The organism is Flavobacterium esculini (assembly GCF_048284325.1).
GTDB lineage: Bacteria > Bacteroidota > Bacteroidia > Flavobacteriales > Flavobacteriaceae > Flavobacterium.
In genome coordinates this window covers 1-115,343 of sequence record NZ_JBLVPI010000009.1, presented here as the reverse complement: position 1 = coordinate 115,343, position 115,343 = coordinate 1, and the positions used below count along the sequence as shown (strand labels likewise).

The following is a 115,343-nucleotide window of genomic DNA, read 5'->3' as shown; positions in this document are numbered from 1 at the left end:
CACTGGTTTGGTTGTATATAGAATTTTTAAGATTGTTATCTAAATTGAACAGTAAAAACTAAGCCTATTCTAAGATATTTTAATAATGAGAAAACCTTTCTAATTTTTAGAGAGGTTTTTTCGTTTTATGCTGCTTTCTCAAAAGCTATGTAGTGGCTTAACTGTCCTTTCAAGTTGAAAATAGGAAATCCTTTTATCAAACAAGTATATCGCTCTCCATTCTTTTTATAATTCATGACTGTTTTCTCAAAAGGTTCTTGAAGCGCTATAGCATTCCGGATTTCATTCGAAGTAACCAAGCTAGTTCCCTCACCTTGAAACATCTTAGGACTTTTACCCAAAACTTCAGCAGACTCATAGCCACTCATTTTTACTATATTATGCGAAGCAAAAACAATAGTCAGTTTAATATCCGTTACAATTAACACTTCCTCATTGAGTCTTATTTTTAAATCCAAGTTATCACAATCCCATTTATTTTGAACAGCAATAGAGTTGAGTTTATCCAAATCCAGAAAAGAATTCTTTAGTTCCTGTAAAAATTCGTGATGGAAATCCCAAGAAAAAACGGGTAGTTTTTTTACGTTCAAGCAACTGTGATACTTGGCAATAGCTCCATCATATTCCTGAAAATTACTCATGATATTTTGTATTAAAAACCAAATGTAAATTTATTTATAAAAACAAAACTACAAATTTTAGACTTTAACCATTGTTGAACGTGTCTATTATTAATTAAAAATCAAATTTTAACTGCACTACAACAAATTTCTTCTCTTCTGTATTTAAATTACTTAATGAAATCCCAAGTAGCCGAACGGAATCTTTCATCCGTTCTTGATACAACAGTTCTTTTACTACTTCTACTATTAATGCTTTATCAGAAATAAAATAAGGCAAAGTTTTGCTTCGGGTTTGTTGCGTGAAATCACTGTATTTTATTTTCAAAGTGACTGTTTTTCCTGCGATATTGTGTTTCTTCAACCTTCTTTCTAATGCACCGGCAATAGTTTCAAGCTGTTCTAACATATAAATTTCAGAAGAGAGATTAACATCGAAAGTGTGTTCTGCTGCAACTGATTTTGTAATTCGATTTGATTTCACTTCACTATTATGAATCCCTCTCACAACATTATAATAGAAATTTCCTGACTTCCCGAAATGTTTCTCTAAAAATTCCAATGATTTACTTTTTAATTCTACTCCGGTAAAAATTCCAAGTTGGTACATTTTTTCGGTGGTAACTTTTCCAACGCCATGAAATTTTCGAATGGGTAATTCTTCCAGAAATGAAATAACTTCATCAGGATTAACCGTTTTTTGTCCGTTGGGTTTATTATAATCACTGGCGATTTTAGCCACAAACTTATTGACTGATATTCCAGCAGAAGCTGTTAAACCTACTTCATTAAAAATGCGCTGTCTTATTTCCTGTGCCAATAAAGTAGCGCTAGGATTCCCTTTTTTGTTATTAGTTACATCTAAATAGGCCTCATCGAGTGACAATGGTTCCACCAAATCCGTATAGTCATGAAAAATTTTGTGAATCTTAGTTGAAATCTCTTTGTATCTATCAAATCGGGGTCTTACAAAAATGAGTTCGGGGCAATTTTTCTTGGCCATTACACCACTTATAGCACTCCGAACACCAAATTTTCTAGCCTCATAACTCGCCGCCGCAACAACGCCACGGTTTTCAGAACCTCCTACAGCAATAGGCTTTCCTCTCAACAACGGGTTGTCCATCTGCTCCACCGAAGCATAAAAGGCATCCATGTCAACATGTATGATTTTTCTATTTGGAATTAATTCCTGCATATTAAACTAATTGTATACCCAATCCTATTTTTCGAATGGTTTACTATATCCCAAAATTATTTTTGTTCTTCGGTACTTAAATAATTCTCGACTACTACCGATTTGTTTTTCTTTTCGGTAGGAAAGAAAAAACTGAATGGACATGATTTGAAATGATTCCAAATGGAAATCGTGACAAAGCGCAACTCAAATAATGAAATGGCTCTCGAACGAAATGCCAGACCTAATGACAGGCTAAAACTTACCATAAAGTTAACCAAACCAATAATACCAATTCCAAAAACACCCCAAAATAACATCGAGTCACTCACAGCATAATTTGCGCCGTATAATGCCAAGGCCAGATTTCCACTACCAAAAGTAATATGTCGAATATCCAGATTCAGCCCTAAAAACAAACCAATAGATGCTGTACTTCCCATGAATATACCAAACCAAAAATTAGAAACAATTCCTGCCCATCTTTTCTCATATAGTTTTGCTAATTTAATCGTCCTGTCTTTTCCTAAACTTCTTTTCAGCAAAGGATGTTCCGTTATCCTGAAAAAAACCTGATTGTGTTTATCCCTATTAGCAATACTTCCCGAAATAATTCCGGATAAAAACAAAAATACTCCGGCAATAGCTGCATGAAGAATCGCTAAGGAATGTATCGGACTTAAATCAATCAGTAACGATTCCCATTTAGTCGCAGTAATATTATAATGCAGCGTATAATCAATCAGCCAAACACCAAGTAACGAAACCGGAAATGCCATAATCACATTTCCTACAAATGCTATAAACTGAGAGCGAAAAACGCGTGCAAAAAGGATAGCAAAAGCTCTATATTTTTCGGCATCTTTACCTTGTTTTATTACTCCTTCCTCCAACGCTTTTATCAAAGCCGAAGCAGTCATGGCGGGTTGCTTTGTAGCCAATGTAAAACCCAACAAATAAATCGCAATAAATCCAAAAGCATAGTTCATGCTATAAAGAAAAGCATGTCCAAAAAAACTCGTATCAGCTTTAGAAAGCAAGACTTTAATGACACACATTATTCCAACAATAAATCCTCCACCAAGTGCTGTCCGGAACATTTTAAAATACTCCTTTCGGCTTTCCGTAATATAATGTTCTCCTGTTTTAGCCGTATGTTGCGTTATTTCATAAGAAATCAGTTGGGTACTTTCACTAATAAATTTTCGAACATTATTTTTATAGCAATTGTATTTAATTAAGTGCAACGCCAATGCTATTCCGTTGCTCTTTTTATCGTTCTCTTTATCTACAAGTAAAAGCGGAATTAAAAATTTTAACCGTTCTAATTGTTGCCTGATTTTTAATAAATTTTGGTTTACCCGAAGTGAAATTCCATATTTTGAAGTGTTGTGAAATGCTTTATCAACAAACTCTTCACATTGCTTATGCAAAACCAATAGTTGCGCATACGATAAATCATTCGACTTGATAAAATGCTTTTCATAATTTTTAATTTTGTCTTCAATTTGAAATAATTCCTTTTCAAAAGCCGAGAAAGGACTTTCATAATCATCAAATTCCGGTACCATTTTGATAACATCCGTTTCCATGGCACGACCGCTAATTCGCTGTGTAATTAAGTGCATTCCAAATAACAATTCTGACAAAACTGAATTGGGTTCCGTACTTTCATAAATAGATTTGAATTTTAAAAGACCATACAACTCTTCTAATTGTTGTGAGGGTATTCTATTAATCCAAATCGTGTCATCGTCTCGATAAAAAACCTGATTGAGAATATATTCTAATGTATTTTTTTGTGGCTGATATGGCAAAAATTTAGCGAAAATCCTTTTTTTAACTTCAAAAACAAAATCAACATCTTGCAAAATAGCTGCATCCGAAAGAATCTTATTGAACTTTTTATCTTTTAAAATTTCTTTGATGTAAATGGAGAACTGTTTTCGAATACCATAATTGTCCTTTAAAAAAGAAAGGATTTCTTGTAAATCAATACTTTCCAGATTTTTAGTTTTCAAAGGGCGGATTAACCGAATTAACTCCACTAAAGGCTCTAAATCATCTTCCTTCTCGCGCCAAAACTGACTTTCATCAAAAAAATTAGTTAATAATCCAGCTGGAGTTAATTTGGGTTTTACTTTGAAAAATAATTTCATTATTTGGCTCAATTTTGGTAAAAATACAAATTGACCCACCAACTTTCATTAAGTTAATCATAAATAAATGATTATAGAAGTACTTTCAAAAAACTTAATGTTGCACGTAAAATTCGGTTAAAATCCAAAACCATATCCTTCTCTATCGTCTATTGTATGAAAAAAAATTAGCGTAAGCAATTATAAACCCTTCTGAAAGAGATAAAATTAACCATAGGAAAATATTTGATATCTTTGAGGCAAGAGATTAGCCCAGATAGAAATGAAAATCTTCGATTGAAAAAAACTATTTTTTCTTTTAAAAAAAGAGCGACCCAGAAGCTCCTTTTTTTAAAATAGAAAAAAAGTTTTATGATTGAGAAATTGAAACGGATAGCTGGAAATTGCTACAAATACTTAAACGACGCAACAAAAAAATGATTGAAATAGAGAGAAAATATTTGGTTAAAGACGATTCGTTCAAGGCAGCCGCTTTTACTCAAAACCGTATTACACAGGGCTATTTGAGTTCGGTTCCAGAACGCACGGTTCGGGTTCGAATAAAAGGAGAAGAGGGATTTTTGACTATAAAAGGAATTTCAAATGAATCGGGTTTGTCCCGTTTTGAGTGGGAAAAAGAAATCCCTTTTGAAGAAGCTAAAGCATTACTGCTTTTATGTGAAAAAGGTGTTATAGATAAAACGCGATTTGAAGTCAGATCAGGCAATCACATTTATGAAATTGATGTTTTTTATGGAGATAATGAAGGATTGATTATTGCTGAGATTGAACTGGGTTCTGAAACCGAAACATTTGAAAAACCAAGCTGGTTAGACGAGGAAGTGACCGATGACAAGCGTTATTACAATTCTTACTTAAGTAAAAATCCTTATAAAAACTGGTAATTAATTATTCAACACTGCTATTGTCACCTTCATTCCTCCGTCATCTTTACGTGAAGCGATATCTTTAAAAGCTCGTTTTGACAAATCTATTTCTCTTGACCTTACAAATGGACCTCTATCAGTAATTTCTACAATTACTGATTTACCATTAGCTTCATTTGTTACTTTCACTTTTGTACCAAAAGGGAGTTTTTTATGTGCTGCAGTATATTTATTATTATCAAATTTTCTTCCGCTCGTAGTTCTTTTTCCATTAAACTTATCTGCATAATAAGATGCATGTGCCTCTTTTTTATAGATTTTGAACTTCCCTAATGAAATAATTAAAGAGTCTAATTTATCATCTTGTTGTTCAACTGCTATTTTAGTCTTTTTGAGAGAGTCTCTTTGAATGGTAGATCTTTGTTTATCGGAGATTGAACTTTGACTGTTAACTAAGCCAATAATTGCCAGTAAAAAAAATAATGTTATTGATTTTTTCATTTATACCTTTTTAGTTAAATCTATTTTACAAAAACCATACCCAGATAAAAAAAGCTCTATTTCTAGAGCTTTAATTGATTTTTAAAACCACATTGACCATGGAATTCTACTTAGAATAAGCAATAATCCTAAACCATAAAAAATAGAAAATGTTTTGAATTTTGACTCGCTATCAGTTAATTTTTTATGTTTTGACCATCCTATTGTAATCAAAGTAATTGCAATAATATTTATTAGCGGATGTTCCAATGACGTTAAACGCAACGCTTTATCTGACATTTGTCCTAATGAAGCAAACCCTAATGGTGAAACAAAATATAAAATTAAACCAATCAATAATTGTGTATGAGTCCCTATAAGACCAAATAATGCTATTTTTCTATCTTTTGAAGTAAATTCTTTTTTAGAAGACATTCCAATAAAAGAATTAACAACGGCAACTACCAATAATAAAAGTGCTAAATAAGCCCAACCGGAATGAAATTTTTGAATAAATTCGTACATAAATTGTGTTTTTGTTTTAACAAATATAATAAAAAAAGGCATAAAAAAACCACTTATTGCTAAAAGCTAAAGTGGTTTAATAATTAATATTTATAAATAACAGCCCAAAATAAATTTTAGGCAGTTTATAAAAATTTAGATTATAGTCTTACAAAAATGGTTGTAATACTTTATCTATTACTTGAATTACTCCATTAGTACCTTGAATATTAATGATTTTAATTGTACCATTGCTAGTTGCTACAATATCTTTAATTTTAACTGTACCCAATAAAATTGTAAATTTATTCGGAGTATATAAAGTTGTAACAGAAACATCAGCAGTTGCAGAAGAAGAAGTATAAGAAGTAACTGAACTTGCTGTTTTATTACCACTTTCTAAATGATATTTTAAGATGTTTGTAATTTGAACATCTGTTTTACCAACTAAATAACCTCCAGTTGCTTTAGCTGCAGCAAACGCATCATTGTTTGGCGCATAAACAGTAACAGCTGCAGATCCAGTAGCAGCGTTTAAAATAGCCAATACTGACGCTTGTGGAGTAGTTGTAACGACACCTAATAAAGCAGATAAACTTGGATTTGCAGTTATTTGGTTAACAATTGTTGGCAATTTTAAAACTGCATCAATTACATGTACAATACCATTACTAGCTTCAATATCCGCAGTAGTAACTTTAGCACCGCCATTTGTTGCACCACCGTTTAATAAAACGTCAGCGGTTGGTTTACTAACAAACAAATTTAAGTTTGCTCCTGTTGTTGCAGTAGGAGTTGTTTTGATAAATGCAAATGTTTTAGAGTATCCTGCAGCTAATAAATCATTCGATCTAGTTCCAATTCCAATTACATGATTTTGCAAAACTAATTTTAAATTAGCAATTGCAGCATTATCAGCTGGAACAACCATAGCATTGATACTAGCACTTGTAATACCTGCAGCAGTAAAAGCAGCATTTGTAGGAGCAAAAACAGTGTATGATCCTGGGTTACTCAATGTAACATCTAAACCTGTTTTTTTTAATGCATCCACTAAAATACTGAAATTAGCTGGGTCAGCTTTTGCAATTTCAACTATTGATTTCAACTTTACTACTTCTTTTGTATCGTCAGTACAAGAAAACGTCATTAGAGCGACCGATAAAATTGTAAAAAAATATAGGATTTGATTTTTAATTTTCATGATTATTTAATTTATGATTATATACTAATTGTCTATTTTTAATGTCTTTGTATTATTAATATTTTATTTTCCAAAAGTGTATCTTAAAGTAAATTGAGCTTGCCAAACATCAGAAATTGATGCATTCTTTTGGAAAGTATCTTTAGCTAAAAATCTTTTTCCTTCATTATCCGTTTGTAACGCTAAAGTATAAAAAGGAGTGTAACTATTAGAACTACTTGGTGCTTGAGCTACTGCCAATATATTTGTTGCTGTCGCTCTCTGAGATATACCCCAATTACGGTTCAATAGGTTTGTGAAATTTAAAACATCCGCTCTAAATTGGAAACTATTCTTTTTACCAGCAATTTTCACAAAGAAATCTTGAGTTACAGACAAGTCTACTCTGTGTAACATTGGTAAAATATTTTTATTTTTCGCAACATAGTGCCCTCTATTAGAAGATAAATAAGGATCTTGATCAATGAATTTATCAAACGCTTCTTGTTGTTGCGCCTCTGTGTATAATACAATAGAAGAACCCCCTAAGTTTTGAGAAATTGGAGAAAAACGCATATCTGAAGCTTTGTTAGGTACAAAAAGTAAATCATTACCATTTATACGATCTCCATTTAAATCTCCACTATATGTATACGAAAATGGACTACCTTGCTCGCCAATGTAACCTAAGTTAATTGAAGTAGCTGCTCCAGCTTTATCGCCGTATTCAATTTTATACCCTACAATACCCACATATCTATGAGGAGTGTTGTTATTAGATAAACCTAATGGTAAGTCATTATTTCCATTTACCGATCTTGCGCCTGTCCAAGTTCCTGATGCAGTAGAACCTGCAGAAAGTAAATCATTAGCTTGTGAATGCGTATAAGAGAATGAACCCCAAAGTCCTTTTCTATAAGGATATTCTAACTTGAAAGTTGTAGAATAAAAATATCCTTTGTTCGTATTATTAAGAACAATTGCATTAGAAACATTATTATTAACACGCACTCCGTTGTCATTTCCTGCGAATAAAGGTCTATTATCCGGACCGCTTATTGTTCCAACTGGATTTTCAAAGTTAGCATTATAATACCCTACTTCATTGATGTTTTTGCTAAAAATACCTTCAACTGTACCTACAAAACCCAATGGCAATTTTTGATCAACTGCAACAGTAGTTTTCCACACTTGTGGGAATTTGTATTTTTTATCCGTAAAAGCTAAATCAAATGTTGATGGAAGCGTAGGCGTCGCTGGTGTAAAATATTGAGCTGGATTTGCTGTAAAACCATAACCACCAGTCCCTACCGCTGCATCGCTTACATCTACAATCCCTGTAAGTACTCCATTATTTCCTATTGCATTAGATAAAAATACAAGAGGTGGTCTTCCTGTAAAAACTCCTGAACCTCCTCTAACTTGTGTAGTGGCATCTCCAGTCACGTCCAAATTAAAACCAAATCTTGGTTCAAAAAGGTATTGTGTATTTGGCATATCACCTGTATTCAATTTTTGACCATTAGCAAAGCTCATGTTAGTTACTGCAGTATTTTCTATAGCAGTATTTTCAAAAGATACTCTTGTTGCTCTAACACCTACTGTAAGTTTAAGTTGATCACTCACTTTGAACTCGTCTTGTACATAAACATCAATTTTATCAGATTTTAAAATCTGTAATGGCTCTACACCTCCAGGCAATGCTGAATATCTGAATTGAGTTCTAACAGGTAAGTTAGAAACTGAAGGTGCTCCATTTAAAGCGATTGATTCATTGGCAGCATTATAGAATTCATCTAAAGAGTTGAATATAAATACCCCATTTGAGCCTGAGAAAAATAAATTTTCAGATTTGAAATGCTCATAATTTACACCAAACAATAGTGTATGTTTTCCTAAATATTTTGTTACATTATCAGTAAAATGTAAAGTAGAATAATTTAATTTATTTCCTTGAGTAAAAGGGTCTAAACCTACAGACATAAGTGTTAAATTTCCTGTTGAATAACCAGTAGTCGGATCCGCATTAGGCTGACCATTTTTGATATCAATTGTAGGAAATAAACCTCCACCTTGCAAACCTCTATCCTCAATTTGTTTATCATAACCTGCAATAAAATTATTACTCCAAGTTGACGATAATTTACTGTCTAATTGAACAACAATAGAACGAGTATTATCTTCTACCACATAGCCACTATTTTTAAAAGACATTGCATTAACATTTGTTCTTCTATTACCAAATCCTAATGAATTAGAATTAGATGTCAATTCATCAGAAGATGAATCATGATGAACATAACGAACAGAAAATTTATTATCATCATTTATGTTCCAGTCAATTTTAGCAAGGAATTTTTTTGAAATTTTGACAGCATCATAATTCTCCCAAGGTCCAGTACCGTAATTAAATTTATCCTTCATAAAACCAGAAAGGGTTTGCATTTGGGCATAAGTAGGTGCTGAAACCTGAGTACCCCCATTAGGAGAGTTCGTAGAAGTCCATGTTGTTGCAGGACTTGTATTATCAATAGTCTCAAAATTTCCGAAGAAAAACAATTTATCTTTGATTATTGGAGCGCCAATTCTTGCACCCCAGATTTTTTCATTAAAAGTAGCAGGCGCTATTCTTAACTCTCCCGCTTTTGTTCCAATAAAATCTTTTTTGTTACTTCTGAAAGAGTTATAAACTGACCCTTCTATTTCATTCGTTCCACTTCTGGTAACTCCATTGATTCCTGTACCCGTAAAACCAGATTGGCGAACATCAAATGGCGCTATACTTACTTGTAACTGTTCAATAGCATCCAAAGATATTGCTGTAGAACCAGTTCTTCCCCCTGCTTGTGCATCAGAACCAAGACCAAAACCATTATTAAAAACTGAACCATCAATGGTAAAATTATTTAATCTTGAATCTTGTCCTCCAAAAGAACCTCCACCACCAGCATTAGCATTGTATTTTGTAATTGAATTAATAGATCTGGCACCAATTACTGGCACAGCATTAATCTGTCTGTTTGAAAACTGTTGCGAAGCTCCGGTTCTTCCTTTTGAGAAAACACCGTTTGACTTAGTTTTAGTTATAACAACTTCTTGAAGTGAATTTACTTCGTCTTCAAGCAAAACGTTAATAGTAACACTATTTCCTAAAGGAGCATTAACCTCAGTAATTTCTGCTTGCTTATATCCTACATAAGAAACCTTAACAACGTAAGGTCCCCCTGGTCTAATTGCAGGAATAGCATAACCCCCAGAAAGATCTGAACTAGTATTATACTTTGTGCCTGATGGCTGGTGAATCACTTGTATGGATGCACCTGTAAGTTTTTTTCCCGAAGTTGATTTTACCGTACCAGAAATCCCTGAGGTAGTAACCTGGGAATATCCGATTACCGACAGAAAAAAAATAAAAAGAAATGTAACTTTTTTCATTTTTTGTTTAATTTATTAATTTTTAGCAAAATTATAACATTTAAACCGCATACTGTTATGAAAACGTTAAGAAAATACTTTAAAACCATAATTTTTACTTTAAAGTGATTATTGCAAATTCATTGTTAAAAAAGAATATAATTGCTATTTTTATATGATTATTTTTATTTATATAATAAAAATATTACAACGCAATTTATACGAAAATGAAAATTATATCAAACGTATATAATATATAGTCCGAATTTTATCTAAAAAACACATAACTATATCCACAGATACTCATTACCTTTTTTTTGCTTGTAGCTTTTACGACATTAGTAATGAAATCTTTTACATCTTCCAATGAATTATAAAATTTATTAGGGAACTCTCGTTTGTATTTTGCCCACATTTTTCAGCGGGATTAAGTTCCGGACTATATGGTGGTAGAAAAACCAAAACAATATTTTCAGGAATGATTAATCTTTTAGCCTTATAAAACCTTCCTTTATCCAGCACCATTATTTTTCCTTTTTTGAAATGACTTTTGCGGGCTACTTTTATATTTGATTTAAAATTCCTGATGCAGTAAGAAAGCAATGTGTTATAATTGAAAGTCTTCCCTGATTTTTCAATGCAATCTTTAAGTACAACATAGCCTTGAAGTCCATTTTGAGGGTTGTTGAGTTTTGTTTCCAACATATTGTGTTCAATGATATTAAAGGCCGACGGCTTAAAGCCTGTTTTTTTGATACTTCATCAGACCCTAAACTCCAGCATTAAGGTATTATGTTCTCCAATTCAGAACGCTATTAGGGTCAACCATCGTTAATTTAGCAACCTCACGTTAGAAATACCCGCTTTTTCATTTTGCTTCAAAATCAGCAGAACTCACAAACGTTGACCAATAAATAGAATAGATTCTTTGAGCAGATTTTTTATTTCTTTTTCGGTTTCCTTAATTACCACAATTTTTCCATGTGCCATAATTACTATTATAATATAGTCCAAATTTAATATATACCAATTATAAAGTACGATTTGGTTCGGAATTATGTGGCAAAGTTAATTCATGTACGTTTAGCAATTCACGACAATCATCTAATAAAATTTTAAAAGAGAATTCAGGTAAAACCACCGAGTTAGTCAGTGACCGATTGATTCATGAAGCGAAGATTTTATTAAAAGAAACCGATTAGAACGTTTCGGAAATCGTGTATTCACTGGGTTTTGAAGAGCTGGTACATTTTTCTAATTTTTTCAAAAAGCAAACGGCATTATCACCGTTGTCTTTTAGAGTTTAAATTCTTTAAATCTACGTGCCAATTTATTATTTTCACACAGTTTTTGCAGATTCAGCAGATTTCTATTCTGCCTTTAACAATTGCTTATTGAATAACAACACATTTAAGCACCTAAACCAGTCAACTTTAAATGAACTTACATTCTTTATATGTTCAAAAAATCATGATTTAAATTTCGCAAACTCTGGATTGATATTTACAATTGGCTAGCGTTACTACTTCACTAATTTTACTGTATTAATTTAAAACAACTATTTAAGACGGAATCAAAAAGAAAAAAATAGCATTAGTAACAGGAGGAAGTTCAAAATGTAACAACCGCTTTAAAAACCTTTCGATACTGAAAAATTTAATTTTTTTAATTAACAATGCGGACGTTGGTGTTCACGAAAGTTTATTAAAAACAACTACAGCTCAATTTGATGATTTAGTTAATACTCAATTCAAAGGGCCTTTTTTCTAACTCAAAAAGCGTTGCAAATAATGAGCGATTGCGGCGGAATTGCAAATATTTCATCTGGTTTGACTCGCTTTCCATTTCCGGAATTTGGTGCTTATAGGTGCGATGGAAACATTGACAAAATACCAAGCTAAAGAATTGGGAGAAAGAACGATGCAACCAAACTTTCAAAAATACTTCTTGAACATTTTCTTCTGCTAATTGTTTTGACTTGAGGAGACTTATACTAACCTCTTAATTGCTCAAAGAATTAGCAAATATATAAAAATATTATTCGCATCTATTTCTTTGAGTAAAAACGGGTTTTAATTTACTCACAAATCTTTAGAGATAAGTAGTATAACCATAATGAAGAATGGATTCATTATGCCTGAAAAATTAGACTTGCAATAAAAAAGCTTCCAGTCTTTAAAAAAGGCTGGAAGCTTTAAAATATAGAATAATAAATATTAATTCTTTAGATCTTTAATTACTTTAAAAGCAACATCCACTTCGTTTTCGCTTACTAAAATGGTGAATTCGTTTGAAGTCGAAATTACTTCGTTGATGATAATTCCTTCCCAAGCCAAACGTTGGAAAATGAAATAGTAAATTCCTGGAACAACGATATTTTCTTTAGGTAATTTTACGGTTATCGAAGCCAGATTATCCAGTTTTTGAATCAATTTTTCGTTGGCAAAATGTTTGTCAACCAAATGGTTTATTGTATTACTCACCACGATATTAGTTTCATTTACGCCTCTTGATGAGGTATAGAAAATATCTGGAAAAGCATTCAAATCGGTAATTAATTCAGCTTGTTTGTTTAAAACCGTATCTGATGCTGCAAAAGTATAATCGGTTAGTTCAGAGCGAACTGTGATTTCTCCAATATTTTTTATTACTTTATTGATTTTATGATTTAATCTAAAATCCAACTCTTCCGTAAGTCTTTTTAGAGACATAACAACTGCTCCTTGTTTTACTTCTTTACCAAATTCTGATTCCAATTCAGTCATTATATTCCGTGATAAGGAAGTCAAATTAATGATTCCAAGAGATAAAGCATTTAATAGAAAAGGCTTTGTTTTGATGTAATTTTCTACAATGGATGAAACAGTTTTCATAATGTATTAGGTGTTTTTACGTAGTTTTTACTTAGTTAGAGTGTCAAAAATCTTTGCAAAGATAGATAAAAAACAATTTGTTACAAATATAACATTACTTTTTTTTGTTAAAAATGATAAAAAGCATCTATAAGGTGTTCAATTACAAAAGATTTGCCTTCTTTATGGATGGCAATAATGTCAAAACGGACTTCTACGTCTAAATCGCTCTTACTTACGTAAGCATCTACCGCCTTTACCAGAAGCTGTATTTTTTTGGGTTTTACAAAATCTTGGGGTAAACCAAATTCTAGGGACGAACGGGTTTTTACTTCAATAACAGCTAGTGTGTTTTCTTTTTGAGCAAGAATGTCAATTTCGGCTTTTTGAAAAGTCCAATTCATTTCCAGGATAGTATAGCCGTCTTTTTGCAAGTATTCTACCGCCATTTCTTCTCCAAGTTTTCCCAGTTCGTTGTGTTCAGCCATAAAAAAGTATTCAGTGTTCAGTCGCAGTTTTTAAAACCTCTGTAATCAATCCCGACGCTTCGGGACGTTAATCAACAATCTAAAATCAAAAAAAGTATTCAGTGTTCAGTCGCAATATTCAGTTCGTAAACCTCTGCAATGAATCCCGACGCTTCGGGACGTTAATCAACAATCAAAAAAAGTGTTCAGTCGCAGTATTCAGTTCGTAAACTTCTGCAATCAATCCCGACGCTTCGGGACGTTAATCAAAAATCAAAAATCAGAATTTAATTTTTTTACTCAAAAACTACGCTGCTGGAATTTTTGTCCAAATGCAAAGTCACTTTATTCCCTAAAATCAATGCTCGGTTATCATGAATATGTCCTGCTGGGAAATTATAAATAACCGGAATAGTATACTTTTTAGTAACATCTTCTATGATTTCAAGGGCATTTTTGCCCCAAGGAATGTCATTGTCTTTCATTTTTGACATCGAACCAACTATGATTCCCTTAATGCTTTCTAAACAACCGTTGCGTTTTAAGTTCATCATCATACGATCAATGTGATATAAATACTCATCTAAGTCTTCTATAAACAAGATTTTATCAGTGCAATCTATTGCTGATTTTGAGCCAAATAAACTATACAAAATAGATAAATTACCGCCAACCAATTCACCGGAAGCATCACCCAATCGGTTCATTATATTTGGTTCAATTGTATATTTTAAAGATTCACCAAACATGGCAATTCGTAAAGTTTCAATGGCTTTAGGTGTTGCTTTTGGGATACTTATGGGCATAATGCCATGTATAGATTTGAAACCCATTGTATTCAAATGATTGTGTAAAACGGTTACATCACTAAAACCAATAATCCATTTTGGATGCTGTTTAAATTTGGCAAAATCCAATAAGTCAATCATTCTCACCGTACCATAACCACCGCGCACGCACCAGATTGCTTTGATATTTGGATTGTCTAATTGTTCTTGAAAATCAGCGGCACGCTGTTCATCCGTACCCGCCAATTGATTATCATCTAAACCAATACTTTTCCCAATAACAACTTCCAGTCCCCAACTGTGTAATAAATCTATAGCTGGTTTCAGGTTATCGTCTATGTTTTTTCTGGCTGTTGCCAATATGGCTATGGTGTCTCCTTTTTGTAAAATTGGTGGTGTAATCATTAGTGTGTTGGCTTGAGAATTGAAAGATTGGAAAACAAAAATAAGAAATAGGAATTTATATGAAATAAAATTTCTGTTGATAAAAGTAAATCGGGTAGCATGCATATTCTTTGCTTTTTCTAAAACAAATATAAGCAATTACAAAATAGTTTTAAGTTCCGTCTTCAAATGACTATTTTTACAATAAACGACACCATTAGGAATCACATTTATGATCAAAAATAAATTTATATGTATAAGAATTCCCCGCCTCATTTTATTGTTGTTTTTGTTTTTCCCAATGATAAAATCGGACGCTCAACAAAAGAATTATGTGATTCATACCGTTGCGTTCTATAATTTCGAAAATCTATACGATACAATAAATGATGCGAATACTCGAGATGATGACTGGGTTTATTCGTCAAGCTATTATAGGAAAAAAATTAGTAACATAGCAAGAGTCCTTTCAAAAATAGGAACAGGAGAGAATCCTAATTCGCCAACAATTATAGGTTTGGCAGAAGCTGAAAATAGAAATGTTTTGGAAGATTTAATCAAAGATCCTCAAATAGTCAATAAAGATTATGGAATAGTACATTTTGAATCGCCAGACAGAAGAGGTATCGATTGTTCTTTTTTATATCAAAAGAAATATTTTAAACCTACCAGCTATGCAAACATTCCATTGCTAATCTATGAAAAAGACACAAAACCAATTAAGAGAAAAATACTGGAAGATGATAAAGAGGATAGTAATGAACCAGATCAAACAACAAAAAGAATTTACACTAGAGATCAAATCCTGTTAACAGGATTTCTTGATGGAGAAGAAATAAATTTTATAGTAAATCACTGGCCTTCAAGACGAGGAGGGGAAGCTATAAGTAGCCTATTAAGAGAAAAGGCTGCTGCATTGAATGTGAAAATCATTGATTCTTTGCAAAAATTAAATCCAAATGTTAAAGTAATTACTATGGGCGACTTAAATGACGGGCCTTTTAATACCAGTTTAAAAAAGGTTCTTAAAACAAAAGCAAATAAAAACGATGTCCAACTTTTAGGAATGTATAACCCAATGGAAAGCATCGCCAAAAAAGGAATCGGAACTATTGCTTTTCGGGACGCATGGGATGTTTTTGATCAAATAATACTGACGGAATCATTAATAAGAGCCGATTATTCGACCTATAAATATTGGAAAGCAGGCATTTATAATGCTCTATTTATGGTTCAAACAACAGGACAATATAAAGGGTATGGTTTAAGAAATACACCAACTGTTCCAGGATTTAGTGACCATTTTCCAGTTTATATTTATTTAATCAAAGAAAAAAAATAGCGTTTTTTATTTCATAACTTTACATTTAAAATTTAGAAAATATGGCAATAGCAAAACCTTTCAACCTTAATAAATGGATTGATGAAAACCGTCATCTGCTGAAACCACCCGTTGGAAATAGAAATTTATACAGAGAATCCGGTGATTATATCGTGATGATTGTTGCAGGTCCAAACGCCCGAAAAGATTATCATTATAACGAAACCGAAGAATTATTTTACCAACTCGAAGGTTCTATAAAAGTAATTATTCAGGAAGATGGTGAGCGCAAAGAAATGGAACTTCATGCCGGCGATATGTATCTTCATCCTGCTAAGGTTCCGCATTCTCCCGTTCGTTCGGAGGGTTCAATAGGTTTAGTGATTGAAAGAAAAAGAGTTGGAAAAGGTTTTACGGATGGATTGATTTGGTTTTGTGACAATTGCAATCATAAATTACACGAAGTCTATTTTGAACTGCACAATATCGAAAAAGATTTTCTGCCGCATTTCGAACATTTCTATAATTCAGAAAAGTTGAGAACTTGCGAAAAATGCGGGGCTGTAATGGAAACTGATCCTCGATTTGTTGCCAAAAAATAATTTTCAGGAGCTATTCCCGCTGTACGTTATATCTTTCTAGTCCTGAACTTGTTTCAGAATCCTGAAACAAGTTCAGGACTAGAAAGGATGCCACTCCCATCGGGGCTAAAAACGGGATGCGAGGTACTTTGTCCAAACCAAGAAAAAAATCTCTTGCGATTACTGCTTTATAAGGGTTTTTAAAAGGCATATTACGCAAAAATAATTTAACTGTAAAGCAATAAATTAAAGAACCAATCTTTTAATATTTCATCTTAAAATAATATATTTGTAAAAAATATAACAATTTTTAATAAAAAAGTTACAATGATAACAATAGCAAATCGATTTGGAATAAAAGAAGCCCTAGAACAATTAGGAATTGTAGCCATAAATGAAGGAACATCAACCGGAGCAGACAATTTTGCAAACGGAAAAATAATCGAAAGCTATTCTCCGGCAGACGGTACTCTAATAGGAAAAGTGAAAACTTCTTCTACAGAAGATTATGAAAAAGCAATGCAAAAAGCCTCGGAAGCGTTTTTAGAATGGCGTATGGTTCCGGCTCCCAAAAGAGGCGATATCGTTCGTCAGATGGGAGATGAATTAAGAAAATTTAAAGAACCTCTGGGAAAACTCGTTTCTTATGAAATGGGAAAAAGCCTTCAGGAAGGATATGGTGAGGTTCAGGAAATGATTGACATTTGTGATTTTGCTGTGGGTTTATCCCGCCAGTTGTATGGATTGACAATGCATTCTGAACGACCAATGCACAGAATGTATGAGCAGTATCATCCAATAGGAACTGTTGGAATTATTTCGGCGTTTAACTTCCCGGTAGCCGTTTGGAGCTGGAACGCAATGATAGCTTGGATTTGTGGCGATGTTGCAATTTGGAAACCAAGTTCAAAAACCCCTTTATGCGGTGTTGCGTGTCAGAATATTATAAAAAGCGTTTTAGAAAGAAATAATGTTCCCGAAGGAGTGAGTTGTTTAGTAACAGGAAATGAATCCGGGGATTTAATCAATAATGATAAAAGAATTACGTTAGTATCTTTTACAGGATCAACAAGAATTGGGCGTCACGTATCTAAAACAGTTGCAGAACGTTTTGGAAATACAATCTTGGAACTGGGAGGAAACAATGCAATTATTGTTTCGGAGCATGCTGATATCAGTATGGTATTGGTTGGGGCAGTTTTTGGTGCGGTAGGAACAGCGGGACAACGTTGTACTTCCACCAGGCGTTTAATCATTCACGAAAGTGTGTATGACAAAACCATAAGCGTATTGAAAAGCGCATACGGTCAATTGCAAATTGGAAATCCATTAGACGAAAACAATCATGTTGGGCCACTTATTGACAAAGGAGCCGTTCAGGATTATTTGGATGCGATTGAAAAAGCAAAACTAGAAGGCGGAAAAATCATTGTGGAAGGTGGATTGATGGAAGGCGAAGGGTACGAAAGTGGTTGCTACGTAAAACCATGCATTATTGAAGCCGAAAATCATTTTGATATCGTTCAAACGGAAACCTTCGCTCCTATTTTATACGTAATGAAATACTGTACAATTGAAGAAGCCATTGCATTACAAAACGGAGTTCCGCAAGGGCTTTCTTCTTCTATTTTTACCAATAACATGAGAGAAATGGAATTGTTCCTTTCTCAATCCGGTTCTGATTGTGGAATTGCGAATGTAAATATTGGTACTTCAGGAGCAGAAATTGGCGGTGCTTTTGGTGGTGAAAAAGAAACGGGTGGCGGACGTGAGTCAGGATCTGATGCTTGGAAAGCCTACATGCGAAGACAAACGAATACCATCAACTACGGTGCAAAATTACCATTGGCACAAGGAATAAGATTTGATTTGTAACATAACAAAAACAATCATAAACTAAAAAAGACAACTTGAAATTTAAATTTCAAATTGTCTTTTTTTATTAAGAATTGCTACGCGAACTCAACAAAAAATCTTTTTTATTTTTTTGATTAAAACCGTTCTACATGTTAAACGAAGCACCAATATTAAAAGTAAATTGGTTGTTTAAATGATTAAAAGTTTCAGAATTACTATTGTATTTTGCTATTGGGAAACCAGCTTCAGAATAAATACCAAAACCTTCCGAAAAGAAATAGCGCATTCCAACATGTCCGCCAAAGTTTCTAAGTCCCAGATTTAATCCTGGATAAACATCTAATTTCTCATCTATTTTCAGAACGTTTCCTAGATTAGCATTAATTCTAAATTTAGCATCGAAACGATCTTTGAATTCTGGTTTTTCACCTAGAACTTCATTTACGCCCAGTAAATAAGACCCAACGAATCCATAAGATAAGTTTTCGCCAATTCCAAAATCACTAGATACTTGAATTCCAGTTCCGCCATCTTGAATATTAGCGCCTAAATTAAATTTTGCATCACCTTTTCCTGTAAAAGCTTGTGCGTTTATCAAACTAAATGACAGCAATAATGCCAATGTAATAATCTTTTTCATACTCTTGAAATTTAATAATTTCTTACAAAAATAGTTTTTTTTAAACTAGTTCCTACCTTTTTCGTTTGTATATAAAGTCATCAAAGGTTCACTTTGCCAGTATTCTTTTGAATCGACATCCATAATAGTTAAGGGACCTTTGAAAGCAGCACCAGTATCTAAATTCCAAACGCAGGCCATTTGAACAGGAACAGTTTTTCCAATTCGAGAAACAGGTGTGTGTCCAATGTAAATTTCGTCATACAATGTAAATCGTTTGGGATAAAACACATCATCTGGTTTCATAGTTTTATCCAAAGCCAGAGCAGTTTCCCACAAGGTTCTGTCCCAATAAAAAAGTCCTGGAAAATATTCAAAATTGACACCATTCATATTCGTAAAGCCCGCATGAACAAACAAACGATTTTGTTCATCAAGATGAAAATTATCCAGTGACTGAAGGAATTCAATGTGCTTTTGCTTGGTTTCTGCATCGACTGTTTCATAAGCAATAACCGTTGCTTCGCCTCCGTGCTTGTACCACATCAGATTGTCGGTACTTTTATTAAGCCATTCCAGCAATAAATCATCATGATTCCCGCGAATACAAATACAGTTCTGTTTTTTTTGTAATTCAATTAAATAATCAATTACCTGTGGGGATTGACTCCACCCATCAACATAATCTCCCAGAAAGATTAAGGTGTCTTTTATAGTTACATTGGCTCTTTCCATAATTTGGTGCAGCGCATGCAAACCACCATGTATATCGCCTATCACGAGTGTTCTCATTTCTTGTAGTCTCAATTAATTTATATACAAAAATAGCAGAAAAAACGGTTTTATTTTATAATTTTTGGTTTAAACCCGAGCATCCGAAATGGAAAACAAAAGAGACCGATTTCTTAAAAATATTTTTTGAACTCATTAGGCATTTCGTTAATTGGTTTTATCATTACCTCTTTGTAAAATACTTCTCCGGCTTCGCTTTGTAATTGTATTTTCCCTTCAACTAACGGATTGAATTTGGCACCATCCCAAAAACGAGAGTTTGCCAGCACCATTACCACATGGCCATTTACAATATGAAGACTTTTCCCTTCAAAACATACCAATTCTACTTCGGTCCAACTTCCCATCGGACTTTCATAATTGTTTTTTCGGGTGCAATAACCGGTCCTTTCTGTATGGGTTCCAAAGGGTAAAAAAGACTGATTTTCATCGGCTATGGAACTCATCACTCCTTCTGAAGCGAACGCTTTTATATCGATGGCAGCATTGGCAATATTCCAATAATCACCAAAATGTCCTTCCATAAACTGAAACTCTTGTGATACCATCCATGCTTTCCAATAATCTACGCCAGCTGGACCTTGTGAATGATACAATACACTGGCGTCCACCAATTTATCCGTTCTGGGTTCCCATTTTTTAGTTCCCCATTTAACTTTAAGTTTAGGCGGTAATTTTTATAACTGTTTTTGGTAAAAACACAACCGTAATATTCTCCGGAAACTCTTAAAACGGGAACATTATTTTCTTGGATTACAGTAAAAACTCTAGCTTCATTCTTGTTATAGCCAATGGGTTCAATAGCTTTCCCTTCACTATCTACAGGGACTTGGCCATTGTAATTGTTTTTATGTTTATAACTCAAATACATATCCCATTGACTGAGATTTGAATCTAGAAGATTGGTCCAATCCTTGTTTTTTGAAGTCTGTGCAAAAAGTTCTAAGGTTGTGGAAAAAAGGAGTATGGAGCAAAAAAATAATTTAATGATGTTTTTCATTTTACGGTTGATTTTTCATAATTTATAGGGTTTGGCAAATATTCTGATTCAATAAATTGATGCGATTTGGATAAATGTATTGAATTCAAATATATTGTTTATTAACAATATAAAGACGGGTTCAAGTTTTGCGTTTAGCACAATTCTTTTAAATAATTAGGGCTTGAATAAGCTAAATAATTAAGTTATTTATTTGAAATACAAATTATTAATGTAAATTGCAGTATAAAAATTAGGGTTTCCGTTTGACGAAAAAATCACTATTTTTGGTGATAGTTTGATAAAATATTTTAGGTTATTTTTACAAAAACTTTAAAACGTATAAGATGAATGCAGTTTTCGCTTTGTTGCTTCTATTGACCAGTTTTATATGTCAAGTGATAAATGAATTCCTAGTTTGGTTAGCGGCTTTGTGGTCTTAAACTATCTGGAGGAATCAATAGTTCATTTAACTTTCACTGTACATCATATTTCATCTTTCTCAAAATCCGTAACGCTTCTTTAAAGGACAAATACACTTGTGTAAAAGGTTTTAACAGTAGTTTGGCGTCAATCAGTTTTTGTTTGGCTTCTTCAAAACCGTTGAGGTAACAAATCATGAAAGTGGAAGGTAAGTTCTCTAAATCTTTCCGCTCTCTTTCGGATAACGAAAGTCCTTTTTGGAGTTTGTTCAACAAAGTAATATTGGCATTGTAAATATGGAATAATAGTTTCTTATTGAATTCCGGCGGCTGAAAAAGCATTTCTCTTTCAATTTTGTAATAGCCATTGTCATGAAAATGAATGGTTTGTTTTTCTAAAGGATAATAACTCGTTTTATCATTCAAGCCCAAGGGAACATATTCGATAATCGTAAAAGTATCTTCATCATAAATGATTTCGACAACATCCTGAGCCGAGTAAAACAGCTTAATTTGTTCGTTTATCAGTTCAATATCCACACGTGATAAATAGGTTTTATCACGAGATTTTTTTGCAATTCCGGCCCAGCAAATCACAAACAATTCCTTGAATACTTTATATTTTGGCGACATGTCTTTGTGCCTGAAATTCATAAAATCAATGACACCGTCCAGTGTGTATTCGATGCTGTTTCTAGAATTGTTTTCAATACCAATAACGGTTTCCGTGTTCTGGTAATTCTTTTCGATTTCGCCTTCGACCGGCATGGTGTTACTGCCTCGCCTTATAAAAACGCTGTTGGCAGGAATGGTATGAATTCCTTTTTTGAAATGAGACGTTTTGCTTTTGGGTTTGATGGTTACTAACCCTATAACTTTATCCTTTGGCAAATTAGGGAAAGGGACATTTTCGTATTGAATTTTGGGTGAATTTTCCAGATAGGCATTCACTAAATTCTGAATCCGGCTATCATCAAAGAAATCATCGCCAACAATAGTATTGTCTTGATCTTCAACGCCCACCACAATATAGGAATTGTTAGTGGGATTTGAATTGGATAAGGCACAAATGTGTTTTAAAAACTTAGCTTTTCCCTCTCGGGTATGCAAATTCAATTGCCGTTTTTTGTCATAAAAACTGCTCTCATCATTGTGAGCGAGAAGGTTTTTAATAAGAATGCGTTTATTGATCATTTGCAATTATTTACTTTTTTATTATTAAACTATTCAATTTTAGAAGATTTTCCAAAATCGAACAGTCTAATTGTCTAAAGATCTTTTTAAAATAGTCGGAGAAGCTTGCGCAGTTGGAAATACAATCAAATCGGCAATATTCACATGATACGGCCGGGAAACTACAAAATGAATAATGTCAGCAATATCTTCAGGCTGTAAAGGTTCAAAACCTTCATAAACATTAGCCGCTTTGGCTGCATCACCTTTAAAACGCACTTCACTAAATTCCGTTTCTACTGCCCCCGGATGAATGGCGCCGACACGGATTCCATACGGATTTAAGTCCATGCGCATGGCTTGGTTCAGGGCGTCAACGGCATGTTTTGAAGCACAATATACATTTCCGTTTACATACACTTCTTTTCCGGCTATAGAACCAATGTTGATAATATGACCTGATTTTTGTTCAATCATTCGCGGAATTATAGCTTTCGAAACATACAATAGCCCTTTTACATTGATGTCAATCATCGCATCCCAATCGTCTAAATCTCCATTTTGGATAGCATCCAAACCATGCGCATTTCCGGCATTATTAATTAAAACATCAATTTTGGAAAACGTTTCCGGCAAGGAGTTGATATTCTCAAAAACGGCCTTTCTATCCCTAACATCAAATGATAACGTATGGATTTCAGTAAATTCCGAAAGCTCTTTCTGGAGAGCAATTAATCGGTCTTCACGGCGTCCACAAAGAATAATTTTATAATTATTCTTTGCTAATATTCTCGCTGTTGCTTCTCCAATTCCGCTTGTTGCACCAGTTACAAAGGCTATTTTATTCATTGGTTATAATTTCAATTTGGAGATTTTGACTCTTAGATTTCACGATATATTATTTCACAAATCTGTTTTTATATATTTAATTTCAGAAAAACTGAAAACTGTTTTTAAGGTACATTTTTTCCCATACTTTCTGACCAAATAGCAAACCAATCTTCATGTTCTAATTCTAATTCAACGGCTTTCATCAATGCCTGAATTCTTGCAACATTAACCGTTCCTGCAATAGGGATGACTTGGGCAGGATGTTTTAAAATCCAGGAAAGTAAAATCGTATCAGAACCCAAATGGTATTTTGAAACTAATGTTGCCAATAATTTTTTAAGTCTATGTGTTTGCGGAATGTCTTGCCTAAAAACGCATCCTAATGGATTCCATGACATGGGACGAATGTTGTTCGTTTGCATATAATCAAAGCTTCCGTCAAGCATAGGTTCGAAGTTGGTAGCCGAAAATTGGACTTGATTGTAGCTGATTTCAGTTTTCTGACGAATCAATTCGGTCTGCGAAGAAGTGAAATTAGAAAGGCCAAAATCGATAACTTTCCCATCTGATTTTAGTTTCAAAACGGCTTCAGCAATTTCATCTACCTGCATCAAAGGACTTGGTCTATGCAATAAAAAGACATCAAGATAATCCGTGTGTAAATTTTTTAAGGAATTTTCAACGGACCAAATAATATGATTTTTCGAATAATCATAATGTTTTATGGTGTTTTTACGATTTTCCGTTACCATTTGGATACCACATTTGGATATCAGTTGTATTTTTTTTCGGCCTATTTTACTGGAAGCAAACGCTTTTCCAAACTCGGATTCGGTGGTGTAATCTCCATATATATCGGCATGATCAAAAGAGGTTATTTTGTTTTCTAAACAGATATTAATCATGTTTTCCATTTCTTTGGTATTGAGATTTTTATCCCAAATTCCCCAATTCATGACACCAGCAACGATAGGTGATAATTTTGTTTTACTCATGGTTTTTATTTTTTATTGAAATGCGCAATTCTTCGAATTCAAAGCATATTTTTCAAAGTTCTTAAAAATAGGTAAATTGTATCATAATTCGTCCTTAAAATTAAGGGTTTGGTCGAAGTTTTAACCATTTTTTAACATCTTACGTCTAAAAAAAAATTCAATTTGCACCATCAAAACGAAGACATTAAATTCAAGGTTTTAAAAATAATAAAATGGAAGAAAATACAGCGACTTTAGACATTAGAGCAATCAATGAAAAAATTGAAAGAGAGAGTGCTTTTATAGACCTTCTCACCATGGAAATGAACAAGGTTATTGTGGGTCAGAAGCACATGGTGGAGCGTTTATTAATTGGACTTTTGGGTCAGGGTCACATTTTGCTAGAAGGAGTTCCAGGATTAGCAAAGACATTAGCGATAAATACTCTTTCACAAGCTGTTCAAGGATCTTTCAGCAGAATACAATTTACTCCTGATTTATTGCCTGCTGATGTTGTTGGGACAATGATTTACAACATCAAACAAAATGAATTTTCGATAAAAAAAGGTCCTATTTTCGCTAATTTTGTCCTTGCCGATGAGATTAACCGTGCGCCAGCCAAAGTGCAATCGGCATTATTAGAAGCGATGCAGGAAAAACAAGTGACTATTGGTGATACTACTTTCAAACTGGACAGACCATTTTTAGTTTTGGCTACGCAAAATCCAATTGAGCAAGAAGGAACGTATCAATTGCCTGAAGCTCAGGTCGATCGCTTCATGTTGAAAACGGTTATTGATTATCCAAAAATGGAAGATGAGCGTTTGGTGATTCGTCAAAACCTGAAAGGAAGTTACGAAAAAGTAAATCCTGTGGTTTCAGTAGAACAAATTTTACGTGCACAAGAAGCGGTTCGTGAAGTTTATATGGATGAAAAAATAGAAAAATACATTCTTGATATTATTTTCGCCACACGTTACCCGGAGAAATATAAATTGGCTGATTTGAAACCATTAATCAGTTTTGGAGCTTCGCCACGTGGAAGTATCAATTTAGCGAATGCCGCAAAATGTTACGCTTTTATCAAACGTCGCGGATATGTAATTCCAGAAGACGTTCGTGCTGTAGTTCATGATGTATTGCGTCATAGAATTGGGGTTACCTATGAAGCTGAAGCCGAAAATATTACTTCAGTGGATATCATTAACAAAATCGTAAACGAAGTAGAAGTACCTTAAAAATAGTTTTCAGTTTTCAGTCGCAGTTTTCAAACTATATTGTCAACTGCGACTGAAAACTGCGACTGAAAACTAAAAAAATGGATACAAAAGAGCTTTTAAAAAAAGTACGAAAAATAGAAATCAAAACCCGAAGATTGAGCGATCACATCTTTTCAGGAGAATATCATACCTCTTTCAAAGGACGCGGAATGACGTTTAGCGAAGTGCGCCAATACCAATACGGAGATGATATCCGTGCAATTGATTGGAATGTAACCGCACGTTATAATGAAGCACACGTGAAGGTTTTTGAGGAAGAGCGTGAATTGACCATGATGCTAATGGTTGATATTTCGGGTTCGGAAAGTTTTGGTTCGAAAAACCAATTTAAAAAAGATATTGTTACGGAGATTGCCGCAACAATGGCTTTTTCGGCGACTCAAAACAATGATAAAATTGGTTTGATTTTGTTTTCGGATGAAATCGAATTGTACATACCCCCTAAAAAAGGAAGATCACACGTATTGCGTATTATCCGGGAATTGATAGAATTTCAGCCTAAAAGTCGTAAAACTGATATCGCCCAGGCCTTGAAGTTTTTATCTGGAACCCAAAAAAAGAAAGCCATCGTATTTGTGATTTCTGATTTCATGTCGGAAGAGTACGAACAAACATTAAAAATAGCTTCAAAGAAACACGATATAACGGGCATCAGAGTGTACGACATTCGAGAAGAAAAAATGCCAAATTTAGGTATGGTTTCCATGCTTGATGCTGAAACTGGAGCAATCGAACTGATAAATACCGGTTCAAAATCAGTGCGAATGAACTATGAAAAACAGTATCATGATAAAGTAAACTATTTTAAAGAAACATTTAGCAAATCAGGTTCAGGTGTTGTAAATACAAGAGTTGACGAAAGTTATGTCACTAAATTATTAGGCTATTTTAAATCGAGATAAATCCTCTCCCAGTCTCCCCAAAGGGGAGGAGATGATAAAGGATTAAAATTTTCACGACTCGGCTCCCTCTCCCTTGGAGAGGGCTGGGGTGAGGAAAAAATATTTAATATAAAAATGAAAATTAGACTTTACCTACTTTTTTTACTGGTTACAACGTTTGTTTTTGCGCAACAAAAACAAGTAGTCACGAGTATTGACACGATTAAAAATAAAATTGGTGCTGAATTTAAACTGTCGATAAAAACGACGGTTGACACATCGTCTAAAGTAATTTTTCCAAAACTAAAAAACTTGGGCGCTTTAGAGGTAATTCAGTCCTATCCCATAGATACTATCAAAACGGATGGGCGTTATGAATTGGTAAAAAAATACGGTTTAACCCAATTTGATTCCGGTAGATATGTTATTCCTAGTATAAAAATCTTCATCAACAGTAAGCCGTTTATGACGGATTCTCTTTTGGTAGAAGTGGCGAATGTTAAAGTAGATACTTTAAAACAAAAAATGTTCGATATCAAGGGCATTGCCCAAGCGGATAATTCGATAGGAGATTGGTGGAAATATCTTTTGATAATCGGATTGATTGTTGGAATTGGAGTTTTGATTTATTGGTACATTAAAAAACACCAAAAGAAAAAATTAGAAGCTGAAATATTCAAAACTCCAATAGAAAAAGCGACCAGTTTGCTGGATACTTTAGAGAAAAAAGAACTTTGGCAAAAAGGAGAAGTAAAAGCTTATTACAGTGAATTGACGGATATCGCCAGAAATTATATTGAGGAAGCAATCGAAATTCCAGCAATGGAAAGTACTACATCAGAGCTGATTCAAGGACTTAGGGCAGCTTCTGTCAAAAAGAAAATGACGCTTTCGCAAGAAATCATCGAAAATCTCGAACGTGTTTTAAAACAAGCCGATTTAGTGAAATTTGCGAAATCAAAACCATTGGATTTTGAAATTACCGAGGACCGAAATAAGATTCAAAAAGCAATTCTGACTTTAGATAATTCTATTCCTGTTGAGGTTCCTGCAGAAGAAGATGTTTTATTGAATGAGGCACAAAGACAAAAACAGATACAAATTCAATTACTGAAAAAGAGAAAGAAACGTATCGTTACTGCAGTTGTTTCGGTTGTTTTTTTAGTGGTAGCAACGAGTACTTTTTTCATTGTTCTCAAAGGATTTGATTATGTAAAAGATAATATTCTAGGGAATCCTACTAAAGAGTTATTGGAGGGCGAATGGGTGAAAAGTGAATACGGAAATCCGGGTGTTATAATAGAAACTCCAAAAGTGCTGAAGAGAGTTGATTTGACTAAAACGCTGCCTAAAGATGGAATGGCATTGATTAAAGAAATGCAATCTTTTGTTTATGGAAGTGTTTCGGATCATTTTTATCTGATGGTTTCTACTTTAAAGTATAAAAAAGAAACCGAAATAGATTTAAAAAAATCAATGGATGGAGCATTGCAATCACTAGAAGCACAAGGGGCACAAAACATGATTGTAAAACAAGAAGATTTTGAGACCAAAGAAGGAATAAAAGGACTTAAAGCTTACGGAACATTTCAGAAAATTGATGGCGATAAACAAAGCAGTGCAAAAATTTATTATGAAGCATTATTGTTTAGTCAAGAAGGCGGATTACAACAAATTTTACTTTTTCATGAAGAAGGAGACACGTATGCAAATAATATATCAGAACGCGTTTTGAGTTCTGTCGAATTAAAACAAGCAAGTAAATAATGGCTAAAATAACTTTTTTAAACCCAGAATTTTTTTGGTTGTTTCTTCTAATTCCAGTTGCAATTGCCTGGTTATTTTGGAAAAAGAACCAACAATCAGCTACGTTAAAAATAAGTTCCTTACAAGGATTTAAAGGTACAACTTCTTATTTAACAAAACTGAAACCAATATTGAATGTGTTTCGTGTATTGGCTTTGTCTTCTTTGATTGTGGCAATGGCAAGACCGAGAACGGTTGATGTAAGCAATAAAACAAAAACGACAAAGGGAGTTGATATTGTAATGGCAGTAGACGTTTCCGGAAGTATGCTGGCCAAAGATTTAAAGCCAGATCGAATGCAGGCACTCAAAAGATTAGCGTCTGATTTTGTTGAAGAACGACCAAATGATAGAATCGGATTGGTGGTTTATGCTTCTGAGGCTTATACAAAAACACCGGTAACAAGTGATAAAGCAGTTATTTTGGACGCTATCCAAAGTATAAAATACGATAATGTTCTAAAGGACGGAACAGGAATAGGAATGGGATTGGCTACAGCAGTTAACCGTTTGAAAGACAGTAAAGCCAAAAGCAAAGTGATTATTTTGATGACAGACGGGGTAAACAATGCTGGATTCATTGAGCCAGACACCGCTTCGGATATTGCCAAACAATATGGAATAAAAGTATATACTATAGGAATAGGAACAAACGGAATGGCACTATTTCCATACGCAGTTGCGCCAAATGGTCAATTTCTCTTTCAAATGATGAAAGTGGAGATTGATGAGCAAATGATGAAAAAAATTGCAAACAATACGGGTGGAAAATATTTTAGGGCTACCAGTAATAGCAAGTTAGCCGAAATTTATGCAACAATAAACAAGTTGGAGACCACAGAAATTGAAGAATTGAAATTCTATGATTACGATGAAAAATTCAGACCTTTTATATGGTTTGCAGGTTTTTTATTATTACTGGAAATAGGATTGCGAAATACGGTTTTTAAAAGCTTTATATAATGAGAGTCGCAAATTGAAAATTGTGACTAAAAGATAAAAAATGGAATTAGACGAAAAAAAATATTTATACCTGCTACTTATACTACCTATCGTAGTGTTGGTTTTTCTAGTTAATTTATATTGGAAAAGAAAAAAACAACGCGAATTTGGGGATTTAGAAATGGTGAAAAAACTAAGCCCGGAAAGTTCGGTTTTTAAACCAGTTTTGAAGTTGGTATTGTTATTACTGGCATTTCTTGGACTGATTCTTGGATTGGTAAATCCAAAGATTGGTACTAAAATGGAAACCGTAAAACGAGAAGGAATTGACATCGTTTTTGCATTGGATGTATCCAAAAGTATGTTGGCCGAGGATGTCGCACCCAATCGTCTCGACAAAAGCAAGCAAATCATTTCGCAAATTATCAATCAATTAGGAAGTGACAGAATAGGAATTGTGGCTTACGCCGGAAGTGCTTTTCCTGTATTACCTATCACGACAGATTATAGTGTAGCAAAAATGTATTTGCAAAGCATGAATACTGACATGGTTTCCTCTGTAGGAACGTCGTTCAACGAAGCAATCAAACTGTCTACGACTTATTTTGATGATAAAAAGACGAGTAAGTTATTGATTATGATTTCCGATGGTGAAGACCATGCCGAAGGAGCGGAAGAAGCCGCAGAGGAGGCCAATAAGTTAGGTGTAAAAATCATCACAATAGGAGTAGGAACTGAAAAAGGAGGTCCCATTCCTTTAAAAAGGAACGGTATTGTTGAAAGTTTTAAAAGAGACAATAACAATGAAGTGGTTATTACCAAATTAAATCAAGAAAGTCTAAAAGCTATTGCAAAAGCCACAAAAGGCGGGTATGTAAACGGGAATAATACCAAAGAAGTGCTGGAATACATCAAGAATGCTTTGGATAAAATCCAAAAAACAGAATTTGAAGCTACCGAAATGGCCGACTTTCAATCCCAATTTCAATGGTTTTTAGGTTTTGCTTTTGTTCTCTTATTTCTGGATATTTTCCTTTTGGAAAGAAAAACAAGTTGGGTAAACAAATTGAATTTATTTAACGAGAATAAATAAAATATAAAGCGCAAAGTATAAGGAAGATGCTCCATTATTGGAACAAAATAAAAATATACCTTGACACTTACATTTAAAAAATAAAATGAAAAACTTAATTTTACATCTTTTATTGCTCCTTTCCTTTGTTGTAAACGCACAACAGAAAGACAGGATATTGCCTAAAGCAAATGAGGAATATGCTGAAAATAAATTTGTGGATGCCGAAGCTAATTACAGAATTTCGGATTCAAAATTTCCGAATAAAACGGTTGCTCCTTACAATTTAGGAAATGCCATTTATAAGCAAAACCAAGTTGCAGAGGCAAAATTTGCTTACGCAAAAGCATTAAAAAATGCCAAATCAAGACCGGATAAACACCAAGCTTTTCATAATTTAGGAAATGTCCTCATGAAAGAAAAGGATTATACGCAAGCGGTGGAAGCCTATAAAAATGCATTGCGGAATGATCCTACAGATGAAGAAACCCGTTATAATTATGCTTTGGCAAAGAAGAAGCTAAAAGAAAATCCGCCAAAGGATGATAACAAGAAAGACGATAAGAAAAGCGATAAGAATAAAGACAAGAAAAAGGACGATAAAGACAAGAAAGACAAGAAAGACAAGAAAGACAAGAAAGACGACAAAGGAGATAAGGATAAAGACAATAAAGGTCCTAAACCAGATGATAAAGGAGAACCAAAACCAGCGCCTGGCGGAATCTCTAAAGAACGGTTAGAAAATCTTTTGGACGCAGTAAATAAGGAAGAAAAGAAAGTTCAGGATAAAGTGAATGCCCAAAGAGTAAAAGGAAAACCAATGAAAACAGAGAAAGATTGGTAATTCAATTAGATAATTTAAACATGAAAAGATTTATAGCAGTACTAGTTTTAATAGTGTGTAACTCACTTAGCGCTCAAGTACAATTTGAGGCTAGGGTGAGTAAAACCATACTAGGCTTAAACGAAAGACTTCGTATCGATTTTATAATGAATGTAGATGGGGATAATTTTAACCAGCCTACTTTTGACGGATTTAGAATTTTAGCAGGGCCAAGTCAGCAAGTGAGCCAATCATGGGTAAATGGGAAGAGTTCTTTTGAAAAAGTATATTCTTATTTTCTTTTGCCAAATCAAAAAGGATCATTAGTTATCAAGCAGGCAGCGATAGAATATAACGGGCAAATTTATAAAACATCACCCATAAGAATTAATGTTACTGCGGCAACAGAACAGCCCAGAGATCCTAACGATACAAGTATATCAGCAGATGATAATATTTATCTCGTTGCGGATATTTCTAAAACAAATCCGTATATAAACGAACCGATTACGGTGGTTTATAAATTGTATTTCAGTTATAATATTGGAATCACTAATTGGCGAGAACTCAATAAACCGAAGTACAATGATTTCTGGAGCCAGAACATCGATATCAAACAGCTTGTTGCAGAAGAAGGGATGTTTAAAGGACAGAAATACCGTTATGTGGTATTGAGAAAAACGGTTCTGTATCCCCAAAAATCTGGAAAGTTAGTAATTGAACCTTTGTCATTAGATATTGATGTGCAATTGCCTACAAACCGCCACGATATGTTTGGACGTGTAATTGTTACTGACGGCAGTAAAAGGGTTTCTGCGGGAACAAAAACGATTGCTGTCAAATCACTTCCTGAAGCAGGAAAACCGGAAGATTTCTCTGGTGCTGTTGGTAATTTTAGTTTTAAAGTAACGCCAACAAAAACCGATTTAAAAAACGGAGAAAGCCTTGATTTAGTTGTAAGTGTAACTGGTAAAGGGAACATGAAATTGTTCAGTTTACCAAAACCGGTTGTGCCAAATGCACTGGAAATGTATGACGCCGTTCATAGTGAGCAAGTAAACACACCACTTTCAGGGATGTCAGGAAAAATTTCAGATAGTTATACCATTATTCCACAGTACAAAGGGAATTATCCTATAAAACCATTACAGTTTTCTTATTTTGATTTGGGTTCAGGTACGTATAAAACCATAAGTTCTAAAGAAATAATGATTAATGTATTGGATGGTCCTACAGCATCGGATGCTACTGCAGCTTCAAATGCTGGGGAGAATAAGAATAAAATAACAAACGTAGAGCAATTCAAATTCATTAAGTTGAAGAGCAATCTTTTGAACATCAATAAGAAAGATTTCTTTGGGTCCAATTTGTTTTACGGATTGGTATTTTTCCCGTTTCTGTTATTGCCTCTGATTGTATTATTCAAAAAGAAAAAAGAAGCTCTTGACGGCGATATTACCGGAAATAGAATCCGAATGAATAATAGACTGGCAAAAAAATATTTATCGGAAGCCAAAAAGCAAATCAACAATAAAGAATTATTTTATATAGCACTTGAAAAAGCGATGCATAATTTCCTGAAGGCTAAATTGCATATCGAGACTTCGGAAATGAGCAAAGATAATATTCAGGACCTTTTGTTGTCAAGGAATGCAAATCCAGAGGCAGTAAATGATTTTATTGGACTTACGGAGAACTGTGAAGTAGCCCGTTATGCGCCTTCGTCAAGTGTCACGGTCCAACAGGATTTTGATAAAGCGGTAGCGATAATCTCCCAATTAGAAAAACAGATTGCTTAAATAGCTATTTAAAATAAACACTTAGACACAACGCAGATTGAACTAATTATTGAGTTAATAACTTTGTGCCTTCGTGACAAAAAAATAAAACAGTGCCTTCGTGGTAATAAAAATAGAAATGAAAAATATAGTATACATACTCTTACTTTCAACCCAAGTTTTCTTTGCCCAAAATGGCTTCGAAAAAGGGAACGCCTATTATGAAAAAGGGAAATATGAGGAAGCCGTTACAGCCTACGAAAGTGTTTTGAAAGACAACAAGCATTCATCAGAATTGTATTTTAATTTAGGAAATGCCTATTATAAATTGAATAAAGTAGCGCCTTCGATTTACAATTATGAAAAAGCATTAGTGCTTAATCCAAATGATAGCGACAGTAGCAACAACTTGAAATTTGCTCAAAAAAGAACCATTGATGAAATTAAAGTAATCCCAAAAGTTGGTTTTGGAAAGCTAGTCCGGGATTTTACAGGGATTTATCATTACAATACTTGGGCATGGATTTCAGTGGGGATTGCAGCATCGTTCTTGTTGTTTTTCCTGGGATATTATTTTTCACAAACAACAGTGTCCAAAAGAATATTCTTTTTTGGAATGTTTGTCCTTATTTTTCTGATTCTGATAAGTGTCTCATCAGCAATTTTCGAAAAAAGTCATTATGACACTGAAAAACCGGCTATTGTTTTTGCAGAAATTGCAGAGGTAAAAAGCGAACCCAGAAATGGAGGTCCGGCACTATTTGTGCTTCACGAAGGGACCAAAGTGTACGTAGAGGAAATCATCGGGAAATGGAAAAAAGTGCAATTAACGGATGGAACGGAAGGCTGGATTGATAGCCGCGTGATAAAGGAAGTGAAGTAGGTTTAGATTTCAGATTTTCGATCCAAAGACTTTTTCTTTAAAAGCAAGTGTTCTTTTTGTATCGGCAAGTTGTTGTCTGAAAACTAGTGCTTTTTCTTCAAACCATCGTACCATTTCTCAATCGAAGGATACATAAACCGAGCTGTTTTCTGGATGGGATTATAAAACACAGATTTATCCAATGTCTCTTTTTTGGCTATAAAATTGTGATAATTTATTTTTTCGAAAACAGCGAATACAATTCCTAATATCAAAACAGTTTTCAATACCCTGAAAAAACCACCCCCCAATTTATTTAACCAGCCCAAAAAGGCTAAATCTGCTATTCCGGTGAGGAACTTCCCCAATAATGATATTCCAATCACAACAAGGATAAATGTGAGCACAAAAGCAATAACCTGAATAGTATGGGGATTCCAATGAACAAATCCTGCCAACATTCCTTTTATAAGAGAGGAAAATTTTATAGCCAAATAAATCCCAACTATTAATGAAACTAAAGAAGCTAATTCAATAAAAAGTCCATTTCTAATGCCTTTATACAAAGCAAAGGCAAGTAATACACCCAAAACCATATCTAAAAAACTCATAATTATATTTTATAAAGAAAAAGTGCAAATATAAAAGAAAGTTCAGTATCAATTGCCAAATTTCAAGTTCTTATCTTTGCCCAAATAATTATATGAATTATGAAGTAATAATTCATAATTCATAATTCATAATTCAACAAAATGTCAAGAGACACACAACTTAAAGAACGCTGGGAACAGCTTGTAAATATACTTTCGAATCAATTTTCACAAGGAGAAGATTTAGATCTTGATGCAATTATTTATTTAATTGGCGTACAAGAACTCGGGAAAGTACATAGTGAATACAAGAAAGACGAAAAACTAAACCTGATGCACATCGCGATTTGCAGATTATTAGAACCTTACGGATTTTATGAATTTGAGTTTTTTGATGAAGAAGGATGGCCGCATTACAAAGTAAAAGAAGAATTACCACCATTAAAAGCAGGGGAACAGTCGGTTTTGATGAAAGAAGCCATTGTGAATTATTTTATTGAAAGAGAACTGATAGATTAGCGTTCAGTACACCGTTTTTAGTATTCTGTTATGCCTAGCTTAAGTGAACTTGTATCTCTTATATGGTTTAGAAAGAAGTAGAACACGGGTAAAAAGCAATCTAACAATTTAGAATGGAAACTTTAAACTTTAAACGGGAAACCTAAAACAAATTTTGTAATTTTGCACTCTCAATTATTGGATGAAAATGATAGACAAGATAAAAGAATATATTGGTGAAGCACAAGCTTTCTCAACGCAAAATACAGCAGATTTAGAAGCATTCCGAATTAAATTTCTTGGAAGTAAAGGGCTTTTGAAAGATCTTTTTGCTGAATTCAAAAATGTTCCTAACGAACAAAAAAAGGAATTTGGACAAGTAATCAATTTGCTTAAAACGTCAGCCGAAGATAAAGTAAAAACGATACAGGAAGCTTTAGAAAGCAAAGAAGAAATCAAAGGCTTTTATGGGGATTTGACGCGTTCGGCTGAACCAATAACTATTGGCTCTCGTCACCCTATTTCATTGGTAAAAAACCAAATTATTGATATCTTTTCGAATATTGGATTCAACGTTTCCGAAGGTCCTGAAATTGAAGATGACTGGCATAATTTCACCGCATTAAACTTACCGGAATACCATCCGGCACGCGACATGCAAGACACATTTTTCATACAAACGAATCCTGATATTTTGTTGCGCACGCACACATCATCCGTTCAGGTGCGTTACATGGAAGAGAATAAACCGCCAATTCGTACGATTTCTCCGGGAAGAGTTTTTCGTAATGAAGCTGTTTCATCCCGTTCACACTGTATTTTTCATCAAGTGGAAGGTTTGTACATTGACAAAGACGTTTCTTTTGCCGACTTAAAACAAACGCTTTTGTATTTCACCAAAGAAATGTTCGGAAAATCAAAAATCCGTTTGCGTCCTTCTTATTTTCCATTTACTGAGCCAAGTGCTGAGGTTGATATTTATTGGGGTCTGAAAACAGAAACCGATTACAGAATCACCAAAGGAACCGGCTGGTTAGAAATCATGGGTTGCGGAATGGTAGATCCTAATGTTTTGAAAAACTGTGGCATCAATCCCGACGAATACAATGGTTTTGCATTTGGAATGGGAATTGAAAGAATCGCCATGTTGTTGTATCAAATCGGCGATATTCGTATGTTTTATGAAAATGACATCCGTTTCTTGGAGCAATTCAAATCAAGCATTTAAATATTTAAGAATGTTGATTAACGATTTCTGAAGGATTTAAAATTTGAATTCAGAAATCGTTAATCTTATATCTAAAACCAAAAAAATGAAATCCGATATTATCATCCCCGAAGTAGAAAACGTATTCCTTGCTGCAGTTCAGGAATGGAGCGACGATTTCATGGAAAAAGTATGGTACGCCTATTTAATAAACGATAGTGATTTCCTTATAGAAAGCGTAATGGTCGTTTCTAAAGCTTTTGGAACCATTGACGGCGAGATGAAAAAAACCTCTCTTTTGCGTCACGCTTTTGTGGAAGTTCCGCCCGTTTCCGTGATCAAAATAGAAATGATAGAAAAAAGTGTTGTAGCACTCAACAATGAATTTATGGTGACTTATTTCATAGGAGATAAATTACATGATAAAAAGTTCATTTTCAAAGCGCATTCCATCCATGAAGATTTTGTCGAAGAAGTACCTATTTTATTCGTTGACGGTGTTATTGTGAGATAAATTTATTTCGGGTCAAGCCGAATTAAAAACAATTATAAAAAAAAGGCACTATCTTTATGTAGATTAGTGCCTTTGTTTTTATGTTAGATTTGAATAAATTTCACTATTTTGCTAATCTAATTGATCAGTCAAAGCCTTAAAAATAGTTTTAGCATCCTTACCTTCATATAAAATCGCGTAAACGGCATCTATAATGGGGGTTTTGGCTCCGTAAGCCTGATTTAGTTTATAGGCGCTTTTGGCCGCATAATAACCTTCGGCAACCATGCTCATTTCCATCATTGCTGATTTTACCGTGTAGCCTTTACCAATCATATTCCCGAACATTCTGTTTCTGGAGAATACAGAATAACCGGTAACCAATAAATCGCCTAGATAAGCCGAATCATTAATGTTGCGTTTCATTTTATGAACTTTTCTGATGAATTTTTTCATCTCCCGTATCCCATTACTCATCAATACAGATTGAAAGTTATCCCCATAACCTAATCCGTGTGCCATTCCGGCTGCAATTGCATAAATATTTTTTAGCATGGCAGCATATTCAGTTCCTATAATGTCATCTGTAATCTTAGTTTTAATATAATTTCCAGATAGATTTTTAGCCACAATTTTAGCTTTTTCATCATCGCCACAGGCAATAGTCAGATACGACAATCGTTCCATAGCCACTTCTTCTGCGTGACAAGGTCCGGTAATTACACCTATATTATAATAAGGAATGTCATATTTTACATGAAAATGTTCGCCTACAATCAAACTCGTTTCGGGAACTATGCCTTTTATCGCCGAAAAAATGATTTTATCTTGCAACGAAACGGTTAATTTTTCTAATTCAGTATCTAAAAAGGCAGATGGAATTGCAAAAATGATATAATCCGCATACCCAACAGCCTCATTGATATCACTGGTGAGTTTCAGTTTTTTGACATCAAATTCAACAGAACTCAGATAATTTGGATTGTGTTTGTAGGTTTTAATGTGTTCTATAGCAGCTTCATTACGCATATACCAAGAAATCTCCGAAAGATTTACACATAGCATCTTTGCAATAGCAGTTGCCCAACTTCCTCCGCCAATCACTGCAAATTTTATGTTTTCGGTCATTTTTTTATTAGATTTAATCAAAAGTACTTAAAAAAGTAGTGATTATACAAATAAAATTGGAACAAGAAACTGGCATCTTAAGAGTTTTCAAAAAGACACTATTGCTAACAAAAAAAATAATTTTACTTTTTTTTGTTTTTTAACACAATATGTATATTCAATTTACGTTCTATATGATTATAAATTAATCATTTAACAATTATAATGCATATTGAATTAGTTGGTTTTGTTTTAGTATTTTAAAAGGCGTTCCCATTTAAATAGGAGAACGCCTTTTTATTTGTGCCAATGTCAATCAGCATCAGGATTATTTGAATTAATAACTCATTTCTACAATGGTTTGTAGTTTTTCTAAAGTAATGTTTTGTTTTTCACCCAAAGCTTTCCAACCTCTCTTTTCAAAACGAGTTACAATAAAATCAGCCGTTTTTTCAAAGTCCTTTGTATAATCAGATAATTTGGTTTGCATTCCCATCGTATGGTAAAATTCTACCGTTTTATTGATGGCTTCATTAGCAATCTCATCGTCACTTCCGGTTAAATTAAAAATACGTTTCCCGTATTGTGCTAATTTTCCTTTTTTGGTTTCAAACATTACTCGGAATAAATTTGGACCTACAACTGCCAAAGTTCTAGCATGATCGATTTCGTATAAAGCCGTTAATTCGTGCCCAATCATGTGCGTCGCCCAATCCGAAGGAACTCCTTTTTGGATTAATCCGTTTAAAGCCATCGTACAACTCCACATAAAATTAGAAGCCAAGGCATAATCTGTAGGATTTTCAACTACTTCGGGACCTACTTGAATCAGCGTTTGTAAAATACTTTCTGCAATTCGATCTTGAAGGTATCCGTCATGTGGGTAGGTTAAATATTGCTCTAAAACGTGTACGTAAGCATCAACAACACCATTTTGCAATTGTCTTTTTGGTAAAGAGGCGATTACAGTTGGATCACAAATAGAGAATTTTGGAAACATGGCCGAACCACCAAAGTCTAATTTTTCCTGAGTGGCTTCAATCGTAATAACCGCACCAGAATTCATTTCGGTTCCGGTTGCGGGTAAAGTCAAAACAGTTGCAAAAGGTACTACTTTTGAACCTTCTGTAAACATGATTCTCTTTTTAAGAATATCAATTGGATTTCCGTCAAAGTGTACGGCTGCCGAGATGAATTTTACACCATCAATTACTGATCCGCCTCCTACGGCAAGAATGAAATCAATGTTTTGTTCCTTAATAATCGCTACGGCTTTCATCAATGTTTCAAAACGAGGATTGGGCTCTATTCCGCCAAATTCTACAATATCAAAACCTTTTAGGTTGTTGATTACTTGCTCGTGAATGCCATTTTTAAAAATACTTCCGCCACCATACGCCAAAAGAATTTTTGATCCTTGTGGTACTAATGTTGGTAATCTTTCAATTTGTCCTTTTCCAAAAATTAAATGGGTAGGATTGTATAATTCGAAATTTAACATGTTTATTTTTTTGCGTTTAATTGATTTAATATTTTTTCGGCAACAAGTTTAGAGGAAGCCGGGTTTTGACCTGTAATTAGTAACCCATCTTCCACGGCATACGGTTGCCAGTCTGCAACTTTGCTATACGTAGCGCCATTATTTTGTAAAACATCTTCCAGTAGAAAAGGAACCACTTTAGTTAAACCTACCGCCTCCTCTTCGGTATTAGAGAATCCGGTCACTTTTTTCCCTTTTACTAAAAACTCCCCATTTATTTTTACATTTTTCAAAGCCCCTGGAGCATGACAAACAAAACCAACTGGTTTATTGTGTGTGTAAAAAGATTCAATTAAAGCGATTGACGTTTTATCTTCGGCTAAATCCCATAATGGACCATGACCTCCCGGATAAAAAACCGCATCATAATCAGACTCTTTTACATCTGCTAATTTATGCGTATTTTTTAGTTTATCCAATAGTTCGGTATCGGCATCAAATCGTTTAGTGTCTTCAGTTGCAGCAGATGGATCTTCACTTTTTGGATCAATAGGCGGCTGTCCCCCTAGTGGAGTAGCAATGTCTATGACAACACCTTTATCTAATAATTCGTAATAAGGAGCCGCTAATTCTTCGGTCCAAAATCCTGTTTTTTCTCCCGTGTTACCTAATTTATCGTGACTGGTAACCACAAATAATACTTTTTTCATACTTTTTTTATTTTGTGCTGTTGCAGGGATGCAAGTTGCGGTTAATGCTATAATAAAAACGAATGCAATTTTCTTCATTTCTGATTTTGTTTGTACAAATTTAGGTCTAATATGCTATTAGTAAAAATAATTTAAATTATGTTTGTGATAAATATATTTATATCATGGTCAATCTGGAATGGTACAGAACGTTCAAATCGGTTTATAAAAACGGAAATTTTTCTTTGGCTGCAAAAGAATTGTTTATCAGTCAACCTGCTGTAAGTCAACAAATATCGATGTTGGAAGCGCATGTAGGGTATAAACTTTTCAATCGAAAGTCAAAAGGCGTGGAGCCAACAGAATATGCCAAGTTACTCAATAATTTAATCATCGAGGCTTTAGACCGATTGGAAAATGTGGAGAATGGTTTTCGTGCCAAAGCGTTTGATGCGAATCGATTAATTTCAATTGGAATTTCGAAACACTTGATGAGCAGTTTGGGAAGTTGCTTAATTTCAAAATTTGATTTTATTGATTTTAGCTTTCATGAAAATGACACGCTTTTTGAATTGGTAGATTCTAAAAAACTTGATTTTGCGGTTGTAACCAAAAAATACGATACGTTTGACACGATTCAGAAAAAGGTGGGTGAAATCAAACAAGTCATTGTAGGTTCAAACACTATTGATGCCTCCGAATTAAAATCGAATATTAAAATCAAAGATTTCACGGCAATCGAACAGTGGTTAAACGATCAAAAATGGTTCAGTCACAATGCACAAATTCCACACATCAAATTATTTTGGCTGTATGTTTTTAATAAAAAAAGACCCTCGATGGTTCCTAATTATATCATTCCCTCCGAATACGAAATGATGGAAATACTTTCCAGAAATACTGGAATTGGAGTAGTTTGGGATATAAATGCAAAGAATTTTATTGCAGAAAAAAGAGCACAATTACTATGGAACAGCAACCAAATGCCAAGTACGCCAGTGTTTTTATTATCGGGTAAAAATGAGAATTTGAGTGCTATTTTTGAAAATATTGAAACAGAATTGAAAAGGGCTTTGGGATAATCATTTCCTGTAAAAATTATTGTGATCAATATATTCCCAAACTTTTGGGGGTAACAAAGGCTGTACATTTTTCCCTTTTTTGATATTATCCCGAATAAATGTTGACGAAATTTCAACAACCGGCGCATTAATCAGGTGAATTTTTGCGTGGTTTTTTAGTTCTAAATTATCTGCCTCGGTTGAAATTCGAGGATAGACATAAATTTCATGATGTGCCAGAATGGCTTCGTAGTTTTTCCATTTGTGCAACGACTTCAGATTGTCTTCGCCCATGATTAAGGAGAACTCGTAACTTGGAAATTTTTCCTGTAAGTGAACTAGCGTGTTCACGGTGTAATTAGGTTGTGATAATTTAAATTCAATATCCGAAGGTTTGATTTTTGGAAAATCCTCGGTAGCAAGATGCACCATTTGCAAACGATGATAATCATCTAGTAAAGTACTTTTTTTCTTCAAAGGATTGTGAGGCGTAACCACCATCCATACTTGGTCTAAATCGGCATGTTCCGCCATGTGATTGGCAATAATGAGATGCCCAACATGAATGGGGTTAAACGTTCCGAAATAAAGACCTATTTTCATATTTTACCGCTAACTAGTAATTCATTTTGCACAAAGCCGCAAAGGCTCAAAGTGTTTATAAAACAATTCGTTCGTGCTAATTTGTGTTTTATTTCACAAAATTCTTTACCAATTGATACGCTTCTTCAAGAGCAATATCCAAATCGTAGTTTTTTATAATAACATCAAACTGTGGTGCTGTTGCCAGTTCAACGGAGGCTTTTGCAATACGCATATTGATTTTGTCTTCACTTTCGGTAGAACGTTCTTTCAGTCTTCTTTTTAGTTCATCCACGCTTGGTGGCTTTACAAAAACAGCTAAAGTTTCTTCTGGAAATTTATGTTTGATACGCAACCCGCCAGATACATCAATATCAAAAATCACATTTTTTCCTTTGGACCAAATGCGTTCCACTTCACTTTTTAAAGTTCCGTAGAAATTATCGCGATAGACTTCTTCCCATTCCAGAAAGTCTTCGTTTTTGATGTGCTTTTTAAATTCTTCGGTAGACATGAAATAATAATCTTTTCCATTTGTTTCTTCACCTCTTGGTGCACGGGAAGCAGCCGAAATAGAAAATTCAAGATTCAAATCTTCTTTGCTTAATAAATGCCTAACTATGGTAGTTTTTCCAGATCCTGATGGTGCCGAAAAAACGATTAATTTTCCTCCTGTACTCATGTTGTTATTTAATTCTAGTCGCAATGAATGCTTCTATCTTTATGCATAAAGGCGCGATGAATCGCGTCTCTACTAGATATGTTTTTACAATACGTTCAATACCTGTTCTTTGATTTTTTCCAATTCGTCTTTCATCTGAACGACTAATTTTTGCATTTGTGCGTGATTGGATTTAGAACCCATCGTATTGATTTCACGTCCCATTTCCTGGGTAATGAAACCTAGTTTTCTACCATTGGCTTCGGTACCGTTGATGGTTTCAAGGAAATAATCAAGGTGATTGGTCAAACGCACTTTTTCTTCAGTGATGTCTAATTTCTCTAAATAATAAATCAGTTCCTGCTCAAAACGATTTTCATCTACATTAACTTTTAGTTCTGAAATCGCAGTTTGCAAACGGTCTTTTATCGCCTGAACGCGTTCTGGATCTAGCGCTAAAGCTTCGGTCATGTATTGACGGATATTGCCTATTCGCAATTGAAATTCTTTTTCAAGAGACATTCCTTCATCTCTTCTAAAGGTCAAGATGTTTTGTAACGCTTCCTCGATAACGGTTTGGATTTGTATCCAGTCGTTTTCATCGATTTCATCACGCTCTATTTTCATGGTATCCGGCATGCGAATAGCCATTTTCATCAGTTCCGTTTCATCAGCATCAGCATAGACTTCTCTCAACTGGTTTATGTATGCTTTCACAATTGGCACATTGACTTTCGTCGAAGTTTGTTCCGCAGTACTTTCGATAAAAATAGAAAAATCTACTTTTCCTCTTTCCAGTTTTAGGGCAATTTGGTTGCGTAAACCCAATTCCATTTCGCGGTAAAGAGAAGGCATTCTCACATTCAAATCCAAACCTTTACTGTTTAAGGATTTTACTTCTACCGTGATTTTTTTGGTTGGTAATTGCAAAGTCGCTTTACCAAAACCCGTCATTGATTGTATCATATAATTTTCTAAAAGAGGTCAAAGATAAGGAAAAGCCACCGAACACCCAAAGAGGTGAATTACTGATGGTTTTGTTCTAATTTTGATGGTTTTTGGTCTACGCCAAAGCTTTCATTACTTGCAACATGTTTTGCTGTGTATTACCAATATATATCTTGTCGTTGATGATAAAAACAGGGCGACTCAAGAACGTATAATGCTCCAGAATGTATTTCTTGTAATCGGCTTCGGTCAACGATTTATTCTTCAAATCCATTGATTTGTACAATTGCGCTTTTTTGCTGAAAAGTGCTTCATAACTTCCGGAAAGTTCGCGCATTTGTTCCAATTCCTCCACTGTAATAGGATCTTGTTTGATGTCGTGAAACTTAAAATCATGGTCTTTCGGTAATGATTTTATAATTTTCCTGCAGGTATCGCAAGAAGCGAGATAATATATTTTGTCCATGTAAATAGCGATTTCTTTGTGCAAAGAAAAATCATTTGATACGGAAAATGATTATTTTTATCAAAAAATTAGAAAAATGCATCAAACATTCCCTATTACCGAAAACAGTAGAAATACCTTGTCAAAGTTTTTGCAAGGATATACATTAGAGCAACTCAACGCAATTCCGGTGGGCTACAACAATAATTTGATTTGGAATATTGGGCATATAGTTGTGGTTCAGCAGATGTTGGTTTACAAATTGTCGGGTTTGCCTATGATGATTTCGGATGAAATGGTGGAAAAGTATAAAAGAGGAACCAAGCCGGAACAAGACGCAACACAAGCTGATGTAGATGAAATTCAATCATTGCTTTTTGAAACCATCAATCAAACCAAAGCTGATTTAGAGAACAAAGTATTCCAACATTTTCAGGAATTTACTACCATGAACGGTTTTACGATAAAAACTGCCGAAGATGCCATGTCTTTCAACGTCTATCATGAGGCTGTTCACACTGGAATGATGATGAGTATTCGAAAGTTTATTTAGGAGCTATTTCCCGCTATTCGTTTCAATCTTTTACTTTTTTAAAGAAAAAAAGTAAAAGATTGAAACGAATAGCGGGGCTAGGTTATTATGGAAACATGATAATTTAGGGCTTTAAATACGCTAAGTTATATGACCTTAAATTTCTTATATGGTTTAATTTTTTGAGGATCATTTATTATTTAACCGCCAAATATTCATTCACTTCCTTGTAAGACAACAACAATTCTTTTGGTCCATCCGCATAGGATGCCGCTTCATAGGAATTGTAATAAAGAAGCAATCCTTTATCGGTATAAAAAATATTTTGTGGCAGATAAAATTTCTCGTCCTCAAACATCAACCCAGTTGCGTTTATAGATTTGTTTTCCGGGATCTTATATTTGGATCTGAATTTTTTTTCGGCGAAAGCCATAAAAGCATTCTTGTTTTTAAACAATTGATTGTTCGGAATGTATTTCCCGGTTTCTGGATTGAAAATTAGCGAACGCAATCCTTCATAGCCATGAGCGCCACCGGTAAAGGTATAGTGCTTGATTTCGATGTTCAAAATACTATCCGATTGGTATTTTACACTTCCTTCTATTTTTCCTTCCCAGCCAAAAGTATCTTTCGGAAATTCTTTCTGAAGTTTTTCATAGGAATCAATAAACGAAGCTAACAATCCATTATAATTAGCAGAAGTATATGGCTTTTCGCCAAAATAAATAATCTCCTTCAATACTGAAAACACTTTTTTATTAATGCTGTCTGCAACAACGGGAACATCTTTTGCGACTGGAATTTTTACAGTTATCTGAGGGCAATTTTCCTTGCAGGGCAAAGTTGTTTTTTTCTGAAAAGATTGCTCTTCGAAAACCAATTCGTTAGAACAACGCGCCATAGAAAAAAGTAATACCGAAAAAAGGATAAAGTGTTTCATTTCAAAATTGTTAATTATATACAAAGGTATCAACTTGCGGCTTGGTTAGAATAAATTAAAAGGTAAATTTGTAAAACAATTCAGCATTTTAAAATTAAACGATAGGAAATCGCAGGTTTCAAAATCACAAAATAAGAAGAATGTTGATGCCGGATTCCATTAAAAAACAAATATTATCTAGATATGAAATTTAATACTAAAGTTATTCACGGTGGTCAACACCATGATCCAAGTACAGGAGCAGTTATGCCGCCAGTATATCAAACGTCAACATTTGTGCAAACAAGTCCCGGACACCCGATAAATCCGGATTATGAATACAGTAGAGCTGCTAATCCTACCAGATCAGCGCTCGAAAATGCATTGGCAAGTATTGAAAACGGAACACGAGGATTGGCTTTCTCGTCAGGATTAGCGGCTACGGATTGTATTTTACGTTCTTTCAAAGCAGGTGACGAAATCATTGCGATGGATGATTTATACGGTGGAACGTATCGAATGTTTACCCGTATTTATAAAGATTCAGGCATAAAATTCCATTTTGTGGATATGAATGACATGGAGCAGTTCAAGTCATTAATCAATGAAAATACGAAATTGGTTTGGGTAGAAACACCAACCAATCCATTGATGAAATTAGCCGATATTCAGGAAATAGCTAAAATTACCAAGGAGAAGAAAATCCTTTTTGCAGTTGACAACACTTTTGCAACACCCTATTTGCAAAAGCCTTTAGACTTAGGGGCTGATATTGTCATGCATTCGGCAACTAAATATCTTGGTGGACATTCTGATGTTATTGCAGGAGCATTGATTGTAAAAGATGAAGCGCTGGGAGAACAATTGCATTTTCAACAATTTGCGACTGGAGCTACACTTGGGCCAATGGACAGTTTCTTGGTTTTGAGAGGAATAAAAACGTTGCATTTGCGTGTGGAAAGACATTGTGAAAACGGGGGAAAAGTAGTGGCGTTCTTAAGTAACCATCCAAAAATTAAAAGGGTTTATTATCCAGGATTACCAAGCCATCCGTATCATGAAATTGCCAAAAAGCAAATGAGCGGTTTTGGAGGAATGGTTTCCTTTACTTTTGTTTCGGGTAAAAAAGAGGATGCGATTGACTTTCTTGAAAAGCTAAAAGTTTTCACTTTGGCCGAATCCTTAGGCGGAGTAGAATCATTGGCAAATCACCCGGCTTTGATGACACATGCATCGATTCCGGAAGATAAACGTGCAGCAATTGGAATTACGGATGATTTGGTTCGATTGAGCGTAGGGATTGAAGACGCCGAAGATTTAATCGAAGATTTGAAACAAGCATTGGCGTAAACATGTTTGAAAACAAAAAGCCAATTCTAACTTCTAGAATTGGGGTTTTGTTTTTTATAAAGGATTGTAATTGCTATTGTAAGTAATAAATATAACCTACATTGAACCAAACCAACCAATCATTTGCTTTGTTTTCTTTGTAAAGTTCCGGATTTGGATTTAATCCGTCCACCCAATTGGAGAAAAAATACTGCATTCTTACATCGACCATTAAATCTCGCAAAGGAGTCAGTTTATAACGGGTTCCTACGCTTGTTACTACTGACCAAACAGATCCTCCTTCAGTAGAAAAGCCATAAGAACGGCCATCTGTAGGAGTTAAGTATTTAGGGAAAGTGGTTAATGGTGTTCCTAAAGGTCCCATTGTTGAATAGGCTTTGGCGTTGTAATAACTGAATTGCCCACCAAGACTAACAAATGGACCTAAACTACCTATTCTGGAAGTAAAATCACGAATGCTAAGAGGGAAATATTCGAGTTGCATTCCTATATTAGTTATAGCTGTGCTTCCTCGCATGGCTCGTAATTGATCTGCGCCAAGAGAAGTTCTATTTGGTTCTACCCATTCTCCAAAATGTTTTAATTCGGTTTTGTTATAAGAAAGTTCCGATCTTAATTTAAAATGGTCGTTAAAATAAGTTTCAGGGGTATAACAGTTACATTCGGCTTTGTAAGAAAAATTTAGATAATGGATAATCCCAATTCCGACACCGGTATTTCCGGAGTTCGTATTCAAATTGTGGCGTTCTCCATAATCAGATTGAAAAGCGACGGGTCCGGCTATAATTCCTACTTCATGCGAAAAACCAAATTGCGCATTTATATTATTTGAAAAACCAAATAACACGAATAAGGTAAGAATTGTTTGTTTGATCATTAGGTGTTAAATTTTCAAATCTTGACAAATATATAAAAACATCAATCATTAAAATTAAAAAATTAAATTAAAAGATAAGTAGATAAATTCTTAATTTAGTTACGAAAATTATAACGATTTCGTTGTAAACGATGTTTGAAAAGTAGATTTCTTTGTAATTGCTTAATAAAAAGATAATTCTATCGATAAAATGAAAAAATAGACTTCAATATTTTTATAAAATGTATCTTTGTCTATACCAACGAAAACGTTTTCTTAAAGATAATCATTGTATTTGAGGAAACTATTAATATTAATTTTGTTTGAATAATTTATTTCAAGATGGAAAATAAAATAAATCAATTTATGGCTCAAGTTGAGTCAAAAAATCCAAATGAGCCTGAATTTATTCAAGCGGTTAGAGAATTTGCTGAAACTGTTATCCCATTCATTGCAGAGCAAAAAAAGTATGATGGAAAAAATTTGCTTCTCAGAATAGCGGAACCAGAGCGTTCGATTATATTTCGTGTTCCCTGGGTAGATGATAAAGGCGAAATTCAGGTAAATAGAGGTTTCAGAATCCAAATGAATTCTGCAATTGGACCTTATAAAGGAGGAATACGTTTCCATCATACCGTAAATTTATCAGTATTAAAATTTTTAGCATTCGAACAAGTATTCAAAAATAGTTTGACCACTTTGCCAATGGGTGGAGGTAAAGGAGGATCTGATTTTGATCCTCAAGGGAAATCTGATCCTGAAGTAATGCGTTTCTGTCAATCTTTCATGACGGAATTGTGCAGACATATTGGACCGCAGCTAGACGTTCCTGCAGGAGATATAGGTGTTGGAGCCAGAGAAATTGGTTATTTATTTGGCCAATACAAGCGAATAAGAAATGAGTTTACCGGAGTTTTAACAGGTAAAGGACTAGCTTATGGCGGGTCTTTAATTCGACCGGAAGCAACGGGTTACGGAGTTGTTTATTTTGCTGAACAAATGCTTAAAACTATTGGGCAAACTATTAATGGTAAAACAGTTTCTATTTCAGGATTTGGTAATGTTGCGTGGGGAGTAGCTTTAAAAATAAACGATCTTGGAGGGAAAATAGTTACTATTTCGGGCCCTGATGGGTATATTTATGATGAGGAAGGAATCTCTGGAGATAAAATTGACTTTATGCTTGAAATGAGAGCAAGAGGTGACAATAGAGCTGAAGCCTATTTAGAAAAATATCCAAAGGCTAAATTCCATAAAGGTAAAAGCGTATGGGAAGTAAAAGTTGATATTGCGATACCTTGTGCAACTCAAAATGAGTTGAATGAGGAAGATGCAAAACACTTAATTGCGAATGGTGTTATTTGTGTTACTGAAGCGGCAAATATGCCTTGTACGCTGGAAGCAATAAAGCTTTTCTTGAAAGCTAAAGTGCTTTTTGCTCCAGGTAAAGCAGCAAATGCAGGGGGTGTAGCAGCTTCAGGATTAGAGATGACACAAAACTCAATTCGCCTTAACTGGACGAGTGAGGAAGTGGACTCCAGATTAAAAGAAATCATGGTTGGAATACACAATCAGTGCAAGAAATATGGTACTGACGCAGAAGGTTACGTAAACTATGTTAAAGGTGCAAATATTGCCGGATTTGTAAAAGTAGCTGACGCAATGTTAGCTCAAGGAGTGGTATAAAAAATCCTCATCCCTCCCGAAGCATAGGGACTCTCAAAAGGAGTGGGAGTTAAAATATAATGCCTTCCATCCGTAACATCGGCAGAAGGCATTTTTTTTGCGTAACAAAATCCTAATACTTTCGTTTGTTCTATATTTGTAAACCAATATTCCTGCAAATAATGAAAAAGAACGTCTTATGTTTTTTACTCTTACTTTTTATCCAAATGGGTTTTGCCCAAAGTAATCTGTTGTGGCAAGGATATTTCTCTTATAATGGAATTAAAGATATTTCGGAATCTGCATCCGCAGTTTTTGCCGCTTCAGAAAACGCCTTATTTTCTAAAAACCTAGCTACTAACCAAATTAAAACTACCAATACTATTGACGGACTTTCCGGAGAAACCATTTCGGCATTATACCACAGTGCAACATTGAATAAAACAGCTGTAGGATATGAAAACGGATTGATAATAGTCATCAATGAAGCTGATGGAACGATGCTCAATGTGGTCGACATTATCAATAAACAACTTCCTTCAAACATAAAAAAAATCAATCACTTCATGGAATTTGAAGGTATTGCTTATGTTTCCTGTGATTTTGGAATAGTTCAATTCAATTTGGCTACCATGCAATTTGGTGACACCTATTTTATTGGTACAAATGGCGCCGAAATAATGGTGAACCAAACAACATTATTTAATGGATTTATTTATGCAGCTACTAATAACGGTGTTAAAAGAGCCGATATAAGCAATAAGAATTTAGTTGCTTTCAGCCAGTGGGAGACAATTAATGTCGGAAACTGGTCAGGTATTGCAACATTAGGTTCAGATCTCTTTGCTGTTAATGCTTCTGGATACATTCATAAATACGATGTGATCACTAATTCATTTACTGGATATTTAGTGCTTTCATCACCTGCTGTGGATATGAGAGCAGCTGCGGGTTATTTGATAGTAACTACTTTAAACAGCATTTATATTTACAACAGTCAGATGGCTTTGGTACGTCAAATAAACACAAACCAAATTACAGCAAGCACTCCGAGTTTTAATTGTGCTACAATAATAGGTGACACGATTTTTATTGGAACAAAGGAAGATGGATTGATTACTACTTCCCTTTCTTCAGCTACAGTTTTTGAAAATACAACTCCAATTGGACCTTCACGGAATAATATATTTGCACTTCAAGCCACATCAAATTCGCTTTGGACCGTTTACGGGGATTATTCAGTAGATTATAATCCGTATGAATTAGATCATTACGGCGTGAGTAAATTTAGCACAACAGGATGGTTGAATATTCCGTATGAGAACGTTTTGGGAGCTAAATCCATGACCAGAATCACGGTAAATCCCAGTAATGAAAATGAAGTGTATGCGAGTTCTTTTTTTTCAGGATTGCTTAAAATCGAAAATGACGAACCAAAAATTTTATACAATAAAACCAATAGTGGTCTGGAATCATTAACCTTTGCGGGTCCAAATTATATTGACATTCGAATAAACGGAGCCGCATTTGATAAATCAGGAAATTTTTGGGTGACCAATAGCAGAATAAAAAATGGATTGAAAGTGTTGAAAACTACTGGACAATGGCAAAGTTATGCTATGGATAACATTCTGGATTCTCCAATTGATACTAATTTCGGAACAATTGCAATTGATAAAAATGGAACCAAATGGCTTTCCACAAGTGGAGATGGCGTTATTGGTTTTAATGAAAACAATAATAAATTCAAAAAAATAACTACAGGTCCAGATGCAGGAAATTTGCCTATTGCTGATGTCAGAGTTGTCGCAGTTGACACCAGAAACCAACTTTGGATTGGGACTACAAAAGGATTACGGATTTTGTCTAATGTTGGCAGTTTTCAATCAGAGGATCAATTAACGACCAATCCGATAATTATTTTAGAAGATAACTTAGCGCAAGAATTATTATATGAACAATTTATTACTGATATTGTTGTCGATGGAGCAAATAATAAATGGATTGGTACAGCGGATTCCGGTGTTTTTTTAGTGTCGCCGAACGGTCAAGAAACAAAATATCATTTTACGACCAGCAACTCGCCTTTGCCAAGTAATGTAATCAATGATATTGATATAAACAGTGTGACGGGTGAAGTTTTTATCGCTACCGCAAAAGGTTTAGTTTCTTTTAAAGGAGTTTCGACTGCTGCAAATGATGATTTAAGTAACGCCTATGTGTATCCAAATCCAGTGCGACCGGAATACCAAGGAACCGTTAAAATTGCCGGGTTGCTCGATAAAGCTAATATTAAAATCACCGATATTGAAGGAAATCTAGTTTATGAAACTACTTCCGAAGGAGGAACTATAGAATGGGATACCACGGCTTTTGGAAAATACAAAGTGGCTTCTGGAGTGTATATGATTTTTATTTCGGCACAAGACGGAGTGGAAACTAAAGTTAAAAAAGTAATGATAATTAGATAACTCTGGGTTTTAGAATATTTAAAACCAACACCTAAAATGCTTGTAAAGACCAAAGCCATTGTCCTTTCTTCCTTAAAATTTCAAGAAAAAAGCTTGATTGTGAAATGCTTTACGCTGTCTCATGGTTTGAAATCCTATTTTGTTCGGGATGCTTTTTCTTCCCGGAAAGCCAATCAGAAAATTGCCTATTTTCAACCGTTGACCATTCTTGAAATTGAAGCGGTTCATAAAAACAAAGGTACTTTGGAAAATTTTAAGGAAATAAAAATCGCTTCTCCTTTTCATTCCATTCATTCGGATATTTATAAAAGTACGATTGTGATGTTCATTTCGGAAATGCTGCACCATTCGATTCATGAAGAAGAAAAAAATGAGCACCTGTTTACTTTTTTAGAAACGGCCTTGCATTGGTTGGACAACCATGATGAAATTGCCAATTTTCATTTGATTTTATTATTGGAAACTACAAAATATTTGGGCTTTTACCCCGATATTTCGGATATGGATATGCCTTTTTTCGAAATGAACGAAGGTATTTTTACGCCCTTTCATGCCATCAGTTCGCTCACGGAACATGAAAGCAATTTGTTTAAAAAGTTGATTGATTTAAAATTCGATAACAATCAAAAAATATTCCATGTCATTGAAAGACAAATAGTTTTAAGAATACTGATTGATTACTACAATTTTCATTTGGACGGCTTTAAAAAACCAAAATCTTTAGACGTTTTAAAAGAAGTTTTCTCTTAGAAAGCAATAAAAGGATATTTTGATTCCATTTTATCGAATTATCAGTCCAATTTCGTCTATTTTCCCTCTTCTTTTCTTTCTTTTATTCAAAATTCCTTACTTTCGCACCTCGATTTAGAAAAGGATAAAATGAGCACAAAATTTACTGAATACAAAGGACTTGACTTACCAACGGTAGCGTCAGAAGTACTTGATTTTTGGAAGAAGGAAAACATATTTGAGAAAAGCGTAACCACTCGTGAAGGAAACCCACCATTCGTGTTTTTTGAAGGTCCGCCTTCGGCAAATGGATTGCCAGGAATTCATCATGTAATGGCGCGTGCGATTAAAGATATTTTTTGTAGATATAAAACTCAAAAAGGGTTCCAAGTAAAGCGTAAAGCTGGTTGGGACACGCATGGTTTACCAGTGGAATTGGGTACTGAAAAAGAATTAGGAATTACCAAAGAAGATATTGGAAAGACCATTTCCATCGAAGAATACAACGAAGCGTGTAAAAAAACCGTGATGCGTTATACGGACGTATGGAATGATTTGACTGAAAAAATGGGGTATTGGGTGGATATGAAAGATCCATATGTGACGTATAAATCCAAATATATGGAAACGGTTTGGTGGATTTTGAAACAAATCTACAACAAGGATTTGATGTACAAAGGCTACACCATTCAACCGTATTCTCCAAAAGCAGGAACAGGATTGTCTTCTCACGAAGTGAACCAACCCGGAAGTTACCGTGATGTAACGGATACGACAGTTGTGGCACAATTTAAAGTGATTGACGCGCACAAAGAATTGCTGTTCTCTAAGTTTTATGATTATATCACTTCAAAAAACTTACAGCATTACAAATTAGAAGCGTTGGATTTAGAGGATATCTATTTCTTGGCGTGGACGACAACGCCGTGGACTTTGCCAAGTAATACTGCTTTGACTGTAGGTCCAAGAATCGAATATGCTTTAGTAAAAACATTCAATCAATATACGTTTCGTCCGGCAACATTGATTTTAGCTAAGAATTTAGTTGGAAAACAATTCGGAAAAGGGTTCTTCGAAAGTGCTGAACCAGCTGATTTTGAAAATTTCAAAGAAGGTGATAAGAAAATTCCTTATCAGGTTCTTGCTGAATGCAAAGGAGCTGATTTGGTTGATATTCGTTACGAACAATTACTGTCGTTTACTTTGCCATACCAAAATCCAGAAGATGCTTTTAGAGTAATTTCAGGGGATTTCGTAACTACCGAAGACGGAACTGGAATTGTACATACTGCGCCAACATTTGGTGCTGATGATGCAAAAGTGGCTAAAGAAGCTACACCGGAAGTTCCTCCAATGTTAGTTCTGGACGAAAATGGAACTCCGGTTCCGTTAGTAGATTTGCAAGGGAAATTCACTTCCCACATGGGTGAATATGCCGGTAAATATGTCAAAAACGAATATTATAATGATGGTGAAGCACCAGAGCGTTCTATAGATGTTGAAATCGCCATTCAATTAAAAGAAGAAAATAAAGCCTTCAAGGTAGAGAAATACGTGCACAGTTACCCACATTGCTGGAGAACAGACAAGCCTATTTTATATTACCCTTTGGATTCTTGGTTTATAAAAATATCTGAAGTTAAAGACAGAATGTTCGACTTGAACGAAACCATCAACTGGAAGCCAAAAGCTACCGGAGAAGGACGTTTTGGGAATTGGTTAAAAAATGCCAATGACTGGAATTTATCGCGTTCAAGATTCTGGGGAATTCCGTTGCCAATTTGGAGAACCGAAGATGGTCCCGACGGTTCGGGAGAAGAAATCTTAATAGGCTCCGTTGAAGAATTATACAACGAAATCGAAAAATCAATCGCTGCAGGTTTCCAAAAAGAAAATCCTTTCAAAGGGTTTGAAATTAGAAATATGGCGGAAACAAATTACGATTTAGTTGATTTGCATAAAAATGTAGTCGATGAAATCACGTTGGTTTCTGCTTCTGGAAAACCGATGAAGCGTGAATCGGATTTGATTGATGTTTGGTTTGATTCGGGTTCCATGCCGTATGCACAATGGCATTATCCTTTTGAAAACAAAGATAAAATTGACCAAAATAAAGATTTTCCTGCTGATTTCATTGCCGAAGGAGTCGATCAAACCCGTGGTTGGTTTTATACCTTGCACGCTATTGGAACATTAGTTTTCGATAAAGTAGCCTATAAAAATGTAGTTTCAAACGGATTGGTTTTAGATAAAAACGGACAGAAAATGTCCAAACGTTTAGGGAATGCCGCAGATCCATTCGAAACATTAAAAGAATACGGTCCAGATGCAACGCGTTGGTATATGATTTCCAATGCGAATCCTTGGGACAACTTGAAATTTGATTTAGAAGGTATCGCTGAGGTGCGCAGAAAATTCTTTGGAACATTGTACAACACGTATTCGTTCTTTAGTTTATACGCCAATATTGATGGTTTCAAATTTGAAGAAGCGGAAATTCCGTTAAATGGAAGACCGGAAATTGATCAATGGATTATCTCGGAATTGAATACCTTGATAAAAGATGTTGATAGCTATTATGCGGATTATGAGCCAACAAAAGCGGCTCGTGCAATCTCTGAATTTGTACAGGAAAACTTGAGTAATTGGTACGTTCGTTTGTGCAGGAGACGCTTCTGGAAAGGGGAATATGCACAGGACAAAATCGCGGCTTATCAAACCTTATATACATGTTTGTTAACCATAAGTAAACTGGGCGCGCCAATCGCTCCATTCTTCATGGATAAACTTTACAGAGATTTAACTGTAACAACACAGTCAGAAAAGTACGACAGTGTACATTTGGCGGAGTTTCCAAAACACGTTGAAAACTTTGTTAATAAAATGTTAGAGAGCAAAATGCAGAAGGCACAAACCATTTCATCACTGGTTTTATCGCTCCGAAAAAAGGAAATGATAAAGGTGCGTCAACCATTGCAAAAGGTAATGATACCAGTACTTGACGAGAATCAGAGAGCTGAAATTGAAGCCATTTCCGACCTTATAAAAGCAGAGGTAAATGTAAAAGAAATCGTACTTTTAGATGATGCTTCGGGTGTTTTGGTGAAACAAATTAAACCGAATTTTAAAGCGCTCGGACCCCGTTTTGGAAAAGACATGGGCTTGATTTCTAAGGAAATACAAGGATTTTCTAAGGAACAGATCAGTCAATTGGACAAGGAAGGAAGTCTGGATATTGTAATTGCAGGAAATAACGTAACTTTAACATTAGAAGATGTAGAAATTACATCACAAGATATTGAAGGCTGGCTGGTAGCTAATTCAAACGGAATAACGGTTGCGCTTGACATTACAATTTCTCCAGCATTAAAACAAGAAGGAGTTGCCCGAGAATTAGTAAACAGAATTCAGAATATCCGTAAAGATTCAGGATTTGAAGTTACTGATAAAATTAAAGTTCAACTGAAAAGAAACGGACTTTTAGAAGAGGCAATTCTTAAAAATGAAGCGTATATCAAATCAGAAACATTAACCAGCGATTTGGTTTTTGTAGATGAAATAGAAAACGGTACGGAAATTGAATTTGACGAAATAAAAACAATGATATTAATTTCAAAATAATATAATAATGGTAGATGAAGCAACAAGATACTCTGACGCAGATTTAGCAGAGTTCAAAGAGATAATCCTTAACAAAATTCAAAAAGCACAGGCAGATTTAGATTTGATAAAAAGTGCGTACATGAATGATTTGAATAATGGGACTGATGATACTTCGCCTACGTTTAAAGCCTTTGAAGAGGGAAGCGAAACGATGTCTAAAGAAGCAAACTCGCAACTGGCAATCCGTCAGGAAAAGTTTATTCGTGATTTGAAAAATGCACTTTTCCGTGTAGAAAATAAAACCTACGGAATTTGCAAAGTAACAGGCAAATTAATTGGGAAAGAAAGATTGAAAATCGTTCCTCACGCTACAATGAGCATCGAAGCAAAAAACTTGCAACGATAAACCTCTTGTTGAACAATATTTAACGCTCCATTGGGAGCGTTTTTTTTGATTAAATTGTTACTTTTGCGCCATTAAAATTTATAAAATGTCATTACGAAAAGCGTATCTCCTTATTTTTATCATATTACTTGTTGATCAAGTTTCAAAAATATACATCAAAACTAATTTTATTTTAGGCGAAGAAGTTGAAGTTTTCAAATGGTTCAAAATTCTTTTCATAGAAAATGAAGGGATGGCATGGGGAACTAAAATCCCGGGCGCCTATGGAAAATTATTCCTGACACTTTTTAGATTGGTTGCTGTTGGTGGAATCGGGTATTGGTTGTGGGATTCTGTTGAAAGAAAACACAGTTCAAATTACTTAATTGTGGCCATTGCGTTAATTCTTGCAGGTGCTTTTGGGAACATCATAGATTCTGTTTTCTACGGAGTTATTTTTGATGACAGTCACCAGCAATTGGCTACTTTATTTACTGACAAACCTTATGGAACTTGGTTTCACGGTCAAGTTGTCGATATGTTTTATTTCCCTTTTTGGCATGGAGTTTTACCCAGTTGGATACCCGTTTGGGGCGGAAAAGAATTTACTTTTTTCAACGCTATTTTCAACGTTGCCGACATGGCGATTTCTACAGGAGTGGGAATCTTGATTTTTTTCAATAAAAAGGCATTTCATCATAAAACGAACTAAATTTTTCAAATCGCTATTTCACAAAATAAAAAAGACCTATTTCATAATTTGAATAGGTCTTTTTTATTATTGGATTTATTTGTTTTGACCCGGAGCATAACGCTTAGCGCTTTTATCTCCATTCATTTTTTTGGCTTGTCCTGGTGGAATCCTTTTAGCTTTATAAGAGGCTCTGTTAGAGTTTGTCCCTACTCTAACCGCACAGTTAGATAGTGAAATGGCAAATACAGCAATTAAAAAAATTGTTGTAAATCTTGAGTATTGAATTTTTTTCATGGTTTTAATTTGAGTTTATATGCGAAAGTACGTATTCAAAATTAAAAAGAGTGAATTAAAGTTGGTGTCACACAATAATCCAGTTTAACATCGCCTTCAAAAACATCTGTAATCAATTCTTCAGGATCAAAGAAAGAAAGGCCGATTTTGATGGTTTGCGGTTTGCATTCCGATAAGAATTTGTCATAAAATCCTTTACCGTAACCTACCCGATTTCCTTTTTTGTCGAAAGCCAGAAGAGGTACAAAAACGACATCGATTTTATGCGTTGGGACTTCAATCCCATCGACAGGTTCGGGAATATTATATTCGTTTTTCTTGATTTTGGTATTGTCCGTCAAAAGATAATGAATCAAATTACACGTTTTAAAATCGCATTTGGAAAGAACGATTTCCTTGTTTTTTCCGGTTAGCACGTGTAAAATAAATTCGGTGTTGACTTCCTTGTGTTCCGTAATGGGAAGGAAAATATGGAAATAGGTTTTCTCCCAAATAGGAAGTTCCAGTACTTTATTGGCAATAGCCAAACTCATTTCTTCCAATTCATTTTCCGAAAGTGAATTTCGCAAGGCTTTGTGCTTTAATCTTAATTCTTTTTTATTCTTCATCTTCTTCATTAGTATTGGACATGTGATAAATAGCATCGCCTTCGTAAACAATAGGCGAATGATTTGCATTGATTACGTAACCGTCATTTGGCGCTTTTACTTTTCGTTCAAATTTTCCAAAAGGATCTGTTATGGTCGCGAGAATAGTTCCTTTTTTTACAAATTTTCCTATTGTATCGTAATCATGCAACAATCCAGAACATTTGGCTCTTATCCAGCCGGATTTTTCAATATAAATAGTGGGTGTTCTTTGTCTGTTAACATAATGTTTTGGATCTAGCATGTCAAGGTGAGCTAACAAGCGCTTTACTCCATTTACGCCTTCATCGGCAATAGTGTTGTTGATGTCTAGTGATTTTCCGCCTTCAAAAAGCAGCATCTTTACATTCAATTTTTCACTCGAACTCCTGAAAGAGCCCGAAATATTTTTAGAATATAAAGTGAAAGGCGCATTAAATACATCGGCCAATATTTTTAAGCCTGGATTATTTTGGGTAAGACGGATTTGTGGTGCATTGAAACGGCTTGCACCACCGGCATGAAAATCGACTGCGTATTCTACAATTGGCATTATTTCTGTTAAAATATGAAAAGCGAATCTACTGGCCAGAGAACCAGTTTTACTTCCTGGAAAAACTCGATTTAAATCCCTGCCATCAGGAAATTCCCTTGATTTATTGACGAATCCATAAACATTTATTATAGGAATACAGATGATTGTGCCTCTTTTTGGCTTGTTTATTTTTTTATGGATAAGTTGCCTGACGATTTCTACCCCATTGATTTCGTCGCCATGTATTCCTGCGGAGAAAAGAACCACTGGGCCATCAATTTTAGAACGTCGGACAATAATAGGGATGTTCAGTTTTGTTGTGGTATGTAATCTGGCAATTTCCACATTGATGGTTTTACTTTCGCCGGGAATAATGCTTTCGCCAAAAAGAACTATAGGTGTGGTATTGATTTTTATCATAAGATATTGAAAAGATAAAAATAGGGATAATAACGAATTAGAAAGTAAAATTCTGATAAAACTTTCGTCAGAAAGATTTCGAGGACATTGATTTGTATTTCGTGTTTTTTGAGATTAACTTTGTTATATGAATCTAACATCTTTAGCCTTACAAATACAGACCTTGCCTGATAATCCCGGCGTATATCAATATTACGACAAGGAAGGGAAAATTTTGTATGTAGGCAAAGCCAAAAATTTAAAAAAAAGGGTTTCTTCCTATTTTAATAAAATTCATGACACAGCCAAAACCAATGTGCTGGTTAAGAAAATTGTGACCATAAAACACATAGTAGTTCCTACGGAAACCGATGCGCTTTTATTGGAAAACAACCTTATAAAAACCTTGCAGCCCCGTTACAATGTGTTATTGCGGGACGACAAAAGTTATCCGTGGTTGTGTATCAAAAAAGAACCTTTTTCGCGCATATTTGCCACTCGAAGAATGGTCAAAGATGGGTCGGAATATTTTGGACCCTATACCAGTTTTAAAACGGTGCATACTATTTTAGAACTCATAAAAGAATTGTATCCGCTTAGAACCTGCAATTATGATTTGAGCAAAAGCAATATTGATAGTGGGAAATTCAAGGTTTGTCTCGAATATCATATTGGTAATTGCATGGGTCCTTGTGAAGGTTTTGAAACTTTGGAAAATTACCAGAAGCAAGTTGATGCGATTCGCGAAATCTTAAAAGGGAATTTCAAGGAAAGTATGAAAGATTTCAAGCGCGTAATGACGAATCTGGCTGCAGATATGCATTTTGAAGAAGCGCAAAAAATAAAAGAAAAAATAGAAGTGCTGGAAAATTACCAATCACGCTCCACGATTGTAAATCCAAAAATCACCAACATCGATGTGTTTTCGATTGTTTCGGATGAAAGTGCTGCTTATGTGAATTTCCTGCAAATTTCTCACGGTTCGATTATTCGTTCGCATACGATGGAAATTAAAAAGAAACTGGACGAATCCGATGAAGAATTATTAGAATTGGCCATTATCGAATTGAGAGAACGTTTTCAATTGTTGTCTCGGGAAGTAATCGTTCCGTTTCACGTTGATTTGGGTGAAAACATAAAAATTACGGTTCCACAATTGGGAGATAAAAAGCAAATTTTAGATTTATCCGTTCGGAACGCTAAGTTTTACCGAATCGAACAATTAAAACAACTGCAAATTGTAGATCCTGATCGCCATACAAAAAGAATTATGGCGCAAATGCAAAAAGATTTGCGATTGCCGGTGGAGCCAAGACACATTGAATGTTTTGATAACTCGAATATTCAAGGAACAAATCCAGTAGCGGCTTGTGTTGTTTTTAAAGATGGGAAACCCAGCAAAAAGGATTACCGCCATTTTAATCTAAAAACAGTCGAAGGACCGGATGATTTTGCTTCGATGACCGAAGTAGTTTACAGAAGATACAAAAGATTGCTCGATGAAAATGAACCTTTACCACAATTAATCATCATTGACGGAGGAAAAGGACAATTATCATCGGCATTGAAAAGTATTGATGAATTGGGATTACGAGGAAAAATAGCCATTATTGGAATTGCCAAAAGACTGGAAGAGCTTTTTTACCCAGGAGATTCTATCCCGTTATATTTAGATAAAAAATCAGAAACCTTGAAGATAATTCAGCAATTGCGCAATGAAGCACACCGTTTTGGGATTACGCATCACAGGGATAAAAGAAGTAAAGCAGCTCTAAATTCTTCGATAGAAAGTATTCCTGGTATTGGAGAAAAAACGATGTTGACTTTGATTCAGCACTTTAAAAGTGTTAAAAGATTGAAGTTGGCGACAGAAAAAGAAATTTGTGACGTTATAGGTGTATCAAAAGCCAAAAAAATTACCGAATTTTACAAGGCAACAAATGAATAATTAATTAAACCTTTCTATATACCAAATTCCTACTTATGAAGAAAATTGCGCTGTTGTTCATTGTTTTTTGTATGAGTCTACCTTTGTTTTCTCAAGAGCAACGCCGACCAAAAATAGGTTTGGTTTTAAGTGGTGGTGGAGCAAAAGGATTTGCGCATATTGGTGTTTTAAAAGTGCTTGAAGAAGCAGGAATCAAGATTGACTACATTGGCGGTACCAGTATGGGGGCAGTTGTTGGCGGGCTTTATGCTTCGGGATATAATGCAAGTCAGATTGATTCTATTTTTCAATCAACAAATTTTGATGAACTATTAAACGACTTCATTCCCCGCTCTTCAAAAAATTTTTATGAAAGACGAAACGACGAATTATACGCGTTGGTTCTGCCATTTAATAAACTAAAAATAGGTATTCCTGAAGCATTGTCAAAAGGGATGTACAATTATAATTTGCTGAGTAGAATTACCAGAAACGTTAGGCATATTAAAGACTTTAATGAACTCCCAATTCCTTTTTTATGCATTGGAACGAATATAGAAACTGGGGAACAAGTTTTGTTGAATAAAGGAAATTTGGCTCAGGCTATGATTGCCAGTTCCGCTTTTCCATCCTTGTTTTCACCTGTAGAAATTGATGGAAAATTACTGGTGGATGGAGGCGTTGCTAACAATTATCCTATTGAAGAGGTACGAAAACTTGGGGCAGATATTATCATAGGCGTTGATGTTCAGAATGATTTACTGGACAGAACCCAACTTAAAGACGCAACACGGATTTTGGTGCAAATTACTAATCTTCAATCTATAGAACGAATGAAGAGAAACGTAAAAGACACTGATATCTATATAAAACCAGATATCAAAAACTACGGTGTTATATCATTTGATAAAGGAAAAGAAATTATTAGAAAAGGAGAAGAAGCAACGTTTTCTGTTTTTGAAAAATTAAAACTATTAGTTGACGAATCAAAACCATATAAGAGACCGGATTTAAAAATAATGACTGACAGTTTACAAATTAAAAATATAAATTGTAATGAACTGGATAATTATACACACGATTATGTTGTTGGTAAACTAAGGTTTAAACCTGGAGTTAAAACCACGTATAATGATTTGGTGAAGGGGATAAACAATATTAATGCCACTCAAAATTTCAGCGCCATATCTTATTCGTTGGATGCTAATGAAAATAATGACGACTTAAATCTCAGTTTAAAAGAAAATCCCACAAAGACTTATTTAAAATTTGGATTGCATTATGATAATTTGTTTAAAAGCGCTGTTCTGGTTAATTTGACACGTAAAAAAACGCTTTTTAAAAATGATATCGCGTCATTTGACATTGTTTTAGGAGACAATATCAGGTACAATTTAGATTACTACGTGGAGAATGGATTTAATATGAGCTTTGGTTTCAAATCGCAGTTCAATCAGTTTAATAGAAATGTGGCTAAAGGGATAAGTAATTTGAATTTAAGTGAAGTAAATTCAATTAATGTTGATTTTACTGACTTAACAAACCAAGTTTATTTTCAATCGTTGTTTGTACAAAAATTTCTAGTAGGCGGCGGAGTAGAGCTTAAATTTTTAAAAATAAAATCGGAAACATTGGCTAATGTGGATCCTATAATTGATAAAAGTAATTATCTAAGTGTTTTTGGGTATATGAAATTTGATTCTTTTGATAATAAATATTTCCCTAAAAAAGGATGGTATTTCTCAGGGGATATTCAATCCTATTTGCTTTCTTCTAATTATACTGGGGATTTTAAACCGTTCTCAATTGCAAAAGGCGATTTTGGAATAGCGGCGACACTTTTTAAAAACGTCACAGTAAAATTTCAAACGGATGCGGGATTTTCATTTGGTAATGAAAGTGTTTCTTTTTTCAATTTTGTTTTGGGTGGTTACGGGTACAATCCCATAAATAATTTTAAGTATTTGTATGGTTATGATTATTTAAGTTTGGCCGCCGATAGTTATATAAAGTCAACAGGAACAATTGACTATGAGTTTTATAAGAATAATCATTTTAACTTCTCGGCAAATTTCGCCAATATCGGGGATAGAATTTTTGAATCAGTAAATTGGATTTCGATTCCAAAGTATTCAGGATATGCGGTAGGATATGGCCTTGAGACTGTAATTGGGCCACTAGAAATAAAACATTCCTGGTCACCGGAAACTGGAAAAGGATATACTTGGTTTAGTGTTGGATTTTTGTTTTAATTGTAATTTATTTCAATAATAATTCCGATATTTGTTATAATGAAAACAAAATGGCTAGGTTTATTAGATTATCTTCAATTCCTCATCAAGAGAAATCCTGAGTGAATACCTTTTTTTTGATTTATCATAGCATATTATAAAGTAATCTCAACTTTAAATTGTTACACTTTTAAACAAAAAAATCATGCCTTTATACCATAAATTGGGAAGTTTCCCCCAAAAGAGACACACGCAATTCGAAAAACCAAACGGTGGCTTGTACTACGAGCAGCTTTTTGGAACCGAGGGTTTTCATGGCCATTCGTCATTGTTATATCATGTCCACAGACCAACCCAAGTAAAGGAAATCATTAGTTCCTATCCCGTTGAGCCTAAAATTGCCATTGGGAAAAACATAAAATCTTTATTGTTAAAAGGTTTTGAATTAAAGCCCGAAGATGATTTTTTGGACAGTCGCAAACCCATGCTAGTCAATAAAGACTGTACCATTGGATTAGCGGCGCCAAAACAATCCTTGCGAACGTATTTCTATAAAAATGCCGATGCCGATGAAATGATTTTCATTCACAAAGGAAAAGGAAAATTGCGCACCATGATGGGAAATATTCCTTTTAAGTATGGTGATTATCTGATTATTCCACGAGGGATAATTTATCAAATCGATTTTGAAACTTTAGAAAATCGATTATTTTACGTCGAATCATTTGCGCCGTTTTATACTCCAAAACGCTATAAAAACGAATCAGGTCAGCATTTAGAGCATGCTCCGTTTTGCGAACGCGATTTTATTTTGCCAAACGAGTTAGAAACTCATGATGAAAAAGGGGACTTCCTTATCAAAATCAAAAAAGAAGGTATGATGCATGAAGTTGTATATGCCGCACATCCTTTTGACGTTGTGGGTTGGGATGGTTACAATTTTCCTTATGGATTCAGTATTCACAATTTTGAACCTATAACAGGTCGCGTCCATCAACCGCCACCAGTACATCAAACATTTGAAACAGCGACTTTTGTAGTTTGCTCTTTCGTTCCAAGATTGTACGATTACCACCCAAAAGCAATTCCGGCACCCTATAATCACAGCAATATCGACAGCGATGAGGTTTTGTATTATGTAGATGGCGATTTTATGAGCCGCAATAATATTGAGCAAGGTCACATTACGTTACATCCAAAAGGAATTCCGCACGGACCGGCGCCAGGAGCAATGGAGCGCAGCATTGGTCAAACCATAACGCACGAATTAGCGGTTATGGTCGATACGTTTCGCCCGTTAATGGTAACCGAAGAAGCCATGGGACTTGACGATGGACAGTATTATAAATCTTGGGTAGAGTAATTAGGAGCTATTTCCTGCTATCCGTTACAATCTTTTTTGAGGTAAAAAAACCTCAAAAAAGGATTTTCACTGCTATCAGGGCTAGGCTTTAGGGTAAACAACAACTTTTTTTTAAATTAGTAAATCTATGTAAATCTATTGTAGCAGGATTATCCGCGTTCCAAAATTAGATTTACCGAATCAAAAAATAAATCACAATGAGCAAAGAAGTAAAATCAGTAGAATACGGATTAGAAAAAATATTTGAAGGAGCGCAAGATTTCCTTCCTTTATTAGGAACCGATTATGTAGAATTCTATGTAGGAAACGCAAAACAATCCGCACATTATTATAAAACCGCTTTCGGATATCAATCATTGGCTTATGCAGGCTTGGAAACAGGGGTAAGAGACAGAACGTCTTATGTGCTGAAACAAGATAAGATTCGCATCGTATTGACCACTCCATTAACGCAAGATTCTCCCATACATGAACATTTAAGAAAACATGGAGACGGCGTAAAAGTTGCTGCACTTTGGGTAGAAGATGCCACCAGCGCTTACGAGGAAACAATGAAACGTGGTGCGCGCTCTTTTATGGAACCTACGGTTGAGAAAGATGAATTTGGAGAAGTAGTGCGTTCGGGAATTTATACGTACGGAGAAACTGTTCATGTTTTTGTAGAACGTAAAAATTATAACGGTGTTTTCTTGCCTGGATATAAGGAATGGAAATCCGATTACAATCCAGAACCAACAGGATTAAAATACATAGACCACATGGTGGGTAATGTAGGCTGGAACGAGATGAATACTTGGGTTAAGTTCTATGAGGAGGTAATGGGATTTGTGAATTTCCTTTCTTTTGATGACAAACAAATTAATACTGAATATTCGGCCCTGATGAGTAAGGTCATGTCCAATGGAAACGGAAGAATTAAATTCCCAATTAACGAACCTGCCGAGGGAAAGAAAAAATCACAAATCGAGGAATATCTAGACTTTTATGGCGGACCTGGAATTCAGCATATCGCTATTGCAACGGATGATATTATCAAAACCGTATCTCAGTTGAAAGCAAGAGGAATAGAATTCTTGTCAGCTCCTCCACATACTTATTACGAGGCGATTCCGGAGCGATTGGGAGAACACATGAAAATGATGAAAGAAGATTTAAATGAGATTGAGAAGCTGGCCATTATGGTCGATGCGGATGAGGAAGGGTATTTATTACAAATTTTCACAAAACCAGTACAAGATCGACCAACATTGTTTTTTGAAATTATACAAAGAATGGGAGCCAAAGGTTTTGGAGCGGGTAATTTCAAGGCTCTTTTTGAGTCTATAGAACGAGAACAACAATTGCGAGGAACGTTATAAAAGAGTGTTATTTTTACATTGTGTTAAAAAATAATCAGTGAATGGTCTGTTTTTATGCAAATGTTGTGTTAAACTTTATTTAGAAGCTTTAAAAATTAGTTTTATTAATTAGCTTTGCACCTACAAAACAGGAAGGGGTGGTTTCCTTCCTATATTGATATAAATTTCATAATTTATAGTTTTTTGGTTAGTTAATAGCATAAAAACTCAGTCATTATTTGACTGAGTTTTTTTGTTTTAATATATTTGGAACAAAATTTGCTATTACAGTCAATAAATTGACAAAAAAGTAATGAAAAAAATAATACTATTAATACTATTTGTAACAACCGTAAGTTTCGATTCTCAAAAAGAGGATGCTTATGATGTGGGTGAGTATTTTAAATTTAGAATTCATTACGGTATAGTGAATGCAGGTTATGCGACGCTTGAAGTGAAAGATGCTGTTTTAAATAATAAAAAAACATTCCATGTCATTGGTAAAGGATTCACTACGGGAATGTCCCGATTTTTCTTTAAGGTGGATGATTTGTATGAAAGTTATATTGATAAGGAAACTGGAAATCCATATCGATTTGTAAGAAAAATCAATGAAGGAGGATATACTAAAAATCAAGAAGGTTTTTTCAATCAAACTACAAATAAAATTCTTGTAAAAGATTACAAGCACAAAAACGAAAAGACAATCGTTATTCCAAAAAATGCACAAGACATTTTGTCTACTTTCTACTATTTAAGAAATTTTCCGAACATTGATAAAATCAAAGTAGGAGATTCAGTAGCCATTGATATGTTCTTTGATGATGAGGCTACAAAATTTAAGATGAAGTTTGTAGGCCGTGAAAATATTACAACTAAATTTGGGATTGTTGCAGCGATGGTTTTTAGACCCTTAGTGCAATCAGGACGTGTCTTTAAAGAGCAGGAAAGTTTAACCGTTTGGATTTCGGACGATGACAATAAAATACCCTTGCGCATTAAAGCAAGTTTGGCTGTAGGTTCAATCAAAGCAGATTTAGATGAATTTAGAGGATTGAAGAATCAGTTTAAAATAAAAAATAGTAATGGACAATAATGACAATTCTGATGCAATTTTAAAAGAAATTGATCTTAAGTACCAAGCAATAAACCAAAAAACCGAGACACATTTAGAAGGACTACTTTGGTCTAAGCCGATTACTTATTGGGATTATATTCATACTGACGCGTTGTTAAATCTTCAGATTCAAAGGACTACACTTCCAGACGAAATGGTTTTTATTATGTATCATCAGGTTAATGAATTGATATTTAAAATGATACTTTGGGAAATGAATCAAATCTCCTATTGTCAGGACATAAAAACGGAGTTTTTTACTGAAAAATTAATGAGAATCAGTCGCTATTTTGATATGCTGACAACTTCTTTCGGGATTATGGAAAATGGAATGGATGTAGATCAATACATGAAATTTAGAAATACGCTTACTCCGGCCAGTGGTTTTCAAAGTGCGCAATACAGATTAATAGAATTTTGTTCTACTGACTTAATAAATCTTATAGATTACCGTTATAGAGGTTCAATTGACAGGAATACTCCTTTCGAATTTGCTTTCGAACATTTATATTGGCAAGCAGCAGGAAAAGATTATCAGACAGGAGAAAAATCATTTTTGCTAGAGGAATTTGAAAGAAAATACAAAGGAATGTTTTTAAAACATATGGAGGAATACAATACCATAAATATTTGGCAAAAATTCAAGCAACTTCCAAATTTAGATCAAGAGAATCCGGAGTTAGTAAAAGCGATGCGTCATTATGACCACACAGTAAATATTACTTGGGTAATGCAACATTTGAATGTAGCAATAAAATATATAGATCATAGCGGAAAAGGAAATGGAGAAGCTACAGGCGGAAGTGACTGGAAAAAATACATGCACCCAAAATACCAACGCAGAATATTTTTTCCTGAATTATGGTCGGCTGATGAGTTGGCGCATTGGGGTGAATAAAAATAATTAGAATAAAAAAAAATAGTTTGAAACAAGTATTAATAGCAATTATAGTGTTGTTTTCTTTAGTTTCTTGTACTAAATCTAATGATGTATTAGAAAAAGAAATTATAAAACCAGCGGCTAAGAAAATGGAGTTTGGGTTTCGATATTCTGATTTTAATGTGGTTCAGGATACGGTAAAAAAAGGAGATACTTTTGGTACAATTATCGAAAATCAAAATATCGGTTATAAGAAAGTATATGACATCATTAAACAAGTAAAGGATACATTTGATGTTAGAACAATCAGAATAAACAAACCGTATACGTTACTAAGATCAAAAAACAAAACAAATAGTTTAGAGGTTTTTATTTATCAGCCGGATGCATTGACTTATTATGTAGTCGATTTGCGAGATACAGCTGTGGTGACATATAAAAAAATGAAACCTGTAACTATAAAGACCCGCACAATAGGGGGATTACTAAAGGGTTCTTTGTCTGAAACTTTGGAAGGTGCTAATGTAGAAGGTGCTTTGGCGAGTAAAATATCTAAAATTTATGCTTGGTCTATCGATTTTTTTAAACTTAAAAAAGGAGATCGGTTCGCCATTACTTTTACGGAAAGATTTGTAAATGATTCAGTTTATGATGGCGTAGACAGTCTTAAAGCAGCTTTTTTTGAATACAAAGGGAAAATAATTTACGCATTTCCCTACGCCCAGAATCCTTCGTCCAATAAAATAGAATATTACGATGAGGAAGGGAAAACATTGAAAAATTTCTTTCTTAAAACACCGATAAAATTTAGCAGAATTTCTTCTCGTTTTTCAACCAATAGATTTCATCCCGTACAACAACGATGGAAAGCACATAAAGGTACGGATTATGCCGCACCATATGGAACACCAATTACAACAACCGCTGCAGGAATTGTAGAGCAGACGGGTTTTACGGCAGGAAACGGAAATTTTGTAAAAGTAAAGCACAACGGAACCTATTCTACTCAATATTTACATATGTCAAGGATTTTAGTGCGTCGAGGGCAGCATGTCAATCAAGGTCAGGTTATAGGTCGAGTAGGAAGCACCGGTTTAGCAACAGGTCCTCATGTTTGTTATCGATTTTGGAAAAATAGGGTTCAGGTAGATGCGTTACGTCTTAAATTACCTACCGGAGAACCAATGAGCGGTAGAAATAAAGAACAGTTTTTAAAGGTTATAACTCCTTTAAAATGGAAATTAGACAGTGTAGCTAATTTATAACCAATTGATTAGGTAAATTACAATGGTTCTTTTCTATCAATTTAAAGCATCACTATTTGGCAATTTTTTTTAATTGTTATATAATTGCAAAGGCATTTATCGTTAAAACTAATTTTAGTATTTTTGTCAAAAATTAAACAAAACGATAATCCAAATATAAATGGCTTTAAATACAATAAACCCAACGGAAACAGTAGCTTGGAAGAAACTTCAACAGCATTACAGTGAAATGGAAAAAGCTTCCATGAAAGAACTGTTTCAAGCAGATGATTCACGAACACAGAAATTTAACTTGAAATGGAATGATTTTTTAATTGATTATTCAAAAAATATCATCAACCAAGAAACACTTCAATTATTACTTGAGTTGGCAGAAGAAGCAGGACTTAAAAATGCTATTGCGGACTATTTTGATGGTGGAATTATCAATCAAACCGAAAACAGAGCAGTACTTCACACGGCTTTAAGAGCCAAAGAATCAGCTGTTATAAATGTAGAAGGACAAAATGTAGTTCCTGAAATTTATGAGGTAAAAAATAAAATAAAAGTATTTACTCATGAAGTAACTTCGGGGCAAAGAACTGGTTTTACAGGAAAACCGTTTACGGATATTGTAAACATCGGTATTGGTGGTTCAGATTTAGGACCTGCAATGGCTGTTGAAGCATTACAATTTTACAAAAATCATTTAAACGTTCATTTTGTTTCGAATGTGGACGGGGATCATGTAAATGAAATTATAAAAAAACTAAATCCAGAAACTACACTTTTTGTTATTGTTTCAAAAACTTTTACAACACAAGAAACATTAACTAATTCTGAAACAATCAGAAAGTGGTTTTTATCCCGAGACTTCGGGACAAAACAAGAAGATGTTGCTAAACATTTTGTTGCAGTTTCTACCAATATTACAAAAGTAACAGAATTTGGGATTAATCCTGATAATGTATTCCCTATGTGGGATTGGGTTGGAGGTCGTTTTTCTTTATGGAGTGCGGTAGGGCTTTCAATAAGTTTAGCAGTTGGTTTTGAGAATTTTGACAAATTGTTAAGTGGTGCCAATGAAATGGATAATCATTTCAAAACTGCTGATTTTGATAAAAATGCACCAGTTATTCTAGCTTTATTAAGTGTTTGGTACAATAATTTCTTTGGAGCCGAAAGCGAAGCGTTAATTCCTTATACACAATATTTACAAAAATTAGCGCCTTACTTACAGCAAGGTACTATGGAAAGTAATGGAAAAAGTGTTGGTCGTGATGGAAAACTGGTAAACTATCAAACCGGAACTATTATTTGGGGTGAGCCAGGAACCAATTCACAACATGCCTTTTTTCAATTAATTCACCAAGGAACTAAATTGATTCCTACTGATTTTATCGGATTTATAAAACCGTTATACGGTGATGAAGATCATCATGATAAATTGATGTCTAACTTTTTTGCACAAACAGAAGCATTGTTACACGGGAAAACAGAAGAACAAGTCCAATCGGAATTCGACAAACAAGGTCTTGCTGCAGATAAAGCTGCATTTCTTTTACCGTTTAAAGTTTTTACTGGAAATAAGCCTACTAATACTATTTTAATACAAAAATTAACTCCAAGAACATTAGGCTCTTTAATTGCATTATATGAGCACAAGATTTTTGTTCAAGGAATTATCTGGAATATATTCAGTTATGACCAATGGGGTGTTGAACTAGGAAAACAATTAGCCAACTCAATTTTAGAAGAGATTAACACTAAAAAAGTAAAAAATCACGATTCTTCAACTGCATTTTTATTAAATCATTTTCTTTCGAATAAATAAAACAGTTTTAAATTTGATCTAATTTGAAAGATTCAAAATGACTCTTGTCAATTTTTAAATACTAAAAGCCCTGATTTTTATAAAAAATTGGGGCTTTTTTATGCAACTAGTTCAATGACTGTATTTTTTTGAGGGTAATAAACACATGTATTATATAGTCAAAATTTTATCTAAAAACCCATAGCTATATCCACAGATACTCATTACCTCTTTTTTGCTTATAGCTTTTACGACATTAGTAATGAAATCTTCAACATCTTCCAATGAATTATAAATTTATTAGGAAACTCTCGTTTGTATTTTGCCCCCATTTTTCAGCGGGATTAAGTTCCGGACTATATGGTGTTAGAAAAACCAAAACAATATTTTAGGAATGATTAATCTTTAAGCCTTATAAAACCTTCCACTATCCAGCGCCATTATTTTGAGTTCTTTCGAATTTATTTTGAGAAATTATTTAGAAAAACTAGAAAATTATCAGCGTTGCAATGCGGGAGTATTAATTGAAAATGGTCCCAGTTTCGGGCCAAAAGCTACAGAAAGCCAAGTTGATTTAAAAACTTGTTGAAATGTACAAATCGGTTTAACACTAATAGCAGTAACTGATTTTCCATTTTGGGAGAACAAACCAAAACGCGATTCATCTTGAAAATATAAGTTTACAGAGTCAAAATCACCCAACTCTGGAAAAATTGAATTAATAATAACGGAAAAAGAAGAAAATTTTATAAGTATTGCTCCTATTTTAGAAATAGCTCTGGCTTAAGTTTTGAAGATTTTTCCGTTTGGCATTATGCTCATAAACATAATGGTATTTTACTTTCGCGATGGAAGATTAAGAAAACAAGCTACCACAAATGGAATTTTGATAAAAGGAATTTTATATACTTTTGATCAATTACTCCTGAATAATTTAATTTTTTTTTGATTATGCAATTGAAAAATTAGAGCAGCGGTAATGAAATAAATCCAAGATTACCCATTAGTTCAAAAAATGAGCGGATTACTAGTTGGTCTTCGCACAAAAACATTTCTAACTAAATAACTTAACCTAAACATTCTTCATTCCCCTCCCAACATCTCCATCAATTCCAAAGCAGTCCTGGTATTCTTCACATTGTCAAAAGTCAACAAAAGCCTTAAACCAGATGGTGTTTGTTTTTCTTTCATTTTACAAATGGAACTGTGTTTTTGGACAAATTGCAACACCTGCTGAAAACGATTGGATTGATAATAATCCGATTGTTGATCCGACACAAAGTACCCAATCATCTTGCCTTGTTTCATCACCAGTTTCTCGATTCCAATACGGGTAGCAATCCATTTAATACGAATACTATTCATTAACGCATTAGCTCGTGGTGGCAAAGGACCAAAACGGTCAATCAGTTTATTTTGGAAAACAATCAGTTCTTCTTCGTTTTTCACCGTACCTAATTCATTGTATAAACTCAATCGCTCCGAGACGTTATTGATGTATTCATCCGAAAACAACAACTCAAAATCGGTGTCGATTTGCAAGTCTTTGACGTATTCTTTAGTCTCCAAATTATTTTCCTCAGGATACAAATCCTTGAATTCATTTTCTTTCAATTCATCAATGGCCTCGTTCATGATTTTTTGATACGTATCAAAACCAATTTCATTGATAAAACCACTTTGTTCGCCTCCCAATAAATCACCGGCACCACGAATCTCTAAATCTTTCATCGCAATATTGAATCCGCTTCCGAGTTCACTGAATTGTTCCAAAGCTTGGATTCGTTTCCTGGCATCATCCGTCATCGCTGAATACGGCGGACAAATAAAATAGCAAAACGCCTTCTTATTGCTACGCCCTACCCTACCCCGCATTTGATGCAAATCAGACAATCCAAAATTATTCGCATTATTGATGAAAATCGTATTCGCATTCGGAACGTCCAAACCACTTTCGATAATGGTGGTCGCCACCAAAACATCAAATTCTCCATTCATGAAAGCCAACATCAATTCTTCTAGTTTTCGTCCTTCCATCTGGCCGTGACCAATTCCAACTCTGGCATTTGGCACCAAACGCTGAATCATTCCGGCGACTTCCTTGATGTTTTCTATTCTGTTATTGATAAAGAAAACCTGTCCGTTACGCTGAATTTCATACGAAATCGCATCTCGAATCAACTCTTCACTAAAACCAACTACATTCGTTTCAATAGGATATCTGTTTGGTGGCGGTGTTGTAATTACGGATAAATCGCGCGCTGCCATCAATGAAAACTGCAACGTTCTCGGAATTGGCGTTGCCGTCAATGTCAATGTATCGACATTGGCAGCTATGGTTTTGAGTTTGTCTTTTACGTTGACGCCAAATTTTTGCTCCTCATCCACAATCAACAATCCCAAATCTTTGAAAACTACATTTTTGTTAACCAATTGGTGAGTTCCAATCACAATATCGAGTTTTCCTTCGGCCAATAATTTTAACGTTTCCGCTTTTTGCTTGGCCGTTCTGAAACGGTTTAAATACCCAACAGAAACCGGCATGTCTTTCAATCGTTCGGTAAAGGTTCTGTAATGTTGGTAGGCCAAAATAGTTGTAGGAACTAATATCGCAACTTGTTTGCTGTTATCCACTGCCTTGAAAGCCGCACGAATCGCGACTTCGGTTTTACCAAAACCCACATCACCACAAACCAAGCGATCCATTGGGCGGTCGCTTTCCATATCCGCTTTTACTTCTGCTGTCGATTTGGTTTGATCCGGCGTATCTTCGTAAATAAAGGAACTTTCCAGTTCATTTTGCAAATAACTGTCAGGTGCAAACTGGAATCCTTTCTCCAGTCGTCGCTTGGCATACAACTGAATCAAATTGAAGGCAATATGTTTGACACGCGCCTTGGTTTTTTGTTTTAAAATCTTCCAGGCATTCGAACCCAATTTGTAAATTTTGGGTGGCGTCCCATCTTTTCCGTTGTATTTGGAAATTTTGTGCAGCGAATGAATGCTTACATACACAATATCATTATCGGCATACACAAGTTTGATGGCTTCTTGTGTTTTGCCTTCAACCTGTATTTTTTGTAACCCTCCAAAACGCCCGATTCCGTGATCAATATGCGTCACATAATCACCAACGGACAAAGTTGTGAGTTCTTTTAAAGTAATATTCTGTTTTTTCGAATAGCCATTTTTGATGCTGAATTTATGATAGCGCTCAAAAATCTGATGGTCTGTATAACAGGTTATTTGGTTTTCTTCGTCAATAAATCCTTGGTACAAAGGCAAAACAACGGTATGGTATTGTTTCCTGATGTTCTCCGAATTGGCCTCATCCAAGGTTTCAAAAATATCATGAAATCGTTTGGCTTGGGCATCATTCGAACAAAACAAATAATTCTTGTACCCATTGAAATGATTTTCATTCAAGTTGTTCAACAACAAATCAAATTGTTTGTTGAATGACGGTTGCGGCTGAATGTGGTATTCGAATTTTTTGGTAGTTCTAAAAATAGCTTTCGGACTCAATTCTACAATCGAGAAATCCAACGCTCTTTTTATAAACTCCGTTTGATTCAAGAACAATTGTTCCGGTGTGGACCGTTTTATTTCCTGCGATAATTTTGTGAAAGCTTCTTCGGCTTTGCCAAATTGTTTGTCTAATTGCGATAAAAAATCTTCGGTGTTCTGGATAAAAATTACCGTTTTCTCCGAAATGTAGTCCAAGAAACTTTCTCGGTTTTCCTGAAAAACTTTGTTCTCCACATTTGGGATTATCGTGATTTTCTTTTGTTGTACAATCGATAATTGAGTCGCTACATCAAAACTACGGATGCTCTCCACTTCGTCTCCAAAAAACTCAATTCGGTACGGATTATCATTCGAAAATGAAAATACATCCACAATTCCTCCACGAACCGAAAATTCTCCGGGTTCCGTAATGAAATCCACTCTTTTGAATTCGTATTCGAACAATACTTCGTTGATAAAATCGATAGAGATTTTGTCTCCAACAGCTACTTTCAACGTGTTTTTATCCAATTCTTTTCGGGTTACCACTTTCTCGAATAATGCTTCGGGATACGTGACAATAACTACCGGTTTTTTACGGGAATTGATTCTGTTGAGGACTTCGGCGCGAAGCAAAACATTCGCATTATCCGTTTCTTCTCCCGAAGTCTCGGGATGATACGGACGACGGTAGGAACCGGGATAAAACAGTACATCCTGCTCACCAACCATCTGTTCGAGATCGTTCAAATAATAAGCGGCTTCTTCTTTATTGTTTAAAACAACCAAAAAAGGAAGTTCCGACTTCTTGAAAATGGAACGAATTACAAAGGAAAGCGCCGATCCAAGTAGTCCGGAAAGGTGCATTTTTACTTGATTATTTTCCAATAAACGAGCAACAATTTGCTGGGTTTTTGGCGAATTATCGTAAATATTATATAAGGCTTTTTTACTCAACGCGTGGCAGATTTGGGTCGATTGGTGTATTAGGTGCTGGCGTATTAGGAATAGCTCTTGTCGTGTCCATCATTTTCAACAAGTCAGATTCTCCTTCTTCGACAGGGATTTTGCTTTTTTCTACAATTTTGTCCATTTGTCTTTGCAGTGAAACCAATTCCAAATTAATTTCCGCAACTAACTGCGTTACTTTTTTATCTGGAATATTATCCAAATGAATGAATAAATCGAGCAATCGTACTTTAGTGATTAAGGTAGAAATTCTACTTTTTATCTGGGGCTTGCTGAAATCATACGGAATGTTTTCATTCAAAGCCATTGCTTTTTTAGAAAGTGCTTCCGCTTTTTGTTGAAAAGCACCAATGGTTTTCTTAGGTTTTTGAGCTAATTCAGCCAAAAACATTCGCAATTCGTTCCAGGTAGCAATACTTTTTTCTGAAGCCTCAGTTATAGGTGTATCATAAAAAACCCACCCTTTCTCTATGTTTTTAAATATGATTTCTCTTTTTTTGATCTCTTTCTTATTTTCGGCAATGCGTTTTTGATTGTCGTTTTGGCACGAGAACAAAGCGAAAACAAGAGAAAAGAAGACCGCTATATTGTATTTCATGTGTAGTTATTTATTGTTTTTAATGGTCGCATGTAATTCGCATACCTGTTCCATCTTGTTAGCATAAAATTCCTTTTACGCTTCTTTCATTTGAATTTGAATTAAAGTACAAAGTTACAAAGTAAATTTACAATTACGAATTACGGCATAGGAATAACAATCTAATATTCTAGAAGCTCTTTTTGTATTTAAAAAAACAAAAATTAAGAATTTTACACCCGTTTTAAATACCATTTTAGTAAATTTATAACTTTTTATATCAAATTTGTGTTATTTACGAAAATGTTATCTTTGGATTTCAAAACAGACAAAATGAGTACTAAAATATTGATTATCGGCGCTTGCGGACAAATTGGAACGGAACTTACCCATAAGTTGCGAAAAATATATGGAACAGAAAACGTAATTGCTTCTGATATTCGAAAACTGAATAATGACGTAGTCAATTCGGGTCCTTTCGAAGTGATAAATGCGCTGGATTTCAATCAAATTGAGCATCTTGTAGAGATTCATCAAATCGATGAAATCTATCTTATGGCGGCATTATTATCGGCAACGGCCGAGAAAAACCCTGCTTTTGCTTGGGATTTAAATATGAACTCCTTGTTTCACGTTTTGAATTTGGCGAAAGCTAAAAAAATAAAAAAGATATTCTGGCCTTCCAGCATTGCTGTTTTTGGCCCAACAACACCCAAAGAAAATACATCACAATATACCATTATGGAACCTTCAACCGTTTATGGAATCAGCAAACAAGCAGGTGAAAGATGGTGTGAATACTACCACAATATTTTTGGCGTTGATGTGCGGAGCATCCGTTATCCTGGTTTAATCAGCTGGTCTACGCCTCCCGGTGGTGGAACTACAGATTATGCCGTAGATATTTTCCATAAAGCACTTTCAGACAAAACATACGAATGTTTTTTATCCTCTGAAACTAAAATGCCGATGATGTATATGGATGACGCCATTGCTGCAACGATACAAATTATGCAGGCGCCGGTTGAACAAATAAAAATTTATTCTTCCTATAATCTGGCGGCAATGAGTTTTACACCAACAGAGATTGCCGCCGAAATCAAAAAACACATTCCTGAATTTACCGTTACCTACAAACCTGACTTTCGTCAAAAAATAGCCGATAGCTGGCCGGCAAGTATTGATGATACTGAAGCCAGAAACGATTGGAATTGGAAACACAAATTTGATTTAGAAAGCATGACAGTGGATATGTTGAAAAATTTGGGCGCCGAAAAATAAAATTTATTACTTAAAACCAAAAAGAGTCTAGTTTTACGCTAGACTCTTTTTGGTTTAATGAAAAATTACTTTATTTCATACGTATTATTTTCTCTTTTCACATCGGCCATTAATCCGCTTGGGTCAATGGTGATTTTCTTTACGGTCGTTTTCGGTTTAGCAATTATAAACTCAAAACTTGGATACGCCCAAGCCCAATCATTCAGAACTGTTCTTTTTACTGCTGGATTTGGATTTTCTTTTTCAAAACTCATCATGCGTAGTGGAATGTAGAAACTTTCTGTGCTTCCATCCGTATATTCCACAGTCAGATCGATTGGCATCGGCATTCTGCCTATTCTTTCTAATGTTACAACAGTTTTATCGGCATCATCTTTTACTGTTGCGATTCCATAGTCAATCGTGTTCGTAGTTTCGGTCCAATCCACCAAATACCAATCTAGATTTGCCCCCGAAACACGTTCAGCAGTTCTCTTGATATCATTTGGCGTAGGATGTTTGAACTTGAAATCTTGGTAGTATTTTTTTATTGTTTTGGCTAAATTATCCTGTCCAATCACGTAACCCAATTGCGACAAGAAAATACTGCCTTTTACGTAAGACGAAATACTATAAGGACGGTTTTCATCATAACGATCGCCATGAGTGGTTTGCGGTTGTTCTTTCCCTGATTCAACTAACTTATAATAGGCCGCATAATTCCCTTTGAATGGATTTTCTTCTTTTTTGACTGCCATTTCATTTAATGCCAAATCCTCTATGTAGGTTGTAAAACCTTCATCCATCCAAGGATGTTTCGATTCATTTGAAGCCAAAACATGTTGAAACCAAGAATGTCCCAACTCATGCGTTGCAGTACCTAAAATTCCTTTTAAAGTTCCGTCACCTAACATCAACGTACACATGGCATATTCCATTCCGCCATCTCCGCCTTGAATAAAGGAGTATTGCTTGTATGGATAATCTCCAATGTGTTTATTATAGAAATCCATCACATTGACCATTAATGGCTCTAATTGTTTCCAATTTTCCATCGTCTTTGGACTATTTTTATACAAGAAATGCAAATCAACATTATTAGGTCCTTTGACTACATCATGGATGTAATTTTTATCGGCTGCCCAAGTAAAATCATGAACCATTGGTGCTATAAAATGCCACGTCACTGTTTTTATTTTCTTTGGATAAACTACAATTCCTGCATCTTGATATCCATGTCCAATTTGGTTTTGGTTTTGTAAATAACCGGATCCCCCTAAAATGTAATCCTTATCAATGGTAATATTTACATCAAAATTTCCCCAGACACCCTGAAATTCTCTGGCGATATAAGGATCTGCGTGCCAGCCTTCAAAATCGAATTCGGCAATTTTTGGATACCATTGTGCCATTGATAATTCTATTCCTTCCACATTATTTCTTCCGGAACGACGAATTTGGACTGGAACCTGACCATCAAAATCCAACGTTAAAGTAGTTTTTGAATTCGGTAAAATTGGCTTTGCCAAAGTCACTTCGAGAATCGTTCCTACCGTTTTTGCGGAAGCGAGAATTCCATCTTGTTTGAAATTAGTGATTTTCAAATAGCCAATTTCATTAGGTTTCAAAGTTTTGATTCGGCTTTCTTTGACCTCTTTACCGTCTACTTTTATTTTGTTGACCATTCGGGCATCCGGATCTTTGATGCTTTGAATTCGGGCATCCATTTCACTTCCGGGTTGGAAAGCATTATTGAACAAATGGTAATACACTTTTCTCAAAGTATCAGGAGAATTATTGGTATAAACCAATTCCTGCTTCCCTTTGTATTGGTGATTTTTCACATCCATAGTGACGTCCATTTTATAATCAACATGTTGTTGCCAATACGTGGAGCTTTGAGCCAATAAAGCACTACAATTAAGTGTGATAAAAGATAGTAAAAGGAATTTTCGCATCATTTTTTATTATAAAAAATGGAAGAGCAAAAGCTCTCCCATTAGATTAACACCTATTTGGATTTAATTTTTAGATATTCTTTCAGCTAAGATCAAAGCATTACAAGCATTGATCATTTTCCCTGATTTTGAAGTATCAGTTGCCGATTTTTTTTCATTATTCTCCCCTAATTCTACTGATGCTGGCAGTGGTGTTCCAGAATCCATGAGAATTTGTTTTACTTGCTTGGCAGACAATTTAGGATAATACGAACGAACTAATGCGGCCACTCCAGCTGCATTTGGCGAAGCCATTGAGGTTCCTTGTTCGTATTTGTATTTATTATTTGGCACTGATGCATAAATTTCCATACCCGGAGCATACACATCTACATTGATTTTTCCATAATTAGAAAATGGTGCAACTACCGCTTCTCCATATACATTATTCAAGGCTCCAACAGTAAGAACGTTTTTAGCAAACTCTATTTTGTTGTCTTCAGAATCATTTGGAAAATTGATGTTTTTTTCTAAATCAATATCATTCCCATCATTTCCTGATGCGTGTACGAACAAAACATCTTTCTTTTCAGCGTATTTTATAGCATCAAAAACCCATTGCTTGTGTGGAGAATAGCTTTTCCCAAAACTTCCATTGATTACTTTGGCCCCATTATCAACCGCATACCGAATCGCTAAAGCAATATCTTTATCGTATTCATCCCCATTAGGAACGGCTCTTATGGCCATAATTTCAACATTGTTTACAACTCCGTCACCTCCAATATTGTTGTTTCTCACTTGAGCAATGATTCCGGCAACATGAGTTCCATGCAAGGCTTCTTCTTTATCCGGCCCGTAAACAACATTATTTCCGTATTTGGTATCGTTTATATCATCCGGATTATCGCCAATAATTTTTCTGCCATTAAAATCTTTATTCAAATTATAATTCAATTGGTCGTAAATATACTTTCTGTATTCTTCGATATCAGCGCTAAATTTTGGACCTGACTGCCCAATAACGCGCGTCATAATCATTTTACTTTTATTCAACACTTCATCAGTACTCACAATTGCATTCAATTCTTCAAGCGTATAATCGTCTTTCTTTAAATACGTTTGGATCACTTTATTGGTATTCAAAAGAAAATCTACTTGTTGTTTCCCTTCTAAAGCTTCGTTGTATTTCTTTTCATAATCTGCTTTAGCATTTTTATATGCCACTGATCCATCATCTGCTTTTTTCAAAATACGGGTCATCTCTAAATTTTCAAATCCTGAATCACCAAGGAAATTCCAGCCATGAATATCATCTACAAATCCGTTTTTATCATCGTCAATTCCGTTTCCTGTAATTTCTTTGGTATTGGTCCAAATCACTGATTTTAAATCTTCGTGGTCAATATCAACTCCTGAATCTACAATCCCTACGATAACTTTTACTCCTTTTTTATTTTTCAATAATTCGGAGTACGCTTTGTCAACACTCATTCCCGGAATCGTATCTTTCACTAAATCTAGATGACTCCAACGTTTTAAATCTGTTTCACTTATAGGAGCAACTTTCTTAATAATTAACGGAGCACTTACTATTGTAGGAGCCGTAGTTTTGGAAACTTGTTTTTGAGCACTACATCCCACTAATGCAAAAAAAGCAACAGCTGAATAGTAAATGGGTTTAATATGGTTCATTTATAAATTTTTAAATTAAATGTGGGGCCTAAATTATGTTTTTTTATCACAAAATTTAAATGGATTAACACTCCATTAAGATTTGTTCGAAAGCAAAAGAGTGAATCTTAAAGGGTATTTTTATCTTGTTCAAAATAAAAAAAGGAAGAACAATCTGCCCTTCTATTTATAAATTGAAATTGAAATTATTATTTTTTAGACATTTTTTCTGCCATCAATAACGCATTGTATGCATTTACTATTTTTCCGGATTTAGATAAAGTAGTAAAAGATCGTGTGTCAGCAGGTTTTCCACCAACAATAACATCTGTAGTAATCGCTACTCCTGAATCCATCAAAATGTGTTTTACCAGTTGTGCGGATAATTTTGGGTAATACGAACGGATTAATGCTGCAACTCCGGCAACATTTGGCGAAGCCATTGATGTTCCTTGTAAGTATTTATAAGAATCATTTGGTGTGGTCGCATAAATTTTTACACCCGGTGCAAAAACGTCAACATTGGTTTTTCCAAAATTAGAAAATCGTGCCACTACCTTGTTTCCGTATTCAAAATTTAAGGCCCCAATTGTGATTACATTATCCGCAAATTCAGTTACTTTATCATCAGAATCGTTAGGAAAATTATTTTCGGTGTCAATATTTTTTGCTTCATTCCCGGCTGCATGAACAATTAACACATCCTTTTTCTCCGCATATTTGATAGCGTCATAGACCCATTGTTTATGAGGGGAAAAGCTTTTTCCAAAACTTCCGTTAATTACTTTAGCACCATTATCAACCGCATACCGAATTCCAAGTGCAATATCTTTGTCATATTCATCTCCGTCTGGCACCGCGCGAACGGTTAGAATTTCAACATTATTTGCAATTCCGTCACCGCCTAATTCGTTGTTTCTGGTTTGAGCAACAATTCCGGCAACGTGAGTTCCATGAAGAATTGCATTCTTATCCGGACCCATAACATTATTGTTCCCGTATTTAGTATCTGTTATATCTTCTGGATTATCTCCAACAACTTTTCTGTAATCTATTTTTAGATTTTCTCCTTGCAAAAGGGTATTGATACCATCTAATTGTTTTTGAACAGCAACTTTCAGTTCCGCTATGGGCATCCCATAAGAAAGCATTTGCTCCATAGCAGCCTTACTTTTTTGTACTTCCGGTTCTTGTGAAACAATTGCTTTTACCTCTTCAACTGAATAAACTGGCTTTCCAAAATGCTTAATCAATCTAGCATCACCTTCGTTTAGGGTAACTAACATTTGCTCTGAACTTGTTTTTCTTTTTGTGGCATCTGCCATTTTAGTATCACTAAGCGTTTTTGCTGCCTTATAGATTACTTTGTCAACAAGATTCTTGTTTTTGATAATTCGCTCATATTCATAATGTTCCTTGGTAATGTCTCCTAGAAAATTCCAACCGTGAATATCATCAACATATCCATTTTTATCATCATCAATTCCGTTTGCTACTATTTCTTTTGTATTGGTCCAAACCACCGATTTTAAATCTTGATGCTCAATATCAACTCCTGAATCTACAATCCCTACGATAACTTTTACTCCTTTTTTATTTTTTAATAATTCGGCATAAGCCCTATCAACACTCATTCCGGGAATGGTATCTTTAACTAGGTCTAAATGACTCCAACGTTTCAAATCGTTTTCATTTATTGCGGCATTTTTTTTAATGTTTAGCGGAGCACTTATCGCAGTACTTGTTGTTATAGAATTAGAAACTTGTTTTGAAGCGCCACATCCTGACAGAGCTAATATTGCAAGTGCAGAAATGTAAATGGGTTTAATACTATTCATGTGTAGGTTTTAAAAGTTACAAAATTAGTATAAAATAAATTATTTTGTTACAAAAATATTAAGAGTTGACATTATGTTAGGATTTGGTCACAAGTAAATCGCTCTTTCAACCGAACTCCTTTTTCTGTTTTTTCTACCGTTATAATTTCGTTATGCGCATCGTGTTCCAAGAACAAATAATAATTATTCTCAGCAGCTGTATTCATGAATTTTGATTTTTCGTCCAATGTTAAAAGCGGCCTGGTATCATAGCCCATCACATAAGGAATTGGAATGTGTCCGGCTGTCGCCAATAAATCAGCGCAAAAAACAATCATTTTGTCTTTATATTGAATGTGTGGAATCATTTGTTTCTCCGTATGGCCATCAGCAAAGAAAATACTGAAACCCAGTTCTGATTTTTCAAGGAAATCTTCTTCAGTTCTTTGGATAAAATACAACTGTCCGCTTTCTTGCATTGGCAAAATATTCTCAGACAAAAAAGACGGTTTTTCTCTTAGATTAGGTTTTGTTGCCCATTCCCAATGCTTATCATTACTCCAAAATTTAGCATTTTTAAATGCTGGTTCGTAGCCCGTTTTGTCCTTATTCCATTGCACACTTCCGCCGCAATGATCAAAATGCAAATGCGTCATAAAAACATCCGTAATTTCATCCCGATGGAAACCAAATTTACCTAAGGATTTATCCATGGAATGGGTTCCCCAAAGCGAATAATACCCATAAAATTTCTCGGATTGTTTATTTCCCATTCCGGTATCAATCAAAATCAATTTATCGCCATCTTCAATTAATAGGCACCGTGCGGCAATATCAATCAGGTTATTTTCATCGGCTGGATTGGTTTTATTCCAAATGCTTTTTGGCACCACACCAAACATTGCGCCGCCATCCAGTTTAAAATTTCCAGTTTCTATAGGATATAATTTCATGGTTTTTTTTCGAGAGGAATCAAAGTTAAGGAATTCAAACGCTTTTATCGGTTCCAAATAGCTTTTTTCTATTTTGGCATTAGCTATAAAAATGTTATCAATTATGGAAAAAGATTTTTATACACTATCTTTGTCCTTAATTTAGACAAAATCAATATAAGCTATGATAAAAGTTTCTGACACTGCAAGAAAAAAAATCATCGATCTAATGAAAGATGATGGTTTTGATGCTGCAATCGACTACGTAAGAGTTGGTGTAAAAAGCGGCGGATGTTCTGGATTGTCTTATGATTTAAAATTTGATAAAACAAAAAGCGACGACGATAAAATTTTTGTAGACAACGATATCACTATCGCTGTAGAAAAAAAATCTTTTCTATACTTAGCCGGAACAATATTAGAATTTTCAGGAGGAATAAATGGTAAAGGATTTGTTTTCAACAACCCAAACGCCAATAGAACTTGTGGATGTGGAGAATCATTTTCTCTGTAAAACATTAAATAAAAAAATATGTCAAAATATACCGAAGACGACTTAAAAATCGAACTCGAAACTAAAGAATACGAATACGGATTTTATACCGAATTAGAATCAGAAACGTTTCCTATTGGTTTAAATGAAGATATCGTTCGCGCTATTTCGCACAAAAAAGGAGAACCTCAATGGATGACCGATTGGCGTCTTGAGGCTTTTCGTGCTTGGGAGCAAATGATCGAGCCAGAATGGGCTAATGTGCATTATACCAAACCTGATTTTCAGGCCATTTCCTATTATTCAGCTCCAAAAGCGGTAGATCCTAATAAAACATTAGACGATGTAGATCCTGAACTTTTAGAAATGTATAAAAAGTTAGGCATCTCGGTCGATGAGCAAAAGATGATGAATAATGTGGCAATGGATATCGTAGTTGATTCGGTTTCAGTAGCGACTACATTCAAGAAAACATTAGGAGAAAAAGGAATTATCTTCATGAGTATTTCTGAAGCCATCAAAGAACATCCCGAATTAGTTCGTAAATATTTAGGAACGGTTGTACCACAAAAAGACAACTTTTATGCGGCGCTAAATTCGGCAGTTTTCTCTGATGGGTCTTTCTGTTATATTCCAAAAGGGGTGCGTTGCCCAATGGAACTATCGACATATTTTAGAATCAATCAAGCTGGAACAGGACAATTCGAAAGAACATTACTTGTCGCTGACGAAGGTAGTTATGTATCTTACCTAGAAGGTTGTACAGCTCCATCTCGTGATGAAAATCAACTGCACGCTGCAGTAGTAGAATTAATCGCATTAGACGATGCCGAAATAAAATATTCAACCGTACAAAACTGGTATCCTGGGAACAAAGAAGGAAAAGGCGGCGTTTTCAATTTTGTGACCAAAAGAGGAATCTGCGAGAAAAACGCAAAAATTTCTTGGACACAAGTTGAAACCGGTTCTGCGATAACTTGGAAATATCCTTCCGTTATTTTAAAAGGAGATAATTCGACAGGAGAATTTTATTCGATTGCTGTTACCAATAATTTCCAACAAGCCGATACAGGAACCAAAATGATCCATTTGGGTAAAAACACTAAATCGACCATTATTTCTAAAGGAATTTCTGCCGGAAGATCACAAAACAGTTACCGTGGTTTAGTGCAAATTAGCGCTAGAGCGGATAATGCCCGAAATTTTTCACAATGTGATTCCTTATTAATGGGGAACAATTGTGGAGCACATACTTTCCCTTATATCGAAAGTAAAAATCCATCGGCAAAAATCGAACATGAAGCTACGACAAGTAAAATTGGCGAAGACCAAGTTTTCTATTGCAACCAACGTGGAATTCCAACCGAAAAGGCTATTGCCTTAATCGTAAACGGTTTCAGTAAAGATGTATTGAATAAGTTACCAATGGAATTTGCCGTAGAAGCACAAAAATTATTAGAAATTTCTCTTGAGGGATCTGTAGGATAACCTTTTTAAGACTTTATAAAAACAAGACGTTTATGTTATCAATAAAAAATTTACACGCCTCCATTGGAGACAAAGAAATATTAAAAGGAATCAACCTTGAAGTAAAAGCTGGAGAAATTCACGCGATAATGGGGCCAAACGGTGCTGGAAAAAGCACCCTTGCTTCCATCATTGCAGGAAACGAAAACTACGAAGTAACCGAAGGGGAAATCTCTTTAGACGGAGAAGACCTTTCTGAATTGGCACCAGAAGAAAGAGCGCACAAAGGCGTGTTCTTATCGTTCCAATATCCAGTGGAAATTCCAGGAGTTTCTGTAACGAACTTCATGAGAACCGCGATTAACGAAACTCGTAAAGCTAAAGGTCTGGAAGAAATGCCTTCTAACGAAATGCTAAAAGTGATTCGTGAGAAATCAGAATTATTAGAAATCGACAGAAAATTTCTTTCTCGTTCTCTAAACGAAGGTTTTTCCGGTGGAGAGAAAAAACGTAACGAAATTTTCCAAATGGCAATGTTGGAACCAAAATTAGCTATTCTTGATGAAACTGATTCTGGTCTTGATATTGATGCGTTACGTATTGTTGCTAATGGCGTTAACAAACTAAAAAGCGACAAAAATGCAATCGTAGTGATTACGCACTACCAAAGATTATTGGACTATATCGTTCCTGATTTTGTTCACGTGCTATACAACGGAAAAATTGTAAAATCCGGTGGAAAAGAACTAGCACACGAACTAGAAGAAAAAGGATACGACTGGATTAAACAAGAACAAGAAGCGTAAAATTAGTTCGCAGTTTACAGTTTGCAGTTTGCAAAACTCCAACTTACAACTACCAACTTATAACTACCAAAAATGGAATTAAAAGAAAAATTACTATCGTCTTTTATGGCTTTCGAAGAGCGTGTCGATGTTCACTCCGAACTTCATGATGTGAGAACTTCAGCCATAAAAAACTTTGAAGATAAAGGTTTCCCAACCAAAAAAGACGAAGCTTGGAAATATACTTCGCTAAACGCCATCTTAAAAAATGACTTTACCGTTTTTCCAAAGAAAGAAAGTGCCATTGAATTTAACCACGTAAAAAAATACTTTTTACACGAAATAGACACTTATAAAGTGGTGTTTATTGACGGGATTTTCAGTTCGCATTTATCGTCAACAACACACGACGGAATCGATGTTTGTTTGATGTCATCAGCATTGAACAAACCAAAATACAAAATGGTTATTGATGCGTTTTTTAATCAAATTGCCAGCAAAGAGGAAAGTCTGACTTCTTTGAATACGGCTTTCGCCAATGAAGGAGCGTATATCCACGTGCCAAAAAGTAAAGTTGCGGATAAACCTATTGAGATTATGTATTTCTCAACAGGAAATGAAGCGGCGCTTTTGGTTCAACCCAGAAACTTGGTGATTGTAGGGGAAAATTCACATGTTCAAATTATCGAACGCCATCAAAGTTTGACTGAAAATCCAGTGTTAACGAATTCCGTTACCGAGATTTTTGCCCAAAAACGTGCTATCGTGGATTATTACAAAATTCAAAACGATGCACTTGAAGCGAATTTAATAGATAATACGTTTGTTTCCCAACAGAAAGAAAGTCATGTTTCAGTTCATACCTTCTCTTTTGGAGGAAACTTAACTAGAAACAACTTGAATTTTTATCACTTTGGGGAACGATTGACAAGTACCTTAAACGGGATTACAATTATTGGGGAAAAGCAACACGTAGATCATTATACTCTAGTAAAACATTCGGCTCCAAATTGCGAAAGTTTCCAGGATTATAAAGGAATTTATTCCGATCGTTCTACAGGAGTTTTCAATGGAAAAGTCTATGTGGAGAAAGACGCTCAAAAAACGAATGCATTTCAAAAAAGCAATAACATTCTATTGAGCGACAAAGCGACAATCAACGCTAAACCGCAATTGGAAATTTTTGCTGATGACGTAAAATGTTCTCATGGTTGTACCGTTGGACAATTGGACGAAACGGCTATGTTTTATATGCAAGCACGTGGAATTCCTAAAAAAGAAGCTAAAGCGTTATTGATGTATGCGTTCTCAAATGCAGTTATCGAAAACATTAAAATACCGGAACTCAAAAAACGAATTACCACTATCATCGCCAATAAATTAGGCGTAAAATTGGGATTTGATTTGTAGTACAATTCAAAAAACAGATATAAACAAACCCGACAGATTTTAAAAACCTGTCGGGTTTGTTTTTTTGGAGCTAATCCCGCTATCCATTACAATTTTTTTTCGAGGCTAAAAAATTATTCTTTTGAATTCCAATAAGCGAAAGATTGTGGCGGAGTTAAATTATAATCTTCTTTTAGACTTTTTGGAATTGTAAATCTTTTTTTGTTTTTAATTTGAATAGCAAATCCGTGTTTTCTATCAGCAAAATATTCGTAAAAATAATCTTCTGTTATTCCAGAATGTTCTTTGGTTTTGTCCCAAAGTGTTTTAAGATCAAAATTGAATATTTCACCAATTTCAAATTCACCGATTACTTTTTGAACAGGAGAAGAAGCATAAACTAAAACGGAAGTAACATTTTGGTTTTTGAAAATAGCTTTTCTGAATTCAAATTTTTTTGTCCCATCAAATATTTTATTTGCAAATTGGGGCTTAATTGACATTACTACTTTCATTTCTATATAATGTGTTGAATATTAATTCTTTAAATTAATAGTTTTTAAAAAAAAACTACTATCAAATGTACCTTAAATTTATAATAGAATAAAGACAAATAGTAAAAAGGTTTAGATGATTAATAGTTTCTCTTTTGGTTCATTAAATTTTGATTGATAATAATTAAACAAAAAAACATTTTTTAATAAGCATATTTTAAAAGTTTATCAAATTGTTCAACAGTAATTTTAGAAAATCCTCTTGGTACATTTTCATAACTTGAAATAATTTTATTATCAACCAACCATTCAAGGTTTGGTCTTTTTTTAAATGAATATGTATAAAGGAAATTCACAATAAAAGGTCTGTTTGCAGGATTATGATTCCAATGTTCTGACAATTCTTGATTTGTAAAGACACTTCTTTTCCTGCATATCGAAACAAACTCTTCTTCAGTTTCAATATTTAAAACACTAGATTCAACTATTCCTAATGTTGTTGCAACACCCTTATATTTACCACCAGTCATATAAAAAACAACAACATCTCCTGATTTTAAATTCTTTTCATAAGAACGCGAAATATATACTTTGCTTAAAGAATTTCTATGAGGATAATTTTCTATAAAATCTTTTGGAGATTGATTATTTAATATCGAATCAGGAAATAATTCGGTGTGATATTGAGGATAAATCGGAACTATAAAAAGATTTTGTTGTCGAGAAAAAAAAGGAAATGTTAGTTTAGGATTATTAACATCAATAAATTCTTTACTAAAAGTTCGAACATAAACTTGCTCATCACCGTTTTGAGTTGTTTTTGTACCGTATAAATTGAATCCCCATAATTTGAGAAGCTCTATTAACCTTTCTTGCTCTTCTCTTTTATCAAAGATTGTAACATATATTTCATCAACTCTATATTGTAATGCGTTATCAAATATTATTTTCAAAAATCTTTCACCAATCTTGTAGCCATTTGCCGTTACTTTAAAGGTTCCAATTTTCAATCGTTTTTTCTTTGCAAAAGCAGGATTGATTTCAGAATAATTTTCATTTTCATCTTCTCTTTTTATAAATAAAAATGCAGTTAATTGATTTTCACTATAACATACATAACAAATGTCATCTGATTTTTTATTAAACCAACGGTCAAATTCGGCATAATCTTCTCTGAAACTGTTAAAAAATTCATCTTTTACATTTACTTCAGCAAAATCAACTTTTTGTACTGATAAAACTTTATAATCAACTAAATCTGGATTTTCAGAAGTAACTTTTTCTAAGAAATTTTGAATTTTAAACACTCTATCTGATATACCAAGTAAACTTGCTTTTGTGTGTATTTTTTTATCCTCGGAAATTAAAATATCCACCCTGCCTTCATAAACTTCATTTAAGATTTGAGTGTCATTTATATCATTGTCTTGATTATCCACTTTACCACTTACCTTCAATATTTCTTCGCCTAATGGAGCCTGGTTTTTAAGCAAATTATAACTTTCAATTTTAATACTCATTGTGTCAAGAGCATTCGGATCTTTATATCTTTCTAATTCTTCAACAGTTAACGGATGAATATATTTAGAATATTTAAGATTGTCAATCCATTTGAAAAGTTGACCAATTTCTGGTTTGTATATTTTGTTTGCTTCTCTATGAATAATGATATTGGTATCTAGTAAAATTTTCATCGTTAAATAATTTCCATTAGTTGAGTATAGTTCCCATCTTTTATTTCGATATAAGGTATTGAATATTTATCTGAAAGATATTTGGCATATTCTATTTCCATCCGTTGTAATTCATTCAAAACTTTAGCATCATACATTTTGCCATCTCTTGCTTTTAATCTTTCAGCAATTTTTTTAACATCATCAATTACAATCGTTATAACTTTTGGATTAATTTGGTCAAAAGTATCTTCATCAATTCTTCTTGGAAACCCATCTGAATTTAATAAACAGAAATGACCATCAAGAAGATATTTTCCATCTTTTCTAATTAGATTTTCCAGCCCTTTTATTAATCTGCTTTGGGTTGAAGCAATATTTTTTACAAGTTTATTATCTCTGTCGCTAATTTCTTCCCATTTTAAAATTTGACTTGCGGTAAGATGGATTAAATCAGTTTTTAAGGCTATTTTTTTACAAATGGTACCTTTTCCAACACCATGAATCCCTCCTATAAAAATTATGTTTTTAATACGTTTCATTAAATCAGCTTAAATTTTTCGTCTAATATAACGAAAAAAGCCGAAAAAGATTACAATTATTTTTTCAAACTCCCCACAATCCCTTTCAACATTCCATTGAAATCAAACTCAGGATCTTCGGTTAAACCCATTCTAACAACTACTAAATCAAGCGAAGGAATAATCGCCACCATTTGACCTTGAAAACCGCTACAGTAATACATATCTCTTGGAACATCAGGAAAATGTCCGCCAGCATTGAGCCAAAAGTGTCCACCATATCTTCCGTTGGAAGTATTCGTGGGAGTTGTGGTGTATTTTATCCAACTTTCGTCTAAAATTTGTTCGCCATTCCAATTGCCTTTGTGCAAATACAACAAGCCAAATTTCGACCAATCCCGTGTAGTCGCCCAACCGTATGACGAACCAACATAATTTCCCGCCATATCTGTTTCTACAACCATCGAGTTCATCCCAATTTTATCAATTAATGCCGAATACCAGAAATCTAAATATTCCTGATGCGTTTTGAATTGTTGCCGTAAAATCCCGGAAAGCAAATTCGTCGTTCCCGAAGAATAATTCCAATGTGTATTCGGCTTGAACTCTGGCTGTTTCTCCAGTTGAATGCGTGACATATTTTCGGCCTCAAAAAGCATTTTTGTGACATCACTAATTTTATCATATTTCTCTTCCCATTCCAAACCGGAATTCATGTGGAGCAAATCATTGGTGGTAATGATTTTTCGTTCATCATTTTGCCATTCCTTAATCGGAGCCGGTTTGTAAATATTGTATTTTCCTTGTTTTTGAAGAACTCCAAACAATGCGCTCGTGATACTTTTAGTCATCGACCATCCTAACAATTTACTGTTTTTATCGAACCCCGTATCGTATTTTTCGGCAATGATTTTATCTTTATAAATCACTAAAACGGAACGTGTTCTTTTCTTGATTTCTCCCTTTTTATCGAAAGCATTGGCGACAGCCGTATTTAATTTGGCGTAATCAACAGTACTAAAAATCGTGTCCTTTGGTTCATTATTGCCATACGGAAAAGGCAAATTATTGTTTAATTTTGTTCTTTTGGGGACCAAATACGGTTTCGTAACATCAAAATCATCGTTGATTAAAGTTGCTCCCAGTCCTTCCCGGTAAATCGCTTTGCGTTCTTTCAAGCCATAAACTGAAGCAGCAGCAAATTTCCCTAAATCTTCTATTTTATTTTTGGCCAAATCAATCAAATCGATATCATTGTCGCCTTTCTCAATCATTTCCTGCGAACGATTGTCTATAAAATGTCCCGAAGCGATGCTTTTGGCCGAAAAACCAGAGATCAAATCCAGCTTTGGGTACGTAGTGAATCCAAAATAAAAGATTCCGATAAAAGAGGCAAAACCAACAACCTTGAAGAGTTTTTTCATAAAGAATTAATTTGAAGCAATTTAATAAAAAAGTAGCGTCATTTTTTGGCCATTAAGAAATACCTAAAAATACTTTTCTGTAAAGGAAGCCTTTTCTTTAAACCATTAAGAAATTAAGTTTCATTAAGAATTACCACTTAATTTTTCTTAATTTCTTAATGGTCAAATTTATAAAGACAAAATGTTTCACAAAAATCTAGTTTAAACAAAAAAATTAAGTGTTGTAGTTGTGCTTTTTTTTTCTCAATACTTTATAGTAATACGTTTTATTAACAAGTGTTTGCCGAAAATTAATTTCAATTTCACTACTTTTGTATTTAGAAAAATTCTAAATAATGATACGCCAATAACAAATTGGATTGTCTAAAAAAATGTTGAATATTGGCGTTCTATCTGACCAATAAAAAACAATAAAAACAAGCAGATATAAATGTTAGATATAAATAAAATCAGAGCCGATTTCCCAATCCTTTCCCAGAAAGTAAACGGAAAACCGTTAGTTTATTTCGATAACGGAGCTACTTCGCAAAAACCACAAGTTGTAATTGATGCGATTTCAAAATATTATCAGGAAATTAATGCCAATATTCATCGTGGCGTTCACACGTTGAGTCAACTGGCAACCGATGCCTACGAAGCTTCCCGTGGCAAAATACAAAATCACATCAATGCAAAATTCGCACACGAAGTGCTTTTTACTTCGGGGACAACACATGGAATTAATTTGGTTTCCAATGGATTTGCCTCTATTCTAAAACCGGGCGATGAAGTTGTCGTTTCCGCATTGGAACACCACAGCAATATTGTGCCTTGGCAAATGTTGTGTGAGAAAACAGGAGCGACTCTGAGAGTAATCCCAATGAATGAAGAGGGCGAATTGATTATGTCCGAATATGACAAATTGCTTTCGAATAAAACTAAAATTGTAACCGTAAATCATATTTCGAATGCTCTTGGAACAGTCAATCCAATTAAATTCATGATCGACAAAGCGCATGAAGTTGGAGCAGCTGTTTTCATTGACGGAGCGCAAGCGGTCCCACATTTGAAACCAGATGTTCAGGAATTGGATTGTGATTTTTATGCTTTTTCTGGACATAAAATGTGTGGTCCGACAGGAACCGGAATTTTATATGGAAAAGAAGCGTGGCTGAATAAATTACCGCCCTATCAAGGTGGAGGTGAAATGATCAAGGAAGTGACTTTCGAAAAAACAACGTATGCTGATTTGCCGCATAAATTTGAAGCCGGAACACCAAATATTGCCGGAGGAATTGTTCTGGGGACTGCCGTTGATTATATGAACGAAGTTGGTTTTGAAAACATTCAACAACAAGAATTGGAATTATTGGAATATGGAACCCAGCGTTTATTAGAAATTAAAGGGTTAAAAATTTTTGGCACCGCCGCAGCAAAAACTTCCGTAATTTCGTTCAATATTGAAGGAATTCATCCGTATGATATTGGTACGATAATTGACAAATTAGGAATAGCCGTACGAACGGGCCATCATTGTGCACAACCAGTAATGAATTTCTTTTGCATTCCCGGAACGATACGAGCATCATTTGCTTTTTATAATACCAAGGAAGAAATTGATGTTATGGTGGAAGCCATTAAAAAAGCACAACTCATGTTGTCTTAAAAATTAAAATTATTTACACATGAAAATACTATCTATTTTGTTCCTGACCATTTTTCTTGGAAAAGGTTGTGAAGCGCAAAAAAAACAAGATATTGAAACTGCTGTAATTGAATATGTTGCCAATACCAGAGGTTCTTATCAAAAAATAACGGTGAAGAATCAGATGGTTATTGTTACAAAAGAGAGAAGCGGAAACGACAAACCAGTACCAACAAAAATAGCTGATGCTGACTGGAAAGAACTAGTGGAATGTTTTAAAACAATAGAATTAGACAGTTTGGCAAAATTAAAAGCACCAACTGAAAAACGTTTTTATGACGGTGCGGCTATTGCCAATGTGAAAATCACCTATAAAGACAAAACGTATGAAACGACTGGTTTTGATCATGGTTTTCCACCAAAAGAAATTAAGAAATTCGTAAATAAAATAACTTCATTCGCTAAAAAAGAATAATACTGAAATAAATTCAGCATACTATGAAAATTAAAGACATACAAGAAGAAATCGTTGAAGAGTTTTCTATGTTTGACGACTGGATGGAACGTTATGAATACATTATCGAATTAGGCAAAAATCTTCCTTTGATAAAAGAAGAATTCAAAACAGAAAACAATTTAATTAAAGGTTGCCAATCGAAAGTGTGGTTGCAGGGAGAAAAAAAAGATGATAAAATTGTTTTCACGGCTGATAGCGATGCCATTTTGACAAAAGGAATTATCGCCATATTAATTCGTACTTTTTCGAATCAAAAAGCCTCCGATATTCTGGAAGCCGATATGAGTTTTATTGATGAAATAGGTTTGAAAGAACATTTATCACCTACACGCGCCAATGGATTAGTATCGATGATAAAAAATATTAAAATGTATGCTTTAGCATTCAACACGCAAAACTAAATAAAAATGGAAGAAACAATTATAGACACTGCTGAATTAGGAGAATCAATCGTAAAAATATTAAAGACTATTTACGATCCGGAAATTCCTGTAGATATTTACGAATTAGGATTGATTTATGATGTAATGGTCAATACAGATTACGAAGTAAAAATCCTGATGACGCTTACTTCCCCAAACTGCCCTGTTGCAGAAAGCTTACCAAGAGAAGTAGAGGAAAAAGTGAAATCAATTACGAATGTAAAAGATGCGGAAGTAGAAATTACTTTTGATCCGCCTTGGAGCAAAGATTTAATGAGCGAAGAAGCAAAATTAGAATTGGGAATGCTTTAGCAAAAAGTGTTCAGTTTGCAGTCGCAGTTTTCAGTTTTACAACTGCGACTGCAACTGCGGCTGTAAACTAAAGAAAAATGGAAGAAATAATAAATAAAGTTGCGAATAGTGTTTTGGAAGTTTTCGATCTCGAAGATTACTATCCAAAAGGGATTCGTGCGCAAATAGATATTTCACAATGGCTTTTGGAAGGTTTTTTATTGAAAGAAAAAGACTTTAGAGAGCAGCTGAAAAATCACGATTGGTCACAATATCAAGATCAATATGTTGCTATTAATTGCAATACCGATGCCATTGTTCCCGCTTGGGCTTCGATTTTGGTTGCGATTCAATTAGCGCCATTTGCAAAAAAAATCATCAATGGGACATTAGAAGATTTAGAAGCTTCCCTTTATGAAGAATTGTTGCCTAAAATTGATTATTCGGTGTATGAAAATAAACCTGTTATTATAAAAGGATGCTCCAGAAAACCGGTTCCGATGCGGGCTTACGTATTAGCAGCGCATTACCTACAGCCTTTTGCACGGAGTATTATGTATGGCGAAGCATGCTCTGCCGTTCCATTATATAAAGCGAGCAAAAAAGAGTAGTATTCCGTTTATTTTATACTGTAATAGTAGAATTTAAAAGATAAAGTCATGAAAAAAACAGCATTTTCTTTACTGTTTCTTTTTGCCATACTTTCCATAAATGCGCAAGAAACTTTAAAAGACACGACAAAACTTTGGACTAAAAAAGGAAATATCTCTTTGCTTCTTAATCAATCCGCTTACAACAAACAATGGCTGGGAGGCGGAACTTCAAACGTTGCAGGGAATTTTGGTTTGAATTATGATTTCAACTATAAAAATGGAGATGTAGTTTGGGATAATAAATTCATTCTAGCTTATGGTCTGAGTAAAATAAAAGGAGCTGAAAAAATAGCCAAAACCGATGATCGTTTAGAAATGAATTCACTTTGGGGTAAAAATGCCCAAGGAGAATGGTACTATTCCATGTTTTTTAATTTTAAGACACAGATGGATTCCGGTTTTGATAAAAATAATATCAGAATTTCTCATTTCTTTTCTCCGGCTTATTTTCAAGTTGGACCTGGAATGTGGTGGAAAAAAAGCAATAATTTAAGCGTCAATTTTTCTCCTGCTACAGCAAAACTGATTATCGTTCATCCTCATTTTACTGAATTTGGTCGTTCTTTTGGAGTATTACAGGGTGATTCCTCAAGATTTGAATTTGGAGCCAGTATTTCAGGATATTATAAATTCAATGTAATGACAAATGTTGGTGTTGAAAACAGATTGAATTTATATTCCAATTATTTAGACAAACCTCAAAACATTGATGTCGATTATCAAATGAATATAATCATGAGAATAAACAAATACTTGTCAGCAAATGTGGCTGTACAAGCAATTTACGATGACAATTCGATTCAAGCCGTTCAAGTAAGAGAAGTATTTGGCTTAGGGGTTAATTACGGTTTCTAAAAAAACAAATTTTTCATAAAAAAGGACCTTTAGAAATTTCTAAAGGTCCTTTTTTATTGTTCTGTCGCGGCTTGAAATAATCTATTTAATCGATCCGCGTTACAAACGCTATAATTTGTTTCTCAATTTAAGTAAGTACTCGTTGAACGAGCACCAGAGAACGTGGACAAACGAGCGCTAGTGGGAATGAAATAATTCTATTTAAGCGATCCGCGTTGCAAACGCTATAAATTGTTTCTTAATTTAAGTAGGTACTCGTCGCAGACGAGCACCAGAGAATGTGGACAAACGAGCGCCAATGAGGGCCAGAGAGCGTAGACAAAATGAGTGCCAATGAGGCTTAAACATATTTTACGATCTATTGTTGAGATAAATCAGCTTCGGTATGAAGTGTACAAACCCAATTATTATTTTCTTTAACCCAAGTAGAAGTGCAAGCACATTTCATAGGTTCTTTTTGTTTATCGCCTATTATTCCTAATTCTATCACGTATGCTATTACCGCACCATTATCTCCAACAAATTGCGCTTCGACATTAGAAAAATTCAATACTTTTAATTTATAGGCATTGACTCAAACATCTTTTTAAAACTAGTCTCATTTACACTTTGTACACCATTTTTGCTAGCGATTATACAAGGAAAACGAGTAAGTTTTTTTACCGTTTCATAATCGTGATTTTCCATTCCCTGCCAATATTTTTTTTCTAGTTCAATAATTTGCGTTTCCATGATCATCTTTTATTAAATTAAACTGTTATACAAAGTTCAAACTAATATTAAAATGCATCAATACTTTTAACATAGATTTAGTTGATGATGGAAAAAACTAAGTTTCATAATTATCAATTTCTGAAGTTAATTTTACGCCGCCGAGATTGTAGCTTACAACTACCTCCTGTTCCGTTCAACCGGAGTCTCCACCACTGGTGCTCGTTTGCAACGAGTACCCTCTTGAAAATGTCAAAAGGGATTCTAAGCTTTATATTTTTGGAGTCCGAAATAATTTTAATTTTTACAGGATAGGAATTCCTATCCAATGTATAATAAGCATTATTAGAACTGTTATTCCGAAACTACACAAACAAAGAATTCGCCAATAAGTAGATCTTCCATACCCATATTTCCAAATTTTTTCACCAGTTTCTTTTCTGTTTTCTTTCAAAGTAAATTTCGACAGTATGTAAGTTGAAGCAACAAAAATCAGTATTGCAATTATCCAAAATTTTATCATAATTTATCTTTTTTAATAAAATTATTAAATTCTACGTTTTTATCAAAATTACCGCCAACTTATTTATATTTCTGATAGCGTCCGACTTATCTTCCATAAATTGGGTTACTAAGGTCCACTGGTGCTCGTTTGCAACGAGTACCTACTTACTTGTATGAACTAAATAAAGCGTTTGCAACGCGGCTATTATAAACAGATTACCATAAAGGTTCGACATTTACATTACAAAAAACAGTATTGTCTTCTTCATAATTCCTATAGCTACTGTTTACATAATCTCTTTCATGAAAAACGATTTCGGCTTCAACAGGATTATAATGTATGTAGTTTACACGCTGCTCTATTTTTTCTAAAGTATCCAATATAACCGGATGAAAACCATCTTGCCATACTTTATAATTTTTAGCTCTTCCTGATTTTTGAGCTTCAAAACTAAATTTCCGTAACAGCCATTCTCGCCTGCTCTCAGGATGTTCTTTAATCGCTTCTATCAGTTTTTTTGAAGTGAATTTTTTAAAATCCCGAATAACATCTTGCAATTCACCATCAAATGCTGTTACAATTAAATGAATATGACTAGTCATATATACATAAGCATGCACACTCAATCCTTTTTCCTTGATACAATAATTTAAGGATTCATCTAAAATAGTACAATAATTAGGTCGTACAAATAAATCTGCCCAATCTACAATTGTTATAGTAATAAAAGTAGGCACTGTACTATCGATAACTTTGTATTTCTCAGACATTTTTTTTCAAATATATTGATTTTAAGAAACTCTAATATAAAATAGCAGTATAGTTGTTTAAAGGTACTCCGGTTTTAGCAATCCGCGTTGCAAACGCTATAATTTGTTTCTTAATTTAAATAGGTACTCGTTGCAAACGAGCACCAGAGAACGGGGACAAACGAGCGCTAGTGGGATCTAAATATTTATGCGACTCATTCTCGTTAAACCGAGACGCATGAGGGATGGCAGCGGAAATCCCCCCGATTTTTCTTCGGGAGATTACTACACCTAGCGCTTATTTTTTATAGGAGTTCAGTGAACTTCGTTTATAGCGAAGAGCCTGACGCAGCTGTAACATCGTGAAAGCTTGGGCATGCTCAAAAAAAATCCCTCTCGAAAATGTCAAAAGGGATTGTTGTATTTTATGTTTTTGAGAAAATTATTCGATTTCTTCTTCTTTATCTTTTTCTTCTTTCTCCACAGCGTCTTTATAATCGGGATATAAAAACTTATTGTACGGAAAACGGGTGATGTGAATTTGTCTTACGGCTTCGTAAACGCGTTCTCTGAATTCCTCGAAATTTTCTTTGTTTGTTGCCGAAATAAATAAGGCATTTTGCTCTCCTACTCTACTCATCCAAGTCGATTTCCATTCTTCCAAAGTGAAATGTCTCGGTGTTTTTTCGGTCATTAAATCATCATCATCAATAGTCAGTGGTTTGTAGGCATCAATTTTATTGAAAACCATAATTACCGGTTTGTCATTGGCTTTGATATCCAATAAAGTTTGATTTACCGATGCGATATGATCTTCAAATTCAGGATGCGAAATATCCACCACATGCAATAGCAAATCGGCTTCACGAACCTCATCCAGCGTACTTTTGAAAGAATCAACCAATTGTGTTGGCAATTTTCTAATAAATCCTACGGTATCCGAAAGCAAGAAAGGCAAGTTTTTAATCACTACTTTTCGAACAGTGGTATCAAGTGTTGCAAAAAGTTTATTTTCAACAAAAACATCACTTTTCCCTACTGCATTCATCAAGGTTGATTTCCCCACATTGGTATATCCTACCAAAGCCACACGAACCATAGCCCCACGATTACCGCGTTGCACACCCATTTGCTTGTCGATGGTTTTTATTTTTTCTTTCAATAACGCTATTCGGTCACGAACAATACGTCTGTCTGTTTCAATCTCCGTTTCCCCAGGTCCACGCATTCCAATTCCCCCTTTTTGACGTTCAAGGTGCGTCCACATTCCGGAAAGTCTTGGTAATAAATATTGGCATTGCGCTAATTCTACTTGCGTTCTTGCATACGAAGTTTCGGCACGTTGCGCAAAAATATCAAGGATAAGGTGCGTTCTATCCAAGATTTTACATTCCGTAATAATTTTAGATATATTTTTTTGCTGTGATGGCGACAATTCATCATCAAATACCAAAGTCGAAATATCATTTTCTTTTACAAAAAGATGAATCTCTTCTATTTTTCCTGTTCCAACAAAAGTCTTGGGATTTGGGCGTTCCATTTTTTGCGAAAAACGTTTTACCACTTGGCCCCCAGCGGTAAAGGTCAAAAATTCTAATTCGTCAAGATATTCGTTTAGTTTCTCTTCACTTTGATTTTGAGTTACAATACCAACTATAGCCGTTTTTTCGAAATTTATTACTTCTTTTTCTAACATGTCTTTAAATAAGCTACAAATTTAATGATTTGTCAGGGACTTATGTAATTATGGGTTTATAAAAAAGTCAGAAGGTGTGAATAATGATAGTTTTTTTGGTCGAGCCGGAAATTAGACTAAAGAAAAGTTTTGCCACGAATTAGTCTTTAATTTAAAAAAACTATTGAAAATTCGTGTAATTCGTGGCTAAAAAACAACTCTCCTGCGTTTGCCCTACGTACTTTAGGAGTTACTTTGATTTTTAATTATTTTTACACGAATTTAATCTCATTTGAATGAATCGATTTCTGACATTATTTATTGCATCGCTATTTCCCGTTCTTCTTTTTGGGCAAAATAATTTTGATTCGCTGTTGGATGAATTGGATCAAACAGTAGGGGATTACCAATTGTATTCGAATAAAAAAGAGAATGAGATAAACAAACTCAAAGGACTGCTGCAATACACTGCTGCCGATCTTCAAAAATATGCCATTTACGGAAAATTGTATTCGGAATATAAATTATATCAGTCGGACTCGGCATTGATTTACGCCCGAAAGAGTTTTCAAATAGCCGAAAAATTAAAGGATGATAGAAAGCTAAATGATGCCCAATTAAATCTGGCTTCCATCATGGGAACATTAGGAATGTACAAGGAAGCAACCGACATCCTTAATACCATCAACATCAATACAACTCCCGATCTAAAAGGATATTATTTTACCGTAAACAGCGTGGTTTATGGGTATATGTCAGATTATGCGGCTTCACCCCAAGAAAAAGAAAAGTATGTTTTACTGACCAAGAAGTACCGTGACTCCTCCTTAAATTTTTATCCAACGCAATCAAGTGCCTATATTATGGCGAAATCCAGTACGCTTCTTGATGCTGGAAAACACAAGGAGATGCTGCATTTATTACTAAACTATTTTCCGAATATTGCTCTTAATAGTCCTGACAAAGCTGTTATCGCCTATCTTATTTCGCAGGCGTATCGCGTAAAAAAAGATCCTATACAGGAGCAAAAATGGTTGACAATTTCTGCTATTTCTGATTTGCAATTAGCCAAAAAGGAATATATTTCGTTGCGTTCTTTGGCTTTTCTAATGTATGAAAACGGAGATATTGACCGTGCTTACAAATATATAAAACGTTCCCTCGAAGATGCCCTTTTTTGCAATGCGCGCTTAAGAACCTATGAAATATCTAAGATGATGCCCATCATCAACGAGGCGTATCAAAAACAAAATGAAACCAACCGGCTCCAATTAATTCTGTTTTTGATAAGTGCCAGTATCTTATCGGTGTTTTTGTTGGTGCTGCTTTTTTTACTTTTTAAGCAAATGAAGAAATTGTCCAAAGCGAAACAGGATTTAAGTTTGGCCAACACCAAGCTTTCTGAACTGAATACCGAATTAAATACTTTCAATGAAAAATTGAATGAGACCAATTATACGCTGACCGAAGCCAATCTTTTGAAGGAAATATACATTGGCCGTTACATGGACCAGTGTTCAGATTACATTGGCAAATTAGATGAATACCGTCGAAAATTGAATGTCATGGCGACTACCGGAAAAATGAACGACCTGATCAGTGCCGTAAAATCAAAACAGTTTATCGAAAAGGAACTTGCAGCGTTTTATACTACTTTCGACAAAACGTTTTTACAACTCTTTCCGAATTTTATCGAAGAGTTTAAAGCTTTGCTGGTTGATGATGAAGCAACACAATTGAAGGAAGGAGAACTGCTGAATACTGAATTAAGAATCTTTGCACTCATCCGTTTGGGCATCAAGGATAGCGCAAAAATTTCAATATTCCTTCGGTATTCTGTATCTACAATTTACAATTACCGTTCACAACTCAAAAATAAAGCAGCGGGTCCACGTGAGGAATTTGAAGCAAAAGTAATGCGAATAGGAACTAGTTTAAAATAGAAAAAATCTGTTTTTCAAGGAGGTCTTGCAGGTTAAAACAATCTGGAAGACTTCTTTTTTATTATAAACGCACTACTTTTTTTAAACAATAAATTTACATAATAAACAGTTATTCAGTATATTGCATATTAAAAACAGAAACACAATCTACTTTTTTAGAATGATGAAAATATGTAGCGCATAAAGCGTTTACTTTTACTTTCTCGAAATTCGGAATTGGGATTAAAACTTTGAGTTTTTCAATAAATCGATTTCGTGAAAATCACATTCTATTACCAAACCTAAAAAATTAATTATTAAATTCTATTTAAAAAATGAAGCAATTTCTTTTTGCAGCCTTACTTTGGCTCGCTTTTTTTAACACTGCAAATGCACAGCAGTTAAAATCACCGAATGAAAAATTTGTAATGACCTTTTCATTACAAAATGACGGAACACCTAGTTACAGTTTAAATTACAAAGGCAAAGCGGTTGTGAAACCCAGTAAATTAGGTCTTGAGCTAAAAAATGATAAAAAATCATTGTTAAATGATTTTACTGTTATTGACACTAAGACATCCACTTTTGATGAAAACTGGAAACCAGTTTGGGGAGAAGTTGCCTCAATTCGCAATCATTATAACGAATTGGCAGTAACCTTAAATCAAAAAGAAACCGACAGACAAATTGTTATTCGTTTTCGTTTGTTTGACGATGGTCTAGGATTCCGTTATGAGTTTCCTTCGCAAAAAAACCTTACTTATTTTGTAATCAAAGAAGAAAGAACCCAATTTGCAATGACAGGCGATCATACCGCTTTTTGGATTCCTGGTGATTATGATACCCAAGAATATGATTATACTACCTCAAAATTATCAGAAATTAGAGGACTTACTGAAAAAGCAACTACTGCAAATGTTTCTCAAAAGTCTTTTTCTACAACAGGAGTTCAGACTTCGCTTATGCTAAAAACAGGCGACGGATTGTATATCAATTTACACGAAGCGGCATTAATCAATTATTCTTGCATGCATTTGAATCTGGATGATAAAAACATGGTATTCGAATCTTGGTTGACACCAGATGCAAAAGGAGATAAAGGATATATGCAGGCTCCAAGCCATTCGCCTTGGCGTACGATAATTGTTAATGATGACGCAAGAGAAATTCTGGCTTCAAAAATGACGTTAAACTTGAATGACCCTTGTAAAATTGAAGATACTTCATGGATAAAACCAGTTAAATATGTAGGTGTTTGGTGGGAAATGATTACCGGAAAAAGCTCATGGGCTTACACCGATGAATTTCCAACGGTACAACTTGGAGTTACTGATTTTGCAAAAGCAAAACCAAATGGCAAGCATGGTGCTACTACCACCAATGTGAAGAAATATATTGATTTTGCAGCCAAAAACGGTTTTGATGCAGTTTTGGTCGAAGGTTGGAATGAAGGTTGGGAAGACTGGTTTGGACATTCAAAAGATTATGTTTTTGATTTTTTAACTCCATATCCGGATTTTGATATTAAAGGGCTACATGAATATGCAAAATCAAAAGGAATCAAGATGATTATGCACCATGAAACTTCTGGATCTGTTCGTAATTACGAGCGTCATATGGACAAAGCCTATCAGTTTATGAAAGACAATGGCTATGATGCTGTGAAAAGTGGTTATGTAGGTGATATTTTGCCAAGAGGTGAAAATCATTACAGCCAATGGATTGTCAATCATTATCAATATGCTGTCGAAAAAGCAGCTGAATATAAAATCATGGTCAATGCTCACGAGGCTATTCGTCCAACAGGTATTTGTAGAACGTATCCAAATTTAATTGGTAACGAGGCAGCAAGAGGAACTGAATATCAGTCTTTTGGCGGATCTAAACCAAACCATGTAACCGTATTGCCTTTTACCCGTTTAGTGGGCGGACCGATGGATTATACTCCGGGTATTTTTGAAATGGATTTAAGCAAAATCAATCCTGATAATAAATCACATGTCAACAGTACAATTGCAAATCAGCTGGCTTTATATGTAACGATGTACAGTCCGTTGCAAATGGCAGCCGATTTACCTGAAAATTATGACCGATTTGCAGATGCATTTCAGTTTATCAAAGATGTAGCGGTAGATTGGACAGACAGTAAATACCTAGAAGCAGAACCAGGTCAATATGTTACCGTTGCGCGTAAAGCAAAAGTGTCTAACAACTGGTTTATTGGGAATGTAAACGGAGAAACTCCTCGTACTTCAACGATCAAATTTGATTTCTTGGAAAAAGGAAAAACGTATGTAGCCACGATTTATGCAGATGCTAAGGATGCGCATTATAAAACAAATCCGCAAGCGTATACAATTCGTAAAATGACGGTGACCAACAAATCAAAACTAGCACAACTCAGCGCTCCAGGCGGAGGTTATGCTATTAGTATAGTTGAAACCAAAAAATAATTAAGTAAAAAGGCTGTCTTTTCAGACAGCCTTTTATTTTGGTTTTCGTTGAAAAAACCAAAGTGATTTAAACAATCAATTTCTAATTTATTGCAATAAGTTTAACTTCAAAAACAAGTACGGAACCACCAGGAATAGGACCACTACCACTACTTCCATATCCTAGGTGAGACGGTATTAAAAGAATACCGCTGCCTCCTACTTTAAAGTGAGGAATTCCTTCTGTCCAACCTTTTATTACTTGATTCAATCCAAAAGAAATTCCTTCCGCTTTACTTTCATCAAATACATTTCCGCTGGTAAAATAACCTTTGTACGCCACCGTTACATTAGACGTTGCGGTAGGTTGCGCACCGGTCCCAGCTTCATTAACCACATAATACAACCCTGAATCGCTTCTTTGAGCAGTTAAATGATTTTTGGCGATATAATCAACAATTTCTTTTTCGTTTTGAGCCGTATAATCAACCGGTTTAGATGCTCCACCATCTGATAAGCAAGAAACAAATAGTATAGAAACTAATGCTAATAAAATAGATTTCATAAATTTTAATTTAATTTGTAAGGCTGCAAATATATAAAATACACGCTACATAAATTGTATTTTTCACTGCTATGTGACCAATATTAATTTCCAAAGACCTGCACATCATCCACTTGAAAAGCGCCGTCCAAAGCCAGATTTTTTCCGGAACCTGTATATTTGAAAGCGATGTTGATTTTACCTTTATAAGAAGATAAATCTATTACCCCACTCCCTATAAATTGATACCAAGGTGTGGCTTGTTTTGGTAATTTTGCCAAAACTGGAATCCAAGTCGCATTAGCCACATTCAATCCGTCAAAATTAGTGGAAACATAAACTTCCAAAGAATTCAATTGGGAATCCACGTCTAAATGATGTTGGGCAGCCCTAAAAGTCAAGACTTCATTAGTATGCTTGTCCATGTCGATTTTTGGAGAAATCAACCAAGCCACATTCGAAATCACCTTTGCGCCTGAAATATTGAATTCGGCATAACCATTTCCGGAATATACTGTTCCTTTCCAGGAAAGTGCTCCTTTTTGAACACTATTTGTCCATCCCGGAAGACTCAAATTTGATTTATCAATCACCGTTTCAAAATCTTGAGAGAAAAAAGGAGCTCCTCTAGTTCCAGTCATCATAACATCTTTCTCGGACCGTGGTAATAGTTGATAATCCGTTCCATATTTTGTTAAAACCCCTCTTACTTTTCCGCTCCCATTAGGAACTATACTACTCGAAAAATCAGCAAAACTACTAGTTCTAAAATACACTTGGTTCCCTAATTTATCCATCAAACCCCAATTGGTTGCGCCACCCACATTATTGGTTTCCTCAAAATAATGGCGACCAACAGCATCCGCCGTAAACTGAACATCGGATAATTCGACCAAAGTATTCAAATTAGAATCATTTAATAAATCCTCCATCGAAATTGTCTTTACTAGAAGTTCTTCTTTTACGGTTATACAAGAAGCATTCAGCACTTTTTTATAGTCATTTTGGGAAAGTCGCCCTACTCCACCTTCATTGTAAGAATTGACAAAAATGCTTCCTATGCGCATGCCACCAAACGAAATATCCGTGTATTGGTCTTTTAGTTTTAAATATACTTTATTGCCTAATCTGTAATCAATATACAAGTTTGTAGCATCCATCGGAACACTAAAACCTATAGCCGGCGTTGTGGCTGTTGCCAAAGTTTGAAAGGAAATAGACTTGAAAAAATTTCCCGATTCATCGCTGGAAACAACATAAGCTTCTATGATGTCGTCATACTTGTATTGGGTTACAATTGCATTGGCATTTTCCCTAACTTCGGCAGCGGTTCGGTTTACGGTTAAATCCGGTTGGGTACAAGTTAGTTTAGGAATGTCAACGGCATCATTTACACAACTTGTAAAAAGGATGGCGATTGCTATAGAAAAAAACAGGGAATTGAAAGTTGGTTTCATAGATGACTATTTATTGTTAAAAATGATTTGTCTAAAATATCTGCTTACATGTCCTTATATTTCTCCTATGGTGGAACCATTTTAGTCGTTTTTTGAAACATATAAGAAGTATAAGGTCATATAAATTTTGGAATATATTAATTGTTCTGTTCCTTGCGTAATACGTTTTTATCTATAAATTGATGGAAAGATTGACGAAATAAGTCCTTCCGTACCCGTAAAAATATTTGTTGCCAAAAGATGGTGTTCCACTGGAAACATCCTGATTGCGTTGCCTAAAATTGGCATTTCTGGCCTGTTCATAACCGCCCGTTTTGTAAGTAACATCGAGCACATTATTGATGCTGACAAAAAGACCTACATACTTCCCATAAATACGCCATGATTTTCCGCCAACAATATTTAACAATGTTGTTGGCGTAAATTTTTCCTGTTGCAATAATTCCTTACCTCTTTCTTCGGTTGCTTCCGGAAAGGTAAATCCGCTGGCGGGATTGATAAAAAAGTGATCTGTTCTGGCAATGGGAGAAACATCAATATAACTATTTGTTAAATAATTTAGATTCACTCCAATCCACCAAAACTTAGGATCCCGATATTCAATTCCCAACGAATAGGCTTGTTGTGGCGAACCAGATTGTTTGTAGTTTTTCAAAGCTGCGGTTCCAAAATCGAAAACAGGATTTGTGTTTTCTATTGAAGCTTCGGCATCATTAGTCACTATTACCTTTGGATTGCTGTCATACGTATATTCCCCCAAAGCTGTCGAAAAAGTGGTTTTCAACGTTGAGTTTATTTGGTACTCCAGACTTAATTCGGTGCCCAGATTTTTCTTGTTCAAATGTCTTAGCGTCTGACTCACAAAAGCACTTGTATTATTATATCCCGCACCATCATCAAAAATTCCTTCAGCGTAAAAGAATGACGTTTGTGTGGCATCTTTTATCAACGTATAAAAAGCGGTTAATCGGGCTTTGAATCTTGGAGAACGATAGCTGTAACTCGCATCCAAACTACTGGTATTTTCACTTTCCAGTTCATCAACAATCCTGTTATTTAATCGAGAATTGGGAAATGTATTCCTGATTGTTGGGGCTTTTGTCAAATGCGCTCCGTTAAAAATCAACAGTTGTCTTCCGGATATTTTATAGGTCAATCCTCCTTTGAAACCAAAATTTTCGAATGTTGCTTTCTCACTTTTTCCAAAGGAATTAGTTTCGTAAATTCCATTTCTGTACAAACCTTCTCTTTGATAATTGGTACTCGAGAAACTTTGAGCCAGATAAAAATCTACTTTATTGTACGAAAATTTAAATTGTGTGAACGCATCCAGCGTATTGGCAACATAATTATAATTGTATCCGTATGCATCACCAACGACCACTTGACGGTTTGGATTATTCAAGTCCGATTGCGATTGGTTTCCGTTATAAAACCCATCAATATCTTCAAAGTAAGCACCTCCCAATAAATCCAAAAGCTTCTGATAATTGTGCGATTTCAAGTTTTTGAAAGATCCCCCAGCATTCAAAATAACATTTTCCGTGAGCTGTGTATTGAATGTAGAAGTCGCCACGATTGTTTTATCATCGGTTCGATCTTCATACAAAATATACTTACTTTTGGAAGGTTCATAACCCGAAATTATTCCGTTTGCATCAACAATCGGGTTTTGATTGGCTTGGTACATCCCGTTCCAATCTATTTGCTGATTGGCTAAAAACAGTACTCTACTTTTCTCGGCATTCTCTAAATCTGGCGAAAATTCTCCTGAAAATTCCCCGTTATCTGATTCATAATGCGAACTGTAATAACTTGGCAGTTTTCTATAATAGGCAGGATCTGGACTATTCGCATTTTGATAATCGATATTGCTATTTCCAATTTTTCCGAATTGATACATCAAGCCGGTAGTTAGATTTGTCTTGTCATTGAGTTTAAAATAATGATTTAGCATTAAGATGGGTTCTTCGATGGCTTTCACTCTCGAATTTCTCTTATTTCCATCTTGAAAACCCCAATAAGAATTGTATTTTTCATTTGTTAATTGGGTAACTTCGGTGGTATTTGGAGAATTCTTCCCTCTTGAATTTGGTGTATAAAAAGCTGTGAAATTGAGCGAATGATTGTCATTTAATTTCTTCTCCAAACTTATAAAGGCGGAATTAGCATCGTAATTTGTTCCTTCAAAATACCCTTCTTGTGCCCATCGCTTTCCTGCCGAAATCACAAATGCCCAACCTTGCGCATTCATTCCGGAAGCATAGGTTCCCATCATTCGCCAACTGTAATTAGTATTGGTTCCTGAAAATGAAATTCGGGTGCCAGGTCTGTAAATGGAAGCGCGGGTATTGATTTCCTGAGTGCCTAATATTCCGCCAAAAGTGTAATCTGAAGGAGCGGTTCCTATGGAAAACTCCTGATTGCGGAGGGCATCATTGAGTCCGCCCCAATCGCCCCATTGCGGTCTGCCATCGTACAATTTGTTCATGGAAACACCATTAATCATCATCGTGGAATGCTCGCTATCCAACCCCCGTATCCTAAACCGGGCTTGTCCCCAATTGAACGCGGCCGCTTGCTGAAAAGCATCTTTGGAGGATTGCAAAAGCCCGGAGGTGCTTTCGGAGCCGCTGTTGTCATCGCTTAGATCACTTTCCGAAAGTGCTATTAAACCGGTTTGTTGTTCTGATGTTTGATCTTCTTCTAATAGTATTGTGTCTAAATCGAGTATTTGTCCCGCTATAATTTCAACTGGAAATAAGGCGTCTTTATATCCTTGACTGTGAAATAAAACCAATTGTTCGCCTGCGGGAACCGTGTCAAATCTAAATTTCCCATCAACTGTTGTCAGCTGCATTAAATTCGTATTTTGAATGGTAACTACAACATAAGATAATGGTTGTTGTGTTTTGGAATCCATAACTTTTCCAGTAATCCCTATTTCTTGTTGTGCAAAAGCAAAAGGTATTGCAACAAAAAAAAAGAGAATAAGGGTAATTTTTATCATAAGCGTATGAGGTCTTTTATGAGCGAATTAGAATGCACTATATATAAAAATTCTTTATTCTATTTTTAGTTAGTCAAATCCAGTCCTTTGACAATCAAGATTACTGATAATGATGATTTTTTTTGAACACGGAAAGATTAACCTTAAATAGAATAAAGAATCAGAAAATGGAAAAAAATTGTTTTTGGAAAGTGGTATTTTTAGATCGAATAAAATTCTTAAAGTGTGGTATTAGAATTTTAAACTCAACTTAAATAGCGTACTCTTTAAATTCTATGTTAAAAATAAGAAAAAAACTATTAAGTTGTTATTTTTTATAAAAAAAATCTTATATTTTTTTAAAACCTCTGCAATGTGGAACTATTCTAAGAAATTATAAGCGTAGTCAATACACCCGATGGCAGCAAGTATCCTTTTTCTCGTAAAAAAACGAGAAAAAGGATACTTGCTGCCATCGGGTGTATGTATTCTTATAAAAACGGGATGTTGTGTTCCTAAAAAACTAGTCTTGAATTGCTTTGATTCTGGAAACCATCAGTGCAATGAGAAATCCGAAAATACCGATGAAAGCGAATGAAAATCGCAAACCAAATGCCTCGGCTATGTAACCAATTATGGGTGGCCCCATTAAAAACCCAAGGAAACTTACACTGGAAACAGCTGTTAAGGCTTCGCCGGTTGGGATCGTTGGATGCTTGCCTGCAATGCTATAAAGAGTTGGTATAATAGTGGAAACTCCCAATCCTACAAACATAAAAGCGATTGTTGACGGAATTATGAATGGGAAGAATACGGCAGTAAATAAGCCAAAGGAAATCATACAACCACTGATTTGCATTACTGTTTTTCGTCCAAATTTTTGAGTTAAACCATCCCCAAAAAAACGGCCACTTGCCATCATAATCATAAAAGAAGTATAGCCTAAAATTACTAATGGCCCAGGCGCTTTGACAATATCTTTGAAATAAACACCACTCCAATCAAACATAACACCTTCGCTGGCCATACAACAAAACCCAATGATTCCTAACATGACTAGAGATCTGTCTGGTTTTCTGAATCCTTTTTTCTTTTCGATTTGGATGGTTTCTTTGGCTTTAATTAAGAATTTGAAATTAAAAGCCATTAACAAAACTGCGATTCCCGCAACGATCAGAAAATGCGTATACGTATTGAGTTCTAGTGACAACATTCCCAAGCCGACTAAAGCTCCTGTAAATCCAGCTAAGCTCCACATCCCATGAAAAGAGGACATGATGGTTCTTTTAAAAAGCCCTTCTGTGTACACTCCTTGCGTATTTACGGATATGTTAGTTAAGTTTGCGAAAATTCCAAAGAAAAATAATCCAAGACCCAGTTGCCAAGCATTTTGGGCTAGTCCTAAAGTGGTCAAGCTAAAGGCATACATTATAATAGAATAAGGGAGAATGCGATGGCTGCCAAAACGAGTAACCAATTTTCCTGAAAAGGGCATCATGGCTAACTGTCCTACAGGAACTGCAAATAAAATGGTTCCCAAATCGCCTTCACTAAGGTGTAATGCCGTTTTGATATCCGGAATTCGGCTTGCCCAAGTGGCAAAACACAAACCCATACCAAAATAAAACATGGACACTGCCCAACGAATTCTGTTCAAATAAGAAACCTTAGCATCTTTGTACGTTTTCTTGTATTTTCCCTTCGCTTTGAATCTGCCTAAAAAGTTTAAATCTATCAAAAGAATGAGTTTTAGAATTTCCTAGGTCAAAAGTACGAAAAGCAATCATTCATTATGTCGAAACAACACATTAACCAAGGAATATATCGTTATTGTTTATAAATTAGACTAAAAAAGCATTCGTATTTAGAAGTTATTCGCCACAAATTTCTATTTAGGGACTACAGGAATCCGTGTTTTCGTGTAATTCTATCTAACTCTTTTCAAATGTTTGGTTAAGAATTCGAAATAGTATTATGGTTTATAAAATCTGCTGAATCTGCAAAATCTGCGTGCTAAAAATTTTTACGCAGATTCAGCAGATTAATGTAGTAGAAAATTTATTTTTTTATCCTCTTTGATAAACCCATTTTCATCACTGCGTATTTTCGGAATTACCAATTCTTTGTCAATGTCCAACCACTTTCTTTAAATTTGTGGCAAAAAAATTTAAAGAACCATCATTCTGAACTACAAATCAATTACTCTCTTCTGTTCGCTACTTTTTATTGCGGCTTCAATGATTTGCATCACATGAATCCCATCCTGAGCGGTTACCGGCTCTGGTGTATCATTTGAAATGGAATTGTAAACGCCATCAAAATAATCGTAATAGTTGCCTTGAAGTGTTGGTACTTTCGCGTTAAAGATGTCGTTCTCAATTTCAGTATGTAAAGTGCCTTCTTTACTCTCAGGTTCTTTTCCCCAAGTGTCTAAATTTGGTTTTTTTCCAAGTTTTAAATCGTCTTCCTGCACATCGCCTCGTGGTTTTAAGAAAGAACCTTTTTTCCCATGAATCATAAAAGACGGAATGGCTTCCCTTACAAAAAAACTAGCTTTTAATCGGACTCTAAAATCAGGATAATAAAGCAAAATATCTAGATAATCATCTACCAAAGAATGTTCTCGCGTGATTCTGATATCAGCAAAAACGGATTGGGGCAAACCAAATAAACACAAGGCTTGATCAATCAAATGCGGACCTAAATCCTTTAGAATTCCAGCTCCGGAATTGGCAGTTTCTTTGTGTGATTTAGGACTCAAAAGCGGATTGTAACGATCAAAATGGAATTCAGCTTCCACAATGTCACCCAATTTCTTCTCCAAAATAATTTTCTGCACGGTTTTGAAATCGCTGTCCCATCTTCTGTTTTGGAAAACGGCTAGCTTTACTCCTCTTTCTTTTGCCAAAGCAGCTAATTCCTGCGCTTGGGCAACGGTGGTGGTAAATGCTTTTTCGACAATGGCGTGTTTTCCCGCAAGCAATACTTTTTTGGCATATTCATAATGCGTATCCACTGGCGTATTTACAATCACCAAATCGACATCATCTTCGAGTAAAGCTTCCATTGTGGCATAACTTTTAACCGAAGGGTAATCCTCGTGTATCAATTTTTTACTTCTTTCCCAGGAACCAATCAGTTCAAATCCTTCATGAAATGAGATAAACGGAGCGTGGAACACTTTTCCTGACATTCCGTAGGATAGTAAAGCAGTTCTTATTTTTTGCATGTGCTGTTTTTTTTAGTCGAACACGAATTTATAACTTTTAATTTTAAAAATCAGGGGAACTTATATTCCTTGTGTGGTTAAATTTTGAAACCCATAAGGAATCTAAGTTCATTGAAGAATTGGTTCTTGATACCCATTCGAACCTTTTTGTTCGATCTAAATATTAAAAAGAATCTAGACTGCGCTCGATTTGACAGAAAAACTTTGTGTTATCAAAGATAAAATGTGTGATTATTTAATTTTTGCTCTTTCATATTGTTTTGGCCATTGAACATCCGCTTGAAGTTCCTGGGCGAACGTCAATCCTAAATTTGGGTTTCTAAGTGATTCTCTTGCGAACAAAACCAAATCGGCTTTTCCGCTTGCAATTATTTCTTCCGTTTGACTGGATGCTATGATTAATCCTACTGCACCTGTCATTATTCCCGTTTCTTTTTTTATTCTATCTGCAAAAGGAACTTGGTAATTGGGTCCTAACGGAATTTGTTGGTGTGACACTAATCCGCCTGAAGAAACATCAATTAAATCCACCCCTTTTTCTTTTAGTATTTTCGAAAGTTGAACTGATTCTTCGATGTTCCAACCGCCTTCCGCCCAATCCGTAGCAGAAATTCTAACAAACAAAGGCAAATTTTGCGGCCATTCTGATTGTACTGCTTCCACAATATCTAACGTTAAACGAATTCGGTTTTCGAAACTTCCTCCATATTCATCCGTTCGAAAATTAGACAAAGGCGAAAGAAACTGATGTAATAAATAGCCGTGAGCCGCATGAATTTCCAATACTTGAAAACCAGCTTGAACGGCTCTTTTGGTAGTCGCTTTAAAATCGGAAATTACTTTTTCAATTCCCGATTTGTCTAATGCAATAGGCATTTTTTCATTATCATGGTAGGCGACCGCACTTGGCGATACAGTATCCCAACCGCCTTGGGTTTCATCTAATTTTCTGCCTCCTTCCCAAGGCGCAGCGGCACTGGCTTTTCTTCCGGCATGCGCCAATTGAATTCCGGGAACTGAATTTTGACTCCTAATAAAACGATTAATCGCTTGCATTTTTTCGATTTGTTCGTCTTTCCAAAGTCCCAAATCCCCAGGGGAAATTCTGCCTTCGGGGGAAACTGCAGTCGCTTCCTGAATAATTAATCCCGCTCCGCCACTGGCACGACTGCCCAAATGCACAAGATGCCAGTCATTGGCAAAACCGTCTGTGGCAGAATATTGGCACATGGGAGATATAACAATTCTATTTTTAAGCGTAATATTTTTTATTTGAAGTGGTGAAAATAATTTTGAAGACATATTATTGATTTTAATGTGTGTTTTTAAATGAAAATAACGGGAAAACCGTTTCATAAAAGTAAAGTTAAGGGACATAACTGAGAGTAAAAATTGAAATTTAATTAATTAACAAACATTTAAAACGGTATGGAACAATTATTGTAAATTAAACAAATAGAAAACCTTACTTTTGTACGTTGTAAAAGAACTAAAATTAAAAAATGGACATAGTTATCAAGCTTTCTCAATTTTTATTGAGCTTATCATTACTTATTATACTTCACGAATTAGGACATTTTATTCCTGCTAAATTATTTAAAACCAGAGTCGAAAAATTTTACCTGTTTTTTGATGTTAAATACTCCCTTCTAAAAAAGAAAATTGGCGAAACTGAATACGGTATCGGTTGGTTGCCTTTGGGTGGTTATGTGAAAATTTCCGGAATGATTGACGAAAGCATGGACAAAGAGCAAATGGCTTTGCCCCCTCAACCATGGGAATTTCGTTCTAAACCGGCGTGGCAACGTTTGATTATTATGCTTGGTGGTGTTACCGTGAATTTTATTCTGGCGTTCATTATTTATATCGGAATGGCATTTGCTTATGGCGATACCTATATTGCTAACTCCGATTTGAAAGACGGTCTTTTGATCGAAAATAAGGCCATGCAAAATGCAGGTTTCAAAACAGGTGACAGAATCATCTCTATAGATGGCGAAAAAGTAGAACGTTTTGATAATGGAATCAATGCCAAAGTGGTGATGGGAAAAGAAGTTCTAATTGAAAGAAATGGAACCGAGCAGTCTATAAAAATGCCCAATGATTTTGTGGATCAATTATCAAAACACGAAAAAGCACCATTAGTATCTATCAGAATGCCGTTTGTTATTGGAGCTGTTGCTGCAGATTCAAAAAATACTGCTTTACAACCAAAAGATATTGTTATTGCTCTTAATGGTCAAAAAACAAAATACTTTGATGAAGCCAAAACAGTTTTGGAAAACAATAAAAACAAAACCATTAACGCTACTGTTTTAAGAGACCAAAAAGAAGTACAAGTTCCTGTTATCGTTTCCAAAGATGGAAAACTAGGTATACAAATTGGAGGTTTAGGAATGGCTACACTTGAAAAACTAGGCTATTACAAAATTAGTAAGCAGGAATTTGGCCTATTAGAATCAATCCCTGTAGGATTAGCAAAAGGAAAAGACCAATTAGTAGGGTACGGAAAACAGCTGAAAATGATTTTCAGTCCAAGTACTGGTGCTTACAAACAAGTAGGTGGTTTTAAAGCTATATTTGATATTTTTCCTAATACTTGGAGTTGGGAAGTTTTCTGGACAATCACTGCTTTATTATCAATTATGCTTGGTGTAATGAACTTGTTGCCTATTCCCGCACTTGATGGTGGCCATGTAATGTTTTTATTATATGAAATTGTTAGTGGTAAAAAACCAAGTGATAAATTCCTAGAGAACGCACAAATGGTTGGTTTCGTATTACTTATAACACTGTTACTATTTGCTAATGGAAACGACATTTACAAGGCAATTCTTGGGAAGTAAAAAAAATTAAAAAAAGTTTTATTTTTGCTTGCAGAAATCAAATTAAGCCCTATCTTTGCACCGCTTTACAAGTGAAACAAACCTCACTATAAACACACAAAAACGTTCATTCCTTACCAGAATAAAAATATACAGTTTCCTTCTTAGCTCAGTTGGTTAGAGCATCTGACTGTTAATCAGAGGGTCCTTGGTTCGAGCCCAAGAGAGGGAGCTAATTGCAGAAAGCCTTTACAGTGATGTAGAGGCTTTTTTGTTTTTACAGGTTAAACATTGGAAAAACCGGTCAAATTGACCACCACTTTCCAGTGTAAATTGACCACCAGTTCCAGAGCAAACTGACCACCACTTTCCAGTTCAAATTGACCACCTAATTTCGGGGTAAATTG

The 115,343-nt window shown here is 34.7% G+C and carries 100 protein-coding genes, 1 tRNA gene and 1 pseudogene (1 of these 102 running past the window's edge); 49 read left to right on the top strand and 53 right to left on the bottom strand.

Annotated elements, in window-relative coordinates; translation table 11 throughout:
• Positions 1–62, top strand: partial view of a Bax inhibitor-1/YccA family protein gene (locus ACNQGG_RS09780; RefSeq protein ID WP_417963477.1) — the 3' end only. The gene continues 709 nt to the left of window position 1, outside the view; 62 of the gene's 771 nt are visible here — the last part of the coding sequence; the start codon falls outside the window, past its left edge; it ends in the stop codon at positions 60–62.
• A gap of 63 nt (positions 63–125) precedes the next feature.
• On the opposite strand, the gene ACNQGG_RS09775 is transcribed toward ACNQGG_RS09780, so the two are convergent.
• The 3 genes from ACNQGG_RS09775 to ACNQGG_RS09765 form a co-directional block, all read right to left on the bottom strand.
• Entirely contained in the window at positions 126–641 is a 516-nt protein-coding gene (locus ACNQGG_RS09775; RefSeq protein WP_417963476.1) for a PAS domain-containing protein, read from the bottom strand.
• 94 nt (positions 642–735) lie between these two features.
• A complete protein-coding gene (dinB, locus tag ACNQGG_RS09770; RefSeq protein WP_417963473.1) occupies positions 736–1,818 on the bottom strand; it encodes a DNA polymerase IV in 1,083 nt (360 codons plus the stop codon).
• A 56-nt stretch (positions 1,819–1,874) separates the two neighbouring features.
• On the bottom strand, positions 1,875–3,956 hold the full coding sequence (locus tag ACNQGG_RS09765) for a recombinase (protein ID WP_417963470.1): 2,082 nt from the start codon (positions 3,954–3,956) through the stop codon (positions 1,875–1,877).
• 416 nt (positions 3,957–4,372) lie between these two features.
• Here ACNQGG_RS09765 and ACNQGG_RS09760 point away from each other — a divergent pair, with 416 nt between their 5' ends.
• Entirely contained in the window at positions 4,373–4,840 is a 468-nt protein-coding gene (locus ACNQGG_RS09760) for a CYTH domain-containing protein (RefSeq protein WP_417963467.1), read from the top strand.
• Here the strand turns inward: ACNQGG_RS09760 and ACNQGG_RS09755 are convergent, their stop codons facing one another.
• The 5 genes from ACNQGG_RS09755 to ACNQGG_RS09735 all read right to left on the bottom strand — a co-directional run bounded on the left by ACNQGG_RS09755 (position 4,841) and on the right by ACNQGG_RS09735 (position 11,108).
• On the bottom strand, positions 4,841–5,323 hold the full coding sequence (locus tag ACNQGG_RS09755) for a septal ring lytic transglycosylase RlpA family protein (RefSeq protein WP_417963464.1): 483 nt from the start codon (positions 5,321–5,323) through the stop codon (positions 4,841–4,843). It abuts the gene before it with no gap.
• Between the two features lie 81 nt (positions 5,324–5,404).
• The gene (locus tag ACNQGG_RS09750) at positions 5,405–5,827 is read right to left on the bottom strand and encodes a hypothetical protein (RefSeq protein ID WP_417963461.1); all 423 of its coding nucleotides are present in this window, start codon (positions 5,825–5,827) and stop codon (positions 5,405–5,407) included.
• A gap of 148 nt (positions 5,828–5,975) precedes the next feature.
• Positions 5,976–7,010 (bottom strand): fasciclin domain-containing protein, encoded by a 1,035-nt coding sequence (locus tag ACNQGG_RS09745; protein WP_417963459.1) that lies wholly within the window; start codon positions 7,008–7,010, stop codon positions 5,976–5,978.
• A gap of 63 nt (positions 7,011–7,073) precedes the next feature.
• A complete protein-coding gene (locus ACNQGG_RS09740; protein ID WP_417963457.1) occupies positions 7,074–10,424 on the bottom strand; it encodes an outer membrane beta-barrel protein in 3,351 nt (1,116 codons plus the stop codon).
• Positions 10,425–10,757: 333 nt separating this feature from the next.
• Positions 10,758–11,108, bottom strand: coding sequence for a transposase (locus ACNQGG_RS09735; protein WP_417963454.1), 351 nt, complete (start codon positions 11,106–11,108; stop codon positions 10,758–10,760).
• A gap of 324 nt (positions 11,109–11,432) precedes the next feature.
• Between ACNQGG_RS09735 and ACNQGG_RS09730 the strand changes: the two are divergent.
• Positions 11,433–11,710 (top strand): annotated as a pseudogene (locus ACNQGG_RS09730) (helix-turn-helix domain-containing protein); the annotation flags it as partial.
• 909 nt (positions 11,711–12,619) lie between these two features.
• On the opposite strand, the gene ACNQGG_RS09725 reads toward ACNQGG_RS09730, so the two are convergent.
• The 3 genes from ACNQGG_RS09725 to ACNQGG_RS09715 form a co-directional block, all read right to left on the bottom strand.
• The gene (locus ACNQGG_RS09725) at positions 12,620–13,276 is read right to left on the bottom strand and encodes an aspartate kinase (RefSeq protein ID WP_035669162.1); all 657 of its coding nucleotides are present in this window, start codon (positions 13,274–13,276) and stop codon (positions 12,620–12,622) included.
• A 107-nt stretch (positions 13,277–13,383) separates the two neighbouring features.
• Positions 13,384–13,743, bottom strand: coding sequence for a YraN family protein (locus ACNQGG_RS09720; RefSeq protein ID WP_417963452.1), 360 nt, complete (start codon positions 13,741–13,743; stop codon positions 13,384–13,386).
• A gap of 275 nt (positions 13,744–14,018) precedes the next feature.
• Complete coding sequence (locus ACNQGG_RS09715) at positions 14,019–14,915, bottom strand: S66 peptidase family protein (RefSeq protein WP_417963449.1); 897 nt, start codon at positions 14,913–14,915, stop codon at positions 14,019–14,021.
• 280 nt (positions 14,916–15,195) lie between these two features.
• Between ACNQGG_RS09715 and ACNQGG_RS09710 the strand changes: the two genes are divergently transcribed.
• Together ACNQGG_RS09710 and ACNQGG_RS09705 are read left to right on the top strand one after the other, a co-directional pair.
• Positions 15,196–16,236, top strand: a complete 1,041-nt coding sequence (locus ACNQGG_RS09710) for an endonuclease/exonuclease/phosphatase family protein (RefSeq protein ID WP_417963447.1) — start codon at positions 15,196–15,198, stop codon at positions 16,234–16,236.
• A gap of 41 nt (positions 16,237–16,277) precedes the next feature.
• Positions 16,278–16,817, top strand: coding sequence for a 3-hydroxyanthranilate 3,4-dioxygenase (locus ACNQGG_RS09705; protein WP_417963444.1), 540 nt, complete (start codon positions 16,278–16,280; stop codon positions 16,815–16,817).
• A 10-nt stretch (positions 16,818–16,827) separates the two neighbouring features.
• Here ACNQGG_RS09705 and ACNQGG_RS09700 read toward each other — a convergent pair whose 3' ends face one another.
• Entirely contained in the window at positions 16,828–17,007 is a 180-nt protein-coding gene (locus tag ACNQGG_RS09700) for a hypothetical protein (RefSeq protein WP_417963441.1), read from the bottom strand.
• A gap of 116 nt (positions 17,008–17,123) precedes the next feature.
• Between ACNQGG_RS09700 and amaB the strand changes: the two genes are divergently transcribed.
• Positions 17,124–18,671 carry an L-piperidine-6-carboxylate dehydrogenase gene (gene amaB, locus ACNQGG_RS09695; RefSeq protein WP_417963439.1) on the top strand — a complete coding sequence of 516 codons (1,548 nt, stop codon included), beginning with the start codon at positions 17,124–17,126 and terminating at the stop codon, positions 18,669–18,671.
• A gap of 127 nt (positions 18,672–18,798) precedes the next feature.
• Here the strand turns inward: amaB and ACNQGG_RS09690 are convergent, their stop codons facing one another.
• From ACNQGG_RS09690 to ACNQGG_RS09660, 7 genes are all read right to left on the bottom strand, one after another.
• Positions 18,799–19,293 carry a DUF6646 family protein gene (locus ACNQGG_RS09690; RefSeq protein ID WP_417963437.1) on the bottom strand — a complete coding sequence of 165 codons (495 nt, stop codon included), beginning with the start codon at positions 19,291–19,293 and terminating at the stop codon, positions 18,799–18,801.
• 45 nt (positions 19,294–19,338) lie between these two features.
• Positions 19,339–20,064, bottom strand: a complete 726-nt coding sequence (locus tag ACNQGG_RS09685; protein ID WP_417963434.1) for a metallophosphoesterase family protein — start codon at positions 20,062–20,064, stop codon at positions 19,339–19,341.
• A 113-nt stretch (positions 20,065–20,177) separates the two neighbouring features.
• Positions 20,178–20,675, bottom strand: a complete 498-nt coding sequence (locus ACNQGG_RS09680; RefSeq protein WP_417963431.1) for a 3-keto-alpha-glucoside-1,2-lyase-like domain-containing protein — start codon at positions 20,673–20,675, stop codon at positions 20,178–20,180.
• A complete protein-coding gene (locus ACNQGG_RS09675; RefSeq protein ID WP_417963428.1) occupies positions 20,630–21,064 on the bottom strand; it encodes a hypothetical protein in 435 nt (144 codons plus the stop codon). The genes ACNQGG_RS09680 and ACNQGG_RS09675 overlap by 46 nt, the downstream gene beginning before the upstream one ends.
• A gap of 455 nt (positions 21,065–21,519) precedes the next feature.
• The gene (locus ACNQGG_RS09670; protein ID WP_417963425.1) at positions 21,520–22,659 is read right to left on the bottom strand and encodes an ATP-binding protein; all 1,140 of its coding nucleotides are present in this window, start codon (positions 22,657–22,659) and stop codon (positions 21,520–21,522) included.
• A 66-nt stretch (positions 22,660–22,725) separates the two neighbouring features.
• The gene (locus ACNQGG_RS09665) at positions 22,726–23,487 is read right to left on the bottom strand and encodes an SDR family NAD(P)-dependent oxidoreductase (protein ID WP_417963423.1); all 762 of its coding nucleotides are present in this window, start codon (positions 23,485–23,487) and stop codon (positions 22,726–22,728) included.
• Positions 23,488–23,591: 104 nt separating this feature from the next.
• Complete coding sequence (locus tag ACNQGG_RS09660; RefSeq protein WP_417963421.1) at positions 23,592–24,464, bottom strand: aldo/keto reductase; 873 nt, start codon at positions 24,462–24,464, stop codon at positions 23,592–23,594.
• 212 nt (positions 24,465–24,676) lie between these two features.
• Here ACNQGG_RS09660 and ACNQGG_RS09655 point away from each other — a divergent pair, with 212 nt between their 5' ends.
• The 8 genes from ACNQGG_RS09655 (at position 24,677) to ACNQGG_RS09620 (ending at position 33,907) form a co-directional block, all read left to right on the top strand.
• Positions 24,677–25,681 carry an AAA family ATPase gene (locus ACNQGG_RS09655; RefSeq protein ID WP_417963419.1) on the top strand — a complete coding sequence of 335 codons (1,005 nt, stop codon included), beginning with the start codon at positions 24,677–24,679 and terminating at the stop codon, positions 25,679–25,681.
• An 80-nt stretch (positions 25,682–25,761) separates the two neighbouring features.
• Positions 25,762–26,625 (top strand): DUF58 domain-containing protein, encoded by an 864-nt coding sequence (locus ACNQGG_RS09650; protein WP_417963417.1) that lies wholly within the window; start codon positions 25,762–25,764, stop codon positions 26,623–26,625.
• A gap of 114 nt (positions 26,626–26,739) precedes the next feature.
• Positions 26,740–28,371: a hypothetical protein gene (locus tag ACNQGG_RS09645; RefSeq protein ID WP_417963414.1), complete on the top strand. Its 1,632-nt coding sequence runs from the start codon at positions 26,740–26,742 to the stop codon at positions 28,369–28,371.
• Positions 28,371–29,372, top strand: a complete 1,002-nt coding sequence (locus tag ACNQGG_RS09640) for a vWA domain-containing protein (RefSeq protein WP_417963411.1) — start codon at positions 28,371–28,373, stop codon at positions 29,370–29,372. The genes ACNQGG_RS09645 and ACNQGG_RS09640 overlap by 1 nt, the downstream gene beginning before the upstream one ends.
• A gap of 40 nt (positions 29,373–29,412) precedes the next feature.
• On the top strand, positions 29,413–30,444 hold the full coding sequence (locus ACNQGG_RS09635; protein ID WP_417963409.1) for a VWA domain-containing protein: 1,032 nt from the start codon (positions 29,413–29,415) through the stop codon (positions 30,442–30,444).
• 85 nt (positions 30,445–30,529) lie between these two features.
• Complete coding sequence (locus ACNQGG_RS09630; RefSeq protein ID WP_417963408.1) at positions 30,530–31,267, top strand: tetratricopeptide repeat protein; 738 nt, start codon at positions 30,530–30,532, stop codon at positions 31,265–31,267.
• Between the two features lie 20 nt (positions 31,268–31,287).
• Positions 31,288–33,045, top strand: a complete 1,758-nt coding sequence (locus tag ACNQGG_RS09625; RefSeq protein ID WP_417963406.1) for a BatD family protein — start codon at positions 31,288–31,290, stop codon at positions 33,043–33,045.
• Positions 33,046–33,163: 118 nt separating this feature from the next.
• On the top strand, positions 33,164–33,907 hold the full coding sequence (locus ACNQGG_RS09620) for a tetratricopeptide repeat protein (protein WP_417963404.1): 744 nt from the start codon (positions 33,164–33,166) through the stop codon (positions 33,905–33,907).
• Between the two features lie 83 nt (positions 33,908–33,990).
• On the opposite strand, the gene ACNQGG_RS09615 is transcribed toward ACNQGG_RS09620, so the two are convergent.
• The gene (locus ACNQGG_RS09615; protein ID WP_417963402.1) at positions 33,991–34,497 is read right to left on the bottom strand and encodes a CvpA family protein; all 507 of its coding nucleotides are present in this window, start codon (positions 34,495–34,497) and stop codon (positions 33,991–33,993) included.
• 141 nt (positions 34,498–34,638) lie between these two features.
• Between ACNQGG_RS09615 and ACNQGG_RS09610 the strand changes: the two genes are divergently transcribed.
• The 3 genes from ACNQGG_RS09610 to ACNQGG_RS09600 all read left to right on the top strand — a co-directional run bounded on the left by ACNQGG_RS09610 (position 34,639) and on the right by ACNQGG_RS09600 (position 36,695).
• The gene (locus ACNQGG_RS09610; RefSeq protein ID WP_291248106.1) at positions 34,639–34,995 is read left to right on the top strand and encodes a hypothetical protein; all 357 of its coding nucleotides are present in this window, start codon (positions 34,639–34,641) and stop codon (positions 34,993–34,995) included.
• A 187-nt stretch (positions 34,996–35,182) separates the two neighbouring features.
• Positions 35,183–36,202, top strand: a complete 1,020-nt coding sequence (gene pheS / locus ACNQGG_RS09605; protein WP_417963400.1) for a phenylalanine--tRNA ligase subunit alpha — start codon at positions 35,183–35,185, stop codon at positions 36,200–36,202.
• An 85-nt stretch (positions 36,203–36,287) separates the two neighbouring features.
• Positions 36,288–36,695, top strand: a complete 408-nt coding sequence (locus ACNQGG_RS09600) for a hypothetical protein (RefSeq protein ID WP_417963398.1) — start codon at positions 36,288–36,290, stop codon at positions 36,693–36,695.
• A 111-nt stretch (positions 36,696–36,806) separates the two neighbouring features.
• Here the strand turns inward: ACNQGG_RS09600 and ACNQGG_RS09595 are convergent, their stop codons facing one another.
• From ACNQGG_RS09595 to ACNQGG_RS09585, 3 genes are all read right to left on the bottom strand, one after another.
• Positions 36,807–37,802 carry an NAD(P)H-dependent glycerol-3-phosphate dehydrogenase gene (locus ACNQGG_RS09595; RefSeq protein ID WP_417963396.1) on the bottom strand — a complete coding sequence of 332 codons (996 nt, stop codon included), beginning with the start codon at positions 37,800–37,802 and terminating at the stop codon, positions 36,807–36,809.
• Between the two features lie 316 nt (positions 37,803–38,118).
• Complete coding sequence (locus ACNQGG_RS09590; protein WP_417963394.1) at positions 38,119–39,282, bottom strand: iron-containing alcohol dehydrogenase; 1,164 nt, start codon at positions 39,280–39,282, stop codon at positions 38,119–38,121.
• Between the two features lie 2 nt (positions 39,283–39,284).
• Positions 39,285–40,049: a type 1 glutamine amidotransferase domain-containing protein gene (locus tag ACNQGG_RS09585; protein WP_417963391.1), complete on the bottom strand. Its 765-nt coding sequence runs from the start codon at positions 40,047–40,049 to the stop codon at positions 39,285–39,287.
• Between the two features lie 86 nt (positions 40,050–40,135).
• Here ACNQGG_RS09585 and ACNQGG_RS09580 point away from each other — a divergent pair, with 86 nt between their 5' ends.
• Positions 40,136–41,032 (top strand): LysR family transcriptional regulator, encoded by an 897-nt coding sequence (locus ACNQGG_RS09580; RefSeq protein WP_417963390.1) that lies wholly within the window; start codon positions 40,136–40,138, stop codon positions 41,030–41,032.
• Here the strand turns inward: ACNQGG_RS09580 and nadD are convergent, their stop codons facing one another.
• The 4 genes from nadD to ACNQGG_RS09560 all read right to left on the bottom strand — a co-directional run bounded on the left by nadD (position 41,033) and on the right by ACNQGG_RS09560 (position 43,668).
• Positions 41,033–41,614, bottom strand: a complete 582-nt coding sequence (gene nadD / locus ACNQGG_RS09575; RefSeq protein WP_417963388.1) for a nicotinate (nicotinamide) nucleotide adenylyltransferase — start codon at positions 41,612–41,614, stop codon at positions 41,033–41,035.
• Positions 41,615–41,702: 88 nt separating this feature from the next.
• Positions 41,703–42,275 carry a guanylate kinase gene (gene gmk / locus ACNQGG_RS09570; protein WP_417963386.1) on the bottom strand — a complete coding sequence of 191 codons (573 nt, stop codon included), beginning with the start codon at positions 42,273–42,275 and terminating at the stop codon, positions 41,703–41,705.
• 84 nt (positions 42,276–42,359) lie between these two features.
• Complete coding sequence (locus ACNQGG_RS09565) at positions 42,360–43,220, bottom strand: YicC/YloC family endoribonuclease (RefSeq protein WP_416834649.1); 861 nt, start codon at positions 43,218–43,220, stop codon at positions 42,360–42,362.
• A gap of 97 nt (positions 43,221–43,317) precedes the next feature.
• Positions 43,318–43,668 carry an arsenate reductase family protein gene (locus ACNQGG_RS09560; protein WP_417963384.1) on the bottom strand — a complete coding sequence of 117 codons (351 nt, stop codon included), beginning with the start codon at positions 43,666–43,668 and terminating at the stop codon, positions 43,318–43,320.
• A gap of 76 nt (positions 43,669–43,744) precedes the next feature.
• Here ACNQGG_RS09560 and ACNQGG_RS09555 point away from each other — a divergent pair, with 76 nt between their 5' ends.
• Positions 43,745–44,200 (top strand): DinB family protein, encoded by a 456-nt coding sequence (locus ACNQGG_RS09555; protein ID WP_417963382.1) that lies wholly within the window; start codon positions 43,745–43,747, stop codon positions 44,198–44,200.
• A gap of 175 nt (positions 44,201–44,375) precedes the next feature.
• On the opposite strand, the gene ACNQGG_RS09550 is transcribed toward ACNQGG_RS09555, so the two are convergent.
• Positions 44,376–45,119 (bottom strand): DUF3298 and DUF4163 domain-containing protein, encoded by a 744-nt coding sequence (locus ACNQGG_RS09550; RefSeq protein ID WP_417963380.1) that lies wholly within the window; start codon positions 45,117–45,119, stop codon positions 44,376–44,378.
• A gap of 183 nt (positions 45,120–45,302) precedes the next feature.
• On the opposite strand from ACNQGG_RS09550, the gene ACNQGG_RS09545 reads away from it, so the two are divergent.
• Positions 45,303–46,448: a cystathionine gamma-synthase gene (locus tag ACNQGG_RS09545; protein WP_417963378.1), complete on the top strand. Its 1,146-nt coding sequence runs from the start codon at positions 45,303–45,305 to the stop codon at positions 46,446–46,448.
• 73 nt (positions 46,449–46,521) lie between these two features.
• On the opposite strand, the gene ACNQGG_RS09540 is transcribed toward ACNQGG_RS09545, so the two are convergent.
• Complete coding sequence (locus tag ACNQGG_RS09540; protein WP_417963376.1) at positions 46,522–47,325, bottom strand: THC0290_0291 family protein; 804 nt, start codon at positions 47,323–47,325, stop codon at positions 46,522–46,524.
• 321 nt (positions 47,326–47,646) lie between these two features.
• On the opposite strand from ACNQGG_RS09540, the gene gdhA reads away from it, so the two are divergent.
• The 6 genes from gdhA to ACNQGG_RS09510 all read left to right on the top strand — a co-directional run bounded on the left by gdhA (position 47,647) and on the right by ACNQGG_RS09510 (position 56,869).
• Positions 47,647–48,990 carry an NADP-specific glutamate dehydrogenase gene (gene gdhA / locus ACNQGG_RS09535; RefSeq protein ID WP_417963374.1) on the top strand — a complete coding sequence of 448 codons (1,344 nt, stop codon included), beginning with the start codon at positions 47,647–47,649 and terminating at the stop codon, positions 48,988–48,990.
• A 161-nt stretch (positions 48,991–49,151) separates the two neighbouring features.
• Positions 49,152–51,440 carry a type IX secretion system anionic LPS delivery protein PorZ gene (gene porZ, locus ACNQGG_RS09530; protein WP_417963372.1) on the top strand — a complete coding sequence of 763 codons (2,289 nt, stop codon included), beginning with the start codon at positions 49,152–49,154 and terminating at the stop codon, positions 51,438–51,440.
• Positions 51,441–51,476: 36 nt separating this feature from the next.
• Positions 51,477–52,190, top strand: a complete 714-nt coding sequence (gene recO / locus ACNQGG_RS09525) for a DNA repair protein RecO (RefSeq protein WP_417963370.1) — start codon at positions 51,477–51,479, stop codon at positions 52,188–52,190.
• Positions 52,191–52,319: 129 nt separating this feature from the next.
• On the top strand, positions 52,320–55,790 hold the full coding sequence (ileS, locus tag ACNQGG_RS09520) for an isoleucine--tRNA ligase (protein WP_417963368.1): 3,471 nt from the start codon (positions 52,320–52,322) through the stop codon (positions 55,788–55,790).
• A 7-nt stretch (positions 55,791–55,797) separates the two neighbouring features.
• Positions 55,798–56,178: a TraR/DksA family transcriptional regulator gene (locus tag ACNQGG_RS09515; RefSeq protein ID WP_291248120.1), complete on the top strand. Its 381-nt coding sequence runs from the start codon at positions 55,798–55,800 to the stop codon at positions 56,176–56,178.
• Between the two features lie 85 nt (positions 56,179–56,263).
• Positions 56,264–56,869 carry a lipoprotein signal peptidase gene (locus ACNQGG_RS09510; protein WP_417963365.1) on the top strand — a complete coding sequence of 202 codons (606 nt, stop codon included), beginning with the start codon at positions 56,264–56,266 and terminating at the stop codon, positions 56,867–56,869.
• Positions 56,870–56,944: 75 nt separating this feature from the next.
• Here the strand turns inward: ACNQGG_RS09510 and ACNQGG_RS09505 are convergent, their stop codons facing one another.
• From ACNQGG_RS09505 to ACNQGG_RS09495, 3 genes are read right to left on the bottom strand one after another with little or no spacing between them, the layout of a single operon-like run.
• Positions 56,945–57,145: a hypothetical protein gene (locus ACNQGG_RS09505; RefSeq protein WP_417963363.1), complete on the bottom strand. Its 201-nt coding sequence runs from the start codon at positions 57,143–57,145 to the stop codon at positions 56,945–56,947.
• Positions 57,146–57,186: 41 nt separating this feature from the next.
• A complete protein-coding gene (locus tag ACNQGG_RS09500; protein WP_417963361.1) occupies positions 57,187–57,753 on the bottom strand; it encodes a 5-formyltetrahydrofolate cyclo-ligase in 567 nt (188 codons plus the stop codon).
• Complete coding sequence (locus ACNQGG_RS09495) at positions 57,743–58,726, bottom strand: succinylglutamate desuccinylase/aspartoacylase family protein (RefSeq protein ID WP_417963359.1); 984 nt, start codon at positions 58,724–58,726, stop codon at positions 57,743–57,745. The genes ACNQGG_RS09500 and ACNQGG_RS09495 overlap by 11 nt, the downstream gene beginning before the upstream one ends.
• Before the next feature lie 127 nt (positions 58,727–58,853).
• Here ACNQGG_RS09495 and uvrC point away from each other — a divergent pair, with 127 nt between their 5' ends.
• From uvrC to pgi, 8 genes are all read left to right on the top strand, one after another.
• Positions 58,854–60,653, top strand: coding sequence for an excinuclease ABC subunit UvrC (gene uvrC / locus ACNQGG_RS09490; RefSeq protein WP_417963357.1), 1,800 nt, complete (start codon positions 58,854–58,856; stop codon positions 60,651–60,653).
• Between the two features lie 35 nt (positions 60,654–60,688).
• Positions 60,689–62,884, top strand: coding sequence for a patatin-like phospholipase family protein (locus tag ACNQGG_RS09485; RefSeq protein WP_417963355.1), 2,196 nt, complete (start codon positions 60,689–60,691; stop codon positions 62,882–62,884).
• 184 nt (positions 62,885–63,068) lie between these two features.
• Complete coding sequence (locus ACNQGG_RS09480; protein ID WP_417963353.1) at positions 63,069–64,226, top strand: homogentisate 1,2-dioxygenase; 1,158 nt, start codon at positions 63,069–63,071, stop codon at positions 64,224–64,226.
• Between the two features lie 197 nt (positions 64,227–64,423).
• A complete protein-coding gene (hppD, locus tag ACNQGG_RS09475) occupies positions 64,424–65,584 on the top strand; it encodes a 4-hydroxyphenylpyruvate dioxygenase (RefSeq protein ID WP_417963351.1) in 1,161 nt (386 codons plus the stop codon).
• A gap of 292 nt (positions 65,585–65,876) precedes the next feature.
• Positions 65,877–66,659 carry a DUF3108 domain-containing protein gene (locus ACNQGG_RS09470; RefSeq protein WP_417963349.1) on the top strand — a complete coding sequence of 261 codons (783 nt, stop codon included), beginning with the start codon at positions 65,877–65,879 and terminating at the stop codon, positions 66,657–66,659.
• Positions 66,649–67,578 (top strand): tryptophan 2,3-dioxygenase family protein, encoded by a 930-nt coding sequence (locus ACNQGG_RS09465; RefSeq protein WP_417963347.1) that lies wholly within the window; start codon positions 66,649–66,651, stop codon positions 67,576–67,578. The genes ACNQGG_RS09470 and ACNQGG_RS09465 overlap by 11 nt, the downstream gene beginning before the upstream one ends.
• 26 nt (positions 67,579–67,604) lie before the next feature.
• Positions 67,605–68,825, top strand: a complete 1,221-nt coding sequence (locus ACNQGG_RS09460) for a M23 family metallopeptidase (protein ID WP_417963345.1) — start codon at positions 67,605–67,607, stop codon at positions 68,823–68,825.
• Between the two features lie 160 nt (positions 68,826–68,985).
• Positions 68,986–70,638, top strand: a complete 1,653-nt coding sequence (gene pgi / locus ACNQGG_RS09455) for a glucose-6-phosphate isomerase (protein WP_417963343.1) — start codon at positions 68,986–68,988, stop codon at positions 70,636–70,638.
• A gap of 1,062 nt (positions 70,639–71,700) precedes the next feature.
• Here pgi and mfd read toward each other — a convergent pair.
• The gene (gene mfd / locus ACNQGG_RS09450) at positions 71,701–75,081 is read right to left on the bottom strand and encodes a transcription-repair coupling factor (protein WP_417963341.1); all 3,381 of its coding nucleotides are present in this window, start codon (positions 75,079–75,081) and stop codon (positions 71,701–71,703) included.
• Positions 75,074–75,691: a hypothetical protein gene (locus ACNQGG_RS09445; protein WP_417963339.1), complete on the bottom strand. Its 618-nt coding sequence runs from the start codon at positions 75,689–75,691 to the stop codon at positions 75,074–75,076. The genes mfd and ACNQGG_RS09445 overlap by 8 nt, the downstream gene beginning before the upstream one ends.
• Positions 75,692–76,003: 312 nt before the next feature.
• Here ACNQGG_RS09445 and ACNQGG_RS09440 point away from each other — a divergent pair, with 312 nt between their 5' ends.
• Positions 76,004–76,951 (top strand): L-threonine 3-dehydrogenase, encoded by a 948-nt coding sequence (locus ACNQGG_RS09440; RefSeq protein WP_417963337.1) that lies wholly within the window; start codon positions 76,004–76,006, stop codon positions 76,949–76,951.
• A gap of 65 nt (positions 76,952–77,016) precedes the next feature.
• On the opposite strand, the gene ACNQGG_RS09435 is transcribed toward ACNQGG_RS09440, so the two are convergent.
• The 4 genes from ACNQGG_RS09435 to ACNQGG_RS09420 form a co-directional block, all read right to left on the bottom strand.
• Positions 77,017–78,888: a M1 family metallopeptidase gene (locus ACNQGG_RS09435; RefSeq protein ID WP_417963574.1), complete on the bottom strand. Its 1,872-nt coding sequence runs from the start codon at positions 78,886–78,888 to the stop codon at positions 77,017–77,019.
• Between the two features lie 63 nt (positions 78,889–78,951).
• Positions 78,952–80,562 (bottom strand): S8 family peptidase, encoded by a 1,611-nt coding sequence (locus ACNQGG_RS09430; protein WP_417963335.1) that lies wholly within the window; start codon positions 80,560–80,562, stop codon positions 78,952–78,954.
• Between the two features lie 188 nt (positions 80,563–80,750).
• Positions 80,751–82,379, bottom strand: coding sequence for a S8 family peptidase (locus tag ACNQGG_RS09425; RefSeq protein ID WP_417963333.1), 1,629 nt, complete (start codon positions 82,377–82,379; stop codon positions 80,751–80,753).
• A gap of 71 nt (positions 82,380–82,450) precedes the next feature.
• On the bottom strand, positions 82,451–83,311 hold the full coding sequence (locus ACNQGG_RS09420; protein ID WP_417963331.1) for an MBL fold metallo-hydrolase: 861 nt from the start codon (positions 83,309–83,311) through the stop codon (positions 82,451–82,453).
• Between the two features lie 163 nt (positions 83,312–83,474).
• Here ACNQGG_RS09420 and ACNQGG_RS09415 point away from each other — a divergent pair, with 163 nt between their 5' ends.
• The 4 genes from ACNQGG_RS09415 (at position 83,475) to sufD (ending at position 87,445) form a co-directional block, all read left to right on the top strand.
• A complete protein-coding gene (locus ACNQGG_RS09415; RefSeq protein ID WP_099714058.1) occupies positions 83,475–83,804 on the top strand; it encodes a HesB/IscA family protein in 330 nt (109 codons plus the stop codon).
• Positions 83,805–83,822: 18 nt separating this feature from the next.
• Complete coding sequence (sufB, locus tag ACNQGG_RS09410) at positions 83,823–85,271, top strand: Fe-S cluster assembly protein SufB (RefSeq protein WP_417963328.1); 1,449 nt, start codon at positions 83,823–83,825, stop codon at positions 85,269–85,271.
• 32 nt (positions 85,272–85,303) lie between these two features.
• Complete coding sequence (gene sufC, locus ACNQGG_RS09405) at positions 85,304–86,056, top strand: Fe-S cluster assembly ATPase SufC (RefSeq protein ID WP_039108445.1); 753 nt, start codon at positions 85,304–85,306, stop codon at positions 86,054–86,056.
• Between the two features lie 72 nt (positions 86,057–86,128).
• On the top strand, positions 86,129–87,445 hold the full coding sequence (gene sufD / locus ACNQGG_RS09400; RefSeq protein WP_417963325.1) for a Fe-S cluster assembly protein SufD: 1,317 nt from the start codon (positions 86,129–86,131) through the stop codon (positions 87,443–87,445).
• Positions 87,446–87,558: 113 nt separating this feature from the next.
• On the opposite strand, the gene ACNQGG_RS09395 is transcribed toward sufD, so the two are convergent.
• The 4 genes from ACNQGG_RS09395 to ACNQGG_RS09380 form a co-directional block, all read right to left on the bottom strand.
• Positions 87,559–87,939 (bottom strand): ASCH domain-containing protein, encoded by a 381-nt coding sequence (locus ACNQGG_RS09395; RefSeq protein ID WP_417963323.1) that lies wholly within the window; start codon positions 87,937–87,939, stop codon positions 87,559–87,561.
• A gap of 182 nt (positions 87,940–88,121) precedes the next feature.
• Entirely contained in the window at positions 88,122–89,612 is a 1,491-nt protein-coding gene (locus ACNQGG_RS09390; protein ID WP_417963321.1) for a PIN domain-containing protein, read from the bottom strand.
• A gap of 2 nt (positions 89,613–89,614) precedes the next feature.
• Complete coding sequence (locus ACNQGG_RS09385; protein WP_417963319.1) at positions 89,615–90,133, bottom strand: ATP-binding protein; 519 nt, start codon at positions 90,131–90,133, stop codon at positions 89,615–89,617.
• A 56-nt stretch (positions 90,134–90,189) separates the two neighbouring features.
• Complete coding sequence (locus tag ACNQGG_RS09380) at positions 90,190–91,536, bottom strand: serine hydrolase domain-containing protein (protein WP_417963317.1); 1,347 nt, start codon at positions 91,534–91,536, stop codon at positions 90,190–90,192.
• A 430-nt stretch (positions 91,537–91,966) separates the two neighbouring features.
• Here ACNQGG_RS09380 and ACNQGG_RS09375 point away from each other — a divergent pair, with 430 nt between their 5' ends.
• The 6 genes from ACNQGG_RS09375 to ACNQGG_RS09350 all read left to right on the top strand — a co-directional run bounded on the left by ACNQGG_RS09375 (position 91,967) and on the right by ACNQGG_RS09350 (position 95,898).
• A complete protein-coding gene (locus ACNQGG_RS09375) occupies positions 91,967–93,181 on the top strand; it encodes an aminotransferase class V-fold PLP-dependent enzyme (protein ID WP_417963315.1) in 1,215 nt (404 codons plus the stop codon).
• A gap of 19 nt (positions 93,182–93,200) precedes the next feature.
• Complete coding sequence (locus ACNQGG_RS09370) at positions 93,201–93,635, top strand: hypothetical protein (RefSeq protein ID WP_417963313.1); 435 nt, start codon at positions 93,201–93,203, stop codon at positions 93,633–93,635.
• Positions 93,636–93,658: 23 nt separating this feature from the next.
• Positions 93,659–94,078, top strand: a complete 420-nt coding sequence (locus ACNQGG_RS09365) for a SufE family protein (RefSeq protein WP_417963311.1) — start codon at positions 93,659–93,661, stop codon at positions 94,076–94,078.
• A gap of 6 nt (positions 94,079–94,084) precedes the next feature.
• Entirely contained in the window at positions 94,085–94,411 is a 327-nt protein-coding gene (locus ACNQGG_RS09360) for an SUF system Fe-S cluster assembly protein (protein WP_035669120.1), read from the top strand.
• Between the two features lie 77 nt (positions 94,412–94,488).
• Positions 94,489–95,001 (top strand): DUF2480 family protein, encoded by a 513-nt coding sequence (locus ACNQGG_RS09355; RefSeq protein WP_417963309.1) that lies wholly within the window; start codon positions 94,489–94,491, stop codon positions 94,999–95,001.
• Positions 95,002–95,049: 48 nt separating this feature from the next.
• Positions 95,050–95,898 (top strand): DUF3078 domain-containing protein, encoded by an 849-nt coding sequence (locus ACNQGG_RS09350; RefSeq protein ID WP_417963307.1) that lies wholly within the window; start codon positions 95,050–95,052, stop codon positions 95,896–95,898.
• 358 nt (positions 95,899–96,256) lie between these two features.
• Here ACNQGG_RS09350 and ACNQGG_RS09345 read toward each other — a convergent pair whose 3' ends face one another.
• The 5 genes from ACNQGG_RS09345 to hflX all read right to left on the bottom strand — a co-directional run bounded on the left by ACNQGG_RS09345 (position 96,257) and on the right by hflX (position 99,559).
• Complete coding sequence (locus ACNQGG_RS09345; RefSeq protein ID WP_417963305.1) at positions 96,257–96,448, bottom strand: nuclear transport factor 2 family protein; 192 nt, start codon at positions 96,446–96,448, stop codon at positions 96,257–96,259.
• A gap of 5 nt (positions 96,449–96,453) precedes the next feature.
• Positions 96,454–96,630: a hypothetical protein gene (locus ACNQGG_RS09340; RefSeq protein WP_417963303.1), complete on the bottom strand. Its 177-nt coding sequence runs from the start codon at positions 96,628–96,630 to the stop codon at positions 96,454–96,456.
• A 283-nt stretch (positions 96,631–96,913) separates the two neighbouring features.
• Positions 96,914–97,132 carry a hypothetical protein gene (locus ACNQGG_RS09335; RefSeq protein ID WP_417963301.1) on the bottom strand — a complete coding sequence of 73 codons (219 nt, stop codon included), beginning with the start codon at positions 97,130–97,132 and terminating at the stop codon, positions 96,914–96,916.
• A 197-nt stretch (positions 97,133–97,329) separates the two neighbouring features.
• Positions 97,330–97,884, bottom strand: a complete 555-nt coding sequence (locus ACNQGG_RS09330) for an REP-associated tyrosine transposase (RefSeq protein ID WP_417963299.1) — start codon at positions 97,882–97,884, stop codon at positions 97,330–97,332.
• Positions 97,885–98,305: 421 nt separating this feature from the next.
• The gene (gene hflX, locus ACNQGG_RS09325; protein ID WP_417963297.1) at positions 98,306–99,559 is read right to left on the bottom strand and encodes a GTPase HflX; all 1,254 of its coding nucleotides are present in this window, start codon (positions 99,557–99,559) and stop codon (positions 98,306–98,308) included.
• A 275-nt stretch (positions 99,560–99,834) separates the two neighbouring features.
• Here hflX and ACNQGG_RS09320 point away from each other — a divergent pair, with 275 nt between their 5' ends.
• Positions 99,835–101,481, top strand: a complete 1,647-nt coding sequence (locus ACNQGG_RS09320) for a DUF6377 domain-containing protein (RefSeq protein WP_417963295.1) — start codon at positions 99,835–99,837, stop codon at positions 101,479–101,481.
• Between the two features lie 314 nt (positions 101,482–101,795).
• Positions 101,796–103,913: a glycoside hydrolase family 97 protein gene (locus ACNQGG_RS09315; RefSeq protein WP_417963293.1), complete on the top strand. Its 2,118-nt coding sequence runs from the start codon at positions 101,796–101,798 to the stop codon at positions 103,911–103,913.
• Positions 103,914–103,995: 82 nt separating this feature from the next.
• Here the strand turns inward: ACNQGG_RS09315 and ACNQGG_RS09310 are convergent, their stop codons facing one another.
• From ACNQGG_RS09310 to ACNQGG_RS09285, 6 genes are all read right to left on the bottom strand, one after another.
• Positions 103,996–104,457 carry an FKBP-type peptidyl-prolyl cis-trans isomerase gene (locus ACNQGG_RS09310; RefSeq protein WP_416855879.1) on the bottom strand — a complete coding sequence of 154 codons (462 nt, stop codon included), beginning with the start codon at positions 104,455–104,457 and terminating at the stop codon, positions 103,996–103,998.
• Between the two features lie 83 nt (positions 104,458–104,540).
• Positions 104,541–105,893: a DUF5689 domain-containing protein gene (locus tag ACNQGG_RS09305; protein WP_417963291.1), complete on the bottom strand. Its 1,353-nt coding sequence runs from the start codon at positions 105,891–105,893 to the stop codon at positions 104,541–104,543.
• A gap of 172 nt (positions 105,894–106,065) precedes the next feature.
• Positions 106,066–108,903, bottom strand: a complete 2,838-nt coding sequence (locus ACNQGG_RS09300; protein WP_417963289.1) for a carboxypeptidase-like regulatory domain-containing protein — start codon at positions 108,901–108,903, stop codon at positions 106,066–106,068.
• A gap of 502 nt (positions 108,904–109,405) precedes the next feature.
• Complete coding sequence (locus ACNQGG_RS09295) at positions 109,406–110,620, bottom strand: MFS transporter (RefSeq protein ID WP_417963287.1); 1,215 nt, start codon at positions 110,618–110,620, stop codon at positions 109,406–109,408.
• 450 nt (positions 110,621–111,070) lie between these two features.
• Positions 111,071–112,111, bottom strand: a complete 1,041-nt coding sequence (locus ACNQGG_RS09290; protein ID WP_417963285.1) for a Gfo/Idh/MocA family oxidoreductase — start codon at positions 112,109–112,111, stop codon at positions 111,071–111,073.
• 231 nt (positions 112,112–112,342) lie between these two features.
• On the bottom strand, positions 112,343–113,413 hold the full coding sequence (locus ACNQGG_RS09285) for an NADH:flavin oxidoreductase/NADH oxidase (protein WP_417963283.1): 1,071 nt from the start codon (positions 113,411–113,413) through the stop codon (positions 112,343–112,345).
• A 200-nt stretch (positions 113,414–113,613) separates the two neighbouring features.
• Here ACNQGG_RS09285 and rseP point away from each other — a divergent pair, with 200 nt between their 5' ends.
• Positions 113,614–114,957 carry an RIP metalloprotease RseP gene (gene rseP, locus ACNQGG_RS09280; protein WP_417963281.1) on the top strand — a complete coding sequence of 448 codons (1,344 nt, stop codon included), beginning with the start codon at positions 113,614–113,616 and terminating at the stop codon, positions 114,955–114,957.
• Between the two features lie 137 nt (positions 114,958–115,094).
• A tRNA-Asn gene (locus tag ACNQGG_RS09275) sits at positions 115,095–115,168 on the top strand.
• Positions 115,169–115,343 lie beyond the last annotated feature (175 nt).

Excerpts from the sequence above, each read along its gene's own strand:
- ACNQGG_RS09705 (WP_417963444.1), top strand. The coding sequence starts at position 16,278 with ATGGCAATAGCAAAACCTTTCAACCTTAATAAATGGATTGATGAAAAC.
- ACNQGG_RS09305 (WP_417963291.1), bottom strand. The coding sequence starts at position 105,893 with ATGAAACCAACTTTCAATTCCCTGTTTTTTTCTATAGCAATCGCCATC.
- ACNQGG_RS09370 (WP_417963313.1), top strand. The coding sequence starts at position 93,201 with ATGAAAATACTATCTATTTTGTTCCTGACCATTTTTCTTGGAAAAGGT.
- ACNQGG_RS09360 (WP_035669120.1), top strand. The coding sequence starts at position 94,085 with ATGGAAGAAACAATTATAGACACTGCTGAATTAGGAGAATCAATCGTA.
- ACNQGG_RS09435 (WP_417963574.1), bottom strand. The coding sequence starts at position 78,888 with ATGCGAAAATTCCTTTTACTATCTTTTATCACACTTAATTGTAGTGCT.
- ACNQGG_RS09510 (WP_417963365.1), top strand. The coding sequence starts at position 56,264 with ATGTCATTACGAAAAGCGTATCTCCTTATTTTTATCATATTACTTGTT.
- ACNQGG_RS09335 (WP_417963301.1), bottom strand. The coding sequence starts at position 97,132 with ATGATAAAATTTTGGATAATTGCAATACTGATTTTTGTTGCTTCAACT.
- ACNQGG_RS09765 (WP_417963470.1), bottom strand. The coding sequence starts at position 3,956 with ATGAAATTATTTTTCAAAGTAAAACCCAAATTAACTCCAGCTGGATTA.
- ACNQGG_RS09380 (WP_417963317.1), bottom strand. The coding sequence starts at position 91,536 with ATGAAAAAACTCTTCAAGGTTGTTGGTTTTGCCTCTTTTATCGGAATC.
- ACNQGG_RS09760 (WP_417963467.1), top strand. The coding sequence starts at position 4,373 with ATGATTGAAATAGAGAGAAAATATTTGGTTAAAGACGATTCGTTCAAG.
- sufB (WP_417963328.1), top strand. The coding sequence starts at position 83,823 with ATGTCAAAATATACCGAAGACGACTTAAAAATCGAACTCGAAACTAAA.
- ACNQGG_RS09320 (WP_417963295.1), top strand. The coding sequence starts at position 99,835 with ATGAATCGATTTCTGACATTATTTATTGCATCGCTATTTCCCGTTCTT.
- ACNQGG_RS09440 (WP_417963337.1), top strand. The coding sequence starts at position 76,004 with ATGAGTACTAAAATATTGATTATCGGCGCTTGCGGACAAATTGGAACG.
- ACNQGG_RS09670 (WP_417963425.1), bottom strand. The coding sequence starts at position 22,659 with ATGATCAATAAACGCATTCTTATTAAAAACCTTCTCGCTCACAATGAT.
- ACNQGG_RS09495 (WP_417963359.1), bottom strand. The coding sequence starts at position 58,726 with ATGATAAAAATCAATACCACACCTATAGTTCTTTTTGGCGAAAGCATT.
- ACNQGG_RS09470 (WP_417963349.1), top strand. The coding sequence starts at position 65,877 with ATGAAAAAAATAATACTATTAATACTATTTGTAACAACCGTAAGTTTC.
- uvrC (WP_417963357.1), top strand. The coding sequence starts at position 58,854 with ATGAATCTAACATCTTTAGCCTTACAAATACAGACCTTGCCTGATAAT.
- ACNQGG_RS09725 (WP_035669162.1), bottom strand. The coding sequence starts at position 13,276 with ATGAAAACTGTTTCATCCATTGTAGAAAATTACATCAAAACAAAGCCT.
- ACNQGG_RS09610 (WP_291248106.1), top strand. The coding sequence starts at position 34,639 with ATGTCAAGAGACACACAACTTAAAGAACGCTGGGAACAGCTTGTAAAT.
- ACNQGG_RS09665 (WP_417963423.1), bottom strand. The coding sequence starts at position 23,487 with ATGAATAAAATAGCCTTTGTAACTGGTGCAACAAGCGGAATTGGAGAA.
- ACNQGG_RS09750 (WP_417963461.1), bottom strand. The coding sequence starts at position 5,827 with ATGTACGAATTTATTCAAAAATTTCATTCCGGTTGGGCTTATTTAGCA.
- ACNQGG_RS09620 (WP_417963404.1), top strand. The coding sequence starts at position 33,164 with ATGAAAAATATAGTATACATACTCTTACTTTCAACCCAAGTTTTCTTT.
- ACNQGG_RS09420 (WP_417963331.1), bottom strand. The coding sequence starts at position 83,311 with ATGAAATTATATCCTATAGAAACTGGAAATTTTAAACTGGATGGCGGC.
- ACNQGG_RS09580 (WP_417963390.1), top strand. The coding sequence starts at position 40,136 with ATGGTCAATCTGGAATGGTACAGAACGTTCAAATCGGTTTATAAAAAC.
- rseP (WP_417963281.1), top strand. The coding sequence starts at position 113,614 with ATGGACATAGTTATCAAGCTTTCTCAATTTTTATTGAGCTTATCATTA.
- ACNQGG_RS09375 (WP_417963315.1), top strand. The coding sequence starts at position 91,967 with ATGTTAGATATAAATAAAATCAGAGCCGATTTCCCAATCCTTTCCCAG.
- ACNQGG_RS09655 (WP_417963419.1), top strand. The coding sequence starts at position 24,677 with ATGGAAGAAAATACAGCGACTTTAGACATTAGAGCAATCAATGAAAAA.
- ACNQGG_RS09600 (WP_417963398.1), top strand. The coding sequence starts at position 36,288 with ATGAAATCCGATATTATCATCCCCGAAGTAGAAAACGTATTCCTTGCT.
- gdhA (WP_417963374.1), top strand. The coding sequence starts at position 47,647 with ATGGAAAATAAAATAAATCAATTTATGGCTCAAGTTGAGTCAAAAAAT.
- dinB (WP_417963473.1), bottom strand. The coding sequence starts at position 1,818 with ATGCAGGAATTAATTCCAAATAGAAAAATCATACATGTTGACATGGAT.
- sufD (WP_417963325.1), top strand. The coding sequence starts at position 86,129 with ATGGAATTAAAAGAAAAATTACTATCGTCTTTTATGGCTTTCGAAGAG.
- ACNQGG_RS09700 (WP_417963441.1), bottom strand. The coding sequence starts at position 17,007 with ATGCCTTTTAAAAACCCTTATAAAGCAGTAATCGCAAGAGATTTTTTT.
- ACNQGG_RS09690 (WP_417963437.1), bottom strand. The coding sequence starts at position 19,293 with ATGAAAAAGATTATTACATTGGCATTATTGCTGTCATTTAGTTTGATA.
- pheS (WP_417963400.1), top strand. The coding sequence starts at position 35,183 with ATGATAGACAAGATAAAAGAATATATTGGTGAAGCACAAGCTTTCTCA.
- ACNQGG_RS09310 (WP_416855879.1), bottom strand. The coding sequence starts at position 104,457 with ATGAAATCTATTTTATTAGCATTAGTTTCTATACTATTTGTTTCTTGC.
- hppD (WP_417963351.1), top strand. The coding sequence starts at position 64,424 with ATGAGCAAAGAAGTAAAATCAGTAGAATACGGATTAGAAAAAATATTT.
- ACNQGG_RS09545 (WP_417963378.1), top strand. The coding sequence starts at position 45,303 with ATGAAATTTAATACTAAAGTTATTCACGGTGGTCAACACCATGATCCA.
- ACNQGG_RS09645 (WP_417963414.1), top strand. The coding sequence starts at position 26,740 with ATGAAAATTAGACTTTACCTACTTTTTTTACTGGTTACAACGTTTGTT.
- ACNQGG_RS09415 (WP_099714058.1), top strand. The coding sequence starts at position 83,475 with ATGATAAAAGTTTCTGACACTGCAAGAAAAAAAATCATCGATCTAATG.
- ACNQGG_RS09755 (WP_417963464.1), bottom strand. The coding sequence starts at position 5,323 with ATGAAAAAATCAATAACATTATTTTTTTTACTGGCAATTATTGGCTTA.
- ACNQGG_RS09350 (WP_417963307.1), top strand. The coding sequence starts at position 95,050 with ATGAAAAAAACAGCATTTTCTTTACTGTTTCTTTTTGCCATACTTTCC.
- ACNQGG_RS09560 (WP_417963384.1), bottom strand. The coding sequence starts at position 43,668 with ATGGACAAAATATATTATCTCGCTTCTTGCGATACCTGCAGGAAAATT.
- ACNQGG_RS09720 (WP_417963452.1), bottom strand. The coding sequence starts at position 13,743 with ATGGCTGAACACAACGAACTGGGAAAACTTGGAGAAGAAATGGCGGTA.
- hflX (WP_417963297.1), bottom strand. The coding sequence starts at position 99,559 with ATGTTAGAAAAAGAAGTAATAAATTTCGAAAAAACGGCTATAGTTGGT.
- ACNQGG_RS09550 (WP_417963380.1), bottom strand. The coding sequence starts at position 45,119 with ATGAAACACTTTATCCTTTTTTCGGTATTACTTTTTTCTATGGCGCGT.
- ACNQGG_RS09615 (WP_417963402.1), bottom strand. The coding sequence starts at position 34,497 with ATGAGTTTTTTAGATATGGTTTTGGGTGTATTACTTGCCTTTGCTTTG.
- ACNQGG_RS09685 (WP_417963434.1), bottom strand. The coding sequence starts at position 20,064 with ATGAGAACACTCGTGATAGGCGATATACATGGTGGTTTGCATGCGCTG.
- ACNQGG_RS09715 (WP_417963449.1), bottom strand. The coding sequence starts at position 14,915 with ATGATTACACCACCAATTTTACAAAAAGGAGACACCATAGCCATATTG.
- ACNQGG_RS09330 (WP_417963299.1), bottom strand. The coding sequence starts at position 97,884 with ATGTCTGAGAAATACAAAGTTATCGATAGTACAGTGCCTACTTTTATT.
- ileS (WP_417963368.1), top strand. The coding sequence starts at position 52,320 with ATGAGCACAAAATTTACTGAATACAAAGGACTTGACTTACCAACGGTA.
- ACNQGG_RS09365 (WP_417963311.1), top strand. The coding sequence starts at position 93,659 with ATGAAAATTAAAGACATACAAGAAGAAATCGTTGAAGAGTTTTCTATG.
- ACNQGG_RS09315 (WP_417963293.1), top strand. The coding sequence starts at position 101,796 with ATGAAGCAATTTCTTTTTGCAGCCTTACTTTGGCTCGCTTTTTTTAAC.
- ACNQGG_RS09425 (WP_417963333.1), bottom strand. The coding sequence starts at position 82,379 with ATGAATAGTATTAAACCCATTTACATTTCTGCACTTGCAATATTAGCT.
- ACNQGG_RS09465 (WP_417963347.1), top strand. The coding sequence starts at position 66,649 with ATGGACAATAATGACAATTCTGATGCAATTTTAAAAGAAATTGATCTT.
- sufC (WP_039108445.1), top strand. The coding sequence starts at position 85,304 with ATGTTATCAATAAAAAATTTACACGCCTCCATTGGAGACAAAGAAATA.
- ACNQGG_RS09635 (WP_417963409.1), top strand. The coding sequence starts at position 29,413 with ATGGAATTAGACGAAAAAAAATATTTATACCTGCTACTTATACTACCT.
- ACNQGG_RS09290 (WP_417963285.1), bottom strand. The coding sequence starts at position 112,111 with ATGCAAAAAATAAGAACTGCTTTACTATCCTACGGAATGTCAGGAAAA.
- ACNQGG_RS09740 (WP_417963457.1), bottom strand. The coding sequence starts at position 10,424 with ATGAAAAAAGTTACATTTCTTTTTATTTTTTTTCTGTCGGTAATCGGA.
- ACNQGG_RS09485 (WP_417963355.1), top strand. The coding sequence starts at position 60,689 with ATGAAGAAAATTGCGCTGTTGTTCATTGTTTTTTGTATGAGTCTACCT.
- ACNQGG_RS09660 (WP_417963421.1), bottom strand. The coding sequence starts at position 24,464 with ATGAGTAAAACAAAATTATCACCTATCGTTGCTGGTGTCATGAATTGG.
- ACNQGG_RS09775 (WP_417963476.1), bottom strand. The coding sequence starts at position 641 with ATGAGTAATTTTCAGGAATATGATGGAGCTATTGCCAAGTATCACAGT.
- ACNQGG_RS09445 (WP_417963339.1), bottom strand. The coding sequence starts at position 75,691 with ATGAAATACAATATAGCGGTCTTCTTTTCTCTTGTTTTCGCTTTGTTC.
- ACNQGG_RS09590 (WP_417963394.1), bottom strand. The coding sequence starts at position 39,282 with ATGTTAAATTTCGAATTATACAATCCTACCCATTTAATTTTTGGAAAA.
- porZ (WP_417963372.1), top strand. The coding sequence starts at position 49,152 with ATGAAAAAGAACGTCTTATGTTTTTTACTCTTACTTTTTATCCAAATG.
- pgi (WP_417963343.1), top strand. The coding sequence starts at position 68,986 with ATGGCTTTAAATACAATAAACCCAACGGAAACAGTAGCTTGGAAGAAA.
- ACNQGG_RS09735 (WP_417963454.1), bottom strand. The coding sequence starts at position 11,108 with ATGTTGGAAACAAAACTCAACAACCCTCAAAATGGACTTCAAGGCTAT.
- ACNQGG_RS09430 (WP_417963335.1), bottom strand. The coding sequence starts at position 80,562 with ATGAACCATATTAAACCCATTTACTATTCAGCTGTTGCTTTTTTTGCA.
- nadD (WP_417963388.1), bottom strand. The coding sequence starts at position 41,614 with ATGAAAATAGGTCTTTATTTCGGAACGTTTAACCCCATTCATGTTGGG.
- ACNQGG_RS09515 (WP_291248120.1), top strand. The coding sequence starts at position 55,798 with ATGGTAGATGAAGCAACAAGATACTCTGACGCAGATTTAGCAGAGTTC.
- ACNQGG_RS09630 (WP_417963408.1), top strand. The coding sequence starts at position 30,530 with ATGAAAAACTTAATTTTACATCTTTTATTGCTCCTTTCCTTTGTTGTA.
- ACNQGG_RS09640 (WP_417963411.1), top strand. The coding sequence starts at position 28,371 with ATGGCTAAAATAACTTTTTTAAACCCAGAATTTTTTTGGTTGTTTCTT.
- ACNQGG_RS09540 (WP_417963376.1), bottom strand. The coding sequence starts at position 47,325 with ATGATCAAACAAACAATTCTTACCTTATTCGTGTTATTTGGTTTTTCA.
- ACNQGG_RS09300 (WP_417963289.1), bottom strand. The coding sequence starts at position 108,903 with ATGATAAAAATTACCCTTATTCTCTTTTTTTTTGTTGCAATACCTTTT.
- ACNQGG_RS09385 (WP_417963319.1), bottom strand. The coding sequence starts at position 90,133 with ATGAAACGTATTAAAAACATAATTTTTATAGGAGGGATTCATGGTGTT.
- ACNQGG_RS09745 (WP_417963459.1), bottom strand. The coding sequence starts at position 7,010 with ATGAAAATTAAAAATCAAATCCTATATTTTTTTACAATTTTATCGGTC.
- ACNQGG_RS09480 (WP_417963353.1), top strand. The coding sequence starts at position 63,069 with ATGCCTTTATACCATAAATTGGGAAGTTTCCCCCAAAAGAGACACACG.
- amaB (WP_417963439.1), top strand. The coding sequence starts at position 17,124 with ATGATAACAATAGCAAATCGATTTGGAATAAAAGAAGCCCTAGAACAA.
- recO (WP_417963370.1), top strand. The coding sequence starts at position 51,477 with ATGCTTGTAAAGACCAAAGCCATTGTCCTTTCTTCCTTAAAATTTCAA.
- ACNQGG_RS09390 (WP_417963321.1), bottom strand. The coding sequence starts at position 89,612 with ATGAAAATTTTACTAGATACCAATATCATTATTCATAGAGAAGCAAAC.
- ACNQGG_RS09500 (WP_417963361.1), bottom strand. The coding sequence starts at position 57,753 with ATGAAGAATAAAAAAGAATTAAGATTAAAGCACAAAGCCTTGCGAAAT.
- ACNQGG_RS09565 (WP_416834649.1), bottom strand. The coding sequence starts at position 43,220 with ATGATACAATCAATGACGGGTTTTGGTAAAGCGACTTTGCAATTACCA.
- ACNQGG_RS09340 (WP_417963303.1), bottom strand. The coding sequence starts at position 96,630 with ATGGAAACGCAAATTATTGAACTAGAAAAAAAATATTGGCAGGGAATG.
- ACNQGG_RS09625 (WP_417963406.1), top strand. The coding sequence starts at position 31,288 with ATGAAAAGATTTATAGCAGTACTAGTTTTAATAGTGTGTAACTCACTT.
- ACNQGG_RS09595 (WP_417963396.1), bottom strand. The coding sequence starts at position 37,802 with ATGACCGAAAACATAAAATTTGCAGTGATTGGCGGAGGAAGTTGGGCA.
- ACNQGG_RS09505 (WP_417963363.1), bottom strand. The coding sequence starts at position 57,145 with ATGAAAAAAATTCAATACTCAAGATTTACAACAATTTTTTTAATTGCT.
- ACNQGG_RS09585 (WP_417963391.1), bottom strand. The coding sequence starts at position 40,049 with ATGAAGAAAATTGCATTCGTTTTTATTATAGCATTAACCGCAACTTGC.
- ACNQGG_RS09395 (WP_417963323.1), bottom strand. The coding sequence starts at position 87,939 with ATGAAAGTAGTAATGTCAATTAAGCCCCAATTTGCAAATAAAATATTT.
- ACNQGG_RS09555 (WP_417963382.1), top strand. The coding sequence starts at position 43,745 with ATGCATCAAACATTCCCTATTACCGAAAACAGTAGAAATACCTTGTCA.
- ACNQGG_RS09650 (WP_417963417.1), top strand. The coding sequence starts at position 25,762 with ATGGATACAAAAGAGCTTTTAAAAAAAGTACGAAAAATAGAAATCAAA.
- gmk (WP_417963386.1), bottom strand. The coding sequence starts at position 42,275 with ATGAGTACAGGAGGAAAATTAATCGTTTTTTCGGCACCATCAGGATCT.
- ACNQGG_RS09285 (WP_417963283.1), bottom strand. The coding sequence starts at position 113,413 with ATGTCTTCAAAATTATTTTCACCACTTCAAATAAAAAATATTACGCTT.
- ACNQGG_RS09710 (WP_417963447.1), top strand. The coding sequence starts at position 15,196 with ATGATAAAATCGGACGCTCAACAAAAGAATTATGTGATTCATACCGTT.
- ACNQGG_RS09675 (WP_417963428.1), bottom strand. The coding sequence starts at position 21,064 with ATGAAAAACATCATTAAATTATTTTTTTGCTCCATACTCCTTTTTTCC.
- ACNQGG_RS09355 (WP_417963309.1), top strand. The coding sequence starts at position 94,489 with ATGGAAGAAATAATAAATAAAGTTGCGAATAGTGTTTTGGAAGTTTTC.